The sequence below is a fragment of the Micromonospora avicenniae genome (genome assembly GCF_900156065.1).
Lineage (GTDB): Bacteria > Actinomycetota > Actinomycetes > Mycobacteriales > Micromonosporaceae > Micromonospora > Micromonospora avicenniae.
Map to the genome: position 1 here is coordinate 285,636 of NZ_FTNF01000005.1, position 82,086 is coordinate 367,721.

84 protein-coding genes (1 of these 84 cut by a window edge) are annotated in these 82,086 nt (G+C 72.6%); 46 read left to right on the forward strand and 38 right to left on the reverse strand.

Features of this window, described 5'->3' with window-relative positions; genetic code table 11:
• Nucleotides 1-303: the 5' portion of a MarR family winged helix-turn-helix transcriptional regulator gene (locus BXA10_RS11030; protein WP_076470180.1), read on the reverse strand. Its footprint begins 180 nt before the window's first position; the window shows 303 of its 483 coding nt (coding positions 1-303); its start codon is at nucleotides 301-303; its stop codon lies beyond the left edge, outside the window.
• A gap of 154 nt (nucleotides 304-457) precedes the next feature.
• Here BXA10_RS11030 and BXA10_RS11035 point away from each other — a divergent pair, with 154 nt between their 5' ends.
• Complete coding sequence (locus tag BXA10_RS11035) at nucleotides 458-991, forward strand: GNAT family N-acetyltransferase (RefSeq protein WP_076470181.1); 534 nt, start codon at nucleotides 458-460, stop codon at nucleotides 989-991.
• A gap of 58 nt (nucleotides 992-1,049) precedes the next feature.
• Nucleotides 1,050-1,691 (forward strand): DUF1684 domain-containing protein, encoded by a 642-nt coding sequence (locus tag BXA10_RS11040; RefSeq protein WP_076470182.1) that lies wholly within the window; start codon nucleotides 1,050-1,052, stop codon nucleotides 1,689-1,691.
• Here the strand turns inward: BXA10_RS11040 and BXA10_RS31435 are convergent.
• Entirely contained in the window at nucleotides 1,655-1,915 is a 261-nt protein-coding gene (locus BXA10_RS31435; protein ID WP_175649155.1) for a hypothetical protein, read from the reverse strand. The genes BXA10_RS11040 and BXA10_RS31435 overlap by 37 nt on opposite strands.
• A gap of 238 nt (nucleotides 1,916-2,153) precedes the next feature.
• Here BXA10_RS31435 and BXA10_RS11050 point away from each other — a divergent pair, with 238 nt between their 5' ends.
• Nucleotides 2,154-2,345 (forward strand): hypothetical protein, encoded by a 192-nt coding sequence (locus BXA10_RS11050; RefSeq protein ID WP_425436048.1) that lies wholly within the window; start codon nucleotides 2,154-2,156, stop codon nucleotides 2,343-2,345.
• A gap of 47 nt (nucleotides 2,346-2,392) precedes the next feature.
• Here BXA10_RS11050 and BXA10_RS11055 read toward each other — a convergent pair whose 3' ends face one another.
• The gene (locus BXA10_RS11055; RefSeq protein ID WP_076470184.1) at nucleotides 2,393-2,983 is read right to left on the reverse strand and encodes a YflT domain-containing protein; all 591 of its coding nucleotides are present in this window, start codon (nucleotides 2,981-2,983) and stop codon (nucleotides 2,393-2,395) included.
• A gap of 126 nt (nucleotides 2,984-3,109) precedes the next feature.
• Here BXA10_RS11055 and BXA10_RS11060 point away from each other — a divergent pair, with 126 nt between their 5' ends.
• Nucleotides 3,110-3,610, forward strand: coding sequence for a metallophosphoesterase family protein (locus tag BXA10_RS11060; protein ID WP_076470185.1), 501 nt, complete (start codon nucleotides 3,110-3,112; stop codon nucleotides 3,608-3,610).
• Between the two features lie 69 nt (nucleotides 3,611-3,679).
• Here BXA10_RS11060 and BXA10_RS11065 read toward each other — a convergent pair whose 3' ends face one another.
• From BXA10_RS11065 to BXA10_RS11085, 5 genes are all read right to left on the reverse strand, one after another.
• The gene (locus tag BXA10_RS11065) at nucleotides 3,680-3,895 is read right to left on the reverse strand and encodes a DUF3072 domain-containing protein (RefSeq protein ID WP_076470186.1); all 216 of its coding nucleotides are present in this window, start codon (nucleotides 3,893-3,895) and stop codon (nucleotides 3,680-3,682) included.
• Nucleotides 3,896-3,974: 79 nt separating this feature from the next.
• A complete protein-coding gene (locus tag BXA10_RS11070) occupies nucleotides 3,975-5,267 on the reverse strand; it encodes a cation:proton antiporter (protein WP_076470187.1) in 1,293 nt (430 codons plus the stop codon).
• A 104-nt stretch (nucleotides 5,268-5,371) separates the two neighbouring features.
• A complete protein-coding gene (locus tag BXA10_RS11075) occupies nucleotides 5,372-6,049 on the reverse strand; it encodes an HAD family hydrolase (RefSeq protein WP_076470188.1) in 678 nt (225 codons plus the stop codon).
• Between the two features lie 51 nt (nucleotides 6,050-6,100).
• Nucleotides 6,101-8,227, reverse strand: a complete 2,127-nt coding sequence (locus tag BXA10_RS11080) for an ATP-binding SpoIIE family protein phosphatase (RefSeq protein ID WP_076470189.1) — start codon at nucleotides 8,225-8,227, stop codon at nucleotides 6,101-6,103.
• 205 nt (nucleotides 8,228-8,432) lie between these two features.
• On the reverse strand, nucleotides 8,433-8,780 hold the full coding sequence (locus BXA10_RS11085; protein WP_076470190.1) for a DUF6401 family natural product biosynthesis protein: 348 nt from the start codon (nucleotides 8,778-8,780) through the stop codon (nucleotides 8,433-8,435).
• 144 nt (nucleotides 8,781-8,924) lie between these two features.
• Between BXA10_RS11085 and BXA10_RS11090 the strand changes: the two genes are divergently transcribed.
• Complete coding sequence (locus tag BXA10_RS11090; protein WP_076470191.1) at nucleotides 8,925-9,371, forward strand: hypothetical protein; 447 nt, start codon at nucleotides 8,925-8,927, stop codon at nucleotides 9,369-9,371.
• On the opposite strand, the gene BXA10_RS11095 is transcribed toward BXA10_RS11090, so the two are convergent.
• A complete protein-coding gene (locus BXA10_RS11095; protein WP_076470192.1) occupies nucleotides 9,368-9,577 on the reverse strand; it encodes a hypothetical protein in 210 nt (69 codons plus the stop codon). The genes BXA10_RS11090 and BXA10_RS11095 overlap by 4 nt on opposite strands.
• Before the next feature lie 154 nt (nucleotides 9,578-9,731).
• Here BXA10_RS11095 and BXA10_RS11100 point away from each other — a divergent pair, with 154 nt between their 5' ends.
• Nucleotides 9,732-11,006: an MFS transporter gene (locus BXA10_RS11100; protein WP_076470193.1), complete on the forward strand. Its 1,275-nt coding sequence runs from the start codon at nucleotides 9,732-9,734 to the stop codon at nucleotides 11,004-11,006.
• Nucleotides 11,007-11,229: 223 nt separating this feature from the next.
• Here the strand turns inward: BXA10_RS11100 and BXA10_RS11105 are convergent, their stop codons facing one another.
• From BXA10_RS11105 to BXA10_RS11120, 4 genes are all read right to left on the reverse strand, one after another.
• Nucleotides 11,230-11,490: a hypothetical protein gene (locus tag BXA10_RS11105; protein ID WP_076470194.1), complete on the reverse strand. Its 261-nt coding sequence runs from the start codon at nucleotides 11,488-11,490 to the stop codon at nucleotides 11,230-11,232.
• Between the two features lie 110 nt (nucleotides 11,491-11,600).
• Nucleotides 11,601-12,062, reverse strand: coding sequence for an SRPBCC family protein (locus BXA10_RS11110; RefSeq protein WP_076470195.1), 462 nt, complete (start codon nucleotides 12,060-12,062; stop codon nucleotides 11,601-11,603).
• A 55-nt stretch (nucleotides 12,063-12,117) separates the two neighbouring features.
• A complete protein-coding gene (locus BXA10_RS11115) occupies nucleotides 12,118-12,534 on the reverse strand; it encodes a DUF2795 domain-containing protein (RefSeq protein WP_076470196.1) in 417 nt (138 codons plus the stop codon).
• Nucleotides 12,535-12,579: 45 nt separating this feature from the next.
• Complete coding sequence (locus BXA10_RS11120; protein WP_076470197.1) at nucleotides 12,580-13,560, reverse strand: YihY/virulence factor BrkB family protein; 981 nt, start codon at nucleotides 13,558-13,560, stop codon at nucleotides 12,580-12,582.
• Nucleotides 13,561-13,766: 206 nt separating this feature from the next.
• On the opposite strand from BXA10_RS11120, the gene BXA10_RS11125 reads away from it, so the two are divergent.
• The gene (locus BXA10_RS11125) at nucleotides 13,767-14,168 is read left to right on the forward strand and encodes a ChaB family protein (RefSeq protein ID WP_076470198.1); all 402 of its coding nucleotides are present in this window, start codon (nucleotides 13,767-13,769) and stop codon (nucleotides 14,166-14,168) included.
• Between the two features lie 54 nt (nucleotides 14,169-14,222).
• Here BXA10_RS11125 and BXA10_RS11130 read toward each other — a convergent pair whose 3' ends face one another.
• Entirely contained in the window at nucleotides 14,223-15,656 is a 1,434-nt protein-coding gene (locus BXA10_RS11130) for an aldehyde dehydrogenase family protein (RefSeq protein WP_076470199.1), read from the reverse strand.
• A gap of 72 nt (nucleotides 15,657-15,728) precedes the next feature.
• On the opposite strand from BXA10_RS11130, the gene BXA10_RS11135 reads away from it, so the two are divergent.
• Nucleotides 15,729-17,333 carry a phytoene desaturase family protein gene (locus BXA10_RS11135; RefSeq protein WP_076470200.1) on the forward strand — a complete coding sequence of 535 codons (1,605 nt, stop codon included), beginning with the start codon at nucleotides 15,729-15,731 and terminating at the stop codon, nucleotides 17,331-17,333.
• A gap of 422 nt (nucleotides 17,334-17,755) precedes the next feature.
• Here BXA10_RS11135 and BXA10_RS11140 read toward each other — a convergent pair whose 3' ends face one another.
• The 3 genes from BXA10_RS11140 to BXA10_RS11150 all read right to left on the reverse strand — a co-directional run bounded on the left by BXA10_RS11140 (nucleotide 17,756) and on the right by BXA10_RS11150 (nucleotide 20,098).
• Complete coding sequence (locus BXA10_RS11140; RefSeq protein ID WP_076470297.1) at nucleotides 17,756-18,523, reverse strand: polyprenol monophosphomannose synthase; 768 nt, start codon at nucleotides 18,521-18,523, stop codon at nucleotides 17,756-17,758.
• 148 nt (nucleotides 18,524-18,671) lie between these two features.
• Nucleotides 18,672-19,673 carry an SDR family oxidoreductase gene (locus tag BXA10_RS11145; protein WP_076470201.1) on the reverse strand — a complete coding sequence of 334 codons (1,002 nt, stop codon included), beginning with the start codon at nucleotides 19,671-19,673 and terminating at the stop codon, nucleotides 18,672-18,674.
• Entirely contained in the window at nucleotides 19,670-20,098 is a 429-nt protein-coding gene (locus BXA10_RS11150; RefSeq protein ID WP_342742878.1) for an SRPBCC family protein, read from the reverse strand. Before BXA10_RS11150 ends, BXA10_RS11145 begins: the two co-directional genes overlap by 4 nt.
• Before the next feature lie 284 nt (nucleotides 20,099-20,382).
• Here BXA10_RS11150 and BXA10_RS11155 point away from each other — a divergent pair, with 284 nt between their 5' ends.
• Genes BXA10_RS11155 through BXA10_RS11190 form a run of 8 tightly spaced genes read left to right on the forward strand, consistent with a single transcriptional unit; the run spans nucleotide 20,383 to nucleotide 29,139 of the window.
• On the forward strand, nucleotides 20,383-22,146 hold the full coding sequence (locus tag BXA10_RS11155) for an HAD-IIIA family hydrolase (protein ID WP_245828208.1): 1,764 nt from the start codon (nucleotides 20,383-20,385) through the stop codon (nucleotides 22,144-22,146).
• Nucleotides 22,146-23,117 (forward strand): glycosyltransferase, encoded by a 972-nt coding sequence (locus tag BXA10_RS11160; RefSeq protein ID WP_076470203.1) that lies wholly within the window; start codon nucleotides 22,146-22,148, stop codon nucleotides 23,115-23,117. The genes BXA10_RS11155 and BXA10_RS11160 overlap by 1 nt, the downstream gene beginning before the upstream one ends.
• Nucleotides 23,108-24,325 carry a glycosyltransferase gene (locus BXA10_RS11165; protein ID WP_076470204.1) on the forward strand — a complete coding sequence of 406 codons (1,218 nt, stop codon included), beginning with the start codon at nucleotides 23,108-23,110 and terminating at the stop codon, nucleotides 24,323-24,325. Before BXA10_RS11160 ends, BXA10_RS11165 begins: the two co-directional genes overlap by 10 nt.
• On the forward strand, nucleotides 24,325-25,011 hold the full coding sequence (locus BXA10_RS11170) for a D-sedoheptulose-7-phosphate isomerase (protein WP_076470205.1): 687 nt from the start codon (nucleotides 24,325-24,327) through the stop codon (nucleotides 25,009-25,011). Before BXA10_RS11165 ends, BXA10_RS11170 begins: the two co-directional genes overlap by 1 nt.
• A gap of 10 nt (nucleotides 25,012-25,021) precedes the next feature.
• Nucleotides 25,022-26,524: a PfkB family carbohydrate kinase gene (locus BXA10_RS11175; protein WP_076470206.1), complete on the forward strand. Its 1,503-nt coding sequence runs from the start codon at nucleotides 25,022-25,024 to the stop codon at nucleotides 26,522-26,524.
• Nucleotides 26,521-27,222, forward strand: a complete 702-nt coding sequence (locus BXA10_RS11180) for an SDR family oxidoreductase (RefSeq protein WP_076470207.1) — start codon at nucleotides 26,521-26,523, stop codon at nucleotides 27,220-27,222. Before BXA10_RS11175 ends, BXA10_RS11180 begins: the two co-directional genes overlap by 4 nt.
• On the forward strand, nucleotides 27,219-28,172 hold the full coding sequence (locus tag BXA10_RS11185; protein ID WP_076470208.1) for a glycosyltransferase family 9 protein: 954 nt from the start codon (nucleotides 27,219-27,221) through the stop codon (nucleotides 28,170-28,172). Before BXA10_RS11180 ends, BXA10_RS11185 begins: the two co-directional genes overlap by 4 nt.
• Complete coding sequence (locus BXA10_RS11190) at nucleotides 28,156-29,139, forward strand: DNA topoisomerase IB (RefSeq protein ID WP_076470209.1); 984 nt, start codon at nucleotides 28,156-28,158, stop codon at nucleotides 29,137-29,139. The genes BXA10_RS11185 and BXA10_RS11190 overlap by 17 nt, the downstream gene beginning before the upstream one ends.
• 255 nt (nucleotides 29,140-29,394) lie before the next feature.
• Here the strand turns inward: BXA10_RS11190 and BXA10_RS11195 are convergent, their stop codons facing one another.
• Nucleotides 29,395-30,387 carry an AraC-like ligand-binding domain-containing protein gene (locus BXA10_RS11195; RefSeq protein WP_076470210.1) on the reverse strand — a complete coding sequence of 331 codons (993 nt, stop codon included), beginning with the start codon at nucleotides 30,385-30,387 and terminating at the stop codon, nucleotides 29,395-29,397.
• Nucleotides 30,388-30,468: 81 nt separating this feature from the next.
• Complete coding sequence (locus BXA10_RS11200; protein ID WP_245828209.1) at nucleotides 30,469-31,233, reverse strand: TetR/AcrR family transcriptional regulator; 765 nt, start codon at nucleotides 31,231-31,233, stop codon at nucleotides 30,469-30,471.
• 79 nt (nucleotides 31,234-31,312) lie between these two features.
• Here BXA10_RS11200 and BXA10_RS11205 point away from each other — a divergent pair, with 79 nt between their 5' ends.
• The gene (locus tag BXA10_RS11205) at nucleotides 31,313-32,899 is read left to right on the forward strand and encodes an MFS transporter (RefSeq protein ID WP_084752578.1); all 1,587 of its coding nucleotides are present in this window, start codon (nucleotides 31,313-31,315) and stop codon (nucleotides 32,897-32,899) included.
• Between the two features lie 28 nt (nucleotides 32,900-32,927).
• On the opposite strand, the gene BXA10_RS11210 is transcribed toward BXA10_RS11205, so the two are convergent.
• From BXA10_RS11210 to BXA10_RS32410, 4 genes are all read right to left on the reverse strand, one after another.
• A complete protein-coding gene (locus BXA10_RS11210; RefSeq protein WP_076470213.1) occupies nucleotides 32,928-33,431 on the reverse strand; it encodes a hypothetical protein in 504 nt (167 codons plus the stop codon).
• Nucleotides 33,432-33,507: 76 nt separating this feature from the next.
• Nucleotides 33,508-35,139 (reverse strand): RecQ family ATP-dependent DNA helicase, encoded by a 1,632-nt coding sequence (locus tag BXA10_RS11215; protein WP_076470214.1) that lies wholly within the window; start codon nucleotides 35,137-35,139, stop codon nucleotides 33,508-33,510.
• A 157-nt stretch (nucleotides 35,140-35,296) separates the two neighbouring features.
• A complete protein-coding gene (locus BXA10_RS11220) occupies nucleotides 35,297-36,247 on the reverse strand; it encodes a TIGR03557 family F420-dependent LLM class oxidoreductase (RefSeq protein WP_076470215.1) in 951 nt (316 codons plus the stop codon).
• 97 nt (nucleotides 36,248-36,344) lie between these two features.
• On the reverse strand, nucleotides 36,345-36,470 hold the full coding sequence (locus tag BXA10_RS32410; RefSeq protein WP_281251427.1) for a hypothetical protein: 126 nt from the start codon (nucleotides 36,468-36,470) through the stop codon (nucleotides 36,345-36,347).
• Nucleotides 36,471-36,688: 218 nt separating this feature from the next.
• On the opposite strand from BXA10_RS32410, the gene BXA10_RS11225 reads away from it, so the two are divergent.
• Nucleotides 36,689-38,218: a glycoside hydrolase family 3 protein gene (locus tag BXA10_RS11225; RefSeq protein ID WP_076470216.1), complete on the forward strand. Its 1,530-nt coding sequence runs from the start codon at nucleotides 36,689-36,691 to the stop codon at nucleotides 38,216-38,218.
• Between the two features lie 106 nt (nucleotides 38,219-38,324).
• Here BXA10_RS11225 and BXA10_RS11230 read toward each other — a convergent pair whose 3' ends face one another.
• Complete coding sequence (locus BXA10_RS11230; protein ID WP_076470217.1) at nucleotides 38,325-38,615, reverse strand: GNAT family N-acetyltransferase; 291 nt, start codon at nucleotides 38,613-38,615, stop codon at nucleotides 38,325-38,327.
• Nucleotides 38,612-39,838: a cysteine desulfurase-like protein gene (locus tag BXA10_RS11235; RefSeq protein WP_076470218.1), complete on the reverse strand. Its 1,227-nt coding sequence runs from the start codon at nucleotides 39,836-39,838 to the stop codon at nucleotides 38,612-38,614. Before BXA10_RS11235 ends, BXA10_RS11230 begins: the two co-directional genes overlap by 4 nt.
• A gap of 63 nt (nucleotides 39,839-39,901) precedes the next feature.
• Between BXA10_RS11235 and BXA10_RS11240 the strand changes: the two genes are divergently transcribed.
• From BXA10_RS11240 to BXA10_RS11270, 7 genes are all read left to right on the forward strand, one after another.
• Complete coding sequence (locus BXA10_RS11240; RefSeq protein ID WP_076470219.1) at nucleotides 39,902-40,270, forward strand: hypothetical protein; 369 nt, start codon at nucleotides 39,902-39,904, stop codon at nucleotides 40,268-40,270.
• Between the two features lie 63 nt (nucleotides 40,271-40,333).
• A complete protein-coding gene (locus BXA10_RS11245) occupies nucleotides 40,334-41,155 on the forward strand; it encodes a DUF1206 domain-containing protein (protein WP_076470220.1) in 822 nt (273 codons plus the stop codon).
• A 69-nt stretch (nucleotides 41,156-41,224) separates the two neighbouring features.
• Nucleotides 41,225-42,421, forward strand: coding sequence for a mechanosensitive ion channel family protein (locus BXA10_RS11250; RefSeq protein WP_076470221.1), 1,197 nt, complete (start codon nucleotides 41,225-41,227; stop codon nucleotides 42,419-42,421).
• A 221-nt stretch (nucleotides 42,422-42,642) separates the two neighbouring features.
• Nucleotides 42,643-43,077 (forward strand): phage holin family protein, encoded by a 435-nt coding sequence (locus tag BXA10_RS11255; protein WP_076470222.1) that lies wholly within the window; start codon nucleotides 42,643-42,645, stop codon nucleotides 43,075-43,077.
• Entirely contained in the window at nucleotides 43,074-43,421 is a 348-nt protein-coding gene (locus BXA10_RS11260; protein WP_076470223.1) for a DUF3618 domain-containing protein, read from the forward strand. Before BXA10_RS11255 ends, BXA10_RS11260 begins: the two co-directional genes overlap by 4 nt.
• A gap of 8 nt (nucleotides 43,422-43,429) precedes the next feature.
• Nucleotides 43,430-43,690 carry a DUF4235 domain-containing protein gene (locus BXA10_RS11265; protein WP_175649174.1) on the forward strand — a complete coding sequence of 87 codons (261 nt, stop codon included), beginning with the start codon at nucleotides 43,430-43,432 and terminating at the stop codon, nucleotides 43,688-43,690.
• Between the two features lie 290 nt (nucleotides 43,691-43,980).
• Nucleotides 43,981-44,184: a cold-shock protein gene (locus BXA10_RS11270; protein WP_013732668.1), complete on the forward strand. Its 204-nt coding sequence runs from the start codon at nucleotides 43,981-43,983 to the stop codon at nucleotides 44,182-44,184.
• Between the two features lie 131 nt (nucleotides 44,185-44,315).
• Here the strand turns inward: BXA10_RS11270 and BXA10_RS11275 are convergent, their stop codons facing one another.
• Both BXA10_RS11275 and BXA10_RS11280 read right to left on the reverse strand, forming a co-directional pair.
• The gene (locus BXA10_RS11275) at nucleotides 44,316-44,513 is read right to left on the reverse strand and encodes a hypothetical protein (protein ID WP_076470225.1); all 198 of its coding nucleotides are present in this window, start codon (nucleotides 44,511-44,513) and stop codon (nucleotides 44,316-44,318) included.
• A 124-nt stretch (nucleotides 44,514-44,637) separates the two neighbouring features.
• Nucleotides 44,638-45,621 carry an aldo/keto reductase gene (locus BXA10_RS11280; RefSeq protein ID WP_076470226.1) on the reverse strand — a complete coding sequence of 328 codons (984 nt, stop codon included), beginning with the start codon at nucleotides 45,619-45,621 and terminating at the stop codon, nucleotides 44,638-44,640.
• A gap of 82 nt (nucleotides 45,622-45,703) precedes the next feature.
• Here BXA10_RS11280 and BXA10_RS11285 point away from each other — a divergent pair, with 82 nt between their 5' ends.
• Nucleotides 45,704-46,498, forward strand: coding sequence for a trans-aconitate 2-methyltransferase (locus tag BXA10_RS11285; protein WP_076470227.1), 795 nt, complete (start codon nucleotides 45,704-45,706; stop codon nucleotides 46,496-46,498).
• Nucleotides 46,495-47,520, forward strand: a complete 1,026-nt coding sequence (locus BXA10_RS11290; RefSeq protein WP_076470228.1) for an adenosine deaminase — start codon at nucleotides 46,495-46,497, stop codon at nucleotides 47,518-47,520. Before BXA10_RS11285 ends, BXA10_RS11290 begins: the two co-directional genes overlap by 4 nt.
• A 1,118-nt stretch (nucleotides 47,521-48,638) precedes the next feature.
• On the opposite strand, the gene BXA10_RS11295 is transcribed toward BXA10_RS11290, so the two are convergent.
• Together BXA10_RS11295 and BXA10_RS11300 are read right to left on the reverse strand one after the other, a co-directional pair.
• A complete protein-coding gene (locus tag BXA10_RS11295) occupies nucleotides 48,639-50,060 on the reverse strand; it encodes a HAMP domain-containing sensor histidine kinase (RefSeq protein WP_084752616.1) in 1,422 nt (473 codons plus the stop codon).
• Between the two features lie 14 nt (nucleotides 50,061-50,074).
• Nucleotides 50,075-50,764, reverse strand: a complete 690-nt coding sequence (locus BXA10_RS11300; protein ID WP_076470229.1) for a response regulator transcription factor — start codon at nucleotides 50,762-50,764, stop codon at nucleotides 50,075-50,077.
• Nucleotides 50,765-50,837: 73 nt separating this feature from the next.
• On the opposite strand from BXA10_RS11300, the gene BXA10_RS11305 reads away from it, so the two are divergent.
• From BXA10_RS11305 to BXA10_RS11315, 3 genes are all read left to right on the forward strand, one after another.
• Nucleotides 50,838-51,761: an ADP-ribosylglycohydrolase family protein gene (locus BXA10_RS11305; RefSeq protein ID WP_076470230.1), complete on the forward strand. Its 924-nt coding sequence runs from the start codon at nucleotides 50,838-50,840 to the stop codon at nucleotides 51,759-51,761.
• A gap of 118 nt (nucleotides 51,762-51,879) precedes the next feature.
• Nucleotides 51,880-53,886, forward strand: coding sequence for a threonine--tRNA ligase (gene thrS, locus BXA10_RS11310; RefSeq protein WP_076470231.1), 2,007 nt, complete (start codon nucleotides 51,880-51,882; stop codon nucleotides 53,884-53,886).
• Nucleotides 53,887-54,112: 226 nt separating this feature from the next.
• The gene (locus BXA10_RS11315; RefSeq protein ID WP_175649175.1) at nucleotides 54,113-54,625 is read left to right on the forward strand and encodes an HIT family protein; all 513 of its coding nucleotides are present in this window, start codon (nucleotides 54,113-54,115) and stop codon (nucleotides 54,623-54,625) included.
• Nucleotides 54,626-54,668: 43 nt separating this feature from the next.
• Here the strand turns inward: BXA10_RS11315 and BXA10_RS11320 are convergent, their stop codons facing one another.
• Nucleotides 54,669-55,151, reverse strand: coding sequence for a hypothetical protein (locus BXA10_RS11320; protein WP_245828210.1), 483 nt, complete (start codon nucleotides 55,149-55,151; stop codon nucleotides 54,669-54,671).
• Nucleotides 55,152-55,395: 244 nt separating this feature from the next.
• On the opposite strand from BXA10_RS11320, the gene BXA10_RS11325 reads away from it, so the two are divergent.
• Entirely contained in the window at nucleotides 55,396-56,454 is a 1,059-nt protein-coding gene (locus BXA10_RS11325; protein ID WP_076470233.1) for an aldo/keto reductase, read from the forward strand.
• A gap of 199 nt (nucleotides 56,455-56,653) precedes the next feature.
• On the opposite strand, the gene BXA10_RS11330 is transcribed toward BXA10_RS11325, so the two are convergent.
• Complete coding sequence (locus tag BXA10_RS11330) at nucleotides 56,654-58,813, reverse strand: elongation factor G-like protein EF-G2 (protein ID WP_076470234.1); 2,160 nt, start codon at nucleotides 58,811-58,813, stop codon at nucleotides 56,654-56,656.
• Nucleotides 58,814-59,066: 253 nt separating this feature from the next.
• On the opposite strand from BXA10_RS11330, the gene pgsA reads away from it, so the two are divergent.
• The 8 genes from pgsA (at nucleotide 59,067) to BXA10_RS30825 (ending at nucleotide 65,761) form a co-directional block, all read left to right on the forward strand.
• A complete protein-coding gene (pgsA, locus tag BXA10_RS11335; protein WP_076470235.1) occupies nucleotides 59,067-59,699 on the forward strand; it encodes a phosphatidylinositol phosphate synthase in 633 nt (210 codons plus the stop codon).
• Complete coding sequence (locus tag BXA10_RS11340; RefSeq protein WP_076470236.1) at nucleotides 59,696-60,607, forward strand: phosphatidylinositol mannoside acyltransferase; 912 nt, start codon at nucleotides 59,696-59,698, stop codon at nucleotides 60,605-60,607. Before pgsA ends, BXA10_RS11340 begins: the two co-directional genes overlap by 4 nt.
• A gap of 2 nt (nucleotides 60,608-60,609) precedes the next feature.
• The gene (locus BXA10_RS11345) at nucleotides 60,610-61,770 is read left to right on the forward strand and encodes a glycosyltransferase family 4 protein (RefSeq protein ID WP_076470300.1); all 1,161 of its coding nucleotides are present in this window, start codon (nucleotides 60,610-60,612) and stop codon (nucleotides 61,768-61,770) included.
• A gap of 204 nt (nucleotides 61,771-61,974) precedes the next feature.
• Nucleotides 61,975-62,478 carry a hypothetical protein gene (locus BXA10_RS11350; RefSeq protein WP_076470237.1) on the forward strand — a complete coding sequence of 168 codons (504 nt, stop codon included), beginning with the start codon at nucleotides 61,975-61,977 and terminating at the stop codon, nucleotides 62,476-62,478.
• Between the two features lie 158 nt (nucleotides 62,479-62,636).
• Nucleotides 62,637-63,554: a pyridoxal 5'-phosphate synthase lyase subunit PdxS gene (gene pdxS, locus BXA10_RS11355; RefSeq protein ID WP_217696758.1), complete on the forward strand. Its 918-nt coding sequence runs from the start codon at nucleotides 62,637-62,639 to the stop codon at nucleotides 63,552-63,554.
• A 67-nt stretch (nucleotides 63,555-63,621) separates the two neighbouring features.
• Complete coding sequence (gene pdxT / locus BXA10_RS11360; RefSeq protein WP_076470238.1) at nucleotides 63,622-64,230, forward strand: pyridoxal 5'-phosphate synthase glutaminase subunit PdxT; 609 nt, start codon at nucleotides 63,622-63,624, stop codon at nucleotides 64,228-64,230.
• Nucleotides 64,231-64,764: 534 nt separating this feature from the next.
• On the forward strand, nucleotides 64,765-65,514 hold the full coding sequence (locus tag BXA10_RS11365) for a YebC/PmpR family DNA-binding transcriptional regulator (protein ID WP_076470239.1): 750 nt from the start codon (nucleotides 64,765-64,767) through the stop codon (nucleotides 65,512-65,514).
• Nucleotides 65,515-65,521: 7 nt separating this feature from the next.
• Entirely contained in the window at nucleotides 65,522-65,761 is a 240-nt protein-coding gene (locus BXA10_RS30825) for a hypothetical protein (protein ID WP_245828211.1), read from the forward strand.
• Nucleotides 65,762-65,831: 70 nt separating this feature from the next.
• Here BXA10_RS30825 and BXA10_RS11375 read toward each other — a convergent pair whose 3' ends face one another.
• The 6 genes from BXA10_RS11375 to BXA10_RS11400 form a co-directional block, all read right to left on the reverse strand.
• Complete coding sequence (locus BXA10_RS11375; protein WP_076470302.1) at nucleotides 65,832-66,893, reverse strand: ABC transporter permease; 1,062 nt, start codon at nucleotides 66,891-66,893, stop codon at nucleotides 65,832-65,834.
• An 89-nt stretch (nucleotides 66,894-66,982) separates the two neighbouring features.
• Entirely contained in the window at nucleotides 66,983-67,876 is an 894-nt protein-coding gene (locus BXA10_RS11380) for an ABC transporter ATP-binding protein (protein WP_084752581.1), read from the reverse strand.
• An 81-nt stretch (nucleotides 67,877-67,957) separates the two neighbouring features.
• Nucleotides 67,958-68,665: a response regulator gene (locus BXA10_RS11385; RefSeq protein ID WP_076470241.1), complete on the reverse strand. Its 708-nt coding sequence runs from the start codon at nucleotides 68,663-68,665 to the stop codon at nucleotides 67,958-67,960.
• Nucleotides 68,662-69,945, reverse strand: coding sequence for a sensor histidine kinase (locus BXA10_RS11390; RefSeq protein ID WP_076470242.1), 1,284 nt, complete (start codon nucleotides 69,943-69,945; stop codon nucleotides 68,662-68,664). The genes BXA10_RS11385 and BXA10_RS11390 overlap by 4 nt, the downstream gene beginning before the upstream one ends.
• 166 nt (nucleotides 69,946-70,111) lie before the next feature.
• Nucleotides 70,112-71,059, reverse strand: a complete 948-nt coding sequence (locus BXA10_RS11395; protein WP_076470243.1) for a permease prefix domain 1-containing protein — start codon at nucleotides 71,057-71,059, stop codon at nucleotides 70,112-70,114.
• Entirely contained in the window at nucleotides 71,056-71,397 is a 342-nt protein-coding gene (locus tag BXA10_RS11400; RefSeq protein ID WP_076470244.1) for a PadR family transcriptional regulator, read from the reverse strand. The genes BXA10_RS11395 and BXA10_RS11400 overlap by 4 nt, the downstream gene beginning before the upstream one ends.
• 239 nt (nucleotides 71,398-71,636) lie before the next feature.
• On the opposite strand from BXA10_RS11400, the gene dnaE reads away from it, so the two are divergent.
• The gene (dnaE, locus tag BXA10_RS11405; RefSeq protein WP_076470245.1) at nucleotides 71,637-75,170 is read left to right on the forward strand and encodes a DNA polymerase III subunit alpha; all 3,534 of its coding nucleotides are present in this window, start codon (nucleotides 71,637-71,639) and stop codon (nucleotides 75,168-75,170) included.
• Nucleotides 75,171-75,328: 158 nt separating this feature from the next.
• Here dnaE and BXA10_RS31440 read toward each other — a convergent pair whose 3' ends face one another.
• Nucleotides 75,329-75,466, reverse strand: coding sequence for a hypothetical protein (locus BXA10_RS31440; RefSeq protein WP_175649169.1), 138 nt, complete (start codon nucleotides 75,464-75,466; stop codon nucleotides 75,329-75,331).
• Nucleotides 75,467-75,748: 282 nt separating this feature from the next.
• On the opposite strand from BXA10_RS31440, the gene BXA10_RS11410 reads away from it, so the two are divergent.
• The 6 genes from BXA10_RS11410 (at nucleotide 75,749) to BXA10_RS11435 (ending at nucleotide 81,731) form a co-directional block, all read left to right on the forward strand.
• On the forward strand, nucleotides 75,749-76,789 hold the full coding sequence (locus BXA10_RS11410) for an aminotransferase class V-fold PLP-dependent enzyme (protein WP_076470246.1): 1,041 nt from the start codon (nucleotides 75,749-75,751) through the stop codon (nucleotides 76,787-76,789).
• A gap of 257 nt (nucleotides 76,790-77,046) precedes the next feature.
• Nucleotides 77,047-77,808: an ABC transporter ATP-binding protein gene (locus BXA10_RS11415; protein ID WP_076470247.1), complete on the forward strand. Its 762-nt coding sequence runs from the start codon at nucleotides 77,047-77,049 to the stop codon at nucleotides 77,806-77,808.
• Nucleotides 77,795-78,487 (forward strand): ABC transporter ATP-binding protein, encoded by a 693-nt coding sequence (locus BXA10_RS11420; RefSeq protein ID WP_076470248.1) that lies wholly within the window; start codon nucleotides 77,795-77,797, stop codon nucleotides 78,485-78,487. The genes BXA10_RS11415 and BXA10_RS11420 overlap by 14 nt, the downstream gene beginning before the upstream one ends.
• A 43-nt stretch (nucleotides 78,488-78,530) precedes the next feature.
• Nucleotides 78,531-79,781: an ABC transporter substrate-binding protein gene (locus BXA10_RS11425; protein ID WP_076470249.1), complete on the forward strand. Its 1,251-nt coding sequence runs from the start codon at nucleotides 78,531-78,533 to the stop codon at nucleotides 79,779-79,781.
• A 55-nt stretch (nucleotides 79,782-79,836) separates the two neighbouring features.
• Nucleotides 79,837-80,718 carry a branched-chain amino acid ABC transporter permease gene (locus BXA10_RS11430; protein ID WP_076470250.1) on the forward strand — a complete coding sequence of 294 codons (882 nt, stop codon included), beginning with the start codon at nucleotides 79,837-79,839 and terminating at the stop codon, nucleotides 80,716-80,718.
• The gene (locus BXA10_RS11435) at nucleotides 80,715-81,731 is read left to right on the forward strand and encodes a branched-chain amino acid ABC transporter permease (protein WP_076470251.1); all 1,017 of its coding nucleotides are present in this window, start codon (nucleotides 80,715-80,717) and stop codon (nucleotides 81,729-81,731) included. The genes BXA10_RS11430 and BXA10_RS11435 overlap by 4 nt, the downstream gene beginning before the upstream one ends.
• Nucleotides 81,732-82,086 lie beyond the last annotated feature (355 nt).

Consider the following 82,086-nt stretch of genomic DNA (forward strand, 5'->3'; position numbering starts at 1 on the left):
GAGCACCGCCTGGCTGCCCCGGCGGTCGTCCGGGCACGGCTCCCGGCTGACCAGCCCCCGTCGCTGCATGGAGGAGATCTGGTACGTCAGCCGGCTGGGTGAGAAGACGAGCCGGTTGGCCAGTTCGCCCATCCGCAGTCGTTGGCCGGGCGCCTCGGAGAGCAGCACCAGCACGTGGTAGTCGGCGAAGCTCAGGTCGCTGTCGGTGCGCAGGTCCTCCTCCAGTTGGGTGAACAGCCGCTGGCTGGACTCGATGTACGCGCGCCAGGCGGCGAGTCGGCTGCTGTCCAGGCTCTCGGTCACAGCGCCCACAGTAGCACTCTTTCAAAATTAAACAATCTTGCAGTTGGCTGTACCACTCTGGGGATGAAGGCGCTCCGGGGAGGGTCTTACAGGTTTGAACGAACTGTAGACGCCCGGTGCCCTCCGGGCATGGCAGACTTCCGGAGTGGCCCAGATGCAGTTGACCGCCCCCGGCCTGGTGCTTCGCCCCTGGCTCGAGGCCGACGCCCCGGCGGTTCAAACGGCGCTGAGTGATCCGGACATCGCCCGGTGGAATCCCCAGGGCTGGCCGGTGGACGAGGAGCGGACGCTGAGCTGGCTACGCAGCCGCGCGGACTGGTCGGCCGGGGACCACGCGTCGCTCGCGGTGGCCGACGCCACCGACGGCACGCTGCTCGGCTCGGTGTCGCTGCATCACATCCACGGCGACGAAGCCGAGATCGGCTACTGGATCGTCCCGGCGGCGCGCGGTCGCGGCGTCGCGTCCCGGGCCGTCACCCTGCTCACCCGCTGGGGTTTCGGACAACTCGAACTGCACCGGATCCAGCTCTTGCACGCGACCGCCAACCCGGCCTCCTGCCGGGTCGCCGTGCGGACCGGGTACCGCCTGGAGGGAACGCTGCGCGAATCCTTCCGGTACGGCGACGGCCGCCGCCACGACGAGCACCTGCACGCCCGCCTGGCCACCGACCCGTGGCCGGGGGAGTGACCGGGTCGACCGGCGCCGACCGGTCCGCGGGCCGCTCGCGCGGACTAGGCTTCGTCGGGTGAACGACCTCGACCTGGCCGACTGGCGGGAACGGATCGCCGGGCTCTACCTCTCCGACCTCGACCTGGCCGGCTTCCGCGCGGAACGTGACCGTCTCTTCGCCGACCACCCGCAGAGCCCCGTGCCGCCGGAGGACCGGTCCGCCTTCGCCGGGCTGCGCTACCACCCGCCGAACCCCTCCGCCGTCGTGGAGGCGCCGCTGCGGCCCGCCGAGGGTGAGATGGAGATCGACACCGGCGGCCCCGACGGCGTGATCCGCTACCGGCGGGTCGCGGTCGCGGAGACGCCGTGGGGCCCGCTCACGCTGTGGTGGATCATGGCGTACGGCGGGGGCCTCTTCGTGCCGGTACGCGACGCCACCTGCGGCCGGGAGAGCTACGGCGGCGGTCGTTACCTGACCGACACGGTGAAGGGCACCTTCGGGCGGGGACTGACCATGCTGCCCGGCGACCGGGTCCGGCTGGACGCCAATTATCTCTACAACCCGTCCTGTGCCTACGACGACCGTTGGGCCTGCCCGCTCGCGCCGCCGGAGAACCGGGTCGACGTGCCCATCCGGGCCGGGGAGCTTGCCTACTCCGGTCCCGACGGTTCACCCGGTGGTCAGAGTTCGGGCGGCTCAGGGTCGACCCGCCCCTGATCGACCCCGCGCGGCCGGCCGACGGGTACCTCCCGTTTGCGCTCGATCCACGTGATGAACCGCTCGTACAGGGCGTTCCCGTTCGGCGGGCTGCCGGTGTCCAGCCGCCCGAGGTCCTCCATGGCTACCGCCAGCTGCTGCCCCAGGTAGACCGCCAACCCGGCGAGATTGCGCCGGTACTCGACGGCCAGGAGCAGCCGGGCGGGCGGGCACGGCCAATCCATGTCCGGGCACACGCGGCACACCCACAGCGGCCGCCGCGGCAGGTGTGGCCGGTGGGGGTCGAGTTGCGCCGGGTGGCGTTGCGATTCCGGCCCCGGCGGCATCACGTAGGGCCGCGCGTTCCCTGAGCTTCGTTTGGCGGCTCGTTCCATCCCCCTATCGTGCTATCGCTGTTGCCGATCGTCAACCCCGACCGGTGTTTACGATCGCCCGGCGATCGCCGATACCTACCGTCAATGCGTGGTGGAGTTCGTGGGAATCGCTGAGATTCGAGACATGCTCGGTGGCGTCTCGCGGGCCCGCGCGTCCGTGGTGGCCTCTCGCCGTGACTTTCCGGCCCCCTACCAGGTGTTGAAGATGGGCCAGATTTGGAAGCGCACAGATGTCGAGGCGTGGATACGCGAGCACCGGCCGGACCTGGCGGACCGGTAGTCAGGGCGCCCGCCGCCGACCCTGGCGGCTCTGACCGAACCGCCTTGTCAGCGCGACTTCGGCCTCGGCTCGGCCGCGGAGAGATCGAGCCGGCCAAGCAGCTGCCGTGCCTGGTCGGCCAGGTTCGCGTCGACGATGACGGCGTACTGGCCGGCCCGCAGGGAACTGGTCGAGGTGAAGTCCCGCTGCCCGCCGGTCATCGCGTGCGCCACCGCGCCGAAGATGGCCCCCCAGATCGCGCCCACCACGAGCCCGACCACGATCACGCCGAGCCAGTTGCCGACTGTGAAGATGCCGAAGAGCAGGCCGATGAAGAGCCCGAACCAGGCACCCGCGCCGGCGCCGATCAGGGCCGCGCGTCCGGTGTCCATCCGGCCGAGAACCGTCTCCACCAGGGTGAGGTTCGTACCGACGATGGCCGTGTGCTCCACCGGGAACCGGTTGTCCGCCAGGTAGTCCACCACCCGCTGCGCGGACGGGTAGTCCGGATACGAACCGATCGTCACAGTCGGCGGCCCGGTCTCCGGGCCCTGCCCGTCGCCGGGTGTCGCCGTCCGGCCCGCCGGACCGGACGGAAGCAGGCCACCGCCGGGCAGGGCGGACCGCCAGCCGGAGGTCGGTCCCGAAGCACTGGTCATGAGTTCCTCCCTTGTAGGACTCCCCATTTCCCGCCCCTGTCGTCCGGTAACGCCGCGCCCGCGCGGTAGCGCCGAGCGTCACCGGGCGGCGGCGTGCCGCCGGTTGCACTCGATGAGAATGAGCGGATGCGTCTGGTCATCACCGCGGACACCCACGTGCCGAAGCGGGCCCGGGACCTGCCCGAGCCGCTCTGGGACGCCATCGAGACTGCCGACGTGGTGCTGCATGCGGGCGACTGGGTCGACGAATCGCTGCTGGACGCGATGCAGGCCCGGTCCCGCCGGCTGATCGGCGTTCACGGCAACAACGACGGGCCGGCGCTGCGGGCCCGGCTGCCCGAGATCGCCCGGGTGGAACTCGACGGCTTGCGGGTCGCCGTCGTGCACGAGACCGGGCCGCGTACCCGCCGTGAGGAGCGCTGCGCCGCCCGCTTTCCCGACACCGATTTGCTGGTTTTCGGGCATTCTCACATTCCGTGGGACACCACTGCCCAAAGCGGGCTGCGGCTGCTCAACCCCGGTTCGCCGACGGACCGGCGGGCCCAGCCGCACGCCACCTACCTGTCCGCCCGGGTGGCGGCGGGGCGGCTCGACCGGGTCCGACTGCACCGCCTCCCGCCGCGCTGAGTCGACCCGGCCCGGCGGGCGGCGGTGCCGGCCGGCCTCGCGCCAACGCCACCGGCCGGCTCGCCGGGTTCACTGGCCGCGGCCGGTCTCCTCCTGGAGTTCGTCGATCCGCTTTGACGCCTCCGCCTTGGTCAGCCCGTCGGGCACCTTGGCGTCCGCCTCGCGGGCGAGCGTGGCCAGGTAGGACTCCTGGGCTGCGGTGGGTGGCTCCGCCCCGGTCACCCATTCGTCCGGGTCCTTGATCGCGCCCCGCGGATCGGCCTCGTCACTGCTGCGGTCTGTCATGATCCCTACCTTTCGTCGAACAGGTGTACCAATACCCCGGGTGTCGCCCGTTCATGCCGGCGGCACCGCCCGGTCGCGCTCAGCCGGCCGCCCCAGTGACCGAAGGCTCGGCGGCGCGGTCCGGCGCCGACTCGTCGGTACGCTCACCGGCCCGGTCCAGCAGTTGCATGACCGGGGTCGCGGCGATGCCGTGCACGAGCACCGACACGACCACCACCAGCCCGACGGTGGCCCAGACCAGGTCGGCCCGCGCGAAGTCGGCCTTCGTGGTCGCATACGCGAGGTAGTAGAACGAGCCGACCCCGCGGATGCCGAAGGACGCGATCACCCAGTGTTCGGCGGGCCGTCCCGGTGCTCCGCGCAGCGACAGCCAGCCGACCAGCGGCCGGAGTACGAAGACCAGCGCCAGGCCGACCGCGGCGGCCGGGACGGTGAGCGGGGCGAGCAGTCCACCTACCACCGCGCCGCCGAAGAGCAGCAGCAACAGCACTGTCAGCAGCCGTTCGACCTGCTCGGCGAAGTCGTGGAGCACCGCGTGGTACTCGTGGGTCCGCTCGGCGGCCCGGATCGCCCGGGCGGCCACGAAGACGGCCAGGAAGCCGTAGCCCCCGACCACCTCCACGAGCCCGTACGCGAGGAACGTGGCGGCCAGGGCGAGGAAGCCCTCGGCGTGCCGGGCCAGCCGCAACTGCCTCGGGGCGTGGAAGAAGAGCTTGCCCAGCAGCCAGCCGACGAGCAGGCCACCGCCGACGCCGATGCCGACCTTCCACAGCACGTCGACCGTGAACCACCGGGCCAGCCAGTCTCCGGGGGCGAGGCTGGTATTCGCGATGGCTATCGCCGCGTACACGAAGGGGAAGGCCAGCCCGTCGTTCAGCCCGGCTTCCGAGGTGAGGGCGAACCGGACCTCGTCCTCCGAGTCCTCCGCGTCGGTGGGCTCGCCGACCTGGACGTCGGAGGCGAGGACCGGGTCGGTGGGCGCGAGCGCGCTGCCGAGCAGCAGTGCGGTCGCCGGCACCAGGCCGGCCCACCACCATCCGAGCAGGGCCACCGCCGCGATGCAGAACGGCATCGCGACGGCCAGCAGCCGCCAGGTGGACGACCAGCCCGACCGGCTGAACGGTCTGTCGATCTTCAGCCCGGCGCCCATCAGGGCGACGATCACCCCGATCTCGGTGAGGTGCGTGGCAACCTCGGGATGCGCCAGCGGATCCGGCACCGGCAGGCCGGTGGGCAGCAGGAACACCGCCATGCCGAAGCCGAGGAAGGCGATCGGCATGGACAGTGGCCGGCGCTCCAGCAACCGGGGGAGGATGCCGGCGAGCAGGGCGCCGAGACCCACGATGGCGAAGGCCACGTCCACCGGTTCCACCGCACCACCTCCGACGCGCCCGCGAGGCGCGGGCAGGTGGTGACAGACCTTGCCCCGTCGGTGCTCCGGCTATGCCTCCACGCCGGAGCGGAACCGAGCGCGGTTCACTTCGACCGGGTCAGCGGTGAGTCGTCGAGCGTCGCCAAGAGGGCGGCCGGATCGTCGTAGACCGCCACCGCGCCGGCCCCGGCCAGCTCGCCCCGGCTGGTCCCGCCGCAGGTCAAACCGACGCAGGGGATGTCCAGCTTGCCGGCGGCGGCGACGTCCCACACGGAGTCGCCGACGAACACCACCCGCTCGGCGGGCAGGCCGGACTGGTCCAGCGCGGCGACCAGGATGTCCGGGGCCGGTTTGCTCTGCTTCGCGTCCGCGGACGAGGTGACCGCCGCGACCACGTCGTCCGCGTCCAGCGCGCGGCGCAATGCGGCGACCTCGTGCTCGGCGGCCGACGTGGCGAGTACCACCCGCAGCCCTCGTTCGGCGCACGCCCGCAGCAGGTCCGCGGCCTTCGGCAGCGGCGTGAGCCGCTCCCAGTACTCGGCGTAGAGGGTGTCGTGCGCGTCGCGCAGCCGCCCGTCGGCGTCGCGGTCGCGTTCGGGCCCGAGCAGGTGGTCGAGCAGCTTGTCCGAACCCATCCCGATCGCGCGGTGCACGGTGGCCATCGGCACCGGCTGGTCGTTCTGGCGCAGCGCCTCCCACCAGCTCACGGTGTGCAGGTACGTGGTGTCGACCAGGGTGCCGTCGACGTCGAAGAGGACGCCGGCGGGGTTGTCGGTAGGCATGGCCGTCCTCCTACCCGCCACAGGCGGGACTGACGCGCGGGCGCGTGCGGTTCACTCGGCGGGAAGCAGGAGCTCGAACCAGACGGTCGAGCCGCGCACCGTCGGGTCGGTGCCCCAGGCGTCGCTCAGCTCCTCGATCAGCCCGAGCCCCCGTCCCCGACTGCTCAACGTGTCGGTCTGCGCCCGGGTGACCGCGCCGCGGGTACCCGAGTCGGCGACCGAGACCAGCAGCCGCTCGGCGCTGAGGTCGATCTCCACCCGGGCGGCGGTGCCGGCGTGCAGCAGCGCGTTGGTGGTCAGCTCGCTGGTGCAGAGCACCGCCGCGCCGATCACCGACTCCGACACCCGCCACTCGCCCAGCTGCGCGGTGAGCCAGCGCCGGACCCGGCCCGGGGCGGTCGGCTCCGCGGGCACCTCGATGCTCGCCGACCGGCTGGGCTTCAACGCGTGCTCCACCGCGAGGACGGCGACGTCGTCCTCGGTGGTCCCGGGGACCGCCGCGCTGGCGACCGCGCAGAGCGCCCGCGGGTCGCCGCTGCCGGCCCCGGCCACCGCCTCGGCGAGCGCACCCAGACCGGCGCTCAGACTCTGCCGCCGCCGCTCCACCACACCGTCGCTGAACAGCAGCAGCGTGTCGCCGGGAGCGAACCGGACGGTTGCCACGGCCGGCCGGGCGCCGAGTCCGAGCGGCGCGCCGGCGGGCAGGTCGACGTACTCGGCGTACGGCTGGTCGTCCGGGGCGCACCGCCGGATCAGCGGGGCCGGGTGCCCGGCGGTCGCCAGGGCCAACTCCTGCCGGTCGGCGTCGATCACCCCGAAGACCACTGTGACGAAGAGTTCGGGCGTGCCCGCCTCGGCGGCCAGGCTGGCTACGAGCCGGTCCAGGCCGGCGAGGACGGCGTCCGGACGCGGATCGCTCAGCGCCAACGCGCGCAGCGCCGCGCGTACCTGCCCCATCCGGGCGGCGGCCCGCACGTCGTGTCCGGCCACGTCGCCGAGAACCACCCCGAGCCGGCCGGTGGGCAGCAGGAAGGCGTCGTAGAAGTCCCCACCGGCGGCGTTGCCGTCCACCCCGGGGTCGTAGCGGGCAGCGATGCGCAGCCGGGGGAGGTCCGGCAGGTGCTCCGGCAGCATGCTGCGTTGCAGCAGCTGGGCGGTGCCGTGTTGGGTCTCGAACCGCCGGGCCCGCTCGGCGGCCTGCCCGATGAGCTCCGCCGACGCGGCCAGCAGCGCGCGTTCCGCGGCGGACCAGACCCGCGCGGCCTGGTGGCCCACGGAGAGCCCACCGCGTACGACAGACGCGCGCAGCGGCATCGCGGCGAGTGAGACGATCTTCTGGTCGTGACGGTCGGCGGCGGACTCCCGCAGCGGCTGGCCCGTGCCGATGATGAGCGGGGTGCCCGACCGGGCCGCCTGCACCAGCGGATCCGGCCAGTCGGCGGCGGTGCGCCGCCACAGCGGCGGGAGCCGCTCGTCGGCCTCGTCGATCAGCTCGCCCCGGATCCGGCGGACCATCCGCCAGCCACCGCCCCCCTCGTCCACGGCGAAGGCGACGCGATCGGCGTCGAACGTCGTGAGCGCGTAGCGCAGGCTGACCCGGGCGACGTCGTCCAGGGTGAGGGTGCCGGCCAGCGCCGCGGCGACCTCGCCGAGGCTCTGCAACTGACGGGTGACGTGAGTGGTCTCGGCCGCCACGGCGAGCACCCCGACGATGCTTCCGCTGCCGTCCCGCACCGGGGAGTAGCCGCAGGTGAAGACCGCCTGCTCGACCACGCCGCCGGTGCGGACCAGCGGGAGGGTGCTCTCCTTCTCCAGGAACGTCCCGCCGTCGCGGTAGATGCGCTCCAGGACGTTCCCGACCCCCGGCAGATGCCACAGCTCGTGGAACACCTCGACGGCGGGACGTCCCACAGCCGTCGGGTGGTTCTCACCGATCAGCGCGGCGTAGCCGTCGTTGTAGATCAGGAGGAGGTCCTCGCCGCAGGCGAGGGCCATCGGCACCGGCGAGGCGAGGATGAGGTCGACGACCGCCCGTACCGCCGGGTCCCAGGAGTGGCGCGGGCCGAGTGACGTACCGGCCCAGTCGTGGCCCAAGACGGCGGCCGCCGCCTCGGTCCGGGTGGATGACCCGGAGAGCGGCGCCGGCGGCGTGGGAATGCGCCCGACCGTTCCTGGCATGCCCGCAGCCTAGCCCGAGGAGCGGCCCGCTGTTTCCGATCATGTTCGGTGCGTCGCGGCCCGTGCCGCCGGCGGTCCTCGCGCCGGCGTTGGCCCCGGCCGGCCGCGGCGCGCCGTGCAACGACCGTTCGCGCTGCTCAGTGCCGATCGGCGGCCGGCGCGTGCCGGGACCAGCAGTCGCGCCGGGGAGGGCGTCGGGGTCGGCTCAGACCCCGTCGAGGGCGCGGGCCAGCGCGTGGACCGCGAGCAGCCGGATCGGCAGCCAGTCCGGATCGGACCAGTCGACCGGGGGGCCCGTCGGCCGCCAGCCCTGCTCCGACGCGCCCGCGAGCACGCCCTCCGCGTACCCGGCCAGCGAGGCCAGGGTCAGGGGACGGAGGCCGGCGTCGAGACTGTCGCGTACGGCGGCGGCGTGCTGATCGAGCAGAGCCTGCAGGCCGGGGTGCTCGGCCCCGGCGGCGAGCCCGTCGCCGACCGAGACGGCGAGAGCGGCGAGGGTGGACCGTGCCGAGTCGACCTCACTGGCAGCTACCCGGTTGAACGGCACACGCATGGGGAACGACGCTAACCGAACCCGCTTCCCGGCCGGCCTCCACCTCCCGCGCGGTGTGTGGTCAGCCACCGGTCGGCGCCCGAGCACCCCGCCGGTGAGCGAGCGGAACCGCCCCGACGGGCACGGCAGGAGTACGGAGGCGCGATGGCGCAGCAGGACGGGCCCGACGAGCGGCACCGACGGCCGCCGGACGTCAGCGACGACACCGTGGCGGCACTGGGCAAGCTGAGTGAGGCGCTGGAGTGCGTGGAACGGGCCCGCGGTCACCTCTACTCGCTGCACCAGTTGATCGGGCACGCCGACCTGATGCTCGACGACGCGGTGGAGATGTTCCGCGACGCCGGGCACCCGGAGATCGCCGAACGGATCCACACCCGGCTGCTCGGGCGCAACGTCATAGCCGGGCGCTGGACGTTCCAGATCGTCGAGGACTTCGACGACGGCTACTACGCGCTCTTCCGCGAGCTGGACCGGTACGCCCGCGACCAGCTGGTCGGCGGACGGCGCCACCTCTACGAGGCGGAGATGAAGGAGCGGCGGCGAACCCGTGGCCTACCCGGCCACGAGGCGCGCCCGAGCGACGGCGACTAGTCGCCCGTGCGGGCGTCGGCCGGGCGCCGGCGGGCGTCGTCGGCGATCAGCACCGTGGCCACCATCAGCGCGACGCAGAGGCTGAACAGCCACGAATCGTCGGAGACGAGCCAAGCGGAGACGGGTGCCTGGAGCGCGGCCAGGAGGAAGCCGAGCCAGGCCAGGCGGCGTTGACGCGTGGTGAGGATGCCGGAGCCTTGTCGCATCCCGAAAGTCTTACGCGGTAAGTCGGGATCGCCGTCCCCCGTTCGGCCGATTCTGTATGAGCTGTCCGTTTTTCGGACCGTCCGGGCGTCCCGTCCTGTCGTACGGGGGACCCGGGCCGAACCGCCGGCCGTCCCTGGCGGAGGATGAGCCTCCGTGTCCACCCCCAACGCGCGCCCCCGAGCCGCCCTGCTCCTGCTGGCGTACCTCGCCTTCGTCAGCCTCGGCCTACCGGACGGCCTGATCGGCGTCGGGTGGCCGTCGATCTCGAACGACTTCGGCGTGCCCACCGAAGCGGTCGGCCTGGTGCTCACCGCCAGCACGGCCGGCTACCTGATCTCGAGCGTGCTTGCCGGTTTCACCCTGGCCCGGATCGGCGTGGGCTGGTTGCTGGCGGGCAGCACGACGCTGGCGGCCCTGGCGTTGACGGGCTACACGGTGAGCCCCGTCCTGGCCGTGGTGATCGGCTCCGCGGTGGTGCTCGGGCTCGGCTCCGGCGCGATCGACTCGGGGCTCAACGCGTACGCCGCCGGAGCGTTCGGGCCCCGGCACATGAACTGGATGCACGCGTTCTTCGGGCTCGGCGTGGCCATCGGTCCGCTGATCATGACGGGTGCGCTCGGCGCCGGGCTCAGCTGGCGCTGGGGGTACGGGATCGTGGCCGCCGCGCAGCTCGCCCTGGCCACCGCGTTCGCGTTGAGCGTCCGGGCCTGGCGGCAGCGGACCCCCGCCCCCGTACCGGACCCGCCGGCCGAGCCGGTCGCGGCGGTGGGCGACGCGGTGTCCGGGCCGGTCGGATCGGTCGGGGTGGTGGCGGAGGCGCCCGCGCCGACCGCCGTCCGGTCCGTCCCGGTACGGGAGACCCTGCGCCTGCCCGCGGTCTGGCTCGGCGCACTCGCCTTCGCCGTGTACGTGGCGATCGAAGTCGCCGCCGGCCTCTGGGCGTTCCTGCTGCTCACCGAGGGGCGGGGACTGACCGGCGCGGCCGCCGGGCTCTGCGTGTCGGCCTACTGGGGGAGCCTCTTCGTGGGCCGGGTGGTGCAGGGCGTGGTGGCCGAGCGGCTCGGCGCAGGCCGGGTGCTGCGCGCCAGCCTGCTCGGCATGGCCGGCGGTGCCGCGCTGATCGCCGTGCCCGCGCCCGCCTGGCTGGCGGTCGCCGGGCTGGTGGTGGTCGGCTTCTCCGCCGCTCCGGTCTTCCCGCTGCTCACCCTCACCACCGCCGAGCGGGTCGGCGCGGCCCACGCGGACCGCACCATCGGGTTGCAGATCGGCACCTCCGCGCTGGGCGCCTCCCTGGTCCCGGCCGGGATCGGTGTGCTCATGTCGCACACCTCGGTCCAGGCGCTCGGGTCGGCGCTGCTCGCGCTCGCCGTGGCGCTGATCGTCCTGCACGCGGCCGCGTCCCGCCGGCCCGCCCGCGCCACCGGCTGAGCCGACCGTCCGCGTCACCGGCTGAGCCGACCGTCCGCGCCACCGGCTGAGCCGACCGTCCGCGTCACCGGCTGAGGCCGACCGTCCGCGTCGCCCGGGGCTGGGCCCACCGCCGACGGGCGACCGCCGAAGGGCGACCGCCGGGCGTCGGCCGGGCCAGGCCCTCCCGCCAGGCACCCCGGCCCCCGGGCCCCCGGCCAGCACCACCGCGGCCTTTGAAAGATCAGAGAGTGTCCGGGCCGGTACGTCCGGTCGTCGATGGGCGGTATGCGCGGTCCGGGTCGGTCGGTTCCCGACCGGCCCCGGCGGCCTGACCGTCCCGGTCCGCCGCCTCCGGCCCGTGACCGAACGCCGCCTCCTCACCTGCGTCGTTGCCGGTGACGTCGTCGCCCTGCCCATCGATCGTGGAACTCGCGACGGCCCGCTCCAGTTCCTCCAGGGGGGTCCGTTCCTCGTCCCGCCACACCTTGTTCTTGTTCGCCATGTCCTCGCGGTACCCGGGCGCGCTTATCGCAAACGGCGCAGGCTGCGCGGACGGCGACGGCCGCCGGTGGGACCGGCGGCCGTCGGGCGTTCGTCATCCGGGGGTGGGGGTCACGGCTGGGGGCGGTCCACCTTGCCGCGCCAGGCGCCGGTCTCCTGACCACGTCGCTCGATGTACTGCTTGAACCGCTCCAGATCGCCCTTGGCGCGCCGATCGACGATCCCCATCTTGTCGCCGGCCTGCTCCACCACGCCGCGCGGCTCGAACTCGAGCTGGAGGGTCACCCGCGTGTTGTCCGCGTCGAGCCGGTGGAAGGTCACCACACCGGCCTGCTGCGCGCCGTTCGTGGAACGCCAGGCGACCCGCTCGTCGGGGAGTTGCTCGGTGATCTCGGCGTCGAACTCGCGCTTCACCCCGGCGATCTCGACGGTCCAGTGGGTCATCGTGTCCGACAGTTGCCGAACCTCCTCCACTCCCTCCATGAAGTGCGGGAACTCCTCGAACTGGGTCCACTGGTCGTACGCGGTCCGCACCGGAACGGAAACGTCCACATGCTCGGTAACGCCACTCATCAGGCATTCCTCCTCAAGGTCGCGGGAGCCGGTCGGGGATCGTGTCCCGCACCGGTCACCAGCGCGTCGTCTCGTTCTTGTTGCCGAGCGCGGCCCAGACCTCGGAGATCGTCTGGTACCGGGTGCCGTCGGGCAGCGTCTGCAACGCGGCGACGATGTCGTCCGGGGCGCCGTTGTCGCGGGCGTTCGCGACAAGCGTCTCCCGGTCGCCGGGCAGCGCGCTCATCGTGATGAACCGTCCGAGCCGGCTACGCCGCTCGACGTCCTGCGAACTCATCCCCTTCGGGGCGCCGGTCCGCAGCTCGCCGGCGGGCGCCGTCGTCGCCTCCGGCTGGTCCTCGCCCGCGGGCTCCGGCACCCGGGACTCGTCGACCCGGGAGCCGCCGGTCCCCGGCCCCTGTACGAGGCCGCTGACCTCCTGGCTCATCTGTTCGTCGATCCTCGGTCCGTGCTTGCTGTTGCCACGCTCCATGCCTTCTGCGCTACCCGACGGCACCGGCGTCAAACCGGCAAGCGGTCACGAACCGACCGGTGCCTTGGGCGGCAGCACCGGTTCCTCGGGCGCCTCCTCGCCGGCCTGCATCCGCCGGCCACGCTGCAACTCGGCGTTGATCTGCACACCGAGCATCAGCGCCGAGTTCGACAGGTAGAGCCAGACCAGGAAGGCGATGACCGCGCCGAGACTGCCGTACGTGGCGTCGTACGAGCCGAAGTTCGCCACGTACAGGCCGAAGCCGAAGGAGGCCACGGCCCAGGCCGCCAGAGCCACCGCACCGCCGGGGGTGAGCCAGCGGAACCGGGGCTGCCGCACGTTCGGGGCGATCCAGAACAGCAGCGACAGCAGCGCCATCGCGATGAGGGCGAGCACGGGCCACCGGCCCACGCTCCACACCGTCCGGGCCAGTCCGCCCGCGCCGATCAGGTCACCGACGCCGTCGGCGACCGGGCCGCTGACGATGAGCCCCGTGGCCACCACCGCGAGCAGCACCAGCGAGATCCCCGCCAGCCCGATCTGCAACGGGCGCAGCTTCCAGAACGGCCGTCCCTCCGGCACCCCGTAGATCGCGTTCGAGGCACGGGTGAAGGCACCGATGAACCCGGACGCGGACCACAGCGCGCCGAGCAGACCGAAGCTCAGCAGCACCTTCGCCGAACTCTCCTGCTCGACCACCTTCCGGACCACACCGACGAAGCCCTCGTTCGCCACCACCGAACCGGCGCCCACCTGGCGGGCCAGCTCAAGCACGGTGTCCACGGTCCGTTCCCCGTCGGACACCAGGCCGACGAGCGCGACCACCACGATGGCGGACGGGAACAGCGCCAGCACGCCGTAGTAGGTGAGGGCGGCGGCCCAGTCGGAGCTGTTGTCCCGTACGAAGTTCCGCACGCTGCGGACCAGCACGCCGTACCAGGTCCGCCAGCTCAGCTGCCGTATGCGTCCGGGTAGGCGCGGGCCGGATCCCGCCGCGGTCGGGGCGCCGTGGTGCGTCGTCGTCATGTCCCACTCCCTGCCCGAGGCGTCAGGGACGGCCCCTTGTCGATGGATCCGGTACGGAGAGGGGCGTTCCGCACGCGCTCCGGTACCCCGGTGCGAATGTCGGCAAACGGCATCGCTCCCGGTGGTGGGCGGCGGTTTGCGCGACCGGCTCGGGGGGAACGGTCAAATGCAGAACAAGTCGACCCATCGACGCGGAGGAGGACGAGATGCCCGGGCGCGAGGTACTGCCCAGCACACTGCGACGCTCCCCGGCGAAGGCCCAGCGCACCTGGGAGAAGACGCACGACTCGGCGGTGGAGACGTACGGCGAGGGGGAGCGGGCGCACCGAACCGCCTTCGCCGCGGTGAAGAACGAGTACGAGAAGGTGGGCGATCACTGGGAGTCGAAGGGCCGCAAGGGGCCGAGTGACCGGCAGGCGGCCGGCGGCGGTCCCGAGCGCCGCGCGCCCACCGCGGGCGGCGTGGACGCGAACGCGACCAAGGACCACCTGATGACGGTCGCCCGCAAGCTGGACGTGCCGGGCCGGTCGCGGATGAACAAGCCGGAGCTGGTCAAGGCGATCCAGAAGGCGAACAACCAGAAGACGGCCAAGGCTCGGGGCCGCTGATCTCCCAGGTGTGGGGGGTGGCCGTCCGACCGGGACGGCCACCCCGCGCGTACGTCACCAGTGGCCGCCGCCCGGCGCCTCGATGTGCACGGCCTTCATGGCGCTGAGCTCGTCGAGGAGTTCCGGCCCGTACCCGAATCCCTGGCCGCTGGCCCGGCGCGGATGCGCGGCGCCGCCGGGTGCGCCGCCGAAGACCGAGTTGACCTTCACGGTCCCGACGGGCAGCTCGCGCCAGGCCCGGTGGGCGTGACTCATCGATCCGGTGAGCACCGTCGCGGCCAGCCCGTACGGCGAGTCGGCCGCGCAACGCAGCGCCTCGGTGAACGAGTCGACCACCACGACCGGGGCGACCGGCCCGAACGTCTCGTCGCGCACGAGCGGCATGTCGTGGCGGCAGTCGGTGACCACGGTGGCCGGGTAGAACGCCCCCGGCCCGTCGGGCAGCGTCCCACCGGTGCGGACCCGCGCACCCTGGGCCACGGCCGCGGTGACCTGTCCGTGCACGTGGTCGCGGTGCCGCCGATCCACCAGCGGGCCGAGTTCGGTGGCCGGATCCCGCCCCGGTCCCATCCGCAACCCGGCGGCGCGGTCGACGAGCGCGGCCACGAAGTCCTCGGCCACGTCCCGATGGGCGTAGATCCGCTCGACCGCGACGCAGATCTGGCCCGCGTTGGCGAACGAGCCGAGAGCGGCCTCCCGGGCCGCCCACACCGGGTCCACCCCGGCGTCCACGATCAACGGATCACTGCCGCCGTTCTCCAGCAGCGCCTTGGCTCCGGTGCGGGCGGCGGCCGCGGCGATCGCCCGACCGGTGGCGGTGGAGCCGACGTGCGCCACCACGTCCACCGGCTGCGCGGCGAGCGCCGCCCCGGTCTCCGCACCGCCGGTGAGCAGTGAGAGGACCCCCGCCGGCAGGGCCTCGTCCAGTGCCTTCGCCAGCAACCAGCCGGTGGCCGGTGTACGTTCGCTCGGCTTGTAGAGCACCACGTTGCCGGTGACCAGCGCCGCGCCGAGCAGGCCGCAGGAGACCGCCACCGGGTCGTTCCACGGGGTGATCGCGGCGACCACACCGTGCGGCTGCGGCGTCATGAAGTCGATCGCGTGGTGGCCACCGTGGAGGGTACGTCCGCCACGCACCGGGGCGAGCTCCGCGTACTGTCGCAGCGTGCCGATTCCCGCCTCGACGCCGCCGCGCGCGTCCGCCAACGGCTTGCCCATCTCGGCGGTGACCGCCTCCGCGAGGTCATCGGTGATCGCCTCGACCGCGTCCGCCGCCCGGTGCAGCGCTGCCGCCCGTTCCGCCGGTGGGGTCGACGCCCACTCCGACTCGATCTCACGGGCCGCGTCCACCGCCTTGCCGACCACGTCCGCCGTCGCGATCGGCGCCGAGCTGACCGGCGAGCCGTCGGCCGGGTCGTGTACGACCAGTTCGCCCTCCTCGCCGCCGGCGCCCCAGACCCCACCTATCAGCTGCGCAACCGTGTACATGCGGCGCTGGATGCCCCGGCCCCGCCGAGGCAAACGCGTTTCGCCCGGTTGCGGGCAGGGTAGGCGGGTCCGATGACTCCCACCGGGGCCGAGAGCGCGGACGCGGTCGTCGTCGGGGCCGGCCACAACGGCCTCGTGGCCGCCAACATGCTGGCGGACGCCGGCTGGGAGGTGGTGGTGCTGGAGGCGAACGGCACGCCGGGTGGGGCGGTTCGTTCGGGCGAGGTGACGGCGCCCGGCTACCTCAGCGACCTCTACAGCTCGTTCTATCCCCTCGGGTACGCGTCGCCGGTGATGCGCCGCCTCGACCTGGACCGGTACGGCCTCACCTGGCGGCACGCGCCGGACGTGCTGGCGCATCTGCTGCCCGACGGCCGGGCCGCGGTGCTCAACCGGGACCCCGACGTCACCGCTGCCTCGCTGGACGCGTTCGCGCCCGGCGACGGCGCGAAGTGGCTGACCGCGTACAGCGACTGGATCGACGTCGCCGAGCCGATGATGGAGACGATCACGACCCCGTTCCCTCCGGTGCGGGGAGGGCTGGCCCTGCTCCGCCAGATGCGGATCTCCGGCGCGCTGCGGCTGGCCCGGCGTCTGGTCGTGCCGATCCGCAAGCTCAGCGACGAGTTGTTCGACGGATCGGGTGGGCGGGCGCTGTTGGCGGGCTGTTCCCTGCACACCGACCTGTCGCCGGAGGAGGCCGGCTCCGGGGTCTACGGCTGGCTGCTCGCCATGCTCGGCCAGCAGGTCGGCTGGCCGGTGCCCGAGGGTAGCTCGCAGAAGATCACCGATGCGCTGGTGGCCCGGTTGACCGAACGCGGCGGGCGGATCCTCTACGGGGCACGAGTGGACCGGGTGCTGACCGCGCGTGGCCGGGCGATGGGGGTGCGTACGGCCGGCGGCGCGCTGTGGCGGGCCCGGCGTGCGGTGCTCGCCGACGTGCCCGCCCCGGCGCTCTACCTCGACCTGGTCGGCGCGGCGGCGCTGCCGCCCCGGCTGGTGGAGGACCTGTCGCACTTCCGCTGGGACGGCTCCACCCTGAAGGTGGACTGGGCGCTCTCCGCGCCGTTGCCGTGGACGAACCCGGCGGTGGCCACCGCCGGTACCGTGCACCTGGGGGCGGACCTGGACGGCTTGACCAGCTACTCCGCGGAGCTGGCCCGCAGGGAGTTGCCGCGGCGGCCGTTCCTGCTGGTCGGTCAGATGACCGTGGCTGATCCCAGTCACTCGCCGCCGGGCACCGAGTCGGTGTGGTCGTACACCCATCTGCCGTTCCGCCGGAACTGGCGGGCGGAGGAGATCAGCGGGCACGTCGAGCGGATGGAGCAGATGCTGGAGGAGGCCGCGCCCGGTTTCCGGAGCTTGATCGTCGGCCGGCACGTGGCCGGCCCGGTCGAACTGGAGAAGGGCGACGCGAACCTGGTCGGCGGGGCGGTGGGCGGCGGTACGTCTGCCGCGTACCAGCAGCTGTTCCTGCGCCCGATACCCGGCCTGGGCCGCGCGGACACCCCGGTGGACCGGTTGTTCCTGGCCAGCGCGTCGGCGCACCCCGGCGGTGGGGTGCACGGTGCTCCCGGGGCGAACGCCGCCCGGGCCGCACTGGCCCGCGACCGCGCCCTCACCGGCGCCCTGTACGCCTCCGCCATCGGCACGGCCCAACGCGTGATTTATAGCTGACCGCCGCGCCGGGCAGCGTGGGGACCTGGCTTGCCCCATCACTACGGAAAGTGACGGCGTGGATGCCCCAGGGTGGACCGCTTCGCTGCCTTTGCTCTGCACCCCTATACGCACCAGTCACCGTCGGTCACCTGACAGGCGTGGCTGCTGACCTTGCCGGGCGGAAGAACCGCAGGTCGGTGACGTGGTGCGTCGGTGGGTGCAGAGCAAAGGGAGAAAGGGCGTGCGGTCCGGGTCGGAGCGACCGTCACGGAGAGTTCTGTCACGATCGATGATGCTGCCGCCGGCGCACCGTTGGCCGGGGCGCCTCCGTCCAGCAGCCAGGACAGCCCGCGCCGTCGACGTGGGGGAGAGTCACGACGGCCCGCGTTGCCGGTGTGGGGGAGAGCCACGCCGGCCACGGTCGATGTCGCGAAGCGGCGTCAGCGCACGACGTTGCGGTGCTTGCTGCGCAGCTTGAAGGGCATCAGCGCGCTTTCGATCTTGGTGGCGGTCGTCATCTTCGAGGCGCCCTCCCGGCGCTCCTCGAAGCGGATCGGCACCTCGAGGATCGTGTGGCCGAGCTTGGTGGCGAGGTAGTGCATCTCCACCTGGAAGCTGTAGCCGTTGGACTGCACCCGATCGAGACCGATGTCGTGCAGCGCGTCGGCGCGCCAGATCTTGAAGCCGGCCGTGAGGTCACGGATCCGCACCCGCAGCAGGGTGTGTACGTAGAGGTTCGCCCAGCCGCTGAGCGCGCGGCGGTACAGCGGCCAGTTCTCGTCCAGCTCGCCGCCGGGCACGTACCGGGAGCCGATCACCACGCCGGCCTGCGTCGACAGGAGCGCGCCGAGCATGCCGGGCAGCGCCTCCGGCGGATGCGACAGGTCCGCGTCCATCTGCGCCACGTACTCCGCGCCCGCGTCGAGGGCACGACCGATCCCGTCCACGTACGCCCGCCCGAGGCCCTCCTTGCCCGGCCGGTGCACCACCTCGATGCGGTCGGGGTGCTCGATGGCGAGCTTGTCCGCCACCTCTCCGGTGCCGTCCGGGGAGTTGTCGTCCGCGACGAGGATGCGCAGGCCCGGCAGCGGCAGCGCGAGAAGCCGCTCGACCAGCACCGGGAGGTTCCCCGCCTCGTTGTAGGTGGGTACCACGACGGTCAGTCGTGCGTCGCGCCACGGAGCGGGCAGCTGCACGGGTTCGATCATGACGGACATCCTCGGTTTGCCGACAGGGATTCCTTGAGAGGGTAGCTACTTGCCGTATCGGTGTCGTAAAGGCTCCCCGATCGGGGGTTGCGCGCGCCGACTCTTCCGCTCTCACGAGCGATCCATCACGATGATCGTCCAGCGCGGCTCAGCACCGGTTCCGGGCCACTCCGGCGACGGCGAGGGTCAGGCCGGCCAGGGCCAGCCCGGACAGGGCCCGCTTGTGGGTGCTCACCCAGAGCGCCGGGGAGCGGTGCCGCGCCTGCTCGGCGAAGACCCCGTCGGCGCCGTGGTCCCACTCGTCGTCGCCCGGGCGGTCGAGGTTGTCCCGCCAGGCGGCCCGGTCGATCGTCCGGCCCGTCTGCTGGCTGTCGTACCCGTCGCGGGCCAGCTTGCGGTCCAGCAGGCCGGGCAGGAACATGTTGCCGAGCCGGGCCCGCCACGTCGGCCCGCCCACGTTCAGCTCACGCACCCCGTGGTCGGCGGCCCAGAGCACGGCCCGGGCGGCGACCTCCGGCGAGAAGATCGGCGGCACCGGCTGCGGGTGCCGGGGAAGGCGGGTGCGTACCCAGGAGAACTGGGGTGTGTTCACCGCGGGTAGTTGAACCATCGACAGCGACACGGCCGGGCAGTCGTGCAGCAGTTCCGCCCGGAGTGAGTCGTTGAAGCCCTGGATGGCGTGTTTCGACGCGCAGTACGCCGACTGCAGGGGGATGCCGCGGTAGGCCAGCGCTGAACCGACCTGCGTGATCGCGCCCCGCCCGCGCGCCCGCATGTGGCGCAGCGCCGCGAGGGTGCCGTGCACGGTGCCCAGGTAGTTGACCTCGGTGACCCGGCGGAACTCCGCAGCGGTGATCTCCCACGCCGGAGCGAACACGGAGACCATGGCGTTGTTGACCCAGACGTCGATCACCTCCCAGTGGTGCACCACGTCGTCCGCGGCCCGCTGAACCGCGCCGGCGTCGGCCACGTCGAGCCGGTACGTGCGAACGTCGGCGGCCCCCCGCTCACGGCAGTCCCGTTCGGCGGCGGTGAGACCGGCCTCGCCGCGGGCGATCAGCGCCACCCGGGCGCCGCGTTCGGCGTACGCGCGGGCGACCGCCCGGCCCACCCCGGCGCTCGCCCCGGTGACGACCACCACCTGGGTCATCGACTTTCCTTGTGCCGGGTGGCGATGTCGGAGAGCCGCTTCAGCGTCTCCTGGTTACGCAGGTGCAGCACCAGATCGTTGAGCTTGTTCCGGACCCAGCGCAGCGGGCCGGCCGCGAAGTCCTCCCCGATCCGCACCCGGGTGGCGCCCGCGCCGACGGGATCGAGGGTGAAGGTGACGATCGCCTCGCCGGCCGGCCAGAGCCCGGCCCGCAGGACCAGTTTGCGCGGCGGCTCGCTGAGCAGCACGGTGGAGGAGTCCTCCAGGGAGAAGGGCCACGGCCCGGCCCGGTGGTGCAGACTGCTGCCCACCTGCGGCCAGTCGTCGTCCACATCACGCACGTGCGTGGTGCCGACGACCCAGTCGCTGTACGTCCACCCGTCGGCGAGCACGTCGAAGACCCGCTCCGGGGGTGCGTCGATCACTTTCTCCACAATCGCCACTGGTCCCCCATACCCCCGCTCCGGCCGGGGCTAACGGTCGCCACGGGTTAGCTTCTCCGGGGCGACGGGTAAGGCGAGCGCGGGCACCGCAGGGTGGCTCATGGGACGCGTGTGCTGCCGCCGCGTCGAGGCTGACGTTTACTCCCCGGGGCGCAGGGAACCCGCCGCCCGTGCGACAGGACCAGGTGGAGCCGGATCAGCGCAGGTCAGCCGAGGTTTGTGCCGGTGCTGACCGGGGTGCGTCCGGGCCGGTTCTGTTCGACGCCGTGTTGTTCGACCGGGACGGCACGCTGGTGGAGGACGTGCCGTACAACGGCGACCCGGAGAAGGTGCGGCCGGTCGCGGGGGCCCGAGCGGCGTTGGACCGACTACGCGCCGCCGGCCTGCGGCTGGGGGTGGTGACGAACCAGTCGGGCCTCGCCCGGGGTCTCTTCACCCCGGCGCAGATGGCGGCGGTGCACGCCCGTGTCGAGATGCTGCTGGGACCCTTCGACACCTGGCGGGTGTGCCCGCACGACGACGAGGACGGGTGCGGATGCCGTAAGCCCGCGCCGGGGCTGGTGCGGGCCGCGGCTCGGGACCTGGGGACGGTGCCGGGCCGGTGCGTCATGGTGGGGGACATCGGCCGCGACGTGACAGCGGCGCTGGCGGCGGGTGCCGCCGGCGTGCTGGTGCCGACGCCGGTGACCCGACCCGAGGAGATCGCCGCCGCACCGTGGGTGGCGGCGGACCTGCCCGCGGCCGTCGACGAGATCCTGCGCCGGCAGGCCGCCGTGGCACCGGGGACTCCGCCCTGGCCGACGTCCGTCAGCGGAGGCGGCAGCCGGCCGGAGCGCGCGTCCGGCGGCGTGGACGGTGTCCGGCCGGAGCGGCCGGCCGTGGTCAGGCGGGCCGCCGCCGTCGCACGTACGGTGTCGCCGGGCCGGCGGGGGACCGTCCTGGTGGTGCGGGCGGACTCGGCGGGTGACGTTCTGGTCACCGGGCCGGCGATCCGAGCCGTCGCGGCCGGCGCCGACCGGGTGGTGATGCTGTGCGGTCCGCGCGGGCGGGCGGCCGCCGACCTGCTGCCCGGCGTCGACGAGGTCGTGGAGCACCGGCTGCCCTGGATCGACCCCGCCCCCGGGGCGATCGACCCGTACGACATGCAGACCCTGACCGCACGTCTGGCGGCCGTGGACGCGGACGAGGCGGTCATCTTCACCTCGTTCCACCAGTCGCCGCTGCCGCTGGCGCTGCTGCTGCGCATGGCCGGCGTGCCGCGGGTCGCCGCGATCAGCGAGGACTATCCCGGAAGCCTGCTCGACCTGCGGCATCGCGTCCCGGCCGGCGTACCCGAGGCCGAACGGGCCCTCTCCCTCGCCGCCGCGGCCGGCTACAGCCTGCCGGACGGCGATCAGCCGGTGCTCCGGTTGCGTACCGGGTCGGTGCCGCCACCTCCGGCGTGGCTCGGCCCGCCGGGCTACGTCGTGCTGCATCCCGGCTCGTCGGTGCCCAGCCGGGCCTGCCCGCCCGACGTGGCCGTCCGGATCGGACGGATGCTGACCGACGCCGGGTACCGGCTGGTGGTGACCGGCACGCCGCAGGAACGGGAACTGACCGCGGCGGTGGCCGGTCCCGCCGGACTCGACCTCGGCGGTCGCACCGGGCTCGCGGAGTTGGCCGGGGTGATCGCGAACGCGGCGGCGGTGGTCGTCGGCAACACCGGTCCGGCGCACGTGGCGGCGGCGTGCGGGGTGCCGGTGGTCAGTCTCTTCGCCCCCACCGTCCCGTTCGGGCAGTGGGGGCCGTACCGGGTGCCTACCGTCCGCCTCGGCGACGCGACGGCCGCCTGCCGGGACACCCGCGCCGCCACCTGTCCCGTCCCCGGGCATCCCTGCCTGTCCACTGTCGAACCGACCGAGGTGCTCACGGCGTTGCGCCTGCTCGACGTACCCGCGAACGGTGCCCGGACCACGACGGCCGGCCCGACCACGACTGCCGGCCGGTACGCGGCCGGCGCGGCGGTGACCGCCAGGGGCGGGAGCGGCTGATGAACATCCTGCTCTGGCACGTGCACGGCTCCTGGACCACCGCGTTCGTGCACGGCCGGCACCGCTACCTCGTCCCGGCCACTGCCGACCGCGGCCCCTACGGTCTCGGCCGTGCCCGCACCTATCCCTGGCCGGACAGCGCGGTCGAGGTCAGCCCCGACGACCTTTCCGACGCCGACGTGGACGTGGTCATCCTGCAACGCCCCGAGGAGTTCGATCTCGCCGAGCAGTGGCTGGGCCGCCGCCCCGGCCGCGACGTGCCCGCCGTCTACGTCGAGCACAACACCCCCAAGGACGGCGACATCCCGCACAGTCGTCACCCCATGGCCGACCGCGACGACCTGCTCGTCGCGCACGTCACGGCGTTCAACCAGCTCTTCTGGGACACCGGCGGAACCCGCACGGCCGTGATCGACCACGGCATCGTGCCGCCGACGGTGGAGTACACCGGGGAACTCGACCGGCTCGCCGTCGTGATCAACGAGCCGGTACGCCGTTGGCGGGTGACCGGCACCGACCTGCTTCCCCGGTTCGCCGAGATCGCCCCGCTGGACGTCTTCGGCATGAAGGTGACCGGGCTGGCCGAGCACCTCGGGCTGCCGCCTGAACAGGTGACCAGCCACGACGACGTGCCGCAGTCCCGCATGCACGAGGAACTGGCCCGGCGGCGCGCGTACCTGCATCTGTGCCGGTGGACGTCGCTCGGGCTGAGCCTCATCGAGGCGATGACGATCGGCATGCCGGTCGTCGCGCTCGCCACCACCGAGGCGGTGATGGCGGTACCGCCGGGAGCGGGCGCTCTCGACACCCGCGTCGACACCCTGTTGGACGCCACCCGCCGGTTCATGGCCGAGCCGGCGCTCGCGCGGCAGGCGGGCTCGGTGGCCCGGGCCACGGCCCGCGACCGGTACGGCCTCGACCGTTTCCTCGCCGACTGGGACCGGCTGCTGGAGGAGGAAGTATGCGCATAGCGATGATCTCGGAGCACGCCAGCCCGCTCGCCATCCTCGGCGGGGAGGACGCCGGCGGCCAGAACACGCATGTCGCGGAGCTCTCCGCCGCGCTCGCGGCCGCCGGGCACGACGTGCGGGTGTACACCCGACGCGACGCCGTGGACCTGCCGGTGACGGTACGCAGCCCGGACGGGTACGACGTCGTGCACGTACCGGCCGGACCGGCGGAGCCGCTGGCCAAGGACGCGCTGCTGCCGCACATGAAGGAGTTCAGCCGCTGGCTGGTCGAGCGGTGGCGGGGTGGCGACTGGGTGCCCGAGGTGATCCACGCGCACTTCTGGATGAGTGGGCTCGCCGCGCTCGCCGCCGGCCGGCAGACCGGGGTGCCGGTGGTGCAGACGTACCACGCGCTCGGCGTCGTGAAACGCCGCTACCAGGGGGTTCAGGACACCAGCCCGGCCCGGCGGGTGGCGTACGAGCGGGAGCTGGGCCGGTCGGTGGACCGGGTGATCGCCCAGTGCCAGGACGAGGTCGGCGAGCTGGTCCGGATGGGCGTGCCCCGGTCCCGGATGACGGTGATCCCGTCCGGGGTGAACCTGAGCACCTTCGCTCCGCTCGGTCCGGCCGCCGAGCGGCAACCGGGGCGGCCCCGGATCCTGACCGTCGGCCGGCTGGTGGAACGCAAGGGCTTCCAGACGGTCGTCCGGGCGATGGCGCTGGTCCCCGACGCCGAGTGCGTGGTGGTCGGCGGGCCGCCGGCCGGGCTGCTCGAGAGTGACCCGTACGCCCGGCGGCTGCGCGCCCTCGCGCGTACCTGCCGGGTGGCCGACCGGGTGCGCCTGGTCGGCGCGGTGCCGCGGGAGGAGATGGGCCGCTGGTACCGCTCGGCGGACATCCTGGTCGCCGCGCCCTGGTACGAGCCGTTCGGGCTCACCCCGTTGGAGGCGATGGCCTGCGGCGTACCGGTGATCGGCACGGCGGTGGGCGGGCTCAGGGACACCGTGGTCGAAGGGGTCACCGGTGACCTGGTCCCGGCTCGCGATCCCCGCGCCCTGGGCACCGCGATCCAGCGGCTGCTCGACGACCGGATCCGCCGGTTCGCGTACGCCACCGCCGCACAGGAACGCGCCCGCCTGCGCTACTCGTGGGCGGCGACCGCCGAGCGGCTGGCGGAGGTCTACAACGAGGTGGCCGCGGTGCACCGGCCGACCGGGGTGGTGGCCTGATGGCGACCTCGCTGCTCGACGCCCACCTGGCGAACCTGGCCGCGGCCCTGCTGCCGTACCGGGAGTGCGAGCGGCTGCTCTCCCGGTGGGGCGAGACGCTGGCCCGCCGGCTGGCCGGCGGTGGGCGGCTGCTGGTGGCCGGCAACGGCGGCAGCGCCGCCGAGGCGCAGCACCTCACCGCCGAACTCGTGGGCAAGCTCCGCGACGACCGCCAGCCCCTGTCCGCCATCGCCCTGCACGCCGAGAGCTCGGCGGTCACCGCCATCGCCAACGACTACGGCTACGACGAGGTCTTCGCCCGCCAGGTACGCGCCCACGGCCGCGACGGTGACATCCTCCTGCTGCTGTCCACCAGCGGCGCCAGCCGCAACCTGCTCACCGCCGCCCGGGCCGGCCGCGAGGCCGGCCTGCTCTGCTGGGCGTTCACCGGCCCCGCCCCGAACCCGCTCGCCGAGGCCTGTCACGAGGCGCTCGCCGTCGCCTCGCCGGACAGTCAGGTGGTGCAGGAGTTGCACCTGGTCTCCAGCCACGTGCTCTGCGAGTACGTCGACCAGGAGCTGCCCGCCGCGCTCGCCGCTGTGGCCGGTGCACCCGTCGACGAGCCGATCCCACCGGGCCGGGTGCGCGCCGGGGTGGAGGTGGTGCTCGACGGCGGAGCCGGGCAGCAGGTACAGGCGCGAGGATGAGGAGGGAAGCGTGACGGGACCCGTCGTGGTGGTCGGTGACACCCTGCTCGACCGGGATGTCGAGGGAATGGTCAGCCGGCTCTGTCCGGACTCGCCGGTGCCGGTGCTCGACGAGACCGGGTACGTCGACCGGCCCGGCGGCGCCGGCCTGGCCGCGGTCTTCGCCGCCGCTCAGGGCGCCGAGGTGGTGCTGGTGACCGCGCTCGCCGACGACGCCGGCGGAGCGCGGCTGAGTTCGTTGCTGACCGCGGCCGGCGTCCAGGTGTACGCGCTGCCGCTGGCCGGCGCCACGCCGAAGAAGATCCGGCTGCGGGCCGGCGGCCGGGTGCTGCTGCGCCACGACCGCGGTGGCGTACCGGGCGAGCCCGGTGAGCCGGCCGAGGCGGTGCTGCGGGTCATCGCGAGCGCCTCCGCCGTCGTGGTCAGCGACTACGGCCGCGGGGTGGCCCGGCAGCCGGCGCTGCGCGCCGCGCTCGCCGCGACGCGGGCGCCGGTGGTCTGGGACCCGCACCCGCGTGGGCCGGGCGCGGTGCCCGGCGTGCAGCTGGCCACACCGAACGAGGCCGAGGCGCGTGAGCTGATTCCGGCGCTGCCCGGTGCGACCCGGCTGGCCACCGCCTCGCGGGGCGCGCAGGGGCTGCGCCGACGGTGGCGGGCCGGCGCGGTCGCGGTGACCCTCGGTGGTGACGGTGCGCTGCTCTGCCACACCGACTCGACCCCGCTGGTGGTGCCCACACCGAGCACCGCCGAGGGAGACACCTGCGGGGCCGGCGACCGGTTCGCGGTCGCCGCCGGCCTCGCCCTGGCCCGGGGCGCGTTGGTGTCCGAGGCCGTGCAGGAGGCGGTCGCCGAGGCGTCCGCGTACGTAGCGGCCGGGGGAGTGGCGGCCGCGCTGCCGCCGCCGGCGAGTCGCGAGCCGGGGACGGTCACCGGTCCGGGCGCGGAGCGGATCGGCGTCACCGAGGTGGCCGCGGTGCTCGCCGAGGTACGCGCGCGCGGCGGCACGGTGGTGGCGACCGGGGGCTGCTTCGACCTGCTGCACGCGGGGCACGTCGCGACGTTGCAGGCGGCCCGGAAGCTCGGCGACTGCCTGATCGTCTGCCTGAACTCCGACTCCAGCGTGGCCGGATTGAAGGGCCCGGACCGGCCGGTCGTCCCGCAGGGCGACCGCGGCCGGTTGCTGGCGGCGCTGAGCTGTGTGGACGCGGTCATGATCTTCGACGAGCCGACGCCGCACGCGGCGCTGTCCTGGCTGCGCCCCGACATCTGGGTCAAGGGCGGCGACTACGCCACCGGCGCCGGGGACGCGCCGGCCCTGCCGGAGGCGGAGATCCTGCGCCGGTGGGGCGGTCACACGGTGGTCGTGCCGTACCTGGACGGTCGCTCCACCACCGACATGATCGCCGCGGCCCGGGCGGGCGGCCGGCCCGCCGGTACGTGTTGTGCCGCCGCCCGATCGTCCGAGGGCGACTGGGCCGCCGCGCCCGTACCGGCCGTGGAGCGTGCGCGATGACGGATGCCCCGGCCGGAACCGGAACCACCGTCCTGGTCACCGGCGGATCGAGCGGCCTGGGCGCGGCCGTCGTGGCGGCGGTCGCGCGCTCCGGCGGCCGGCCGCTGGTGATCGACCGGCAGGCGCCCGGTGACGGGGTGCCGTGGGTCGAGTGCGACCTGGCCGACACCCGGGCCGCCGAGGCTGCCACCCGGCAGCTCGCCGAGCGTTCCGGTGGCCTGGACGCGGTGGTGACCGCGGCCGGAATGGACGTGCCGGGACGGCTGGCCGACGTGCCGGCCGAGACCTGGGAGCGGATCGTCGCCGTGGACCTGCTCGCCACCGTCGCGGTGATCCGGGCGGCGCTGCCCTACTTGGAGGCGTCCCGCGGCACCATCGTGACCGTGGCGTCGACCCTCGGCGTCAAGGCGGTCAGCGACGCCACCGCGTACTGCGCGGCGAAGTTCGGGGTGGTCGGCTTCACCCGCGCCCTCGCCACCGAACTCGCCGGCTCGGTCGGCGTCACCCTGCTCATCCCCGGCGGCATGCGTACCGCCTTCTTCGACGAGCGCGACGACCAGTACCGCCCCGGTCCGGACGCGGTGCTCAACGATCCGGCCGACACCGCCGCCGCGGTCATGTTCGCGCTGGCCCAGCCGCCCGGCTGCGCGGTACGGGAGATGGTGGTCTGCGCCGAGCAGGAGTCGTCGTACCCGTGATCCTCGTGCTGCGGGCGCTCGGTGTCGGCGACCTGGCCACCGCCGTCCCGGCGCTACGCGCGTTGCGGGCCGCCCACCCCGGCCGGGAACTGGTGCTCGCCGCGCCGGCCTGGCTGGCACCGCTGGTCGAGCTGGTCGGTGACGTCGACCGGCTGATCGACACCCCGGGGCTGGGGCGGACCCGCTGGACCGGGCCGCAGCCGCAGCTGGCGGTGAACCTGCATGGGCGGGGACCGCAGTCGCACCACACCCTCGCCGCCGCCCGGCCCGGGCGGCTGCTCGGCTTCGCCAACTCGGAGGCCGGGTTCGCCGACGGGCCGGCGTGGAGCGAGTCCGAGCACGAGGTGGAGCGGTGGTGCCGGTTGCTGGCCTGGTACGGCATCCCCGCCGACCGGTCCGACCTGGCGCTGCGTCGGCCCTCGGCGGGCGGCGTGCCGGTGGGGGTGAGCGTGCTGCACCCCGGCTCGAAGATCGTGGCGAAGCGCTGGCCGTCCGACCGGTTCGCCGCCCTCGCGCGCAGGCTCACCGCCCGCGGCCACCGGGTGGTGCTGACCGGCTCTCCCGACGAACGGGGCCTGGCCGCCCAGGTGGCCGACGCCGCCGGGCTGCCCGCCGACGCCGTGCTGGCCGGTCGTACGGGGCTGCGTGAGCTGGCCACGCTGGTGGCGTACGCCCGGGTCGTGGTGAGCGCCGACACCGGGGTGGCCCACCTGGCGACCGCTTTCGGGACCCCGTCGGTGGTGCTCTTCGGGCCCGTGCCACCGGCCCGTTGGGGGCCGCCGCCGGACCGGCCGCGGCACCGTGCGATCTGGGCCGGAGACAGGGATTGGCCAAGCTGGGACGGGGTAGGAAGCCATCCGTCATTGACGGTCCTCGGGGTCGACGAGGTGTCGGCCGTGGTGGACGAGGTGGAACGGGTGGTGCGGGAGTCCGGTGCGGTTGCGACGTAGCGATCCGGGCCGGCCGGGGTACAAGCGTCGCCGGCGCGGCAAGGGCTGGCTCTTCCTGGACCCGGCCGGTGAGCCGGTGCGGGACCAGGACGAGCTGGCCCGGCTGCGTTCCCTGGTCGTACCGCCGGCGTGGCGCGACGTGTGGATCTGCCCGTGGCCGAACGGGCACATCCAGGCCATCGGCGTCGACGCCGCCGGCCGCAAGCAGTACGTCTACCACCCGAGTTGGCGGGAGAAGCGCGACGAGGCGAAGTTCGACCACGTGCTGGAGGTGGCGCGGCGGCTGCCGGCGTTGCGTGCCCGGGTCGACCGGGATCTCGGTGGACGGGGGCTGAACCGCGACCGGGTGCTCGCCACCGTGGCACGACTGCTCGACATGGGTGCGTTCCGGGTCGGCAACGACCAGTACGCTGCCGGCGACGACCCGACTTTCGGGGTGTCGACGTTGCGCCCCGAGCACGCCCGCTCGCGGCGGGGCTGTGTGCTCTTCGAGTTCCCCGCCAAGGGCGGGATCGAGCAGGTACGCCTCATCGAGGACCCGGAGCTGTGCCGGGTGCTGACGAACCTGCGCCGACGTCGACGCCTCGCCGAGCGTCTCTTCGGCTACTGGGATGGGCGCGACTGGCGGGACGTACGCGCCGACGAGATCAACGAGTACCTGCGCGACGCCAGCGGCGGGGAGATGACCGCGAAGGACTTCCGCACCTGGCACGCCACCGTGCTGGCCGCGATCGAGTTGGCCACGGCGGAGCCGGCGCGGTCCGCGACCGCCCGGAAGCGGGCGGTGGCCGCGGTGATGCGGGAGGTGGCCGAGCTGCTCGGCAACACGCCGACCGTGGCCCGCACGTCCTACGTGGATCCGCGCGTGGTCGACCTCTACCACGACGGTGTGGTGGTGACGGTGGACCCGGGCGCGCCACGCGAGAAGGCCGAGCGGGCGGTGCTGGAGCTGCTGGAGGAGTCCTGACCAGCCCCGTCGCGGGTACGGGGCCGGAGTGCCGGTCGTCGTTCCGCCGACCCGGCCGGCAGGGGAGCCGGCGTGCTCCGATGGGGTCACCGAGGCGGCGACCCGCCACCACTGTCGGCGGCGGGCGCCGCGCCACGGCCCCCGATGGCGGACCGGACCCCCCCGTCCCCGGCCGCTTCGGGGTCAGTCTGCCGCCTCCGCCTTGACCATCGACGCCGGCGAGCTTGACGTCCCGTGCCAGATTTGACCGGAAAGTCAGTGGGACGGGGCCGCCGAGGCGCGGTAGGCCCGCGGGCCCATGCCGTAGGCGGCCCGGAACGCCCGGCTGAAGTGCGCCGGGTCGGTGAGCCCCCAACGCCGGCCGATGAGGTGGACCGGCCGGTGCCGCAGCAGCGGATCGGCGAGATCGCGACGGCAGCGTTCCAGACGCCGTCGGCGGATCGCCCCCGCGACGGTCTCGTCCTCGGTCTCGAAGAGCCGGTGCAGCGTCCGGAGGGAGATGTGGTGCGCGTCGGCGACCACCTGCGGGCTCAGCTCAGGGTCGCCGAGGTGCCGGTCGAGGAACTCCCGCACCTGAGCGAGCAGCGCCTGCTGGCGTACCTCGGCCGGCAGTTCGTCCTCGGCGTCGAGGTGCCGGGCGAGCAGGGCGGAGACCAGGCTGAGGGTGACGTCCGCCAGGTACGGCACGTCGCCGGCCCGGAACTGCTCGGGGTGGCGGGTGATGCGGTGCAGGTGCTGCGCCAGCAGCGCGCCCGGGCCCTCCGACCCGCAGAGCCGCGCGGCGGTCAGGCGGTCCACCTTGTCGGCGTCGAGCGGCAGCAGCGCCCGCGGAACGACGGCGGTCACCGAGGCCGCCGGGGCCTGCCCGTCACCCCCGCCGGCGTGCGCCAGATCGTGTGGCCGTCCCCAGTCGACGAGCGTGAAGTCGCCGACCGGGATCGCGGTGTCCCGCCGGCTCGCGCTGATCGCGCAGTTGCCGCTCATCGCCAGCGCGATCTGGTAGACCTCGGGGTCCGCCTGCCGGATCAGTCGCGGTGTCCGACGCCCGACGAGGGACTGGTAGCGGAACCGGGTGAGCCCGACGCCGCCGAGATCGATCATCCGGGCGTGGCCCTGAAAGTCGGCGGCGTGATCGCTGGTGAAGGCGACCGGCGCGGAGACCCGGCCGGCCATCTCCACCCAGAGCGCGAAGCGGTCGGCGGGCGCCTCCACAGTGGTGTCCAGCGTCTCGACCCGCAGTGCCGTCATCGACCGTCCCCCTTCCTCGCCAGGCCCGCGGTCATTCTCGACCGGCGGACGGTGCTCAGTGCCGTCCGGCGGTGCCGCCGGTCAGGCGGTCGTCCGAGCTCGGATCAGGGTCTCGACGCCGTCCAGCAGCCGGTCCAGGCCGAAGACGAATTCGTCATCCGGGCCGTCCTCCTGACTCAGCACGCCGGCGTCGATCACCTCGCGCAGCGCCGGGAAGCGGGCCGGGTCGGCTACCCGGGCGACCAGTTGCCCGTACTCCGGCATGATCTCGTCGATCCGCCGGCCCGACGCGGCGCTCGCCTCCTGAATCTGCGTCGTGAGCAGCGCGTCGTTGCGCACGTAGCCGGTGAGCAGCAGCATCACCGACATCTTCTCGGACTCGCCGAGCCCGGTGCCGGCGAGGCAGCGTAGCCCGTTCTCCAGCCAGCTGAGGCTGTACGGGGTGAGCGGTGGGCCGCTGATCGGGACCCGGACCACCCACGGGTGCCGTTGCAGCGCGGCGCGTTCGGCCCATGCCCACCCGGCGAGCCCGGTCCGCCACTGCGGCCCGGTCCCGCCCGGGCCGGGCGGCTCGCCGTACGCCGCGTCGACCATCAGGGTGAGCAGTTCATCCTTGGCGCTGACGTACCGGTAGAGGGCCATGGTCGCCGCGCCCAGCTCCTTGGCGACTCGGCTCATCGAGACGGCGGCCAGCCCTTCGGCGTCGGCGAGGGCGACGGCGGCGGCCACGATCCCGGCCAGGGTCAGCCCGGGACGCGGCCCCTTGGGCGCGCGTTCGCGTAGCCCCCACGCCGCCGCTACGACCGGCGGCAGCGCCGGGCGGGTCTCGTCATCTGTCGGCTCCACGATTCCTCCTTGCCGGCCCATCCTAGTTCTGCGTATGGTCTACGCAATTAAGCGTATGGCATACGCAGAAGGAGTTCACATGACTTCGACACCCCGCGCCGGACGTCGCGAATGGATCGGCTTCAGCGTGCTGATGCTGCCCCTGCTCCTGGTCTCGATGGACGTATCGGTGCTCTACTTCGCCGTTCCCTTCATCAGCGCCGAGCTGAGTCCGACCAGCACCCAACAGCTCTGGATCTTCGACATCTACGGCTTCGTCCTGGCCGGGCTGCTCATCACCATGGGTGCGCTCGGCGACCGGATCGGCCGGCGGCGGCTGCTGCTCTGCGGCGCTGTCGCGTTCGGCGCGGCGTCGGCACTGGCCGCGTACGCCGACAGCCCCGGCACCCTGATCGCGGCCCGGGCGTTGCTCGGCGTCGGCGGCGCGACGCTGATGCCGTCGACGCTGGCGCTGATTCGCAACATGTTCCACGACGAGAAGCAGCGCGGCACCGCCATCGCCATCTGGACCGCCGCGCTCACCAGCGGCATCGCCATCGGCCCGGTCCTCAGTGGCATCCTGCTCGAACACTTCTGGTGGGGATCGATCTTCCTGATCAACCTGCCGGCGATGGCCCTGCTGCTCCTGCTCGCCCCGGCGCTGGTGCCGGAGTTCCGCAACCCGCACGCCGGGCGCTTCGACGTGCTCAGCTCGGTGCTCTCCCTCGCCGCTCTGCTCCCGGTGATCTACGGCGTCAAGGAACTGGCCCGAGCGGGCTGGGGGACCGGCCCGGCACTGGCCATCGCCGCCGGGCTGCTGGTCGCCCTGCTCTTCGTCCACCGCCAGCGCCGCCTCGCGTACCCGATGGTCGACCTGGCGCTGCTGCGCCGCCGAGCCGTCGGCGGCGCCATCGGGGTCAACCTGGTGGCCATGTTCGCCATGGTCGGCTTCGCCATCTTCACCACCCAGCACCTCCAGTCGGTGCTCGGGCTCAGCCCGCTGCGTGCGGCCCTGTGGAGCCTGCTGCCGTCGGTGGCGGTCGGCGGGATCGCGCCGGTCGCGGCCGCGCTGGCCCGGCGGATCGACCGGGCCTGGCTGATCGGCGCCGGATTCGTCATCGCGGCCGGCGGTTTCGTGGTGCTCACCCGGGTACCGGCCGACGACGGGCTGCTCACCCTGCTGCTCGGCGCCAGCATCTACGCGGCCGGATTGGTGGTGGTGATGTCACTGGTCACCGAACTGGTGCTCGGTGCCGCCCCGCCGGAGCGCGCCGGGATGGCCTCGGCGCTGACCGAGTCGAGCAGCGAACTCGGCGGGGCGCTCGGCATGGCGGTGCTCGGCAGCGTGGGCAGCGCCGTCTACCGGCGCGAGCTGGTCGACGGGCTGCCCGACGCACTGCCCGCCGACGCGGTGACCTCGGCCCGGGAGACCCTGGCCGGTGGGCTGGTGGTCGCCGAGGGGCTGCCCGGTCAGGCAGCCGCCGCTGTACGCGACGCCGCCGTCGGTGCGTTCACCGACGGCCTGCACCTGGCTGCCGCCAGCGCCGGAGCGCTGATGCTGCTCGCCGCGGCGCTCACCGTGCTGACGTTGCGCGGCGTGACCGTCCCGGTGCGGCAGGACGCGACCGGTCCCGCCCAGGACGCCGACCCGGTCCCGGTCGAGGCGGCTCCCGCCGCGCGCCGCTGAGCGGGTCGGGTCCGGCGCCGGTCGAGGTTCAGTCGTTGAGTACGCGGGCCAGCCGGTCCCGGAACCGCTGCTCGGAGGCGCTGACCGCCTCGCCGCCGAGTCCCAGGACACCGCCGCTGGACGCCGCGCCGACCACCTGCTCGGCGATCTCCACCAGCCAGTGCTTGTACGCCCCGGCCTCGCCCTCGTCCGTCCGGGCGGCGAGCAGGGCGGCGGCCTCGCCGGCCCGGCCGAGCACGTCGTCGATCAGGGCCTGCGGGTCGCTGGGGGAGATGGCCGGCAGCTCCTCGCCGGCCTCCGGGTCGCCCACCCGCGTCACGATCTCGCCGGCGACGGCGGCGACCAGCGGGCTGGCCGACTCGCGGCCAGCGGCGATCGTCTCCAGGCCGGCCGCGTTCTCGGCCATGGTGCGGCGCGTGCCGTCGGACTCGGCGGCGCTCGCCGCGGTCAGCACCGACTGCGGCAGCCCGACCAGCAGACCCCACTCCCCGTCGGAGAACCCGAACCCGGTGTACGCCGGTTGTTCGATCACGGCAACGCCCCTTTCCGCCTGTCTGTTCGTGCCCGTCCCCGGGCGCCACGCCCGACGGCGCGGCGCCCGGCTCAGGCTAGTCCAGCGTCAGCAGGTCCTGTTCGGACACCACACGCACGGACAGCGTCTTGTACCCCACCTCGTCGAAGAGAACCGTCATCCGGTCCTCCTCGTAGCCGAGCACGAGCCCCGATCCCCACTCCGGGTGGCGGACCTGGCTGTGCACCGGGAACGGCCCGACCGCGCCGTCGTCGGCGGTGCTGGTGCCGGCGTGGCAGTTGTCGCAGTGCCCGCACACCTCGGTCATCTGCTCGCCGAAGTACGCCAGCAGCGCCTGCCCGCGGCAGCCGGTGGTCTCCGCGAAGGCCCGCATCATGTCGGTCCGGGACCGGGTCACCGTCTGCTGCCGCTCCGCCTCGGCCAGCGCCGCCGCGGCGGCGTCCACCGGCTTCGGGGCGTACCGGGGCGCGCCGATCCGCCCCTTCGCCCGTGGCTCGGCGGCGCCGACCTGCTCCAGCAGCGACAGCTGGTGGCCGAGCTTGCGGGGGCCGAGCCCGGTCGCTTCGCGAAGTTCCTTCCGGGTACGGGGCTTCTCGCGCAGCAGTGCGGCCAGGTCGCGCAGCTCGGTGCCGTCCGGCAGGCCGCCGCTGAAGAATCGGCGCAGCCCGACGTCCTCCGCCTGCCAGAGCAGCAGTACCCGGGCCGGTTCGCCGTCCCGGCCGGCGCGGCCGATCTCCTGGAAGTAGCTGTCCGGCGAGTCGGGCAGAGCCATGTGCACCACCCAGGCGATGTTGGGCTTGTCGATGCCCATGCCGAACGCGGAGGTGGCCACCATGATCGGCACCTGGTCGGCCAGGAACGCCTCGTGCAGCTCACCGCGCGCCCCGGCCGGCATTCCGCCGTGGTAGTACCGGGCCGGGAAGCCCGCTTCGGTGAGCCGCGCGGCGAGTTCCTCGGCGGCGCGGCGGGTCGGGACGTAGATGATTCCCGGCCGTTCGTCGGACCCGAGCAGCGCGAGCAGGCGCCGCCACCGGTAGTCCTCGGTCGGGCAGTACGCGACTTCGAGGAAGAGGTTCGGCCGGTCCAGCCCGGAGACCACGATCTCCGGGTCGCGCAGCCGTAGCCGGGCGACGATGTCGTCGCGGACCGGCGGCGAGGCGGTGGCGGTCAGCGCGACGACCGGCGGCCGCCCGATCCCCTCGACCAGGTGACCGAGCGCCAGGTAGTCGGGGCGGAAGTCGTGCCCCCACGCGGAGATGCAGTGCGCCTCGTCGACCGCCACCAGACCCGGCCGCAGCGACCGGACCTCGGCCATCCGATCTGGATCGCTGAGCTGCTCGGGGGTGATGAACAGGAACTCCGCGCGGCCGGCCCGCAGCTCCTCGACCGCCTCGGCGCGCTGGGCGGGGCTCTCGTGCGAGCTGATCCGTACCGCCCGCAGCTCGGGTCGTTGCCGCTCGTTGAGCGCCGCGATCTGGTCCTGCTGGAGCGCGAGCAGCGGCGAGACCACCACTGTCGGTCCGGGAATCAGGCTGGCCGGGATCTGGTAGATCGCCGATTTGCCGGCGCCGGTGGGGAGCACCACCAGGGCGTCACGTCGTTTCATCACCGCGCGCATGGCGGCCAGTTGGTTGGGCCGCAGCGCGGTCCAGCCGAACAGGCTGCGCGCCGCGCGGCGCAACGTCGTCGAGTGCCGGGTCAGTTTCATCGAGGGCCGGAGGTACCCGAGCCGATCAGCGGCGAAACCGCCCCGCTCGGCGGCGTCGGCGCGACGGCGGGCGTTCCGCCGCCCTCGCCGACATCGGGATGTCCGAGGCGTGCGGACATCCCGACATCAGGGAACCCGAGTCGATCAGACAGGGGGCTCAGCGGAAGCGGGGCAGGATCTCCCGCTGGTAGAGGTCGAACAGGCCCTGGGTGTGGGGGCCGGTGTTGGCCACGTACAGCTCGTCGAAGCCGGCCTTGGCGTACTGGTCGATCATCTCCAGGTGCGCCTCGGCGTCGTTGCCGCAGACGAACGACTTCTTCATCATCTCCGGCTCGACCAGCTGCGAGACCTGCTCGAAGTGACGCGGTGAGGGAAGCACCTGCGACAGTTCACCGGGTACGCCGGAGTTCGGCCACCGTTCGTACGCGACCTGCGCGCCCTCGTCCTCGCTGTCGGCGTACGCCGCCTTGAAGCCGCCCTGGCACGGCTTGTCGCCGCCCCCGCCCTCGCGGAACCGGCGCACCAGGTCGGGGTCGGGTGTGGTGCAGATGTAGCCGTCGCCGACCCGGGCGGCCAGGTCCACCGCCTTGGGGCCGAAGCCGGAGACGTAGATCGGCGGCGGCGTGTCGGGCCGGGTGTAGATCCGGGCGTGCTCGACGGTGTAGTGCTTGCCGTGGTGGTTGACGAAGCCGCCCCGCCACAGCTCGCGGATCACCTCGATCGCCTCCTCGAGCATCTCCAGCCGCACGTCGGCCTGCGGCCAGGCGTCGCCGAGGATGTGCTCGTTGAGCGCCTCTCCGCTGCCGACGCCGAGCACGAACCGTCCGGAGTGCAGCACTGCGCTGGTCGCCGCCGCCTGCGCGATCACCGCCGGATGGATCCGTACGGTCGGGCAGGTGACCGCGGTGGTCACCGGTAGCCGGCAGACCTGGCTGAGCGCGCCGATCATCGACCAGACGAAGGCGCTCTGCCCCTGCGCGTCCACCCAGGGGTGGTAGTGATCGGAGATCCAGAGTGCCTGGAAGCCGGCCCGCTCGGCGCCAAGTGCCTGGTCGAGCAGCTCGGCCGGGGTGTACTCCTCGGCGGCGAGAAAGTATCCGATCTTCATGCTTCTCCCTCGTGACGTCACCGGATCAACGAGGGCAGCCGTACCCAGGCACCGGGCCGGGCACACCGCCGCCGCGGGTGGCGGGTCGAGGTGACCGTCAGCGGCGCCGGAACATCGCCCGGATCGCGGCGAGCAGCAGCAGGCCGCCCACCACCACTCCCAGCAGTCGTACGCCGGGCACGTCGGCCGGGCTGGTCGCGTCGGCCAGCAGCGTGGGTTCCATGCCCCGCACTCTGCCCACCGGCCCCGCCCTCGGCAACTGTAAGGTTTATTGACTATTTGTTGGCGCGGTGTGACCATGGCAGCACCGCCCGCCCGAGGCGGGCCAGAACCGCGAAGAAAGTGGGGGTACGGGGGCCGCATGAGTGAGCGCAGCGAGAAATCCATCAGGTGGGGTGCGGATGAGTCTCGTGCCGAAGCCGACCGGTGGGAGGCACGGGCATGAGCCTTCCGGCGGGCCACCTGGCCGCGCTCGCGGCTGCCGTCCTGCAGCCCGGATTCGTCGGCACCACCGCGCCGCCCTGGATCCGCCGCTGGCTCGGCGAAGGGCTCGGGTCGGTGGTGCTCTTCGCCCGGAACGTGGTCGACCACGAGCAGGTCGCCGCGCTCACCGCGGCACTGCGCGCAGAGCGTCCCGACGTCATCGTGGCGATCGACGAGGAGGCCGGGGACGTCACCCGGATCGAGTCGGGCCGGGGCAGCTCGCGCCCCGGCAACCTCGCGCTCGGCGCGGTGGACGACCCGGAGCTGACCGAGGAGGTGGCCCGCGACCTCGGCGCCGACCTCGCGAGCCTCGGCGTCACCCTCGACTACGCCCCGGACGCCGACGTGAACTCCAACCCGGCCAACCCGGTGATCGGGGTACGGTCCTTCGGCGCGGATCCGGAACTCGTGGCCCGGCACACCGCCGCCTGGATCCGCGGGCTGCAGGCCGGCGGAGTCGCGGCCTGCGCCAAGCACTTCCCCGGCCACGGCGACACCCAGGTCGACTCCCACCACGACCTGCCGTTGATCAGCGGCGGGCGGGCGCAGCTGGAGGCCGTCGAGCTGGCCCCGTTCCGGGCCGCGGTGGCCGCCGGGGTGCAGGCGGTGATGACCGGCCACCTGCTCGTGCCGGCGCTGGACCCGCAGCTGCCCGCCACCCTGAGCTCGCGCATCCTCGGCGGACTGCTCCGCGACGAGCTGGGCTTCTCCGGCGTGGTGGTCACCGACGCCGTGGAGATGCGGGCCGTCGCCGACCGGTACGGCTACGCCGGCGCCGCCGTCCGTGCCCTGGCGGCGGGCGCGGACGCGATCTGCATCGGTGGAGAGCGCGCCGGCGAGGAGGACGCCCGGGAACTACGGGACGCGATCGTGGCCGCCGTGGTCTCCGGTGAGCTGCCCGAGGAACGGCTCGCCGAGGCGGCCAAGCGGGTCGGCCAGCTCACCGAGTGGAGCGTCGCCGCCCGGGCCGGGCGCCCCGCCCGACGCGGCCTGCCGGTCGACGCCTCGCCCATCGGGCTGGCCGCCGCGCGGCGTGCGCTGCGGATCACGACCCGCACCGGCGCCGACGTCCTGCCGCTGACCCGCGCGGCGTACGTGGTCGAGTTCGAGCCACCGCGCAACATCGCGATCGGGGCGGAGACTCCGTGGGGTATCGGCGCCCCGCTCAGCGAACTGCTTCCCGGCACCACCACCCGCCGGTACGCCCAGCCCGACGTGCCGGTCGACCCGACCGCCGGAGCCGACGGGCGGCCGGTGGTGCTGGTCGTCCGCGACCTGCACCGGCACGACTGGATGCGCGACGCGGTGCGGCGGTCACTGGCCGCCCGCCCGGACGCGGTGGTGGTCGAGCTCGGGGTGCCCACGCTGGTCACCGGCACGGTGCACGTGGCCACCCACGGGGCGACCCGGGCCGCCGGGCAGGCCGCCGCCGAGCTGCTGACGAACCGGACCACCAGATCGAACACGCCGGCGCGCTCACGGTGTTGATCAAGAGGTTTGCGTCAACTTCGCGCCGGATCCTGACGCAAACCTTTTGATCAATCCGCCGAGGGCGTGGATCGGGGCGGGGCGACGTTGGGCGCCCGCTGCCTGGTCAGGGCTCGTCGATCACCAGGGTGGCGTACTCGGGGTGAGCGTCGATGAAGGCGGCCACGAACGAGCATCGGGGCACCGCCCGGCCGCCGCGCGCGCGAACGTGGTCCAACGCCCGGCGGACCAGCTCGGACCCGACGCCCATGTCCCGGTACTGCGGGTCCACCACGGTGTGCGTGAAGACCAGCACCTCACCCTGCGGCTGGTCGTACGAGGCGAACCCCGCCAGCGCGCCGTCGACCAGGATCTCGAACCGGCGCTTGGCGGGATTGTCCTTGACCAGGCTGCTCACCGGACCATTGTCCTACCGACAGCAGCCAGCCGGTCGAGTTCGCCGAGCAGGCGGTCCACCTCGTCGGCCGTGTTGTAGTGGTAGATGCTGGCCCGCACCGCGCCGCCGCTGTCGCGCAGCCCCATCGCGGTGAAGTACTCGTAGGCGTAGTAGTCACCGGCCGAGAGGCAGAACCCGGCATCGCCCAACGCCGCCTGGACCTGCCCCGGCGACATCCCGGCGACCCGGAAGGAGACCGTCGGCCAGCGCCGTGCCGGCGCACCCAGGACGCTGATCCCGTCCAGCCTGGCGAGCCCGGTCAGCAGCCGGTCCAGCAGCGCCTCCTCATGGGCTTGAGCGGCGGCCAGTCCCGCCCGGAGGCGGGCCCGCCGGTCGCCGGTGGCCGCCGGGTCCAGCCCCGCCAGGTGATCGACCGCCGCGGCGACCCCGGCGAGCAGCGGGAAGCTGGGGGTGCCGTACTCGAAACGCTCCGGCACCGCGTCCGAGGAGGGGATCAGCTTCGCGGGGCGCAGCGTGCCCCAGAACTGCGGATCACCCACCATCGCCGCGAGGTGCGGCCCGGACCACTTGTACGCGCTGGTGACCAGGACGTCCGCGCCGAGTCCGGCCAGGTCGGTCGGCGCGTGCGGAACCGCGTGCACCCCGTCCACGCAGACCAGGGCGCCGGCCGCGTGCGCGATCTTGGCGATCGCCGCCACGTCCGGAGCGGTGCCGATCGCGTTGCTGCCGGCGGTCACCGCGACCAGCCGGGTCCGCTCGGTGACCAGGTCGGCGTACTGGTCGACGGGCAGGTCGCCGGTCGTCCGGTCGAACTCCGCCCACCGTACGGTCGCCCCGGCCGCCTCGGCGGCCTGCACCCAGGGGCGCACGTTGGCGTCGTGGTCGAGTCGGCAGAGCACCACCTCGTCGCCGGGGCGCCAACCGGCGCCGAGCGTACGGGCCAGGGTGAAGAGCAGTGCCGTCGCGCTCGGCCCGAGCACCACTCCCGCCGGGTCGCCGCCGACCAGGTCGGCCACCGCGGCCCGCGCACCGGCCACCAGCTCCAGCGCGCGCTGACCGGGTCGGAAGGCGCTGCTGCGGTTGCTGACGGCGCTGCGCATGGCCCCGGCGACCGCGTCGATCACCGGCGTGGCGGTCTGGCTGCCCCCGGCGCCGTCGAAGTGGACGAAGCCCTCGGCGAGGGCGGGGTAGGCGGCACGAACCAGGGTGACGTCGAACGGCATGTCGCCGACCCTAACGCGCGTCGTCGTCCGGGAGCCTGGCGGGCGTCTCGTAGGCTCGGCGAGGTGACTAACCGACCTGGTAACACCTCGCTGACCCCCGCCCGCCGCGCCGCGAGCGCACTGGCCGGCCTGGCGCTCGGCGTCGCCCTGCTGGCCGGTTGCAGCTCCGAGGGTGCCGACACCGACTGCAGCATCGCCGGCTCCTGCACGATCACCTTCCAGCGCGGCGTCGAGGCGAGCGCGAGCATCCTCGGCGTCGAGGCCAAGCTCGTCGGCGCCGAGGGCGAACAGGTGACCGTCGAGGTCGCCGGTGAGCAGGTCACGCTCCTCACCGGCCAGCAGGCCGCCGAGGTGGGCGGTCTGTCGGTCACGCTGGACAGCGTCACCGACCAGGAGGTCAAGATCCGCGTTTCGCAGGGTTCCGGCGGCTGACCCCGCCGCGGGCGGCGGTGGCGCGACGTTTGGGGATCATCCCCGGCGGAGATTGTGGCTCCCATGTCACTCACCCGTACCGCCGAAGCCACCGCCTCCCGCACGGCGAACAGCCGGTGGCTGGAACTGCTCACCCGGGCCGGCTTCGTCGGCTACGGGATCGTGCACCTGCTCTTCGCCTGGTTGGCGCTGCAGATCGCGTTCGGCAGGTCCGCCGCCGACGGCGACCAGTCCGGCGCGCTGCGTACCCTCGCCGCCCAGCCGCTCGGCAAGGTGCTCGTCGTCGTGACCGGTGTCGGTCTGCTCGCCATGGCGATCTGGCAGGCGCTGGAGGCGGCCACCGGCCACCGTGCCGAACGTGGCCGGGAGCGTACGTGGGAGCGGCTCGCCTCGCTCGGGCGCACCCTGGTCTACCTCTACTTCGCCTGGACCGCGTTCAAGGTCTTCTCCGACGCCTCGTCGAACAGCGCCGACCAGCAGGAGGCGCTCACCGGCCGGGCCATGGAGTCCACCGGTGGCAGGTGGCTGGTCGGCCTCGCCGGGCTGGTGCTCGCCGCGATCGGCGTCGGGCTGGTCGTCTACGGGCTGGTCAAGCGCTTCGAGAAGCACCTCAGGACGGGCGAGATGGGCCCCCGCACCCGCAAGTTCGCCCGCCGGCTCGGCATCGCCGGGTACACCGCCAAGGGGGTCGCGTACGCCATCGCCGGCCTGCTGGTGATCGTCGCCGCGGTGAACTACGACCCGGAGAAGGCCCGCGGGCTGGACGCCGCGCTGCACACGTTGCGCGAACAGTCGTACGGCTCTCTGCTGCTGACCCTGGTCGCGCTCGGCATCGCGGCCTTCGGTCTGTTCTGCTTCCTCCAGTCCCGCTACCGCCGCGTCTGACCTGGCCACACCGTGCCGGACGGCTCGCCCGTCCGAATACCGAACGTGACCGGATCAGAGGAGAACCCTGTGCAGAACTACCTGGAGATGATCGTCGCCGTGTTCGCCGCGGCGGCGATCGCTCTTTTCGTGGCCGCGGTGGTGCACCGGTCGACCCGTCGACTGGGCCGCCGGTCGAGGCTGATGACCGAACTCACCGACCACGCGCACCGCCCGTTCCAGGTGGCCGCCACCGTCGTGGCCATCCAGTTCGCGGTCCGGTTCACCACCACCTACGCGGTCGGCACCCCCTGGCGGCGGACCCTGCTGCACCTCCTGGTGCTCGCGGTCATCGCCAGCGCCGCCTGGCTGGTCGCCGCGCTGCTGGTGGTGGTGGAGGACACCGCGCTGGCGCGGTTCCGGGTCGACGTGCCGGACAACCGGCACGCCCGGCGCGTACGCACGCAGGTGGTGATGCTGCGCCGGCTGACCATCGCGGTGATCGTGATCCTGACCCTCGGCGTGATGCTGATGACCTTTCCCAGTGTGCGTGGGGTGGGCGCCGGGGTGCTGACCAGCGCGGGTGTGGTTGGTGTGGTGGCGGCACTGGCCGCGCAGAGCCTGCTCGGCAACGTCTTTGCCGGGCTTCAGCTCGCCTTCAGCGACGCCGTGCGGCTCGACGACGTGGTGGTCGTCGAGGGGGAGTGGGGGCGCATCGAGGAGCTGACCCTCAGCTACGTGGTCGTGCAGATCTGGGACGATCGCCGGCTGATCCTGCCGACGTCGTACTTCACCAGCACACCGTTCCAGAACTGGACCCGAACCGAGGCGGCCGTGCTCGGGACCGCCGAGTTCGATGTGGACTGGGCGGTACCGGTCCAGGCGATGCGGGAGGAGCTTCGCCGCCTGGTGGAGAGCACCGAGCTGTGGGACGGACGGGTCTGCGTGCTCCAGGTGACAGACGCGACGGGTGGTGCCGTCCGGATCCGCGCGCTGGTCAGTGCCGCGGACGCCGGCAGTCTGTGGGATCTGCGCTGCCTGGTCCGCGAGCACCTGGTCGCCTGGGTGCGCGACCAGCGTCCGACGGCGATGCCCCGGGTCCGTACCGAACTCGGCGACGCCCGCAGCGAGCTGCCCTGGCAGTGGGTGCAGCCGCGTCGCCCCGCCCGGCGGCCTACCGACGGGGAGGTTCCCGACGACGCGCGGCTCTTCGGCGGCAGCGACGACGGCGACGCGCGCAGCGAGGCGTTCGTCGGCCCCGACGAGCCCGTGGAATCGCGTCGCTGACCCGTCGGGTGCCCGCCGGTCACGTTTCCTTCCGGTGGGCGCGGGCGTTTTCCGTGTCGGGGAGGGCGGCAGCGCGAGGACCGACCCGGTCCGGGAGGTTTGACCCGGCTGCTACCGGGGACCTGCTGCCGGACGTCTCTTCGTGGTCTGGGCGGACACGCACAGGATTGACGAACGGCGACCCCGGGCATACAGCGCGGTGATGACGAAAGGAGGACAGCATGGCTGACCTGGCGAACGCCCGCACGTCCCGCAATGGGAGCGAGCCCTCCACCGCCGAGTTGGTGCAGCGGGCCACCGAGCAACTCTCGCGCCTCGTACGGGACGAACTGGCGCTGGCCCGGGCGGAGTTGACCCAGAAGGGTAAGCACGCCGGCATCGGTCTCGGCCTCCTCGGCAGCGGCGGAGCGATGGCGTTCTACGGTTTCGGTGCGCTGGTCGTCACCGTCGGGCTGCTGCTCGACCTGGTGTTGCCCGGCTGGGCCGCCGCGTTGACCGTCGCGGTCGGTCTGTTCCTGCTCGCCGGCATCCTGGCCCTCGTGGGCAGGCAGCAGGTCAGCCGTGCCGTCCCGCCGCTTCCGGCAGCGACCGTCCGCAGCGTGAGAGCGGACATCGACGTCCTCGCCGCGGCGGTGAAGGACAGGGGACGCCCATGACGAGCAACGGGCACGGACGGCTGGACACCGAGGCGCTGCGGGAGGAGATCCGGCGAACCCGGGTCGAACTGGGCGAGACGATGGAGGCACTCGCCGCCAAGGCCGATGTCAAGGCTCGCCTGAAGGAGTCCGCCGGCCAGGCACGGCAGCGGATGCGGGAGCAGGCCGCGTCGACCGTGGCCCGGCTGCGCGGGCAGGCGGCGGAGATGACCGGGCTGGCCCGCGCCGACATGGCCCAGCAGGGCGAGATGATGCGGCGCAACCCCACGCCGTGGGCGGCGGTCGCGGTCGGTGCGGTCGCCGTCGTCGTCGCAGTAGTGGTCATTCAGGGGAGGCGCAGGTGAGCAAGGGCATGGGCAATGTCGCCTACAAGCCGGTCGGCGTGCTGCTCGGGATCGCCGCCGGCACGGTCGCCGGTGCGATCTTCCGGCAGGTCTGGAAGATCACCGCGGGCGACGGCGAGGCGCCCAGCGCCACCGACGAGGACCGCGGCTGGGTCGAGATCCTCGCGGCCGCCGCACTGCAGGGCGCCATCTTCGCGATCGTCCGGGCGGCTGTGGACCGTGGCGGAGCAGTGGGCGTACGCCGCCTCACCGGACGCTGGCCCGAATGATCCGCATCTTCGCGTCAGGCCCCCTTCCGCATCGACGGCAAGGGGGCCTTTCGCATGGCGGTAAGGGCCCACCCAGCGGATCTCTGACGACCGTCAGGTCACATGTCGGAGAATTTCGTCGGGTAGACTGTGCAGAGTTTTTGCGTACGTGGTTTGCTGTCCCCGCTGTTGAGAGATGGCGTGGGTTGAGAGAAGTCTCCTTCACCGGGGGCCGCCTCAGGCGCCGCTGCTCGAAAACGGCCAATCGGCCGCACGGCGTGCTCGGCCGCCAGTTTTAGAAGGAGATACACATGGCGCAGGGAACCGTGAAGTGGTTCAACGCTGACAAGGGCTTCGGCTTCATCACCGTCGACGGCGGGGGTGCTGACGTGTTCGTCCACTTCTCGGCCATCCAGAGCAGCGGCTACCGCACTCTGGAGGAGAACCAGCGGGTGGAGTTCGAGATCGCTCAGGGCCAGAAGGGCCCGCAGGCTGAGCAGGTCCGCCCCCTCTGAGCAGCGTTGACCGGCACCTGAACGGTCAACAGTCCGATCCGTTCACGGATCAACAGTGAGACCCCGCGTCCCGCCCGGGACGTGGGGTCTTCCGTTTCCGGCGCTGCCCCAGCCGGTAGGCGCGGGCCGGGTCAGGGGCGCCGGCGGCGGGCGCGCAGGCCGAACCAGATCCCCACGAGGCCGGCCAGCGACACCACCGGTCCGGCGACCACCCAGATCCGTTCGCCCGTCATCACACTGCCCTCGACGTAGCCCAGCCCCTGGACGGTCCAGACGGCGCCGATCACCAGCGCCAACAGGCCGAGCGTCAGCAGGAACCAACCCCTCATCGGCTACCCCCTTCCCGGCGCCGGGGGCCCACCGGTCGGCGGTGGGCCCCCGGCGTGGTCCGCCGGCGGTCGGGTCCAGCATCCCCGCAAGCGACGGCCGGGGCGAGGACTCGACGTGCGCGGGTCACCACCGATTGTGGATCTGCGGGCGGATCAGCTCGTCGTAGATGTCCCGGACCCCGTCCAGTTGCTTCGCGGACAGCGGTGGCAGCGCGGCCGCCTCGACGTTGCGCCGGGCCTGCTCGGTGTTCCGCGCCCCGGGAATGACCACGGTGACTCCGGGCTGGTCCACCACCCAGCGCAGCGCGAACTGGGCCATGCTGCTCTCCGGGCCGACCAGCGGGGCGAGCCGGCGTACGGCCGCCAGCCCGAGTTCGAAGTCGACACCGGAGAACGTCTCGCCGACGTCGAACGACTCGCCGTGCCGGTTGTAGGTGCGGTGGTCGTCCGGGCCGAAGGTGGTGTGCTCGTCGTACCGGCCGGAGAGCAGTCCGCTGGCCAGCGGCACGCGGGCGATGATGCCGACCCCGGCGGCGGCCGCGGCGGGCAGCACCCGTTCGAGGGGCTTGTGCCGTAGCGCGTTGAGGATGATCTGGACGCTCGCCACGCCGGGCCGGGCGATCGCGGTGAGCGCCTGGTCGCAGGTCTCCACGCTCACCCCGTACGCGCCGATGGCGCCTTCGGCGACCAGTGTGTCCAGTGCGTCGAAGACCGCGTCGTCGGCGAAGACGGCGGTGGGCGGGCAGTGCAGCTGGACGAGGTCCAGGGTGTCCATACCGAGGTTGGCCCGGGAGCGGTCGGTCCACTCGCGGAAGTGCGCCATGGTGTACGCCTCCGGCCGCTGTTCGACCCGGCGGCCCATCTTGGTGGCCACGGTCAGTCCGGCGTCGGGGCGTGTGCGCAGGAATCGACCGATGAGCTGCTCGCTGCGGCCGTCGCCGTAGACGTCCGCGGTGTCGAGGAAGGTGACGCCGGCGTCGACCGCGGCGCTCAGGACCGCCATCGCGTCGTCCTCGGTGACCGTGCCCCAGTCGGCGCCGAGTTGCCAGGCGCCGAGGCCGACGACGCCGACGGTCCGACCGAGTCGGGGGAAGGTGCGCTGCTCCATGCCGACGAGCCTAGTGAGCGGCTTGCCGGGCCGGGCACCGGCCCGTACTGTAACAAGACGAACGTACGGTTTGGGAGGCGTCATGTGGGATCCGGCCACGTATCTGCGTTACGGCGACGAGCGGTCCCGACCCTTCCATGACCTGGTCGCCCGGATCCCGGCCCGCCGGCCACGCACGGTGGTCGACCTCGGCTGCGGCCCCGGCCAGCTCACCGCCACCCTGGCGGAGCGCTGGCCGGCAAGCCGGGTGATCGGTCTGGACTCGTCGCCGGAGATGATCGAGCGGGCGGACGAGCTGGGCGCGCCCGTCGAGTTCGGCGTCGGTGACGTACGCGACTGGCGACCCACGCCCGAGGTCGACGTGGTGATCAGCAACGCGGTGCTCCAGTGGGTGCCCGGGCACCAGGACCTGCTCCGGCGTTGGGCGCGGCAGCTGCCGGCCGGGGCCTGGCTGGCGACGCAGGTGCCGGGGAACTTCGACGCTCCGTCACACCGGGCGCTGCGCGAGGTCGCCGGGCGTCCGGCCTGGCGGGAGGCGTTGCTCCCACTGCTGCGGGAGGCTCCGGTCGACGACCCCGCCGACTACGCGGCGCTGCTGACCGGCGCGGGCTGCGCGGTGGACGCCTGGGAAACTACCTACGTGCACCTGCTCCCGGCCGACGTCGACGCCGCGCATCCCGTGCTCTCCTGGATGGAAGGCACCGCGCTGCGCCCGGTCCGCGCGGCCCTCTCGCCGGGCCGGTGGGCCGACTTCCGGGCCGAGCTGGAGGTACGCCTCGCCGAGGCGTACCCGATCCGGCAGGGGCAGGTGTACTTCCCGTTCCGCCGCGTCTTCGTCGTCGCCCACACCGGCGCCCGTGCCGAGGAGAACCTGTGACCGACCTGTCCGCCTTCATCGCCGGAATGCCCAAGGTGGAGCTGCACGTGCACCACGTGGGCTCCGCATCCCCGCGGATCGTCGCCGAGCTGGCCGCCCGCCACGAGGGGCGCAGCCCGGTGCCGGCCGACCCGGCGAAGCTGGTCGACTACTTCGAGTTCCGCGACTTCGCCCACTTCATCGAGGTCTACCTCAGCGTCGTCGACCTGATCCGTGACCAGGAGGACGTCTGGATCCTCACCCACGAGGTGGCCCGGGAACTGGCCCGCCAGCAGGTCCGGTACGCCGAGCTGACCATCACGCCGTACTCGCACGTCCGGCGAGGCATCCCCGCTCCGGCGTTCTGCGAAGCGATCGAGGATGCCCGCAAGCGGGCCGAGGCCGACTTCGGCATCGAGCTGCGCTGGTGCTTCGACATCCCGGGCGAGGCCGGCCTGGAGTCCGCCGAGGAGACGCTGCGGATCGCACTCGAGGAACGCCCGGACGGGCTGATCAGCTTCGGCCTGGGTGGTCCGGAGATCGGCGTACCCCGGCCACAGTTCAAGCCGTACTTCGACCAGGCCCGTGCGGCCGGGCTGCGCTCGGTGCCGCACGCCGGGGAGACCACCGGCCCGCAGACCATCTGGGACGCGCTGCGTGACCTCGGCGCGGAGCGGATCGGGCACGGCATCGCTGCTGCCCAGGACCCGGAACTCATGGCCTACCTGGCCGAGCATCGGATCGCCATGGAGGTCTGCCCCACCTCGAACCTGCGCACCCGCGCGGTGGCCGACCTCGCCGAGCACCCGCTGCCGCGGCTGGTCGAGGCGGGGCTGCTGGTCACCATCAACTCGGACGACCCGCCGATGTTCGGCACCACCCTCAACGACGAGTACGCCGTGGCGGCCGGACTGCTGGGCGTCGGCGCGGAGGGGATCGCCGGGCTGGCCCGGGACGCGGTGAACGCCTCGTTCCTGGACCCGACCGGCAAACAGCGCATCATCGGCGAGATCGACGCGTACCTGGCGACCGCCGGGCGCTGAGCGGGCCTCGCGGGCGACTCAGCGGGCCTCGCGGCGCTGATTCCGGGTCGCTGTTGGGAAGGAAGGGCGCGCGGCGGGAGCAGGTGTGGGGGGACCGATTCTCCCGCCGCGCGCACGGCCCCACCGGAGGAGTGGGTGCGCGAAGTGCGCCCCCCGGTGGGACTGATGGGTTCGTGCGAAATCCTGTCAGGCCCCGGCCGGACAGACACCGCCGTTAAGTCGGATCTAAGGAAGACTTGCGCCGCCGCACAGCCGGCCCGACCGGTGTTGCCGCGCACGGCCGCGCCCCCGCGGCGTGGGCTCTGCCCGTGCCGCGAAAGGTCGGGGCGCCGCTTGACGGAGAGTCGGTCGGGTCGCTCCGTTGCTCGGCGTTGGACGAGGGGCGGGCGGAGATGACATCGGGCGGGCGAACGGGCTCGGGCGCGGGTGTTGCTGTCCGGCTCCTTTGGAGCTGAATCGTCGACGTCATCGCGCCGCTCTGCCGCTCTGCCGCTCTGCCGCTCTGTCGCTTTGCCGCAAGGCTGGCAGACCTACCGGCTTGCCGGTCTGCCGCCAGGCCGGCCGGTCTGTCGGCTTGCCGGTCTGTCGCTCGGACGATCTGTTGCTCGGTGTGCCGGCGGCACGCGCCTACGGCGTCGACCAGCACGGCGAGCCGGCGGTGTGATGGTGGTGGGTGAGGGCCTGTTTCATAAGACCGTGCCCGGCTGAGCCGAGTCCCAGGCGACGACCGGCGGCGTTGGAGGTTCGTCCGATACAACACGGGGCATCCGGACGAACGTCACCTCGCCGGACCGCCGCCTGGGACTCGGCTCGGCGACAGACCTGCCGGCAGACCGGCGGCCCGCTCGAGCGAGCCTCACGAAATGGGCCCTGGGAGCGGGTGGCAGGTCCGGCGGTTGAGCGGGCTCCGGCTCGTACTGAATCGTCTGCGTCATCAGCTCCAAAGAGTCCGTGGATCACTCCCTCGCCTCCCTCGCCTCCCTCGCCTCCCTCGCCTCCCTCGCCGCGCGGTCGTCGGGCTGTTCCACCACCGGCTGTTCCACCACGGGCCAGAACCAGCCGGTGCCGCGACCAGCGCGAGCCGGCCAGGCCAGGCCAGGCCCGGGCGGTCTGATTGCTCAGCGATCCGGCGGGCGCTGCCGGGGCCAGCGGCGGCGGGCGGAGCTCTTCTGGTCGCGGGCCTCCCGCGCCATCCGGCCGACGAGCCCGAACCGGTTGACCTGCCGGGGCGTCGCCTCCGGGTCGGCGAGCAGCATCACCACGCTCGCCCCGCCCAGCTGCGCCCGGTCGATGCTCACCGAGCCGTTGGCCTGCATCGCCACTCGCTTGGCGATGTCCAGCCCCAGGCCGGTGGAGCCCCGGTCGCTGGTACCGCGACGCAACGCCCGGTCGGGGTCGGAGATGCCCGGGCCGGCATCGTCGATGCGGATCGCCACGTACCCGTCCCGGCGGGAGACGGCCACCTCGAACGCGGTGCCCTGCGGGGTGTAGCGGAACACGTTTCCGATCACCGCGTCCAGCGCGGCGGCCAGCTCCGCGCGTGGCACCGGCGCCGGGATCCGCAGCTGCGCCCCGCTCACCCGGTGCGGACGGTTCTGGTCGCCGGCGAGCGCCGACCAGAACACCATCCGGTCCCGAACCACCTCGCTGACGTCACACATCGCCGGCCCGGCGTCGTGGGTGACCGCCTTACGCGTGGTCTTGATCAGTACGTCGATCTCGCCCTCGAGCGTGACGATCGCCTGACGGATCCGCCGGATACCGCGCCGGTGGTCCAGCTCGGCCTGGCTGAACGTGCCGACGCTCGTATCGTCCGACTCCAGCGCCTCCGCGTCGAGCCGGAGCACGGTCAGCGGCGTACGCAGCCGGTGCGACAGGTCGGCGACCAGCTCCCGCTCGTCGGTACGGGCCGCGTCGAGGCGCTCGGCCATCTGGTTGAACGCGTGCCCGGCCTCGGCCAACTCCCGCGGGCCGGTCGGCTCCACCCGCGCTGCCAGGTCGCCGTCGCCGATCGCGAGCGCCCCGTCGATGAGACCCCGGGTGGCGTAGACCGTACGGGTGGCGACCCGGTCGACCACCACGACCGCCGAGCCGACCAGGGCCAGGGCGACCGCGCCGAGCAGGAGCAACCTGGTGCCGGATCCCCGGCTCATCGCCGCGTCGGGAACGAAGACCTCGACGACCGCGATCCGCTCACCCAGCACCACCGGCTCGAGCCGGGCGGCGCCGCCGGGCACGTCCACGACGAGCGATCTTCGCTGCTCGCGGGCCCGGTCGAGGTCGGCGGGCGTGGCCCGGCCGGCGTCGCTGTCGTCCCCGAGGCCGTGCACCACGGGACGCGTGGCCGCGTCACCACCGCTGGCGGACACCGCCCGCTCGATCACCGCGGGGTCGGTGCTGACCGCCAACGCCCCCGTGACCAGCGCGCTGCGTCGGGCCGCGTCGGCGATCGCCTCCGAACGGACCCGGTCACCGAGGCTGACCGCGAGCGGCACCAGGAACGCGAGCGCCACCAGGGCGCAGACGCCGGCCGTGAGCAGGGTCAGCGTGACTCTCAGTCCGGCGCCACCAGTCGGAAGCCGACCCCCCGCACGGTGCGCAGGTAGCGCGGCTTCGCCGCGGACTCGCCCATTTTGCGGCGCAGCCAGTACAGGTGAACGTCGATGGTCTGATCCTCGCCGACCGACGGCTGCCGCCATACCTCCTCCAAGAGTTCCCGCCGGGACACTACCCGTCCGGGACGTGCGGCGAGATACGCCAGCAGGTCGAATTCCTTGCGGGTCAGTGCCAGCGGTTCCCCGTCGAGGTGGGCGCTGCGCTCACCGACGTCCATCCGTAGCCCGCCGACCTCGTGCACGGCCGGCTGGACGGTACGGCTGGCCCGACCGGCCCGGCGCAGCACCGTGGTGATCCGGGCGTCGAGGTGGGCGCCGGTGAACGGTTTGACCATGTAATCGTCGGCGCCCGCGCGGAGCAGCCGTACCACGGACTGCTCGTCGTCGCGGGCGGTGGCGATGATGATCGGCACGTCGGTGATGCCGCGCAGCATCCGCAGCGCGTCCGAGCCGTCCAGGTCGGGCAGGCCGAGGTCGAGGACCACCAGGTCGGGGGTCTCCGCGGCGACCCGGCGCAGCGCGTCCAGCGCCGTGCCGACCGCGTGCACGGCGTGCCCCCGATCGGCGAGGGACCGCAGCATCGCGCCGCGTACGACGTGATCGTCTTCGACCAGGAGGACGGTGGCCACGCAAAGACGGTACTTGGCGTGGCAAGTTGATCGCGTTGCGGCGCACCTGGGAACCGGGCAAGCTGGTACAACGATGTCCTTCACGCTCTTCGCCGACGCCCGACTGGCGCTCGCCCGGGACAGCCTCACCGGCCTCTCCGTCGGCGACGCGCTCGGTTCGCAGTTCTTCGTCCCCGGCCGGCAGCCGGCGGATCTGCTCGCCGGGCGCCTCCCGCCGGCCCCCTGGGAGTGGACCGACGACACCGAGATGGCCTGCTCGGTGCTGGCGGAACTGGTCGAGTCGGGCCGGATCGACCGGGACCGGCTGGCGCTCGCCTTCGCCGAGCGGGCCGAGCCGTACCGGGGGTACGGCCCCGGCGCGGTGACGATCCTGCGGTTGATCCGCACCGGCACGCCGTGGCCGGTCGCCGCCGCGTCGGCGTTCGACGGGCAGGGCTCCTGCGGTAACGGTGCGGCCATGCGGGTGGCGCCGGTGGGCGCGTACTTCGCGGACTCGACCACCCGCGCGGCGGCCCAGGCCCGCGCGTCGGCCGAGGTGACACACGCGCACCCGGAGGGCATCGCCGGAGCGGTCGCGGTGGCCGTCGCCGCCGCGCTGGCCGCGCGGGGCCGGTTGGACGGGGACCGGCCCACCGCGCATCGTCTCCTCGCCGGGGTGGCCACCGCGCTGGACCCGGCCACCGAGGTGCACCGTCGGGTACGCCGCGCGGCCGACCTGCTCGGCCATCCGCTGCCGCGGGTCGTCGGGGTGCTCGGCAACGGCGCCCGGGTCACCGCGCAGGACACCGTGGCCTTCACGCTCTGGGTGGCCGCCACGTACCTGGAGGACTATCCGGCCGCGATCCGCGCGTGCGTGGCGGCCGGCGGGGACGTGGACACCACCGCGGCGATCGTGGGCGGGATCGTGGCCGCGTTCGCCGGGGTGGGCACCCCGGGCGGCGTACCCACCGACTGGCTGGCCGCCCGCGAACCCCTCCCCGAGTGGCTCACTTCTTGAATCACTTGGCAGCCGTTGCCTCGGCTGAGGCGTCGGCGGTGGGGGCGAAAGCGGGGACCGATAGCATCGGCGGGGGCCGTACCGGCCCGTTCTGTGCCGTCTGCTGCGAGGAGTCACCGTGTCCGCACCCCGTACCCCCGCCGTGGCCGACCCCGTCGTCGTCGCCGCCGGGACGACGGCGGCCGACGCGGTGGCCGCGGCCGAGTTGCCCATGACCGGCCCGAAGGCGATCGTGGTGGTCCGCGATCCGGAGGGCCGCCTGCACGACCTGGACTGGCGGCCGGCGACCGACATCGCGGTCGAGCCGGTCAGCATCGACTCGCCGGACGGGTTGAACGTGCTGCGCCACTCGACCGCGCACGTGCTCGCGCAGGCCGTGCAGGACGTCTTCCCCGAGGCGAAGCTCGGCATCGGCCCGCCGATCGAGAATGGCTTCTACTACGACTTCGCGGTGGAGAAGCCGTTCCAGCCGGACGACCTGTCGAAGCTCGAGAAGCGGATGCAGGAGATCATCAAGTCCGGCCAGCGGTTCCGGCGGCGCCGGTTCGCCAGCCTGGACGAGGCGCGGGCCGAGCTGGTGAACGAGCCGTTCAAGCTCGAGCTGATCGACATCAAGGGTGAGGGGCTGGACTCCTCCGAGGTGATGGAGGTCGGCGGTGGCGAACTGACGATCTACGACAACCTCGCGGCGAACGAGGAGAAGGTCTGCTGGTCGGACCTGTGCCGCGGCCCGCACCTGCCGAACACCCGGCTCATCGGGGCGTTCAAGCTGATGCGCTCGGCCGCCGCGTACTGGCGGGGGTCGGAGAAGAACCCGCAGCTGCAGCGGGTCTACGGCACCGCGTGGCCGACCCGGGACGAGCTGAAGGCGTACCTGAAGCTGCTGGAGGAGGCCGCCCGGCGCGACCACCGCAAGCTCGGCGCGGACCTCGACCTGTTCAGCTTCCCCGACGAGATCGGCTCGGGTCTGGCCGTCTTCCACCCCAAGGGCGGCATCATCCGCCGGGAGATGGAGAACTACTCGCGCCGCCGGCACGAGGCCGCGGGGTACGAGTTCGTCAACACCCCGCACATCACCAAGGCCAACCTCTTCGAGACCTCCGGTCACCTGCCGTACTACGCGGACACCATGTTCCCGCCCATGCAGCTGGAGGGCGCGGACTACTACCTCAAGGCCATGAACTGCCCGATGCACAACCTGATCTTCAGGGCGCGCGGGCGGTCCTACCGGGAGCTGCCGCTGCGGCTGTTCGAGTTCGGCACGGTCTACCGGTACGAGAAGTCCGGCGTGGTGCACGGCCTGACCCGGGTACGCGGGCTCACCCAGGACGACTCGCACATCTACTGCACCCGGGAGCAGATGCCCGGGGAGCTCAGCACCCTGCTCACCTTCGTGCTGGACCTGCTGCGCGACTACGGCCTCGACGATTTCTACCTGGAGCTGTCCACCCGGGACGACTCGCCGAAGTTCATCGGCAGCGACGAGGACTGGGCCGAGGCCACCGAGGCGCTGCGTACCGCCGCCGAGCAGTCCGGTCTCGAGCTGGTGCCCGACCCGGGCGGCGCGGCCTTCTACGGTCCGAAGATCTCGGTGCAGGCGAAGGACGCCATCGGCCGGACCTGGCAGATGTCGACCATCCAGGTGGACTTCAACCAGCCGGAGCGGTTCGGGCTGGAGTACCAGGCCGCCGACGGCACCCGGCAGCGGCCAGTGATGATCCACCGGGCGCTCTTCGGCTCGATCGAGCGGTTCTTCGGGGTGCTCACCGAGCACTACGCGGGCGCGTTCCCGGCCTGGCTGGCGCCGGTGCAGGTGGTCGGCATCCCGATCCGCGAGGACCACACCGACTACCTGCACGGCTTCGTGGCCGCGCTGCGCGCCGAGGGGATCCGCGCCCAGGTCGACGCGGGCGACGATCGGATGCAGAAGAAGATCCGCACCGCGCAGCAGCAGAAGATCCCGTTCATGGTGATCGCCGGCGACGACGACGTGGCCGCCGGCACCGTGTCGTTCCGCTACCGGGACGGGTCCCAGCGCAACGGCGTGCCGATCTCGGAGGCGGTGGCGCACGTGCTGGACGTGGTCTCCTCCCGTACCAACATCGGCCCCTCCGCCCAGATGTGACGCCCCGGCGCGGGCTGCGACAGCTCGCACCGGTCATGATCGTGCACGATCCGGCAAGTAGTGGCCTCCACCGCGTCAGGAGGCCACTACTTCCGTGTTCGAGCACGATCTTTCGCGTGCCCGCAGGCCGACGGCGGGTACGTGGGACGCAGCCGTCACCGGCGTCCGGAGAGTCCGTAGGATCGCCCCTGTGACTGGGGCGGAACGGCACACGGACAGCAACGCAATGGCCGACGGCCTGGAGCGGCTCTGGACGCCGCACCGGATGACCTACATCTCGGGCGACGACCGCCCCGACGAGGGCTACGAGAAGCCGAGCGGCTGCCCGTTCTGCCGGGCGCCGCAGGCGCCGCCGGAGGAGAGCCTCGTCGTGGCGCGGGGCGAACGCGTGTACGCGGTGCTCAACCTCTACCCGTACAACCCGGGCCACCTGCTGGTCTGCCCGTACCGGCACGTCGCCGACTACACCGAGCTGGACGAAGCGGAGACTGCGGAGCTGGCCGCGTTCACGCAGACCGCGATGCGGGTGGTCCGCAAGGTCAGCAACGCGCACGGGTTCAACCTGGGCATGAACCAGGGGGGAGTGGCAGGTGCCGGCATCGCCGCACACCTGCACCAACACGTGGTGCCACGGTGGGGCGGGGACGCGAACTTCATGCCGGTGATCGGGCGTACCAAGGTCCTCCCGCAGCTGCTCGGCGACACCCGCGAGTTGTTCGCCCGCGCCTGGCCGTCCTGACGGCACCGCTCTGCGCCCGGCCGGGCCCGCCAGGCAGCGCTGGTCAGCTGCCCCGCAGCGCCGTGACGAGTGCCGGCCAGCCCGCCACCCGGTGTACGTGGGGCAGGTGGGCGACGTGCGCGGCCACCTCGGCGGGCCGGGGGCGGAACAGGAAGCGGTGCGGCACCGAGTCGAGGTAGCCGAGCACCTCCAGCCTGTCGTCGACGAAGTGGGTCAGCCCGAGCCGCCGGGCGATGGGGGCCTTCGCCGCCCGGGTACGGCAGAAGTGCACCCGCGGCACGGGGATCCCGGTGCGGGTGTGGAAGTCGTGGTGCGCCAGCCACTCGAGGGTCCGCCGCTCGGTGGCCTCGCCGCACTTGCTCACCAGGTGCACCTCGTCGAAGCCGTCGGCCAGTGCGGCCAGGGCGTCGACGGCCCCCACGACCTGTGGCGTGCGCAGGTAGTGGTCGCCGAAGAACGAGGTGTCCGCGTCGTCGTCGGCCGGTTCGATGATCACGCCGCCGATGTCCACCCCGAGCCGTCGCATGCGATCGATCATGCCGCATGGCGACGGGTACGCGATCCTGTTCGCCCGGTCGATCGCCGCGGTGTTGCCGCGCCGGTGGGTGGGGCAGCGGCATTTCTCCGGCCGCACGCGTGGTCGCCCGCCGGGCCCTGCCGCAGCCGGTCCTTCCGCGCGTGCACGCCTGTCGGACCGCGCTGACCAGCCCGGACAGGCGGATTACGCCCCTTGTTGTGTTCGACCGGGCTCGAGGTGGCACGATCTGCCGGTGGCAGTCACGACGCGGACGTTGGGGCGCAGCGGCATCGAGGCCAGCGCCCTGGGGATGGGCTGCTGGGCGATCGCCGGCCCGTGGGCGGAAGGTTCCCAACCGCTCGGCTGGGGTGCCGTCGACGACGACGAGTCGATCCGGGCGGTCCGCCGGGCGCTCGACCTGGGCGTCACCCTCTTCGACACCGCCGACACGTACGGCGCGGGGCACGGCGAGCGGATCCTCGGGCGCGCGCTGACCGGTCGCCGCGACGAGGCGGTGATCGCCACCAAGTGGGGCTACACCTTCGACGAGGCCACCCGGCAGGCGACGGGGGAGGACGCCTCGCCCGGGTACCTGCGCCGGGCGGTCACCGACTCGCTGCGCCGGTTGGGCACGGACCGGATCGACCTGTACCAGCTGCACCTGGCCGACCTGCCGGTGCCGCGCGCCGAGGCCCTGATCGGCACGCTGGAGGAACTGGTCACCGAGGGGCTGATCCGAGCGTACGGCTGGAGCACCGACCGCGCCGACCGTGCCGAGACGTTCGGTCACTCGGCTCCCGGCGCGACGGCCGTGCAGCACTCTCTCTCGGTGCTCCGGGACGCCCCCGAGCTGCTGGGCGTCTGCGACAAGTACGACCTGGTCAGCATCAACCGTGGGCCGCTCGCGATGGGGCTGCTCACCGGCAAGTACACGGCCACCTCCACGCTGCCCCGCGACGACGTACGCGGGCTCGCGCCGGGCTGGCTGGAGTGGTTCCGCGGCGGCCGGCCGGCGCCGGAGTGGCTGCGCCGGGTGGCGGCGGTACGGGACGCGCTGACCGCCGACGGGCGCACCCTGGCACAGGGCGCGCTCGGCTGGATCTGGGCGCGCAGCGGGCGGACGGTTCCGATCCCCGGCTGCCGTACCGTCGCCCAGGTGGAGGAGAACGCTGCGGCCCTGCACCACGGTCCGCTCGCGCCGGACCAGTTCGCCGAGGTGGAGCGCCAGCTCGCCGCCCTGCGCAGCGCGGCCCTCCGGCACGCCGACCATCCGGGCTGGCCCAGCCCCACCACCCCCGCCACCCACCCCTGACGCCCCACCCCGGGGCCCCACCCCGGCCACTCGTTCACGGAAAGAGTGGCCATTCCAGCGGAAACAGCCACTCTTTCCGTGCACGAGGCGTTAAAGCGGGCAGCGGAAACAGCCACCCTTTCCGTGCACGAGGCGTTAAAGCGGGCAGCGGAAACAGCCACTCTTTCCGAGACCGAGGCCCACACAACGGGGGCGTGGGTTACGGGGTGGGGTGTTCCTTGCGGATCTGGTCGGCCAGGTGCGCGGGCATCGGGTCGTAGCGGACGAAGCTGCGCCGGAAGGTGCCGGTGCCGGCCGTCATCGAGCGCAGCTCCACGGCGTAGCGGAGCAGTTCGGTGGCGGGGACCTCGGCGCGGACCACGGTCCGTCCCTCGCTGTCCGGATCCGACTCGGTGCCGAGCACCCGGCCGCGCCGGCCGGAGAGATCACCCATCACCGCGCCGACGGAGGAGTCGGGCACCCGGATGGTCACCTCGTCCACCGGTTCCAGCAGGGCCGGCTGCCCCTTCTCGGCCGCGTCCCGCAGGGCCAGCGCCCCGGCTGTCTGGAACGCGGCGTCCGAGGAGTCGACGCTGTGCGCCTTGCCGTCGAAGAGGGTGACCCGCACGTCCACCACCGGGTAACCGGCGATCAGGCCCCGTTCCATCTGGGCCCGGACGCCCTTCTCCACCGACGGGATGTAGTTGTGCGGCACCGCGCCGCCGACCACCCGGTCCACGAACTCGAAGCCGGCGCCGCGCGGCAGCGGCTCGACCTCGATGTCGCAGACGGCGTACTGGCCGTGGCCGCCGGACTGCTTGACGTGTCGGCCGTGGCCCCTGGCCGCGCTGGTGAACGTCTCCCGCAGCGCCACCCGCACCGGTTCGGTGTCCAGCTCGACGCCGCCGGCGCGCAACCGGTCGAGCACCACGTCGGCGTGCGCCTCGCCCATGCACCAGAGCACGAGCTGGTGGGTTTCCGCGTTGCGCTCCAGCCGCAGTGTGGGGTCCCCGGCGATCAGGCGGGACAGGTTGCGGGCCAGGGCGTCCTCGTCCGACCGGCTCTTCGCCACGACGGCCACCGGCAGCAGCGGCTCGGGCATCTCCCAGGGCTCGATGAGCAGCGGGGTCTCCCTGGTGGAGATCGTGTCGCCGGTCTCCGCGCTGCCCGACTTGGTGATCGCGCAGATGTCCCCGGCGACGCAGGCGGCCACCTCACGCAGGGCGGAGCCGAGCGGGGTGTAGATGTGCCCCACCCGCTCGTCGGAGTCGTGGTCGGGATGCCCGCGCTCGGCGAGGCCGTGCCCGGAGACGTGCACGGTCTGCTCGGGCCGCAGGGTGCCCGAGAAGACCCGCACCAGGGAGACCCGCCCGACGTGCCGGTCGATCGTGGTCTTGACGACCTCGGCGACCAGCGGTCCGTCCGGGTCGCAGGCGAGCGGCGGATGTGGCGAGCCGTCCACGCCGGTCACCACGGGCAGCTCGTGCTCCAGCGGCGACGGGAAGGCGGCGGTGAGCACTTCCAGCAGGGTGTCCAGCCCGACGCCGGTCTCGGCGCACACCGGCACCACGGGGTAGAAGTGGCCCCGGGCGACGGCCTTCTCCAGGTCGTCGATGAGCACGTCGGTGCCGATCTCCTCGCCCTCGAGGTACCGGTCCATGAGCGACTCGTCCTCGCTCTCCGCGATGATCCCCTCGATGAGCTCGTCGCGCGGCTCGACGATGGCGGGCAGGTGCTCCGGGTCCGGCTGCCGGATCTCGGCGGGGAGCCCGCCGGTGTAGTCGAAGACCCGGCGGGTGATCAGGCTGAGCAGGCCGACGGTCGACACCCCGTCGTCGCCGAGCATCGGCAGGTAGAGCGGGAGCACGTTGTCGCCGAAGACGCGCTGGCACAGCGCCACCGCCTCGTCGAAGTCGGCGCGCGGGTGGTCCAGCCGGGAGACGGCGACCGCCCGGGGCATGCCGACCGCGGCGCACTCCTCCCACAGCGCGGCGGTGGCCGCGTCCATCCCGTCGACCGCGGAGACGACGAAGAGCGCGGCGTCGGCGGCCCGCAGCCCGGCGCGCAGCTCGCCCACGAAGTCGGCGTAGCCGGGAGTGTCCAGCAGGTTGACCTTGATGCCGTCGTGCAGCAGCGGCGCGCAGGCCAGGCTCACCGACCGCTGCTGGCGTACGGCGGCCGGGTCGTGGTCGCAGACGGTCGTGCCGTCGGTGACCGCGCCGGCGCGGTCGATCGTGCCGCTCGCCCTGAGCAGCGCCTCGACCAGGGTCGTCTTGCCGACGCCGGAATGCCCGACGAGCACGACGTTGCGAACCCTGCCGGGCTCGGTCACCACCGGCACGACGCCGGTGACACCCTTCTCCTGACTCTTCTGCGCCATGGGGCGCACCTCCCTCAGCCGGTGGTGGTGGCGAACCGCCGCGCGTAACGGGACAGCGGCCCGGGGCGGGTGCGCGGCGATATCCTCCGGTGGACTGCTGCACAGCGAGAACTCGGACGGGTGGGCAGGTGAGCTGGGTCACCTTCCTGACCCGATCAGACACCCGTTCCCGGGCGCGCACAAGCTTTCGCCGCGCCGCCGCGCTGACCGGCCGTATCGCCGTACCTGGGTGGACCGTTATCGTGGGACCGCCATGGCGAAGATCTTCCAAGTGTCGGCCCGCGCGGGGATGACCCGCGTCGTCGAGCCGCTCGCACGCGGCCTGCTTCGAGCGGGCGTCACCCCCAATGCGGTCACCGTGACCGGCACCGTCGGCGTGCTGGTCGGCGCGCTCGGCTTCGGCGCCCGCGGTGATCTGGTCGCCGGTGCGCTGATCGTCACGGTCTTCGCGCTCACCGACCTCCTCGACGGCACGATGGCCCGGATGAGCGGCGGCTCGACCCGGTTCGGCGCCTTCCTCGACTCGAGCATGGACCGGATCGCCGACAGTGCCGTCTTCGGCGCGGTCGCGTACTGGCTGGCCACCGAGGGCGACCACGCCGGCGTGGCGGCGGCGTTGCTCTGCCTGGCGGCCGGCAGCATCGTCTCGTACGTCAAGGCCCGGGCCGAGGGACTCGGCATGACCAGCAACGTGGGCATCGCCGAGCGCACCGAGCGGCTGCTGATCGTCGGGGTCGGCGGCCTGCTCACCGGTCTCGGCGTGCCGATGGCGTTGCAGATCGCGCTCTGGCTGCTCGCCGCCGTGTCGATCTTCACTGTGGGGCAGCGCATGCGGCACGTTTACCGGCAGGCGCGGCAGCTCCCCGCACCGGGTGCGAACGGGTGAATCTCACCGAGCTCGGGTACGTCGCGGGCTGGCGGTTCGTTCGCGCGTTGCCGCGACCCGTCGTCGCCGCGGCGTTCCGGGCCGGCGCGGACCGCGCGGCCCGCAAGGGCGGCGCGGGTACGTCCCAACTGCGGGCCAACCTGCGCCGGGTGGTGGGGCCGGAGCTGCCCGACGCCGAGCTCGACGACCTGGTCAGGCGGGGCATGCGTTCGTACGCCCGCTACTGGATGGAGGCGTTCCGGCTGCCGTCGCTGAGCCGCGAGCAGATCCTGGCCGCCTTCCACCTGGACGGTGCGGAGCAACTCGCGGCGGACGTAGCGGCCGGCACCGGCGCGGTGATCGCGCTGCCGCACGCCGGCAACTGGGACGCCGCGGGCGCCTGGGTGGCCGCCAACGGCTGGCCGATCACCACCGTCGCCGAGCGGCTCGAATCGGACGGCGTCTACGGGCGGTTCCTGGCCTTCCGCAGGAGCCTGGGCATGGAGATCCTGCCCAACCGCGGCGGCGAGCGTCCCGCCTTCGACGTGCTGGTCGACCGGCTACGCGCCGGCGCGGTGGTGCCGCTGCTGGCCGACCGGGACCTCTCCGCGCGCGGGGTGGAGGTCGACTTCTTCGGCGGCCGTACCCGCATGCCCGCCGGGCCGGCCCTGCTGGCCCTGCGCACCGGGGCGCCGCTCTACGTGGCCTCCCTCTGGTACGAGCCCGATCGGGCGCGCGCGGCGCTCGTGGGCCCGATCGCCGTGCCTGGTGCGGAGGAGGGCCCGCTCGACCAGCGGGTCCGGACGCTCACCCAGCGCGTCGCCGACGAGTTCGCCGTGGGCATCGCCCGGCACCCGGAGGACTGGCACATGCTGCAACGCATGTGGCTCGACCAGCGGAGCGCGGTAGGCCCGGACAGCGGGCGATGACGTTGCGGATCGGCATCGTGTGCCCGTACTCGTTCGACATCCCGGGCGGGGTGCAGAACCACGTCATGGACCTCGCCGAGGCGCTGATCGCCCTCGGCCACGAGGTCAGCGTGCTCGCCCCGGCCGACGAGGACTCGCCGCTGCCGCCGTACGTCGTGCCGGCCGGCCGGGCGGTTCCCCTGCCGTACAACGGGTCGGTGGCCCGGATCGCGTTCGGCCCGGTGTCCACCGCCCGGGTGCGGCGCTGGATCACCCGTGGCGACTTCGACGTGCTGCACGTCCACGAGCCGCTGACGTTGAGCCTGTCGCTGCTCGCGGTCCTGTCGGCCCGCGGTCCGGTGGTGGCCACCTTCCACACGGCGATCACCCGGTCCCGGGCGTTGGCCGCCGCGCAGGGTGTCCTCCAGATCGTGCTGGAGCGCATCACCGCACGGATCGCGGTCAGCGCGCTGGCTCGCAAGGTGCAGGTCGAGCACATGGACGGCGGTGCGGTGGAGATCCCGAACGGCGTGGCGGTCGCCAAGTTCGCCGACGCCGAGCCGCTGCCCGGGTGGCCGGGGGAGTGCGGGCCGGGCACCGGCGGGACGCTCGGCTTCCTGGGCCGGTTCACCGAGCCGCGCAAGGGCTTCTCCGTGTTGCGTGACGCCTTCGCCGACCTCGCCCCGAGCCGCCCCGGGCTGCGGCTGCTGGTCGCCGGCCCCGGCGATCCGGACGAGCTGTTCGGCCAGTTCCCCGCGGCGCTGCGCGACCGGGTGACCTTCCTGGGTCTGGTGTCGGAGGAGGAGAAGGCGCGCATGCTGCGCAGCGTGCACCTCTACGTGGCGCCGAACACCGGCGGCGAGTCGTTCGGGATGATCCTCACGGAAGCGCTGGCCGCCGGCACCACGGTGGTCGCCAGCGACCTCGACGCGTTCCGCCGGGTGCTCGACGGCGGCCGTGCCGGCCGGCTCTTCCCCACCGGCGACCCGGTGGCGCTGCGCGACGCGCTCGTCGACCTGCTGGACGACGGGGCGGCGCGGGCCGCGCTGACCGCCTGCGGCGACCAGGTGGTGGCGAGCTACGACTGGCCGGTGGTGGCCCGGCGGGTGCTCGAGGTGTACGCAGCGGCGATCGAGGCCACCGACGGTCGGGTCATCGACGAGGAGTGGGTGGGACTGGGTTGAGCCGTCGCCCACCGGGCGGGAGCGCCGGGTGCGGGCTGCCGGCGGCGGGTGCCGGGGCGAGGTCGCCGAGGTGAGGGCGTGTCCGGGAATGCCGGGGCGTGGCGCTGATCGGATCGCCGGGGCGGCCCGGAGCCGGGCCGGCGCCGGGGGAGCAGATCGCCGTGGCCGGCCGGGCCGGCGGGACGGGAACGGAGCAGCACTACGATGCCGGGCATGTGGTGGGCGGTGGGCACGATCATGGTCGTCGGGCTCGTCTCGACGTATCTGGTCTGGACCGCCGGCCGGGTCGAACGGCTGCACGCCCGGGCGCAGCTCGCGGCCCGGGCCCTCGATGCCCACCTGTTGCGCCGGGCGGCGGCCGCCGCCGTGCTGGCCGAGCGGCGGTACGGCGTCGAGCTGTACGCGGCCGCGCGCATCGCGCTCGACGCGCACCCGGACGAGCGGGAGGCCGCCGAGAACGACCTGACCCGCCAGCTGCGCCTGGTGCAGCTCGACCCCACCGACCCGGACTGTGAGGCGGTGATCGCCGCCAGCCGGCGCCTCGCGCTGGCCCGGCAGGTGCACACCGACCTGGTACGCGACGCACGGGCGGTGCGGGGGCGCACCCTGGTGCGCCTGTTGCGGATGGGGCGCGGCCGGGAGTGGCCCCGGTACTTCGACATCGACGACCCGACCCTGACCGTTCCGGCGGACGTTCCCACCGGCTGAGCCGCCCGGCACCGCGCCCGGCCGGGGCGGCCCCCGAGCGCCGGTGATGGCTGACACAGTGCAGGCCACCATGGGTCTGATTGGCTGTCGGAGCGGCGTTGTGGTGGGCGTAGCCTTTTTGCTGTCACCCCCCGAGCACGTCCGAGGAGCGATAACCCGTGCCCGAAATTACCGCCCCGAACACCAGCGGCAGCCCCGTCGTCGGCACCGCCCGCGTCAAGCGTGGCATGGCCGAGATGCTCAAGGGCGGCGTGATCATGGACGTGGTCGACGCCGAACAGGCCAAGATCGCCGAGGACGCCGGAGCGGTCGCGGTGATGGCGCTCGAGCGGGTGCCGGCGGACATCCGCGCCCAGGGTGGCGTGGCCCGGATGAGCGACCCCGACATGATCGAGGGGATCATCAACGCCGTCTCGATCCCGGTCATGGCCAAGGCCCGCATCGGTCATTTCGTCGAGGCGCGGATCCTCCAGGCGCTCGGCGTCGACTACGTCGACGAGTCCGAGGTGCTGACCCCCGCCGACTACACCAACCACATCGACAAGTGGTCCTTCACCGTCCCGTTCGTGTGCGGTGCGACCAACCTGGGTGAGGCGCTGCGCCGGATCACCGAGGGCGCCGCGATGATCCGCTCCAAGGGTGAGGCGGGCACCGGTGACGTCTCGAACGCGACCACCCACATGCGCAAGATCCGCCAGGAGATCCGTCGGCTGAGCTCGCTGCCCGCCGACGAGCTCTACGTGGCGGCCAAGGAGCTCCAGGCGCCGTACGAGCTGGTCAAGGAGGTCGCCGAGACCGGGAAGCTGCCGGTGGTGCTCTTCACCGCCGGCGGGATCGCCACCCCCGCCGACGCCGCGATGATGATGCAGCTGGGCGCGGAGGGCGTCTTCGTGGGCTCAGGCATCTTCAAGTCCGGCAACCCGGCCCAGCGGGCCGCCGCGATCGTCAAGGCGACGACCTTCCACGACGACCCCGACGTGCTGGCCAAGGTCTCCCGAGGTCTCGGCGAGGCGATGGTCGGCATCAACGTCGACGAGATCCCGCAGCCGCACCGCCTGGCCGAGCGCGGCTGGTGACGGCAGGAGAAGGCCCCCCGCCCGTGCGGGGGGTCTTCCGCACACGGACTTCGGAAGGAGCGGTGCGATGAGCGGGACACCCGTCATCGGCGTGCTCGCCCTCCAGGGCGACGTTCGCGAGCACGTCGCGGCGTTGGCCGCGGCGGGCGCACAGGCCGTCCCCGTACGTCGTACGCGGGAACTGGACGCCGTCGACGGTCTGGTCATCCCCGGCGGCGAGTCCACCACGATGAGCCGGCTGGCCGACGTGTTCGAGCTGCGCGAGCCGATCGACAAGCGGATCGCCGGTGGGATGCCCGTCTACGGCTCCTGCGCCGGCATGATCATGCTGGCCACCGAGGTGCTGGACGGCCGCCCCGACCAGCGCGGCTTCGACGGCATCTCGATGACCGTCCGGCGCAACGCGTTCGGCAGGCAGGTCGACTCGTTCGAGGCGCCGGTGACGATCACCGGCATCGCGGGCGAGCCGTTCCACGCGGTGTTCATCCGTGCGCCCTGGGTCGAGCGGGTCGGCGAGGGCGTGGAGGTGCTCGGTCAGGTCACCGACGGTCCGTCGGCCGGGCGGATCGTCGCGGTACGGCAGGGCAACCTGCTGGCCACCTCGTTCCACCCCGAGCTGACCGGCGACGTGCGGCTGCACCGCTACTTCGTCGACCTGGTGCGCGCCGCCGCCTGACCGGCGGCGCCTCTGTCCGGCGGCGCCTCTGTTCGCGGCGCCCCTGTCTGGCGGCGTCTGCGGGTGGCGGCGGGCCTGGGTGGCGGGGTTCCTGGGCAGCTGCGGGCCTGGGCAGCGGCGGGCCCGGGCGGTGGGGTTCCTGGGTGGCCGTGACCGGGGGCGGGGTTGATCAACTCGGGTTCCATGATGTCGGGGTGTCCCGTGCTCGGACACCGCGACTTCAAGGAGGCCGAGTCGATCAGCCGAGGGGGGCCGGGCGTACCCCTGACGCCACGGCCGACCAGGCCCGCCGGGCATGGATTCCGGCCGCCAGGCGTTGTGTTCTGAGTGCGCCCGACGGCCCGGCGCTGCCAGCCGGTGATGACCGGGTGTGACATGGTGGGGCGCGGGCTCGGTAGGATTGCCGCCGTTCGGCAGGGCCATCCGCCCGCGTGGCGTCTCCCGCGGGAGCCGACCGGCCGCCGGATCGCCGAATGCGGCACTTGATCGGCGTGGCAGTCGACGCAGGCGTGGAACGACACACGGAGGTAGCAGATGTCCGGCCACTCAAAGTGGGCGACCACCAAGCACAAGAAGGCCGTCATCGACGCCAAGCGCGGCAAGATGTTCGCCAAGCTGATCAAGAACGTCGAGGTGGCGGCCCGGACCGGCGGCGGTGACCCCGCCGGCAACCCGACCCTCTACGACGCCATCCAGAAGGCGAAGAAGAACTCGGTCCCCAACGACAACATCGACCGCGCCGTGAAGCGCGGCTCCGGCCTGGAGGCCGGCGGCGCCGACTACCAGACGATCATGTACGAGGGCTACGGCCCGAACGGCGTCGCGCTGCTGATCGAGTGCCTGACCGACAACCGCAACCGCGCGGCCACCGAGGTGCGCACGGCGCTGACCCGCAACGGCGGGTCGTTCGCCGACGCCGGTTCGGTGTCGTACATGTTCTCCCGCAAGGGCGTCGTGATCGTCCCGAAGGCGGGGACCACCGAGGACGACGTGATGATGGCCGTCCTGGACGCCGGCGCGGAGGAGGTCAACGACCTCGACGAGGCGTTCGAGGTGGTCTCCGAGCCGACCGACCTGATCGCGGTCCGCACCGCCCTGCAGGAGGCCGGCATCGAGTACGAGTCGGCCGAGTCCTCGCTGATCCCGAGCGTCAACGTCCCGCTCGACGAGGAGGGCGCTCGTAAGATCTTCAAGCTGATCGACGTGCTGGAGGACTGCGACGACGTGCAGAACGTCTACGCGAACTTCGACGTCAGCGACGAGATCATGGCGGCGGTCGGCTGAGCCGGCCGTGACAGCGCAGCGATTCGCGCCGGGCGACCTGGTCGTCCGGCGCGAAGTGCTTCTCGGCGAGGTCTGGTTCGCCGTCCCGACGATCTGCGTCGAGGACACACCGGAACTGCTCGCCCTCTACCTGCCGCCCGGGGCCGAGTTCGGGTTCCCCGAAGTCGGGGACTGGGCGGCGTGGACGCCCGACCCGTCCTGGCCGGTGCCCCGCCTGCCCGCCGGCTGGGAGACCGTTGCCTGCTGAACCGCCGGACCGCCGATGCGGTGGCCGGACGACCACCACATCGGCGACCTTCAGGTGAGCCCGGCCGGTGTCAGCTCACGCTCTCCCGGGTGCGCCAGGCCGTCCGGATCGAGATACGGCCGTTGGTGCGCAGCAGCGCGCCCTCGTACACCCGGGCCCCGGCGAGCAGGAACGCGCCGGCCGCGACGAGCAGCAGGAGCAGCGCCACCACCGGTTCCCAGACGGGGGCGTCGCCGGTGAACAGTCGCAGCGGCATCGCCGTCGGCGCGGAGAACGGCAGGTAGGACAGGATCCGCATCGCCGTCGCGTTGTCGTTCAGGAAGATCACCGCGAAGAACGGCAGCATCACCACGAGCTGCACCGGCGTGGAGACCCCGGTGAGGTCCTCCTGACGGTTGACCAGCGCCCCGGCCGCCGCCCACATCGCCGCGACCAGCACGAAACCCACCAGGAAGAACGGCACGAACCAGCCGATCGCCGGGCCCAGCAGCGGGAGCAGGCCGCCGCCGTCCCCGAAGACCATGCCCGCGACCGCGACGAGGGCGACCAGCACGATCTGCCCGAGGGCCAGCACCGTGCCGGCGACCATCTTGCCGGCCAGCAGCGCCCGGACCGGCACCGCGGCCGCCAGGATCTCCACGATCCGGGTCTGCTTCTCCTCGATGACGCTCTGCGCGATCTGCACGCCGAAGACCTGCGACGTGATGTAGAAGATGAACGCGAAGACGAACGGCACCAGGAACGCCGCGACCGGATTCAACGCGTCGGGATTCAGCAGCCGCACCTGCGGTCGGGTGCTCAGCGCGGCCACCACGTCGTCGGGCACCTCGTCCAGGGCGAGCACGGCCGGGCCGGAGACGACCGCCGCGTCCACCTCGTCGTCGCGGACGGCCTGCTCGGCGGCGCGGTCGTCGGGTACCGTCCGCACCTCCAACCCGGCGGCCCGCAGCGGGCCCGCGGACTGCTCGGTGGCGGCCACGGTGGACGGTCCGCCGGAGAGCAGTGGCGGCAGGACGGTCGCCGCAGCGGCGATGAGCAGGAAGAGCAGGGTGCTGAACAGGAAGGTCTTGTCGCGTAGCTTGACCCGGATCTCCCGGGCGGCGACCAGGCGGGCGGCCTGCACGGTGGTCACCGGCCCCTTTTCAGCCTCCGCCTGCGGTCCGGCGGCCGGCACGGTCGGGAGCGCCGCACGCGCGCCGCGCGGTTCAGACTGCACGGTGTTCACTGGGTGACCTCTCGGAAGATCTCGGTGAGGGAGGGGGCGAGCGGCCGGAACGCGCGTACCGGGCCGCGTGCGAGGGCCGCGTGCAGCACCGGCTGCTCGTCGGCGCCGGGCGCGAGGTCGAAGACGGCGCGCGCGCCGTCGAGGTCGACCAGCAGCACTCCGGGCTGGTCACGCAGCCAGCCGGCGTCGCTCTCCACCACCAGTTCGAAGCGGGGCGAGGTGTACGTCCTGCGCAGCTGCTCGCGGTCACCTGCCGCCCGGATCACCCCGTCCGCGATGATCACGAGGTCGTCGCAGAGCCGCTCGACCACGTCGAGCTGGTGACTGGAGAAGAGGACCGCCGCGCCGGCCGCGGCGCGTTCCCGCAGCACGCCGACGACGGTGTCCACGGCCAGCGGGTCGAGGCCGGAGAACGGCTCGTCGAGCACCAGCACCTCCGGACCGTGCACCAGCGCGGCGGCGATCTGCGCACGCTGCTGGTTGCCGAGCGAGAGCGTCTCCAGCAGGTCGCCGCCGCGCTCGGCGAGGCCCACCCGCTCCAGCAGCGCCTCCGTGGCCCGCGAGGCCGCGGCGGCGGTCATGCCGTGCAGGCGGCCCAGGTAGACGACCTGTTCCCGGACGCTCATTTTGGGGTAGAGGCCACGCTCCTCCGGCATGTAGCCGAAGCGCCGCCGTACCTGCGGGTTCAGCGGAGCCCCCTGCCAGGTCACCCGCCCGGCGTCGGCGGCGAGCACCCCGAGGATGATCCGCATGGTGGTGGTCTTGCCGGCGCCGTTGCCGCCGACGAACCCGGTCATCCGGCCGGCCACCACGTCGAAGGACACGTTCTTGAGTGCCTGCCGGTCGCCGAAGCTGCGGTCGACGCCGTCGAGGCGAAGCACACTCGTCACAGCCGTCACGCTAGTTCGGCGGCCGCCCACCGCCGTCCGTCGGCGGACGGACACCCGGCGTCCGCCTGATGGCGGAGGCGGTCACGCCCCGGGGCGGACCACCCCGTGCTCGTACGCGAAGACCACCGCCTGCACGCGGTCGCGCAGGCCGAGCTTCGCCAGCACCCGGCTCACGTGCGTCTTCACCGTGGCCTCGCCGAGGTGCAGGTGGGCGGCGATCTCCGCATTGCTGGCCCCCCGGGCGACCAGTACCAGCACCTCCCGCTCGCGCGGGGTGAGCTCGTCCAGCGCCGCCGGGCCTCCGGCCACCGACGTTGCGCCGGTGCCGGGCCGGGTGAAGGTGGCGATCACCCGGCGGGTGATCTCCGGAGCGAGCAGCCCGTCGCCACGGGCCACCACCCGGATCGCCTCGATCAGCGACTCCGGGGTGCCGTTCTTGAGCAGGAATCCGCTCGCCCCGGCGCGTAGCGCGGAGAAGAGGTAGTCGTCCCGGTCGAAGGTGGTGAGGATCAGCACCGCCGGCCCGTCCGCGTCGCCCGGCGCGGTGATCCGGCGGGTCGCCTCCAATCCGTCCACACCGGTCATCTCCACGTCCATGAGCACCACGTCCGGGTGCAGCGCCCGGGTCATGCTCACCGCGCGTTCGCCGTCGGCCGCCTCGCCGACGACCTCGATGTCGTCCTCCACCTCGAGGATGACCCGGAAGCCGGTTCGGACCAGATGCTGGTCGTCGGCGAGCAGCACCCGGATCGGCCGCTCCGCACCGGGCAGGCCGGCTCCGCCGCTCATACCGGCTCCGCCGCGGTCACCGCGAGGGGGAAGCGGGCGCGTACCCGCCAACCGCCGCCGGCGCGTTCGCCGGCCTCCAGCACGCCGCCGTGCGTGCCGACCCGCTCGCGCATGCCGACCAGACCCAGCCCGTCCGGATTGACGGGGCGGGTCGGCCGCCCGTCGTCGGTTACGTCGACCTCCACCTCCTTGGCCAGGTACCGTAGCCGCACGTCCAGCACGCGGGCCCCGGTGGCGTGTTTGAGCACGTTCGTGACCGCCTCCTGGACGATCCGGTGGATCGCCTGCGACACCGACTCCGGCAGCGGCAGCGCCGTCCCGTACACCGCGAAGGTCGCCTGCAGTCCGGCGTCGCGGGCCCGCTCCACCACCGCGGCGACCTGGTCCACACCGGAGGGCGCCTCGACGCGCTCCGAGGTGCTCTCGCTCGCGCGCAACACACCGAGCATCCGGCGCAGCTCGTCGACGGCCGTACGGGCGGTCTCCTCGATCGCGGTCAGCGCGGTCCGGGCCTTGGTCGCGTCCCGGTCGAAGACCCGGCGGGCGGCCGCCGCCTGTACGCCCATCACCGAGACATGGTGGGCGACGACGTCGTGCAGTTCGCGGGCGATGCGTACCCGCTCACCGATCACGGCCCGCCCGCGCGCCTCGGCCTGCGAGCGGCGCAGTTCCTCGGCCTGCTCGGCCAGTTCGTGCTGCCGGCGGGCGGCCAGCCACGAGGTCTCCCCGAAGAAGTACGCGAAGCCGAAGTAGAGCCCGTTGACCAGGACCCCGCTCACCAGGGCGGCGAGCACCGGGGGTACCGGCCCGACCGCCTGGGAGAACGCGTCGGGCGGGATGCTGCCGACGCTGACCGCGTAGTAGACGCCCAGCCAGGCGAACATGGTGGCGATCACGCCGATCCGCAGCCGCCGGGACAGCCTGCGGTCCGGCCCCCACGCGCCGAGCGAGTAGATCGCGGCGAAGAGCGCCCATGAGGAGAGCTGCGCCTCCGGGGCGGACCGCGCCTGGGCGGCGATGAACATGACCGCGACGACGACGAGCGCGCTGGCGGGGTACCGCCGACGCCAGATCAGCGGCAGCGGCACCGCCACGGTCCAGAGGAGCTGCTCCGGCACGGAGGGTGGCGGCCCCAGCAGGAACGCCCCGGTGCTGTGGGCCAGCGTGAGGCTGAACAGCGCCAGGACCGTGAGGGCGAGTCCGGCGTACAGGTCGAGCCGCCGCTGTTCCGGGGTGGGGCCGGGCCGGCGCCAGCCGTCATCGGGGGTGGGGGTGGTCATCCCCCAGAGGATGTCATCCCAGCGGCCTTCGTCGCTCGGGGGCTTCCGGGGCGGTGCCGGCCGCGCGGTCCGGACGGTCCTCGCCGCGGCCACCGCCGGGAGCCGGCCGGCGCTGGACGCGCCGCGGCCCGGCACCCCCGTGAGTGCCGGGCCGCGCCGTGCCGGGTCAGTGCCGGGTGCGGTACGCCTTGATCGCGCTGTCGATGACGTCCCAGGCGGTGATCAGGACCGTGCCGACGATGACCACCGTGGCGACGTTGTTCAGGTTCTCCTCACGGGAGAGCCACTCCCACCGGTTGACGAAGTCCGGGTTGAGCAGCCGGTCGGCCGAGATCAGCCAGATCACCGGGGCCGCGAACGCGACGTTCAGTGCGGCGTTGACCCCGACCAGCGGCCACGTCCAGCGGCCGGCGCGGAACTTGGCGAACTCCAGGCCGACGGTCGCGACCAGCACCGCCATCAGGACGGGTAGCCAGAAGCTCCACAGCGCCGGGTCGAGGATCGGCAGGTTGCCGCCGTCGTCGCCGGGTACGAACGAGTGGAAGTGCTGGAGCGGCAGGTACGCGATGACCAGCACCAGCCACCCGATGGCGGCGACCGTGTCGACCGGCTTGATCTGCCGATTGACGTAGTCCTCCTGGAGCTGATCGACGGTCCACGCCGGCAGGTTGAGCGAGGTGTTGGTGCGCTCCAGCAGCGCGAAGACCAGGGTGACCCAGAAGCCGATCTGGACCACGGTCTGGATCGCGGCGGCGATCCCCGCGCCGATCGCGTCGCCGCCGTTGCCGTCCGTCGCCTCCACCAGGCCGACGATCACCCCGACCAGCGCCGGGATGAAGCTGAGCAGCAGCTTGAGCAGCCGCTCCCAGGCCAGGTAGTAGGTGGGGCCGATGAGCTGGAGACGCCGGTCGGCGTAGCGGGCCGCGAGCTGCGCGGGGTTGCCCAGCTCGGTGAGCACCTCGCGCTCGGCGGCCTCGGCGTCGCGACCGTCGGCGCGCCGGCCGTCGATCATGTCCTCGATCGAGCCGCGCAGCTCGGTCGCGATCTCCTCGCGCCGGGCGGCCGGCACCGTCCGCAGGGTGGCGGCGAGGTAGCGGTCGGTCAGGGAGGTCATCGTCCTACTCCTTCGATCAGCCCGGTGAGCGAGGTCTGTACGGCGGCGAGGTCGTCGAGGAGCCGGCGGAGCACCGACTCGCCTTCGTCGCTGGTGCGGTAGAACTTGCGCGGCCGGCTCTCCTCGGTGTTCCACTCGCTGGTCAGCAGCCCCTGTTCCTCGAGCCGGCGCAGCAGCGGGTAGAGGGTGTTGGCGTCCACCGGGAAGCCGTGCCCGCTGAGCCGTTGCAGCAGTGCGTAGCCGTAGTCGGGGTGGCGCAGGGCGATCAGGCTCGCCAGCACGACCGTGCCCCGGCGTAGCTCTTGGAGGTGGGTCCGTAGCACTTCGTCACTGCCCATGCGTCACACGATACTGTGTGCCACACACTAATGTCCACCCATACATCGTCGTGTGGCCGACAACGATGTGCGTTGGGCGATGCTGTGGCGGGTTGCCTGCTGCCGGTGCCGACCCGCGCGGCGCGACGAGACGCGTGCCACGAGCCGCGGCGCGGACGGTGGAGCCACGGAGTTGACCTCGGTAGGGTGGTCTCCGGTCGGCTCCGACCGCCAAGATCCACAGCTGGGGGGCGCCTCGCATGGGCGATTCGTTCGCGCATCTGCACGTACACACCGAGTACTCGATGCTCGACGGAGCGGCCCGGCTCAAGGATCTGTTCGCCGAGGTCAGTCGCCAGGAGATGCCCGCGGTGGCGATGACCGACCACGGCAACATGCACGGCGCCAACGACTTCTACAAGCAGGCGATGGCCGCCGGGGTGAAGCCGATCCTCGGCGTCGAGGCGTACGTCGCACCGGAGTCGCGCTTCCACAAGCAGCGGGTCAAGTGGGGCCGCCCCGAGCAGAAGAGCGACGACGTCTCCGGTAACGGCGCGATCACCCACATGACCATGTGGGCGCAGAACAAGACGGGGCTGCACAACCTCTTCAAGCTCAACTCGCGCGCCTCCATGGAGGGCCACTACATCAAGTGGCCCCGGATGGACATGGAGTTGATCGCCGAGTACGCCGAAGGGATCATGGCCACCACCGGCTGCCCCTCCGGCGCTGTGCAGACCCGGCTGCGGCTCGGGCAGTTCGACGAGGCGCTCAAGGTCGCCGGGGCGTACCAGGACATCTTCGGCAAGGAGAACTACTACCTGGAGCTGATGGACCACGGCCTGGACATCGAGAAGCGGGTCCGCGACGGGCTGATCGAGGTCGGCCGGAAGCTCGGCATCCCACCGGTGATCACCAACGACTCGCACTACACGCGAGAGGACCAGGCGGAGGCGCACGACGTACTGCTCTGCGTGCAGACCGCCAGCAACATCGCCGACCCCAACCGGTTCCGCCTCGAGGGCGGCGGCTACTACATCAAGTCCGCCGACCAGATGCGCGCGGTCAACTCCTCAGAGCTCTGGCTGGAGGGCTGCCGCAACACCCTGCTGGTGGCCGAGAAGGTCGACCCGGCGGGCATGTTCGAATTCCACAACCTCATGCCGCGCTTCCCCGTGCCGGACGGGGAGACCGAGGAGTCCTGGTTCCGTAAGGAGACCTTCGCCGGCCTGCACCGCCGCTACCCGAACGGCATCCCCGAGGGGCACGTCAAGCAGGCCGAGTACGAGCTGGGCGTCATCGTCCAGATGGGCTTCCCGTCGTACTTCCTCGTGGTCGCCGACTTCATCCAGTGGGCGAAGAGCCAGGGCATCGCGGTCGGCCCCGGCCGGGGCTCGGCGGCCGGCTCGCTGGTGGCGTACGCGCTGGGCATCACCGACCTGGACCCGATCCCGCACGGGCTGATCTTCGAGCGGTTCCTCAACCCCGAGCGCGTCTCGATGCCGGACGTCGACATCGACTTCGACGAGCGCCGGCGCGGTGAGGTCATCAAGTACGTCACCGACAAGTGGGGCGAGGACAAGGTCGCCCAGATCGCCACCTTCGGCACCATCAAGGCGAAGGCCGCGATCAAGGACTCGGCCCGGGTGCTCGGCTACCCGTACGCGGTAGGCGACCGGATCACCAAGGCGATGCCCCCGGCGGTGATGGGCAAGGACATCCCGCTCACCGGCATCTTCGACCCGAAGCACCCGCGCTACGCCGAGGCCGGTGAGATCCGCGGCCTCTACGAGTCCGACCCGGACGTCAAGAAGGTCATCGACACGGCCAAGGGCATCGAGGGGCTGATCCGGCAGACCGGTGTGCACGCCGCCGGCGTCATCATGTCCGCCGAGCCGATCATCGATCACATCCCGCTGATGCGCCGGGACTCCGACGGGGTCATCATCACCCAGTTCGACTACCCGACGTGCGAGTCGCTCGGGCTGTTGAAGATGGACTTCCTCGGCCTGCGCAACCTCACCATCCTCGACGACGCGGTCAAGAACATCCAGCTCAACCACGGCAAGGAGCTGGACCTGCTGTCCCTGCCGCTGGACGACAAGGCGGCCTACGAGCTGCTGGCCCGGGGCGACACCCTGGGCGTGTTCCAGCTGGACGGCGGGCCGATGCGCTCGCTGCTGAGGCTCATGAAGCCGGACAACTTCGAGGACATCTCGGCCGTCCTGGCGCTCTACCGGCCCGGTCCGATGGGCGTCGACTCGCACACCAACTACGCGTTGCGCAAGAACGGCCTCCAGGAGATCACCCCGATCCACCCGGAGCTGGAGGAGCCCCTGCGGGAGATCCTCGCCCCCACCTACGGCCTCATCGTCTACCAGGAGCAGGTGCAGCGCGCCGCGCAGATCCTCGCCGGCTACAGCCTCGGCCAGGCGGACCTGCTGCGCCGGGCGATGGGTAAGAAGAAGAAGGAGATCCTCGACAAGGAGTTCGTGCCGTTCCGCGACGGCTGCCGCGAGCGCGGCTACTCCGACGAGGCGATCCAGGCGGTGTGGGACGTGCTGGTCCCGTTCGCCGGCTACGCGTTCAACAAGGCGCACTCCGCCGCGTACGGGCTGGTCTCGTACTGGACGGCGTACCTCAAGGCGCACTACCCGGCCGAGTACATGGCGGGGCTGCTGACCAGCGTCGGCGACGACAAGGACAAGATGGCGCTCTATCTGTCCGAGTGTCGCCGGATGCGTATCCAGGTGCTGCCGCCCGACGTGAACACCTCCGCCGGCCCGTTCACCCCGGTCGGCAAGGACATCCGCTTCGGTCTGGCGGCGGTGCGCAACGTCGGCGCGAACGTGGTCGCCTCGATCATGCGGTGCCGCGAGGAGAAGGGCGCGTACACCGACTTCTACGACTTCCTCTCCAAGGTCGACGCGGTGGTCTGCAACAAGAAGACCATCGAATCGCTGATCAAGGCCGGCGCGTTCGACTCCCTGGGGCACAGCCGTAAGGGGCTGCTCCAGGTCCACGCGGACGCCATCGACGCGTACGCCGACGTCAAGCGCAAGGAGGCCACCGGCCAGTACGACCTGTTCGGTGCGGGCTTCGGCGACGTGGAGAGCACGGCCAGCGCCACGGTCATGCCGGTGATCGGCGAGAGCGAGTGGGACAAGCGCGACAAGCTCGCCTTCGAACGGGAGATGCTCGGCCTCTACGTCTCCGACCACCCCCTGTTCGGCCTGGAGCACATCCTCAACGCGGCGGCGGACACCACGATCGCCGCACTCGCCGAGGAAGGCGCGGTGCCGGACGGGGCGGTGGTCACCCTCGCCGGGATCCTCTCCGGCGTGCAGCGCCGGGTCACCAAGCAGGGACGGGCGTGGGCCTCGGCCACCCTGGAGGACCTCGCGGGTGGGGTGGAGGCGCTCTTCTTCCCGAACACCTACGAGGTGATCGGTCAGTACATCGCCGAGGACGCCATCGTGGTGGTCAAGGGGCGGGTGGACCGGCGCGACGACACGCCGCGCATCATGGCGATGGACATGTCGATGCCGGACGTCAGCGCCAGCGCGGCGAACAAACCCGTCACCCTCACCATCCCGGTGACCCGGTGCACCCCGCCGCTGGTCGAGCGGCTCAAGGAGACGCTGGTGCTGCACCCCGGCGACGCCGAGGTGCACGTCAAGCTCCTCAACGGCAGCAAGACCACCACGCTGCGGCTCGGCCCGTTCCGGGTGGCGGCCACCACCGCCCTGATGGCCGACCTGAAGAGCGTCCTCGGCCCGGCGAACGTGAGCTGACCACCAGTCGGCGCTCATCGTCGCGGCTCGCCCGGCCGCGCTCATGATCGCGCTCGCCCGGCCGCGCTCATGATCGCGCTGGATCCACAAAGTAGTGGCCTCGTCGTCGGGGCGAGGCCACTACTTCCACGTTCCAGCGTGATCTCAGGGCCCGGCCGTCAGGCCGTGCGGCACCAGCGCGCCGAGAATGAGCAGATAGCCGCCGGCGAGCGCCGGACGACCCGGAACAGGCCGACTTCGACCTCGGTCTCGACCTGATCCTCGATGGCGTCGCCGCCGCGATCCGGCCGCCACATCCACCAACACCTGAGCGCGCGCCCACCGCCCGCTGTCGGTGGTGCCCTCGCACCCCCGCGAGGCCGAGATGCCTACGAAGCCGATACCTCAGAGGCATGAATATGCCTCTGAGGTATCAAGCTCGCGGCACCTTTCGCCGTGCTCCGTCGGCCGTGCGCCGTGCTCCGTCGGCCGTGGGCAATCCGCGATCCGCAATCCGCGGTCGCCGTCCGCCGTTCGAGCGGGCCGCCGGTGGCGCATTGGCTGTCCACGTTCGCGGTTCCCACGGCTAGCGTCGGGACATGGAACTCGACACCGCCCAGAAGCTGTGGCAGCCGGAGCCCGGCTGGCTCAACACCGCCAGCTACGGGTTGCCGCCCGAGCCGGCGTGGACCGCGTTGCAGGACGCGCTCGCCGACTGGCGGGTGGGGCGTACCTCCTGGGAGGGGTGGGGCGAGTCCGTCGACCGGTCCCGCGCCTCCTTCGCCCGGCTCATCGGCGGCGTGCCGGCGCACGACGTGGCCATCGGCGCCAGCGCCTCGCAGCTGCTCGCGCCGGTGGCGGCGGCGCTGCCCGCCGGAGCCACCGTGGTGGTCCCCGACGTGGAGTTCACGTCGAACCTCTTCCCCTGGCTCGCGCAGGCCGAGCGTGGCGTGCACGTACGCACGGTGCCGCTCGCCGGGCTGGTCGACGCGATCGACGCCGACACCGACTTGGTGGCGTTCAGCCTCGTGCAGTCCGCCGACGGCACGATCACCGCGTACGACGAGATCGTGGCCGCGGCCCGGGCGCACGGCGCGCTGGTCGCGGTGGACGCCACCCAGGCCGCCGGCTGGCTGCCCTTCGACGGCACCCGGGCCGACGTGGTGGTGGCCGCGGCCTACAAGTGGCTGATGGGGCCGCGCGGCGCGGCGCTGGCCTACCTGGCTCCGGCGCTGCGGGAACGGCTGCGTCCCGACGCCGCAGGCTGGTACGCGGGCGCCGACCCGCACGCCTCCTACTACGGGCCGCCGCTGCGGCTCGCCGACGACGCCCGCCGGTTCGACATCTCCCCGGCCTGGTTCAGCTGGGTCGGTCTCGCGCCGGCGATGGAGCTGCTCCTCGACGTCGGCCTGCCGGCGATCCGGTCGCACAACGTCGCGCTCGCCAACCGGTTGCTCACCGGGCTCGGCCGGCCGCCGGGGGAGAGCGCCATCGTGACAGTCGAGGTGCCGGACGCACAGGAGAAGCTGGCGCGGGCCGGGGTGCGGGCGGCGGTCCGGGCCGGGCGTCTCCGCGCATCCTTCCACCTCTACTCGACGACGGACGACGTCGACATGGCTCTCAACGCGCTGCTGGGCTAGGGGTCACTGTCGCCGTCAGACCGTGCGCGCCACACATGTGTACAAGCATCGATGTGGGCGAGTCGCCGGGGCGCGGGTGCCGGACGGCTGTCGCCGAGGGTGTGATGTGGTGGGCGAAGCCTGTTCGATGCATGGGAATGTGTGGGGTATCGACATGGCTCGACCCGTGCGCCCGGCCGTACGTTTCCTGAACGCGGCGGCCATGTGACCACTGTCACCCATCCGACCGTCGCCGGGAGACGTCGGAGGACATGGCGATGGCCGGGCAAGCGCTCCTGTCGGCTCGCGGGCTGACCCGTGACTTCCGGGGCTTCCGGGCGGTCGACGGCGTCGACCTCGACGTCGCGCCGGAGACCGTCCATGCGCTCGTCGGCCCGAACGGTGCGGGCAAGACGACCCTGTTCAACCTGCTCACCGGGTTCCTGCGCCCCACCGCCGGGCGCATCGAACTGGCCGGGCGGGACGTCACCGGGCTGCCCCCGGAGCAGGTGGCCCGCCTGGGGGTGGCCCGTTCGTTCCAGATCACCAGCCTCTTTCCCCAGCTCACCGCGCAGGAGCACGTCGAGCTGGCGTTGCAGTCGTCGAGCGGACTGGGCTGGCGGTTCTGGCGGTCGGCGAAGCTGATGGCCCGCTACCAGGACCGCGCCGCCGAGCTGCTCGACATGGTGGGGCTCGCCGACCTCGCCCACGCTCCCGCCGAGGCGCTCGCGTACGGGCGGAAACGGGCCCTCGAACTCGCCATCGCGCTCGCCCTGGACCCGAAGGTGCTGCTGCTCGACGAGCCGACCGCCGGCATGGGGCTGGAGGACGTCGACCGCACCGTCGAACTGGTGGCCCGCGTGCGGCAGGGCCGGACGGTGGTGATGGTCGAACACAACATGAGCGTGGTCGGCCGCCTCGCCGACACCGTCACCGTGCTCCAGGCCGGGAAGGTCCTCGTCGAGGGCCCGTACGACGAGGTCCGCGCCGACGAGCGGGTCATCACCGCCTACCTGGGAGCCGCTGATGCTGCGCATTGACCACCTCTCCGCCTGGTACGGCGAGGCGCAGGTGCTGCGGGACGTCAGCCTCGACGTCGCCGCCGGTGAGGTGGTGACCCTGGTGGGCCGCAACGGCGCCGGCAAGTCCACCCTGCTGCGCTGTGTGATGGGGCTGCACGCCGGGCAGCGCGGCACTGTCGAGCTGGACGGGCGTGACCTCGGGCGGCTGCCCGCGTACCGGCGGGCGCGGCTCGGGCTCGGCTGGGTGCCGGACGACCGCGGAAGCTACGCCACGTTGAGCGTGGCCGAGAACCTCACACTGCCGCCGACCGTCGGCCCAGACCCGTGGCCGCTGGAGCGGGTGTACGAGACGTTCCCCGCCCTGCACCAGCGGCGGGACTCGGCGGCCACCACCCTGTCCGGTGGCGAACAGCAGATGCTCGCCCTGGCCCGGGTGCTGCGCATGGGCGCCCGGCTGCTGCTCTGCGACGAACCGACCGAGGGACTCTCCCCACTGCTGGTGCAGCAGGTCGGCGACCTGCTGCGCGAGGCCAAGCGGCACGGGGTCACCGTGCTGCTGGTCGAGCAGAACCTGCACTTCGCCACCGGCGTCGCCGACCGGCACTACCTGCTGGCCGAGGGGCGAGTCGTGGAGGCGATGGACAACTCCGAGGTGCGCTCGCGGGAACGCGAACTGCTGTCGTACCTCGGGATCTGATCTCGACTGCTGACCGCGTCACGGCGCGGATGGAGGGAATGGCATGCGTAGGACCGTGGGTGTGGCCGTGGCGTCGGCCGCCGTTGTGCTGATGGCCGGCTGCGGTGGCGGTGGCCCCCAGTCGGGCGGTGACCAGAAACTGACCGGCGACAAGATCGTGCTGGGTGTCCTGAACGATCAGTCCGGGGCGTACTCGGAGCTGTCCGGCCGGAACTCGGTGAAGGCCGTGGAGATGGCGATCGCCGACTTCAAGGCCAAGCACGGCGACGCGGCGGTGACCAAGGACATCACCGTGGAGACCGCCGACCATCAGAACAAGCCGGACGTCGCGAACAGCAAGGCCGCCGAGATGTACGACCGCAAGGGCGTCGACATCATCCTCGACGTGCCCACCTCCTCGGCCGCGTTGAAGGTCGCCGACGTGGCCAAGGAGAAGAAGAAGCTCTACTTCAACATCGGCGCCGCCACCACCGAGCTGACCGGCAAGAGCTGCAACAAGTACACGTTCCACTACGCGTACGACACGTACATGCTCGCCAACGGCACCGGCAAGGTGACCACCCAGCAGGTCGGCAAGAACTGGTACATCCTCTACCCGAACTACGCCTTCGGGCAGGACATGGAGAAGAGCTTCTCCGCCGCCATCACCGCCGCCGGCGGTCAGGTGGTCGGCAAGGACGGCGCCCCCTTCCCGAACACCAGCGGCGACTACTCGACCTACCTGCTCAAGGCGCCCGGCCTGAACCCGAAGCCGCAGGTGCTCGGCACCATGCAGGCCGGGGCCGAGCTGGTCAACGTGGTGAAGCAGTACAACGAGTTCAAGCTGCGGGACAAGGGCGTCGGCCTCGCGGTCGGCCTGATGTTCATCACCGACATCCACTCGCTCACGCCGGCCGCCTTGGCCGGCACCACGTACACCGACGCCTGGTATTGGAACTTCGACCAGGAGAACCGCGCGTTCGCCGACCGGTTCCAGAAGGAGACGGGTACCCGGCCCTCGTTCGCGCACGCGGCCAACTACTCCGCCGCGATGCAGTACCTGGAGGCCGTGCAGGCCGCCGGCACCGACGACGCGGACACCGTGGTAAAGGGGCTGGAGGGCAAGGAGATCAACGACGTCTTCCTCCGCAACGGCAAGATCCGCGCCGAGGACCACCGGGTCATCCACGACGCGTACCTGGCGCAGGTGAAGCCGCAGGCCGAGGTCACCGAGCCATGGGACTACGTCAAGGTGCTCGAGACCATCCCGGCGGCGGAGGCGTTCGCCGCGCCCTCCCCGGACTGCAAGCTGTGAGCGCGAGGAGTGAGCCGGTCTTGCGAGCCCCGCAGTCGCGAACGAAGGGGCCGCTGTGACCGGGTTCCTGCAGAATACGTTCAACGGGTTGGTGAGCGGGGCGTTCTACGCCCTGCTCGCCCTCGGGCTCGCCGTCATCTTCGGCATGCTGCGGGTGGTGAACTTCGCCCACGGCGCGTTCTACATGCTCGGCGCCTTCGGTGCGTACGTGCTGCTCAGCGAGGCGGGCGTGCCGTTCTGGGCGGCGCTGGTCATCATGCCGCTGGGGCTCGGCCTGCTCGGCATGGCGCTGGAACGGGCGGTCATCCACCGGCTCACCCGGCTTGACCCGCTCTACAACTTCCTGCTCACGTTCGGCCTGACGCTGATCCTCCAGGACCTGGTCAAGTCCCGGTACGGCGTCCAGTCCAGCCCGTACGCCACCCCGTCGGCGCTGAGCGGTTCGGTGGACTTCGGGCTCTTCGACTTCCCGACGTACCGGGTGTTCATCCTCGGTTTCGCCGTACTGGTCTGCGTCGCCGTGTGGTGGGTGCTGACCCGGACCCGGGTGGGCATGGTCGTACGCGCGGCCACCGAGCGGCCGGAACTCACCCCGGCGTTCGGCATCAACGTCGGACGCTGGGTCACCCCGGTCTTCGGCTTCGGTATCGCGCTCGCCGGGCTCGCCGGTGTGCTCGCCGCGCCGATGCGGGCCGTCAACCCACTCATGGGCGCCGACCTGATCATCGTCGTCTTCGCCGTGGTGGTCATCGGCGGGCTCGGCTCGATCTTCGGCTCCGTCGCCGCCGGCTTCGGCATCGGCCTCGTGCAGGCGTGGGGTGAGGCGTACCTCTCGGACTTCCCGATCGTGTCCCAGACGATCGTCTTCGTCGTGATGGCCGTCGTGCTGCTCTGGCGCCCGGCCGGGCTCTTCGGCCGCGAGGAGGCACCGGCATGACCAGCACCGTCGACACCCCGGCCGAAGCCGGCCGCCCGGCGCCGCCGTCCGGTCTGCTCACCGTCGGCCGGGCCCCCGCCTGGGTCCGGTACGCGCTGCTCGCGGTCGGGCTGGTCGCCGCGCTCTGGTTGCCGAACGGGCTCTACCCGGCCGTTGCCGTGGACATCCTCTGCTGGGCGCTCTTCGCCGTCGCCGTGGACCTGCTGCTCGGCTTCACCGGGCTGATGTCCTTCGGGCACGCCGCCTTCTGGGGTACCTCCGCGTACGTCACCGGACTCGTCGCCATCCACGCCGGCCTGCCGTTCCCGGCCGCCGTACTGGCCGGGGCGCTCACCGCCGCGGCGCTCGCGGTGCCCATCGGCTACCTGGCGGTGAAACGGACCGGAATCTACTTCGCCATGGTGACCCTGGCGTTCGCGCAGATGGTCTACTACGTGGCCAACGAGTGGCGGTCGGTGACCCAGGGCGAGAACGGCCTCCAGGGTGTGCCCCGTTCGTTCTTCGGCGTGGACCTGACCGACGACTACTACTTCTACTACGCGATCCTGCCGATCGTGCTGCTGGGCCTGGCCGCCGCCTGGCGGATCGTGCACTCGCCCTTCGGCCGGGTGCTCGTCGGCATCCGGGACAACCCGGCCCGAGCCCGGGCGCTCGGTTACCCCGTGCACCGGTACAAGCTCACCGCGTTCGTCCTCTCCGGCTTCATCGCCGGGCTCGGCGGCGGCCTCTTCGCCGTGGGGCACCGCTTCGTCTCCCTCGACGTGCTGCACTGGACGACCTCCGGCAAGGCGGTCATCGTCGTCGTGCTCGGCGGCATCGGCACGCTCTGGGGGGCGGTGCTCGGCGCGGCCCTCGTCGTACGGCTGGAGGACTGGCTGTCGTTCTCCGGCTTCGAGGCGATAGGCCTGGTAACCGGCGGCATCTTCGTCCTCGTCGTACTGCTCTTCCGGCGGGGCATCTGGGGGAGCGCGGCCCTCCTGGCCAAGCGCTGGATGGCCCGCCGGCAACGCTGACGTCGCTCGTCGGCCGTCGCTCGTCGGCTGTCGGCCGTCGCTCGTCGGCTGTCGGCCGTCGCTCGTCGTCGTTGGCGGTCGCGCGTTGCGCGTCGGCCGTCCTGTCCTGGGAGTGGAGACGCCGCTGGCCGGCACCCGGGTTCGGGTGCCGGCCAACGGTTGAAGCTCATGCGCTGTGTGGTTGTCAGCTGTTCCAGTACTGGCCGACGAGGTCGGCGGCCTGCTGTTCCCACTGGGCGTAGGCGTCCGGGTAGGCCGAGACCTGCACGGTCTGGGCGGCCTGGGTCAGCGGCATGTCGTGCCAGCCGTCGACCTGCTTCAAACCCTTCAGGAACGCGGTGGTGGCGTACTGCGG

Coding starts and splice junctions, on each gene's coding strand:
- BXA10_RS11035 (WP_076470181.1), top strand. CDS start 458: ATGCAGTTGACCGCCCCCGGCCTGGTGCTTCGCCCCTGGCTCGAGGCC.
- BXA10_RS31435 (WP_175649155.1), bottom strand. CDS start 1,915: ATGGATTGGCCGTGCCCGCCCGCCCGGCTGCTCCTGGCCGTCGAGTAC.
- BXA10_RS11055 (WP_076470184.1), bottom strand. CDS start 2,983: ATGACCAGTGCTTCGGGACCGACCTCCGGCTGGCGGTCCGCCCTGCCC.
- BXA10_RS11060 (WP_076470185.1), top strand. CDS start 3,110: ATGCGTCTGGTCATCACCGCGGACACCCACGTGCCGAAGCGGGCCCGG.
- BXA10_RS11065 (WP_076470186.1), bottom strand. CDS start 3,895: ATGACAGACCGCAGCAGTGACGAGGCCGATCCGCGGGGCGCGATCAAG.
- BXA10_RS11075 (WP_076470188.1), bottom strand. CDS start 6,049: ATGCCTACCGACAACCCCGCCGGCGTCCTCTTCGACGTCGACGGCACC.
- BXA10_RS11080 (WP_076470189.1), bottom strand. CDS start 8,227: ATGCCAGGAACGGTCGGGCGCATTCCCACGCCGCCGGCGCCGCTCTCC.
- BXA10_RS11085 (WP_076470190.1), bottom strand. CDS start 8,780: ATGCGTGTGCCGTTCAACCGGGTAGCTGCCAGTGAGGTCGACTCGGCA.
- BXA10_RS11090 (WP_076470191.1), top strand. CDS start 8,925: ATGGCGCAGCAGGACGGGCCCGACGAGCGGCACCGACGGCCGCCGGAC.
- BXA10_RS11095 (WP_076470192.1), bottom strand. CDS start 9,577: ATGCGACAAGGCTCCGGCATCCTCACCACGCGTCAACGCCGCCTGGCC.
- BXA10_RS11105 (WP_076470194.1), bottom strand. CDS start 11,490: ATGGCGAACAAGAACAAGGTGTGGCGGGACGAGGAACGGACCCCCCTG.
- BXA10_RS11110 (WP_076470195.1), bottom strand. CDS start 12,062: ATGAGTGGCGTTACCGAGCATGTGGACGTTTCCGTTCCGGTGCGGACC.
- BXA10_RS11115 (WP_076470196.1), bottom strand. CDS start 12,534: ATGGAGCGTGGCAACAGCAAGCACGGACCGAGGATCGACGAACAGATG.
- BXA10_RS11120 (WP_076470197.1), bottom strand. CDS start 13,560: ATGACGACGACGCACCACGGCGCCCCGACCGCGGCGGGATCCGGCCCG.
- BXA10_RS11125 (WP_076470198.1), top strand. CDS start 13,767: ATGCCCGGGCGCGAGGTACTGCCCAGCACACTGCGACGCTCCCCGGCG.
- BXA10_RS11130 (WP_076470199.1), bottom strand. CDS start 15,656: ATGTACACGGTTGCGCAGCTGATAGGTGGGGTCTGGGGCGCCGGCGGC.
- BXA10_RS11135 (WP_076470200.1), top strand. CDS start 15,729: ATGACTCCCACCGGGGCCGAGAGCGCGGACGCGGTCGTCGTCGGGGCC.
- BXA10_RS11140 (WP_076470297.1), bottom strand. CDS start 18,523: ATGATCGAACCCGTGCAGCTGCCCGCTCCGTGGCGCGACGCACGACTG.
- BXA10_RS11145 (WP_076470201.1), bottom strand. CDS start 19,673: ATGACCCAGGTGGTGGTCGTCACCGGGGCGAGCGCCGGGGTGGGCCGG.
- BXA10_RS11160 (WP_076470203.1), top strand. CDS start 22,146: ATGAACATCCTGCTCTGGCACGTGCACGGCTCCTGGACCACCGCGTTC.
- BXA10_RS11165 (WP_076470204.1), top strand. CDS start 23,108: ATGCGCATAGCGATGATCTCGGAGCACGCCAGCCCGCTCGCCATCCTC.
- BXA10_RS11170 (WP_076470205.1), top strand. CDS start 24,325: ATGGCGACCTCGCTGCTCGACGCCCACCTGGCGAACCTGGCCGCGGCC.
- BXA10_RS11180 (WP_076470207.1), top strand. CDS start 26,521: ATGACGGATGCCCCGGCCGGAACCGGAACCACCGTCCTGGTCACCGGC.
- BXA10_RS11195 (WP_076470210.1), bottom strand. CDS start 30,387: ATGACGGCACTGCGGGTCGAGACGCTGGACACCACTGTGGAGGCGCCC.
- BXA10_RS11205 (WP_084752578.1), top strand. CDS start 31,313: ATGACTTCGACACCCCGCGCCGGACGTCGCGAATGGATCGGCTTCAGC.
- BXA10_RS11215 (WP_076470214.1), bottom strand. CDS start 35,139: ATGAAACTGACCCGGCACTCGACGACGTTGCGCCGCGCGGCGCGCAGC.
- BXA10_RS11220 (WP_076470215.1), bottom strand. CDS start 36,247: ATGAAGATCGGATACTTTCTCGCCGCCGAGGAGTACACCCCGGCCGAG.
- BXA10_RS32410 (WP_281251427.1), bottom strand. CDS start 36,470: ATGGAACCCACGCTGCTGGCCGACGCGACCAGCCCGGCCGACGTGCCC.
- BXA10_RS11225 (WP_076470216.1), top strand. CDS start 36,689: ATGAGCCTTCCGGCGGGCCACCTGGCCGCGCTCGCGGCTGCCGTCCTG.
- BXA10_RS11235 (WP_076470218.1), bottom strand. CDS start 39,838: ATGCCGTTCGACGTCACCCTGGTTCGTGCCGCCTACCCCGCCCTCGCC.
- BXA10_RS11245 (WP_076470220.1), top strand. CDS start 40,334: ATGTCACTCACCCGTACCGCCGAAGCCACCGCCTCCCGCACGGCGAAC.
- BXA10_RS11255 (WP_076470222.1), top strand. CDS start 42,643: ATGGCTGACCTGGCGAACGCCCGCACGTCCCGCAATGGGAGCGAGCCC.
- BXA10_RS11260 (WP_076470223.1), top strand. CDS start 43,074: ATGACGAGCAACGGGCACGGACGGCTGGACACCGAGGCGCTGCGGGAG.
- BXA10_RS11265 (WP_175649174.1), top strand. CDS start 43,430: ATGGGCAATGTCGCCTACAAGCCGGTCGGCGTGCTGCTCGGGATCGCC.
- BXA10_RS11270 (WP_013732668.1), top strand. CDS start 43,981: ATGGCGCAGGGAACCGTGAAGTGGTTCAACGCTGACAAGGGCTTCGGC.
- BXA10_RS11275 (WP_076470225.1), bottom strand. CDS start 44,513: ATGAGGGGTTGGTTCCTGCTGACGCTCGGCCTGTTGGCGCTGGTGATC.
- BXA10_RS11280 (WP_076470226.1), bottom strand. CDS start 45,621: ATGGAGCAGCGCACCTTCCCCCGACTCGGTCGGACCGTCGGCGTCGTC.
- BXA10_RS11285 (WP_076470227.1), top strand. CDS start 45,704: ATGTGGGATCCGGCCACGTATCTGCGTTACGGCGACGAGCGGTCCCGA.
- BXA10_RS11305 (WP_076470230.1), top strand. CDS start 50,838: ATGTCCTTCACGCTCTTCGCCGACGCCCGACTGGCGCTCGCCCGGGAC.
- BXA10_RS11315 (WP_175649175.1), top strand. CDS start 54,113: ATGGCCGACGGCCTGGAGCGGCTCTGGACGCCGCACCGGATGACCTAC.
- BXA10_RS11320 (WP_245828210.1), bottom strand. CDS start 55,151: ATGCGACGGCTCGGGGTGGACATCGGCGGCGTGATCATCGAACCGGCC.
- BXA10_RS11330 (WP_076470234.1), bottom strand. CDS start 58,813: ATGGCGCAGAAGAGTCAGGAGAAGGGTGTCACCGGCGTCGTGCCGGTG.
- pgsA (WP_076470235.1), top strand. CDS start 59,067: ATGGCGAAGATCTTCCAAGTGTCGGCCCGCGCGGGGATGACCCGCGTC.
- BXA10_RS11350 (WP_076470237.1), top strand. CDS start 61,975: ATGCCGGGCATGTGGTGGGCGGTGGGCACGATCATGGTCGTCGGGCTC.
- pdxT (WP_076470238.1), top strand. CDS start 63,622: ATGAGCGGGACACCCGTCATCGGCGTGCTCGCCCTCCAGGGCGACGTT.
- BXA10_RS11365 (WP_076470239.1), top strand. CDS start 64,765: ATGTCCGGCCACTCAAAGTGGGCGACCACCAAGCACAAGAAGGCCGTC.
- BXA10_RS11385 (WP_076470241.1), bottom strand. CDS start 68,665: ATGAGCGGCGGAGCCGGCCTGCCCGGTGCGGAGCGGCCGATCCGGGTG.
- BXA10_RS11390 (WP_076470242.1), bottom strand. CDS start 69,945: ATGACCACCCCCACCCCCGATGACGGCTGGCGCCGGCCCGGCCCCACC.
- BXA10_RS11395 (WP_076470243.1), bottom strand. CDS start 71,059: ATGACCTCCCTGACCGACCGCTACCTCGCCGCCACCCTGCGGACGGTG.
- BXA10_RS11400 (WP_076470244.1), bottom strand. CDS start 71,397: ATGGGCAGTGACGAAGTGCTACGGACCCACCTCCAAGAGCTACGCCGG.
- dnaE (WP_076470245.1), top strand. CDS start 71,637: ATGGGCGATTCGTTCGCGCATCTGCACGTACACACCGAGTACTCGATG.
- BXA10_RS31440 (WP_175649169.1), bottom strand. CDS start 75,466: ATGTGGCGGCCGGATCGCGGCGGCGACGCCATCGAGGATCAGGTCGAG.
- BXA10_RS11410 (WP_076470246.1), top strand. CDS start 75,749: ATGGAACTCGACACCGCCCAGAAGCTGTGGCAGCCGGAGCCCGGCTGG.
- BXA10_RS11415 (WP_076470247.1), top strand. CDS start 77,047: ATGGCCGGGCAAGCGCTCCTGTCGGCTCGCGGGCTGACCCGTGACTTC.
- BXA10_RS11420 (WP_076470248.1), top strand. CDS start 77,795: ATGCTGCGCATTGACCACCTCTCCGCCTGGTACGGCGAGGCGCAGGTG.
- BXA10_RS11425 (WP_076470249.1), top strand. CDS start 78,531: ATGCGTAGGACCGTGGGTGTGGCCGTGGCGTCGGCCGCCGTTGTGCTG.
- BXA10_RS11435 (WP_076470251.1), top strand. CDS start 80,715: ATGACCAGCACCGTCGACACCCCGGCCGAAGCCGGCCGCCCGGCGCCG.